The 115,343-nt window shown below is 66.2% G+C and carries 96 protein-coding genes, 1 tRNA gene and 1 pseudogene (1 of these 98 running past the window's edge); 58 read left to right on the top strand and 40 right to left on the bottom strand.

What is annotated here, in order from left to right; all coding sequences use genetic code 11:
- Positions 1–772 carry the 5' portion of an NADP-dependent oxidoreductase gene (locus tag C7R54_RS19730; protein WP_129152150.1) on the bottom strand. Its footprint begins 164 nt before the window's first position, so the window shows 772 of its 936 coding nt (coding positions 1–772); its start codon is at positions 770–772; the stop codon falls past the left edge of the window.
- A gap of 117 nt (positions 773–889) precedes the next feature.
- Here C7R54_RS19730 and C7R54_RS19725 point away from each other — a divergent pair, with 117 nt between their 5' ends.
- On the top strand, positions 890–1,774 hold the full coding sequence (locus C7R54_RS19725) for a LysR family transcriptional regulator (protein ID WP_129152149.1): 885 nt from the start codon (positions 890–892) through the stop codon (positions 1,772–1,774).
- 29 nt (positions 1,775–1,803) lie between these two features.
- Here C7R54_RS19725 and C7R54_RS19720 read toward each other — a convergent pair whose 3' ends face one another.
- Positions 1,804–2,751, bottom strand: coding sequence for a LysR substrate-binding domain-containing protein (locus tag C7R54_RS19720; RefSeq protein ID WP_129152148.1), 948 nt, complete (start codon positions 2,749–2,751; stop codon positions 1,804–1,806).
- A 95-nt stretch (positions 2,752–2,846) separates the two neighbouring features.
- Here C7R54_RS19720 and C7R54_RS19715 point away from each other — a divergent pair, with 95 nt between their 5' ends.
- On the top strand, positions 2,847–6,497 hold the full coding sequence (locus C7R54_RS19715; RefSeq protein WP_129152147.1) for an ABC transporter ATP-binding protein/permease: 3,651 nt from the start codon (positions 2,847–2,849) through the stop codon (positions 6,495–6,497).
- 44 nt (positions 6,498–6,541) lie between these two features.
- Here C7R54_RS19715 and C7R54_RS19710 read toward each other — a convergent pair whose 3' ends face one another.
- Positions 6,542–7,510: a LysR family transcriptional regulator gene (locus C7R54_RS19710; RefSeq protein WP_129152146.1), complete on the bottom strand. Its 969-nt coding sequence runs from the start codon at positions 7,508–7,510 to the stop codon at positions 6,542–6,544.
- 174 nt (positions 7,511–7,684) lie between these two features.
- On the opposite strand from C7R54_RS19710, the gene C7R54_RS19705 reads away from it, so the two are divergent.
- The 21 genes from C7R54_RS19705 (at position 7,685) to C7R54_RS19605 (ending at position 34,925) form a co-directional block, all read left to right on the top strand.
- The gene (locus tag C7R54_RS19705; RefSeq protein ID WP_129152145.1) at positions 7,685–8,533 is read left to right on the top strand and encodes an N-acyl homoserine lactonase family protein; all 849 of its coding nucleotides are present in this window, start codon (positions 7,685–7,687) and stop codon (positions 8,531–8,533) included.
- Positions 8,534–8,614: 81 nt separating this feature from the next.
- Complete coding sequence (locus C7R54_RS19700) at positions 8,615–9,622, top strand: Bug family tripartite tricarboxylate transporter substrate binding protein (protein WP_129152144.1); 1,008 nt, start codon at positions 8,615–8,617, stop codon at positions 9,620–9,622.
- A gap of 49 nt (positions 9,623–9,671) precedes the next feature.
- Positions 9,672–10,664 (top strand): NAD-dependent epimerase/dehydratase family protein, encoded by a 993-nt coding sequence (locus tag C7R54_RS19695; protein WP_129152143.1) that lies wholly within the window; start codon positions 9,672–9,674, stop codon positions 10,662–10,664.
- Between the two features lie 12 nt (positions 10,665–10,676).
- Positions 10,677–11,456, top strand: a complete 780-nt coding sequence (locus tag C7R54_RS19690) for an SDR family NAD(P)-dependent oxidoreductase (protein ID WP_129152142.1) — start codon at positions 10,677–10,679, stop codon at positions 11,454–11,456.
- A 12-nt stretch (positions 11,457–11,468) separates the two neighbouring features.
- Positions 11,469–12,629, top strand: a complete 1,161-nt coding sequence (locus C7R54_RS19685; protein WP_338026213.1) for an ABC transporter substrate-binding protein — start codon at positions 11,469–11,471, stop codon at positions 12,627–12,629.
- Positions 12,630–12,710: 81 nt separating this feature from the next.
- Positions 12,711–13,868 (top strand): ABC transporter substrate-binding protein, encoded by a 1,158-nt coding sequence (locus C7R54_RS19680; protein WP_192903706.1) that lies wholly within the window; start codon positions 12,711–12,713, stop codon positions 13,866–13,868.
- 18 nt (positions 13,869–13,886) lie between these two features.
- Positions 13,887–14,753, top strand: coding sequence for a branched-chain amino acid ABC transporter permease (locus tag C7R54_RS19675; RefSeq protein WP_129152141.1), 867 nt, complete (start codon positions 13,887–13,889; stop codon positions 14,751–14,753).
- A 5-nt stretch (positions 14,754–14,758) separates the two neighbouring features.
- Entirely contained in the window at positions 14,759–15,748 is a 990-nt protein-coding gene (locus C7R54_RS19670) for a branched-chain amino acid ABC transporter permease (RefSeq protein WP_129152140.1), read from the top strand.
- Positions 15,745–16,524 (top strand): ABC transporter ATP-binding protein, encoded by a 780-nt coding sequence (locus C7R54_RS19665; protein ID WP_129152139.1) that lies wholly within the window; start codon positions 15,745–15,747, stop codon positions 16,522–16,524. Before C7R54_RS19670 ends, C7R54_RS19665 begins: the two co-directional genes overlap by 4 nt.
- Positions 16,511–17,224 (top strand): ABC transporter ATP-binding protein, encoded by a 714-nt coding sequence (locus C7R54_RS19660; protein ID WP_129152138.1) that lies wholly within the window; start codon positions 16,511–16,513, stop codon positions 17,222–17,224. The genes C7R54_RS19665 and C7R54_RS19660 overlap by 14 nt, the downstream gene beginning before the upstream one ends.
- Before the next feature lie 198 nt (positions 17,225–17,422).
- A complete protein-coding gene (locus C7R54_RS19655) occupies positions 17,423–20,389 on the top strand; it encodes a tripartite tricarboxylate transporter substrate-binding protein (protein ID WP_129152137.1) in 2,967 nt (988 codons plus the stop codon).
- A gap of 12 nt (positions 20,390–20,401) precedes the next feature.
- Complete coding sequence (locus C7R54_RS19650; RefSeq protein WP_129152136.1) at positions 20,402–21,775, top strand: MmgE/PrpD family protein; 1,374 nt, start codon at positions 20,402–20,404, stop codon at positions 21,773–21,775.
- A gap of 121 nt (positions 21,776–21,896) precedes the next feature.
- A complete protein-coding gene (locus C7R54_RS19645; protein WP_129152135.1) occupies positions 21,897–22,715 on the top strand; it encodes an N-acyl homoserine lactonase family protein in 819 nt (272 codons plus the stop codon).
- A gap of 36 nt (positions 22,716–22,751) precedes the next feature.
- Entirely contained in the window at positions 22,752–23,726 is a 975-nt protein-coding gene (locus C7R54_RS19640; protein ID WP_129152134.1) for a Bug family tripartite tricarboxylate transporter substrate binding protein, read from the top strand.
- A gap of 50 nt (positions 23,727–23,776) precedes the next feature.
- Entirely contained in the window at positions 23,777–25,177 is a 1,401-nt protein-coding gene (locus C7R54_RS19635) for an MmgE/PrpD family protein (RefSeq protein ID WP_129152133.1), read from the top strand.
- 86 nt (positions 25,178–25,263) lie between these two features.
- Positions 25,264–26,634: an MmgE/PrpD family protein gene (locus C7R54_RS19630; RefSeq protein WP_158021248.1), complete on the top strand. Its 1,371-nt coding sequence runs from the start codon at positions 25,264–25,266 to the stop codon at positions 26,632–26,634.
- Positions 26,635–26,814: 180 nt separating this feature from the next.
- Positions 26,815–27,819 (top strand): Bug family tripartite tricarboxylate transporter substrate binding protein, encoded by a 1,005-nt coding sequence (locus C7R54_RS19625; RefSeq protein ID WP_129152131.1) that lies wholly within the window; start codon positions 26,815–26,817, stop codon positions 27,817–27,819.
- Between the two features lie 35 nt (positions 27,820–27,854).
- A complete protein-coding gene (locus C7R54_RS19620) occupies positions 27,855–29,303 on the top strand; it encodes an MmgE/PrpD family protein (RefSeq protein ID WP_158021247.1) in 1,449 nt (482 codons plus the stop codon).
- A 208-nt stretch (positions 29,304–29,511) separates the two neighbouring features.
- Positions 29,512–33,339 carry a hydantoinase B/oxoprolinase family protein gene (locus C7R54_RS29290; protein WP_129152129.1) on the top strand — a complete coding sequence of 1,276 codons (3,828 nt, stop codon included), beginning with the start codon at positions 29,512–29,514 and terminating at the stop codon, positions 33,337–33,339.
- Between the two features lie 349 nt (positions 33,340–33,688).
- Entirely contained in the window at positions 33,689–34,657 is a 969-nt protein-coding gene (locus C7R54_RS19610) for a tripartite tricarboxylate transporter substrate binding protein (RefSeq protein ID WP_129152128.1), read from the top strand.
- Positions 34,658–34,849: 192 nt separating this feature from the next.
- A tRNA-Gly gene (locus C7R54_RS19605) sits at positions 34,850–34,925 on the top strand.
- Between the two features lie 123 nt (positions 34,926–35,048).
- On the opposite strand, the gene C7R54_RS19600 is transcribed toward C7R54_RS19605, so the two are convergent.
- Both C7R54_RS19600 and C7R54_RS19595 read right to left on the bottom strand, forming a co-directional pair.
- Positions 35,049–37,763, bottom strand: a complete 2,715-nt coding sequence (locus C7R54_RS19600) for a hypothetical protein (RefSeq protein ID WP_129152127.1) — start codon at positions 37,761–37,763, stop codon at positions 35,049–35,051.
- Positions 37,764–38,199: 436 nt separating this feature from the next.
- Positions 38,200–39,213, bottom strand: a complete 1,014-nt coding sequence (locus C7R54_RS19595) for a zinc-binding alcohol dehydrogenase family protein (RefSeq protein ID WP_129152126.1) — start codon at positions 39,211–39,213, stop codon at positions 38,200–38,202.
- A gap of 135 nt (positions 39,214–39,348) precedes the next feature.
- Between C7R54_RS19595 and C7R54_RS19590 the strand changes: the two genes are divergently transcribed.
- On the top strand, positions 39,349–40,344 hold the full coding sequence (locus tag C7R54_RS19590) for a LysR family transcriptional regulator (RefSeq protein ID WP_129152446.1): 996 nt from the start codon (positions 39,349–39,351) through the stop codon (positions 40,342–40,344).
- On the opposite strand, the gene C7R54_RS19585 is transcribed toward C7R54_RS19590, so the two are convergent.
- Complete coding sequence (locus tag C7R54_RS19585) at positions 40,270–41,652, bottom strand: aminotransferase-like domain-containing protein (RefSeq protein ID WP_129152125.1); 1,383 nt, start codon at positions 41,650–41,652, stop codon at positions 40,270–40,272. The genes C7R54_RS19590 and C7R54_RS19585 overlap by 75 nt on opposite strands.
- 177 nt (positions 41,653–41,829) lie before the next feature.
- Here C7R54_RS19585 and C7R54_RS19580 point away from each other — a divergent pair, with 177 nt between their 5' ends.
- Positions 41,830–42,063, top strand: a complete 234-nt coding sequence (locus C7R54_RS19580; RefSeq protein WP_129152124.1) for a hypothetical protein — start codon at positions 41,830–41,832, stop codon at positions 42,061–42,063.
- Positions 42,064–42,066: 3 nt separating this feature from the next.
- Here the strand turns inward: C7R54_RS19580 and C7R54_RS19575 are convergent, their stop codons facing one another.
- A complete protein-coding gene (locus tag C7R54_RS19575; RefSeq protein ID WP_129152123.1) occupies positions 42,067–42,930 on the bottom strand; it encodes a LysR family transcriptional regulator in 864 nt (287 codons plus the stop codon).
- Positions 42,931–43,019: 89 nt separating this feature from the next.
- On the opposite strand from C7R54_RS19575, the gene C7R54_RS19570 reads away from it, so the two are divergent.
- The 3 genes from C7R54_RS19570 to C7R54_RS19560 all read left to right on the top strand — a co-directional run bounded on the left by C7R54_RS19570 (position 43,020) and on the right by C7R54_RS19560 (position 46,463).
- A complete protein-coding gene (locus tag C7R54_RS19570; protein ID WP_129152445.1) occupies positions 43,020–44,438 on the top strand; it encodes an MFS transporter in 1,419 nt (472 codons plus the stop codon).
- Positions 44,439–44,465: 27 nt separating this feature from the next.
- Positions 44,466–45,230 (top strand): SDR family oxidoreductase, encoded by a 765-nt coding sequence (locus tag C7R54_RS19565; RefSeq protein WP_129152122.1) that lies wholly within the window; start codon positions 44,466–44,468, stop codon positions 45,228–45,230.
- Positions 45,231–45,539: 309 nt separating this feature from the next.
- The gene (locus C7R54_RS19560; RefSeq protein WP_129152121.1) at positions 45,540–46,463 is read left to right on the top strand and encodes a LysR family transcriptional regulator; all 924 of its coding nucleotides are present in this window, start codon (positions 45,540–45,542) and stop codon (positions 46,461–46,463) included.
- A gap of 54 nt (positions 46,464–46,517) precedes the next feature.
- Here C7R54_RS19560 and C7R54_RS19555 read toward each other — a convergent pair whose 3' ends face one another.
- Together C7R54_RS19555 and C7R54_RS19550 are read right to left on the bottom strand one after the other, a co-directional pair.
- Positions 46,518–47,684 carry an alpha/beta hydrolase family protein gene (locus tag C7R54_RS19555; RefSeq protein WP_129152120.1) on the bottom strand — a complete coding sequence of 389 codons (1,167 nt, stop codon included), beginning with the start codon at positions 47,682–47,684 and terminating at the stop codon, positions 46,518–46,520.
- A gap of 18 nt (positions 47,685–47,702) precedes the next feature.
- Entirely contained in the window at positions 47,703–48,686 is a 984-nt protein-coding gene (locus C7R54_RS19550; protein WP_129152119.1) for a Bug family tripartite tricarboxylate transporter substrate binding protein, read from the bottom strand.
- A gap of 183 nt (positions 48,687–48,869) precedes the next feature.
- Here C7R54_RS19550 and C7R54_RS19545 point away from each other — a divergent pair, with 183 nt between their 5' ends.
- A complete protein-coding gene (locus tag C7R54_RS19545; protein ID WP_129152444.1) occupies positions 48,870–49,307 on the top strand; it encodes an acetyltransferase in 438 nt (145 codons plus the stop codon).
- 69 nt (positions 49,308–49,376) lie between these two features.
- Entirely contained in the window at positions 49,377–49,631 is a 255-nt protein-coding gene (locus C7R54_RS19540; protein ID WP_129152118.1) for a hypothetical protein, read from the top strand.
- Positions 49,632–49,868: 237 nt separating this feature from the next.
- Here the strand turns inward: C7R54_RS19540 and C7R54_RS19535 are convergent, their stop codons facing one another.
- The 4 genes from C7R54_RS19535 to C7R54_RS19520 form a co-directional block, all read right to left on the bottom strand.
- The gene (locus C7R54_RS19535; RefSeq protein WP_129152117.1) at positions 49,869–50,387 is read right to left on the bottom strand and encodes a DUF4145 domain-containing protein; all 519 of its coding nucleotides are present in this window, start codon (positions 50,385–50,387) and stop codon (positions 49,869–49,871) included.
- Positions 50,380–51,009 carry a DUF5343 domain-containing protein gene (locus C7R54_RS19530; protein WP_129152116.1) on the bottom strand — a complete coding sequence of 210 codons (630 nt, stop codon included), beginning with the start codon at positions 51,007–51,009 and terminating at the stop codon, positions 50,380–50,382. Before C7R54_RS19530 ends, C7R54_RS19535 begins: the two co-directional genes overlap by 8 nt.
- Before the next feature lie 314 nt (positions 51,010–51,323).
- Entirely contained in the window at positions 51,324–51,833 is a 510-nt protein-coding gene (locus tag C7R54_RS19525; protein WP_129152115.1) for a TIR domain-containing protein, read from the bottom strand.
- A gap of 15 nt (positions 51,834–51,848) precedes the next feature.
- On the bottom strand, positions 51,849–52,892 hold the full coding sequence (locus tag C7R54_RS19520; RefSeq protein ID WP_129152114.1) for a YaaC family protein: 1,044 nt from the start codon (positions 52,890–52,892) through the stop codon (positions 51,849–51,851).
- A gap of 420 nt (positions 52,893–53,312) precedes the next feature.
- Here C7R54_RS19520 and C7R54_RS19515 point away from each other — a divergent pair, with 420 nt between their 5' ends.
- The 3 genes from C7R54_RS19515 to C7R54_RS19505 all read left to right on the top strand — a co-directional run bounded on the left by C7R54_RS19515 (position 53,313) and on the right by C7R54_RS19505 (position 55,487).
- Positions 53,313–53,783 (top strand): GIY-YIG nuclease family protein, encoded by a 471-nt coding sequence (locus C7R54_RS19515; RefSeq protein ID WP_129152113.1) that lies wholly within the window; start codon positions 53,313–53,315, stop codon positions 53,781–53,783.
- A 520-nt stretch (positions 53,784–54,303) separates the two neighbouring features.
- A complete protein-coding gene (locus C7R54_RS19510) occupies positions 54,304–54,768 on the top strand; it encodes a GNAT family N-acetyltransferase (protein ID WP_129152112.1) in 465 nt (154 codons plus the stop codon).
- Between the two features lie 371 nt (positions 54,769–55,139).
- Positions 55,140–55,487, top strand: a complete 348-nt coding sequence (locus C7R54_RS19505) for a GFA family protein (protein ID WP_129152443.1) — start codon at positions 55,140–55,142, stop codon at positions 55,485–55,487.
- A gap of 91 nt (positions 55,488–55,578) precedes the next feature.
- Here C7R54_RS19505 and C7R54_RS19500 read toward each other — a convergent pair whose 3' ends face one another.
- From C7R54_RS19500 to C7R54_RS19490, 3 genes are all read right to left on the bottom strand, one after another.
- Positions 55,579–58,626 (bottom strand): autotransporter family protein, encoded by a 3,048-nt coding sequence (locus C7R54_RS19500; protein ID WP_129152442.1) that lies wholly within the window; start codon positions 58,624–58,626, stop codon positions 55,579–55,581.
- Positions 58,627–59,136: 510 nt separating this feature from the next.
- Positions 59,137–60,111 (bottom strand): Bug family tripartite tricarboxylate transporter substrate binding protein, encoded by a 975-nt coding sequence (locus C7R54_RS19495; protein ID WP_129152111.1) that lies wholly within the window; start codon positions 60,109–60,111, stop codon positions 59,137–59,139.
- Positions 60,112–60,261: 150 nt separating this feature from the next.
- Positions 60,262–61,206 (bottom strand): dihydrodipicolinate synthase family protein, encoded by a 945-nt coding sequence (locus C7R54_RS19490; protein WP_129152110.1) that lies wholly within the window; start codon positions 61,204–61,206, stop codon positions 60,262–60,264.
- A 96-nt stretch (positions 61,207–61,302) separates the two neighbouring features.
- Between C7R54_RS19490 and C7R54_RS19485 the strand changes: the two genes are divergently transcribed.
- Positions 61,303–62,097: an IclR family transcriptional regulator gene (locus C7R54_RS19485; RefSeq protein ID WP_129152109.1), complete on the top strand. Its 795-nt coding sequence runs from the start codon at positions 61,303–61,305 to the stop codon at positions 62,095–62,097.
- Here C7R54_RS19485 and C7R54_RS19480 read toward each other — a convergent pair.
- The 8 genes from C7R54_RS19480 to C7R54_RS19445 form a co-directional block, all read right to left on the bottom strand.
- The gene (locus C7R54_RS19480) at positions 62,094–63,293 is read right to left on the bottom strand and encodes an aminotransferase class V-fold PLP-dependent enzyme (RefSeq protein ID WP_129152108.1); all 1,200 of its coding nucleotides are present in this window, start codon (positions 63,291–63,293) and stop codon (positions 62,094–62,096) included. The genes C7R54_RS19485 and C7R54_RS19480 overlap by 4 nt on opposite strands.
- 131 nt (positions 63,294–63,424) lie before the next feature.
- Positions 63,425–63,901, bottom strand: coding sequence for a RidA family protein (locus tag C7R54_RS19475; protein WP_129152107.1), 477 nt, complete (start codon positions 63,899–63,901; stop codon positions 63,425–63,427).
- A 91-nt stretch (positions 63,902–63,992) separates the two neighbouring features.
- Positions 63,993–64,913: a transcriptional regulator GcvA gene (gene gcvA, locus C7R54_RS19470; RefSeq protein WP_129152106.1), complete on the bottom strand. Its 921-nt coding sequence runs from the start codon at positions 64,911–64,913 to the stop codon at positions 63,993–63,995.
- A gap of 92 nt (positions 64,914–65,005) precedes the next feature.
- Positions 65,006–65,824 (bottom strand): family 1 encapsulin nanocompartment shell protein, encoded by an 819-nt coding sequence (locus tag C7R54_RS19465; protein ID WP_129152105.1) that lies wholly within the window; start codon positions 65,822–65,824, stop codon positions 65,006–65,008.
- A gap of 14 nt (positions 65,825–65,838) precedes the next feature.
- Complete coding sequence (locus C7R54_RS19460; protein ID WP_129152104.1) at positions 65,839–66,885, bottom strand: Dyp-type peroxidase; 1,047 nt, start codon at positions 66,883–66,885, stop codon at positions 65,839–65,841.
- Between the two features lie 99 nt (positions 66,886–66,984).
- Positions 66,985–67,977 carry a Bug family tripartite tricarboxylate transporter substrate binding protein gene (locus tag C7R54_RS19455; protein ID WP_129152103.1) on the bottom strand — a complete coding sequence of 331 codons (993 nt, stop codon included), beginning with the start codon at positions 67,975–67,977 and terminating at the stop codon, positions 66,985–66,987.
- A gap of 96 nt (positions 67,978–68,073) precedes the next feature.
- Positions 68,074–69,738: a hydantoinase B/oxoprolinase family protein gene (locus C7R54_RS19450; RefSeq protein WP_129152102.1), complete on the bottom strand. Its 1,665-nt coding sequence runs from the start codon at positions 69,736–69,738 to the stop codon at positions 68,074–68,076.
- A gap of 13 nt (positions 69,739–69,751) precedes the next feature.
- Positions 69,752–71,824, bottom strand: a complete 2,073-nt coding sequence (locus tag C7R54_RS19445; RefSeq protein WP_192903705.1) for a hydantoinase/oxoprolinase family protein — start codon at positions 71,822–71,824, stop codon at positions 69,752–69,754.
- Positions 71,825–71,977: 153 nt separating this feature from the next.
- Between C7R54_RS19445 and C7R54_RS19440 the strand changes: the two genes are divergently transcribed.
- Together C7R54_RS19440 and C7R54_RS19430 are read left to right on the top strand one after the other, a co-directional pair.
- Positions 71,978–73,003 carry a LysR family transcriptional regulator gene (locus C7R54_RS19440; RefSeq protein WP_129152100.1) on the top strand — a complete coding sequence of 342 codons (1,026 nt, stop codon included), beginning with the start codon at positions 71,978–71,980 and terminating at the stop codon, positions 73,001–73,003.
- Positions 73,004–73,359: 356 nt separating this feature from the next.
- Complete coding sequence (locus C7R54_RS19430; protein WP_240039618.1) at positions 73,360–76,221, top strand: ATP-binding protein; 2,862 nt, start codon at positions 73,360–73,362, stop codon at positions 76,219–76,221.
- Between the two features lie 49 nt (positions 76,222–76,270).
- Here C7R54_RS19430 and C7R54_RS19425 read toward each other — a convergent pair whose 3' ends face one another.
- On the bottom strand, positions 76,271–76,927 hold the full coding sequence (locus C7R54_RS19425; RefSeq protein ID WP_192903704.1) for a response regulator transcription factor: 657 nt from the start codon (positions 76,925–76,927) through the stop codon (positions 76,271–76,273).
- A 517-nt stretch (positions 76,928–77,444) separates the two neighbouring features.
- On the opposite strand from C7R54_RS19425, the gene C7R54_RS19420 reads away from it, so the two are divergent.
- From C7R54_RS19420 to C7R54_RS19390, 7 genes are all read left to right on the top strand, one after another.
- Positions 77,445–78,143: a hydrolase gene (locus C7R54_RS19420; RefSeq protein WP_129152097.1), complete on the top strand. Its 699-nt coding sequence runs from the start codon at positions 77,445–77,447 to the stop codon at positions 78,141–78,143.
- Positions 78,144–78,228: 85 nt separating this feature from the next.
- Entirely contained in the window at positions 78,229–79,107 is an 879-nt protein-coding gene (locus C7R54_RS19415; protein WP_129152096.1) for an alpha/beta fold hydrolase, read from the top strand.
- A 97-nt stretch (positions 79,108–79,204) separates the two neighbouring features.
- The gene (locus C7R54_RS19410) at positions 79,205–81,070 is read left to right on the top strand and encodes an amidohydrolase (RefSeq protein ID WP_129152095.1); all 1,866 of its coding nucleotides are present in this window, start codon (positions 79,205–79,207) and stop codon (positions 81,068–81,070) included.
- 50 nt (positions 81,071–81,120) lie between these two features.
- Positions 81,121–81,636, top strand: a complete 516-nt coding sequence (locus C7R54_RS19405; protein WP_129152094.1) for a DoxX family protein — start codon at positions 81,121–81,123, stop codon at positions 81,634–81,636.
- On the top strand, positions 81,633–83,255 hold the full coding sequence (locus C7R54_RS19400; protein WP_129152093.1) for an MFS transporter: 1,623 nt from the start codon (positions 81,633–81,635) through the stop codon (positions 83,253–83,255). Before C7R54_RS19405 ends, C7R54_RS19400 begins: the two co-directional genes overlap by 4 nt.
- A 79-nt stretch (positions 83,256–83,334) precedes the next feature.
- Positions 83,335–83,607 carry a XapX domain-containing protein gene (locus C7R54_RS19395; RefSeq protein WP_129152092.1) on the top strand — a complete coding sequence of 91 codons (273 nt, stop codon included), beginning with the start codon at positions 83,335–83,337 and terminating at the stop codon, positions 83,605–83,607.
- Between the two features lie 49 nt (positions 83,608–83,656).
- Entirely contained in the window at positions 83,657–84,040 is a 384-nt protein-coding gene (locus C7R54_RS19390) for a response regulator (RefSeq protein ID WP_129152091.1), read from the top strand.
- 40 nt (positions 84,041–84,080) lie between these two features.
- On the opposite strand, the gene C7R54_RS19385 is transcribed toward C7R54_RS19390, so the two are convergent.
- Positions 84,081–84,998, bottom strand: a complete 918-nt coding sequence (locus C7R54_RS19385; protein ID WP_129152090.1) for a peptidylprolyl isomerase — start codon at positions 84,996–84,998, stop codon at positions 84,081–84,083.
- Positions 84,999–85,266: 268 nt separating this feature from the next.
- Complete coding sequence (locus C7R54_RS19380; protein ID WP_129152089.1) at positions 85,267–86,166, bottom strand: LysR family transcriptional regulator; 900 nt, start codon at positions 86,164–86,166, stop codon at positions 85,267–85,269.
- Between the two features lie 185 nt (positions 86,167–86,351).
- Here C7R54_RS19380 and C7R54_RS19375 point away from each other — a divergent pair, with 185 nt between their 5' ends.
- The 11 genes from C7R54_RS19375 to C7R54_RS19325 all read left to right on the top strand — a co-directional run bounded on the left by C7R54_RS19375 (position 86,352) and on the right by C7R54_RS19325 (position 98,109).
- Positions 86,352–87,638, top strand: a complete 1,287-nt coding sequence (locus C7R54_RS19375) for an alpha-hydroxy acid oxidase (protein WP_129152441.1) — start codon at positions 86,352–86,354, stop codon at positions 87,636–87,638.
- A gap of 177 nt (positions 87,639–87,815) precedes the next feature.
- A complete protein-coding gene (locus C7R54_RS19370) occupies positions 87,816–88,295 on the top strand; it encodes an Lrp/AsnC family transcriptional regulator (protein WP_129152088.1) in 480 nt (159 codons plus the stop codon).
- 180 nt (positions 88,296–88,475) lie between these two features.
- Positions 88,476–89,579 (top strand): saccharopine dehydrogenase family protein, encoded by a 1,104-nt coding sequence (locus C7R54_RS19365; protein ID WP_192903703.1) that lies wholly within the window; start codon positions 88,476–88,478, stop codon positions 89,577–89,579.
- Positions 89,580–89,640: 61 nt separating this feature from the next.
- Positions 89,641–90,624, top strand: coding sequence for a Bug family tripartite tricarboxylate transporter substrate binding protein (locus C7R54_RS19360; protein WP_129152086.1), 984 nt, complete (start codon positions 89,641–89,643; stop codon positions 90,622–90,624).
- Between the two features lie 144 nt (positions 90,625–90,768).
- Positions 90,769–91,824, top strand: coding sequence for an alpha/beta hydrolase family protein (locus tag C7R54_RS19355; RefSeq protein WP_240039616.1), 1,056 nt, complete (start codon positions 90,769–90,771; stop codon positions 91,822–91,824).
- 171 nt (positions 91,825–91,995) lie between these two features.
- Positions 91,996–92,904: a dihydrodipicolinate synthase family protein gene (locus C7R54_RS19350; protein ID WP_129152085.1), complete on the top strand. Its 909-nt coding sequence runs from the start codon at positions 91,996–91,998 to the stop codon at positions 92,902–92,904.
- The gene (locus C7R54_RS19345) at positions 92,904–93,968 is read left to right on the top strand and encodes an Ldh family oxidoreductase (RefSeq protein ID WP_129152084.1); all 1,065 of its coding nucleotides are present in this window, start codon (positions 92,904–92,906) and stop codon (positions 93,966–93,968) included. The genes C7R54_RS19350 and C7R54_RS19345 overlap by 1 nt, the downstream gene beginning before the upstream one ends.
- Before the next feature lie 131 nt (positions 93,969–94,099).
- Positions 94,100–95,107 (top strand): ketopantoate reductase family protein, encoded by a 1,008-nt coding sequence (locus C7R54_RS19340; protein WP_129152083.1) that lies wholly within the window; start codon positions 94,100–94,102, stop codon positions 95,105–95,107.
- A 156-nt stretch (positions 95,108–95,263) separates the two neighbouring features.
- A complete protein-coding gene (locus tag C7R54_RS19335) occupies positions 95,264–96,355 on the top strand; it encodes a taurine ABC transporter substrate-binding protein (RefSeq protein ID WP_129152082.1) in 1,092 nt (363 codons plus the stop codon).
- Between the two features lie 109 nt (positions 96,356–96,464).
- Entirely contained in the window at positions 96,465–97,244 is a 780-nt protein-coding gene (locus C7R54_RS19330; RefSeq protein WP_129152081.1) for an ABC transporter permease, read from the top strand.
- A 79-nt stretch (positions 97,245–97,323) separates the two neighbouring features.
- Entirely contained in the window at positions 97,324–98,109 is a 786-nt protein-coding gene (locus C7R54_RS19325; RefSeq protein ID WP_129152080.1) for an ABC transporter ATP-binding protein, read from the top strand.
- A gap of 59 nt (positions 98,110–98,168) precedes the next feature.
- Here C7R54_RS19325 and C7R54_RS19320 read toward each other — a convergent pair whose 3' ends face one another.
- Complete coding sequence (locus tag C7R54_RS19320) at positions 98,169–98,708, bottom strand: XRE family transcriptional regulator (RefSeq protein WP_192903702.1); 540 nt, start codon at positions 98,706–98,708, stop codon at positions 98,169–98,171.
- 473 nt (positions 98,709–99,181) lie between these two features.
- On the opposite strand from C7R54_RS19320, the gene C7R54_RS19315 reads away from it, so the two are divergent.
- Positions 99,182–100,183 carry a Bug family tripartite tricarboxylate transporter substrate binding protein gene (locus C7R54_RS19315; RefSeq protein ID WP_129152078.1) on the top strand — a complete coding sequence of 334 codons (1,002 nt, stop codon included), beginning with the start codon at positions 99,182–99,184 and terminating at the stop codon, positions 100,181–100,183.
- 107 nt (positions 100,184–100,290) lie between these two features.
- On the top strand, positions 100,291–101,088 hold the full coding sequence (locus C7R54_RS19310; RefSeq protein WP_129152077.1) for an aldolase: 798 nt from the start codon (positions 100,291–100,293) through the stop codon (positions 101,086–101,088).
- 12 nt (positions 101,089–101,100) lie between these two features.
- Here C7R54_RS19310 and C7R54_RS19305 read toward each other — a convergent pair whose 3' ends face one another.
- Together C7R54_RS19305 and C7R54_RS19300 are read right to left on the bottom strand one after the other, a co-directional pair.
- Complete coding sequence (locus tag C7R54_RS19305) at positions 101,101–102,123, bottom strand: amidohydrolase family protein (protein WP_129152076.1); 1,023 nt, start codon at positions 102,121–102,123, stop codon at positions 101,101–101,103.
- Between the two features lie 55 nt (positions 102,124–102,178).
- Entirely contained in the window at positions 102,179–103,141 is a 963-nt protein-coding gene (locus C7R54_RS19300) for a Bug family tripartite tricarboxylate transporter substrate binding protein (protein WP_129152075.1), read from the bottom strand.
- A gap of 298 nt (positions 103,142–103,439) precedes the next feature.
- Between C7R54_RS19300 and C7R54_RS19295 the strand changes: the two genes are divergently transcribed.
- A complete protein-coding gene (locus tag C7R54_RS19295) occupies positions 103,440–104,180 on the top strand; it encodes an IclR family transcriptional regulator (RefSeq protein WP_192903701.1) in 741 nt (246 codons plus the stop codon).
- Between the two features lie 82 nt (positions 104,181–104,262).
- Here the strand turns inward: C7R54_RS19295 and prpF are convergent, their stop codons facing one another.
- From prpF to C7R54_RS19245, 10 genes are all read right to left on the bottom strand, one after another.
- Positions 104,263–105,459, bottom strand: a complete 1,197-nt coding sequence (prpF, locus tag C7R54_RS19290; protein WP_129152073.1) for a 2-methylaconitate cis-trans isomerase PrpF — start codon at positions 105,457–105,459, stop codon at positions 104,263–104,265.
- Position 105,460: 1 nt separating this feature from the next.
- Positions 105,461–108,091, bottom strand: coding sequence for a Fe/S-dependent 2-methylisocitrate dehydratase AcnD (gene acnD, locus C7R54_RS19285; protein WP_129152072.1), 2,631 nt, complete (start codon positions 108,089–108,091; stop codon positions 105,461–105,463).
- A 91-nt stretch (positions 108,092–108,182) separates the two neighbouring features.
- A complete protein-coding gene (locus C7R54_RS19280; RefSeq protein ID WP_129152071.1) occupies positions 108,183–108,608 on the bottom strand; it encodes a hypothetical protein in 426 nt (141 codons plus the stop codon).
- Between the two features lie 55 nt (positions 108,609–108,663).
- The gene (locus C7R54_RS19275) at positions 108,664–109,323 is read right to left on the bottom strand and encodes a response regulator transcription factor (protein ID WP_129152439.1); all 660 of its coding nucleotides are present in this window, start codon (positions 109,321–109,323) and stop codon (positions 108,664–108,666) included.
- Positions 109,324–109,364: 41 nt separating this feature from the next.
- Positions 109,365–110,696 (bottom strand): sensor histidine kinase, encoded by a 1,332-nt coding sequence (locus tag C7R54_RS19270; protein WP_204524362.1) that lies wholly within the window; start codon positions 110,694–110,696, stop codon positions 109,365–109,367.
- Positions 110,693–110,917 carry a hypothetical protein gene (locus tag C7R54_RS19265; protein WP_129152070.1) on the bottom strand — a complete coding sequence of 75 codons (225 nt, stop codon included), beginning with the start codon at positions 110,915–110,917 and terminating at the stop codon, positions 110,693–110,695. The genes C7R54_RS19270 and C7R54_RS19265 overlap by 4 nt, the downstream gene beginning before the upstream one ends.
- The gene (locus tag C7R54_RS19260; RefSeq protein ID WP_129152069.1) at positions 110,914–111,318 is read right to left on the bottom strand and encodes a hypothetical protein; all 405 of its coding nucleotides are present in this window, start codon (positions 111,316–111,318) and stop codon (positions 110,914–110,916) included. The genes C7R54_RS19265 and C7R54_RS19260 overlap by 4 nt, the downstream gene beginning before the upstream one ends.
- Positions 111,319–111,740: 422 nt before the next feature.
- Positions 111,741–112,553, bottom strand: coding sequence for a 2,5-didehydrogluconate reductase DkgB (dkgB, locus tag C7R54_RS19255; protein WP_129152068.1), 813 nt, complete (start codon positions 112,551–112,553; stop codon positions 111,741–111,743).
- Positions 112,554–112,631: 78 nt separating this feature from the next.
- Positions 112,632–113,843, bottom strand: coding sequence for an MFS transporter (locus C7R54_RS19250; RefSeq protein WP_129152067.1), 1,212 nt, complete (start codon positions 113,841–113,843; stop codon positions 112,632–112,634).
- A 133-nt stretch (positions 113,844–113,976) separates the two neighbouring features.
- Entirely contained in the window at positions 113,977–114,990 is a 1,014-nt protein-coding gene (locus C7R54_RS19245; RefSeq protein WP_129152066.1) for a LysR substrate-binding domain-containing protein, read from the bottom strand.
- Positions 114,991–115,121: 131 nt separating this feature from the next.
- Here C7R54_RS19245 and C7R54_RS19240 point away from each other — a divergent pair.
- Positions 115,122–115,343: pseudogene (locus C7R54_RS19240) on the top strand (hypothetical protein); the annotation flags it as partial.

The raw sequence follows: 115,343 nt of genomic DNA, 5'->3' as shown, positions 1-115,343 counted from the left end.
GCTGGTTCACGAACCAGAGGCCGCGGCGTCCCGCAGGGGTGCTCGCCAGGATGGCCGGCGTCGCGGTGCTGACGATGACGCCATCATCAGCGAGCACGGGCCACGAGCGATTCAACACTTCGCCGCCGACGTAGTCGATGACGAGGTCGATGTTGCTTGCCGTGGCCTCGAATTGCTCCTTGTCGTAGGCGATGAGGTGATCCGCGCCCAGGCTGCGGACATAGTCGATATGCTGGCTGTGGGCGGTGGCATACACCACGGCACCGGCCTGACGTGCGTACTGCACTGCGAAGCTGCCCAGACCGCCCGCAGCGCCGTGGATCAGGATGCGCTGGCCGGTGCGGATCGGACCGGCCAGCGTCAGGCTTTGCGACGCAGCCACCGAAGCGATCGGCAACGCGGCCGCGGCCACGAAGTCCAGCGCATCGGGAATCACGCAGAGATAGGCGGCGTTGACCGCCACCAAGTCGGCGTAAGCGCCCAGCCGGCCGAGCGGCCCCATCACGCGGTCGCCCTTGCGCAGCCTGGTGACATCCGGGCCTACTGCTTCGACGACCCCGGCGAGTTCGATCCCAAGGACGGTGGGCAGTTGCAGCGGATAGGCGTCGCGGACGTAGCCCTCGCGGACCTTCCAATCCAGTCCATTGACCCCGGCGGCGTGGACGCGGACCAGCACCTGGCCGGCAACTGCCGTCGGAGCGTCGATTGTGGAAACCTTGACGGCGCTCGGGCCGCCGTATTCGGTAAGTGCCAATGCACGAACGCTGTTCATAAGAAACTCCTTTGAGGTTTGGGTACGACAAGTCGCGTACAACCGAACAATAGTGAGTTTCATATTCAAAACAAAGACTCTAAAATATAGACATGTCGTATCAAAAATGAGACATACATGGATCTCAATGCCCTTGAGGACTTCCAACTGGTGGCCGCGCATGGCGGGTTCGGTAGAGCCAGCCGCGCTAGCGGTCGATCCAAGGCAACGCTGTCGCGTCGTGTTGCCGATCTCGAAGACGCACTCGGCATCCGGCTCATCGAGCGAGGCACGCGCAGCCTGGAGTTGACGGAAGCCGGTCAACTGCTGCGAACCAGGACAGAGGGGCCGATGCACGAGCTTGTCGACGCAGTAGCCGCGGCACGCGATGGTCTCTCGACGCCGCGCGGACGCCTGCGTATTGCGGCTCCGATTCTGTTTTCGCAAGTAGCATTGGGCCTGCTTGCCGCCAAGTTTCGTGCAATCTATCCCGAGGTGGAGATCGAGGCCGTGGCCGAGGATCGCTTCGTCAATCTCGTTGACGAGCATTTCGATGTCGCCATCCGCATCGATCCGGGCAAGGACAGCGTATTGGTCGGCCGATGTTTTGCTAAAGACAGATTGGTTCTTGCCGCCGCACCATCGGTGCGAATGCCCAAGGGGCGCGGCGATAAGCCCTTCAAGGTTCCGGCCGTCGTCATGCCAACCTACCGCGACGGCGACGTCTGGACTGTCCGCAATGGTCAGTTCACGATCGAACCGCAGCCTGTTCTGCGCCTGTCTTCGCTCCTGATGGTCCGTGATGCCATTGTTGCCGGTGCCGGCGCGGCAATGCTGCCGCGGTCCATCATCGGGGGACTGCTGGAAAGGGGTGAACTGGTGACGTGGGGCATTGCCGGCGACGAAGTCGAACTTTGGGTTCTGCACACGTCCCGCCGGTTGCAAAGTCCCAAAGTTCGCGCGTTCGTAGAATTCATGTGCAACCAGTACCCAAATGGTTCATTCACCATTCCGACCTGGTAACAGGCCAAGCCAAACCTTCGTCAACGGCATTAGTGGCCGGCTTCAGCTTCCTGCAACAGGAAGTCCACCAGCGCCGGGAGCGCCGTGTCGATAGGCCTATTGGGCCGCACGCGCATCACGTATCCCCATGATCCGCGCAAACGCAAGCCTGGCATCAAGGCGACCAGCCGGCCACTCTCCAGCGCCTCGTCCACCAACGGCGCGCGGCCCAGCGCGATGCCGACCCCGGCGCTGGCGGCCGACACGATGGTCGCCATGCCGCTCAACACCAGCGGCGGATGGGCCCGCGCATCGCTCAAGCCCAGGCGGCCGCGCCAGGTATCCCAGCCGGTTTCCGGACTGTCGATGTGGCGTTCCTCCAGCCAGCGATGCTCCAGGAAGACCTTGGGGTCGTCGCGGCGCGAGGGCGGCACCAGATCGGGATGGCAGACCGGCACCACGGTCTCGGTCATCAGCAGGATGTCGCCGGGCAGGGAATCGCGCGGCCCCCGGGGCTGCACGTGCAACAGGGCCATGTCGATTTCCTGCGCATGCCAGGCGGGTTCCTGGCTGGCGTGCAAGTGCACCTGGATCTCGATGTCCGGATGCAGTTCGGCGAAACGGCCGATGCGCGGCGCCAGCCACAACGCGGCGAGCGAGGGGTTGGCGGAGAGGTTGAGGCGCTGAAGGCGGCGCCCACGCGAACGCAAACGCACGTCGCGGCATGCGGTCTGCAGCAGGGTCAAGGCCTGCTGCACGGATGCCAGCAGCGCGGCGCCCGCCTCGGTGGGTTCGGCACGGCGCACGGTGCCGCCGCGATGCAGGAGCGACGCGCCCAGTTCCGCTTCCAGGCCCCGCAACTGGTGGCTGACGGCGCTCTTGGTGACATTCAATTCCGCCGCCGCCCGGCTGAGGCTGCCCAGGCGCGCGACGGCCTCGAAGGCACGCAACGCTGCGAGCGGCGGTGTGCGGGCGGCAAGATCGTCGGCGATGGACATAGTGGGTTTAGTTTATCTCAACCCACGATTGAAAAACTATCGCTTTCTGTATGGCGATCGTTAGGCGAAGATGCCGGGCATAGAGGGAGCAAACCATGTATTTCGACTCAAGACTCTGGCGCTTGACGGCCGGCCTGCGCGCCGGCATGGCGTGCGGCATCCTGCTTGGCCTGCTGGCCCTGGCTGCCGGCATCGCCCGCTACATCTTCCTGGGCCAGATCCTGGCCCGCGTGTTCGCCGGCGCGCCGGCGGCGGAATGGGTAAGGCCGGCCATCGCGGCCGTCGCCATGATCGTGCTGCGCGCGCTGCTCGATCATTTGCGCACCAATCAGGCCAACCGCAGCGCGGCCCAGGTGCAGCAAGTCCTGCGCGCGCGCCTGTTCGACCGCATCGCCGAGCTGGGGCCGGCCTGGCTGGGCAGCCAGCGCACGGGCGGCGTGATGCTGACGGTGGTCGACGGCGTCGAGCAGTTGCAGACCTTCTTCGGGCAATACCTGCCGCAACTGGCGATCTCCATCGCGGCGCCCTTCGCCATTTTCGCCGCCATCGCCTGGTGGGACATGCCGACCGCGGCCGTATTGCTGCTGGCGGCGCTGTTGTCGCTGTTCGGCCCGATGGCGGTGCATATGCTGGACCGCCGCGCCAGCCTGGCGCGCACGCGCGCGCTCAATGCATTCGGCGAGGATTTTCTCGACGCCGTCCAGGGCCTGCCCACCTTGAAGGCGTTCGGCCAGGGCAAGACGTGGGGCAAGCGGTTGGCCGACAAGGCCCGCGAGCTGTCCAACCACACCTTCTGGGTGTTGTCCGTCAGCCTGCTCACGCGCGGCATCAGCGACCTGGGCGTGACGCTGGGGGCGGCGCTGGCGCTCACGCTGGGTGCCTGGCGCGTCGGCCACGGCGCCATGAGCGTGGAAGCGCTGCTGATCGTCCTGATGGCGGGCACGGAGATCTTCCGCCCCTTGCGCGACCTGCGCAGCGTCCTGCATCGCGGCATGCTGGGGCAATCGGCGGCGGCGGGCATCCATGCGCTGATGGACGCCACGCCGGCCGCCTCGGCCACGCCCATCCAGGGGGGCCTGAAGCCCGCGGCCCTGGCGCCGACCATCGAATTCGACGCGGTGGAGTTTTCCTATACCCCGCAGCGGCGCGCCCACCACGGCCTGAGCTTCCGCATCGCGGCCGGCGAACGGGTCGGCGTGGTCGGGCCCAGCGGCGTGGGCAAGTCGACCATCGTGCGCCTGCTGCTGCGCGAGCATCTACCGCAAGGCGGCGCCATCCGCATCGGGGGGCATGACATCGCCACGCTGGACAGCGAGACGCTGCGTTCGCAGATCGCGCTGGTCAGCCAGGACATCACGCTGTTCCACGGGACCATCGCCGAAAACCTGCGACTGGGCCGGCCCGATGCCAGCGACGAGCAACTGCGCGCCGCCGCGCGCGCGGCCAATATCGACGACTTCATCCTGTCGCTGCCCGACGGCTATGCCACGCGCATCGGCGAGCGCGGCCTGCAATTGTCGGGCGGCCAGCGCCAGCGTGTCGCCATCGCCCGCGCCCTGCTGCGCGACGCGCCCATCCTGGTCCTGGACGAAGCCCTGTCCTCCGTCGATGTCGAGAACGAGGCCATCATCCAGGAAGCGCTGGACAGGTTGATGGCGGGCCGCACGACCATCATCCTGGCGCACCGCCTGGCCAGCGTCATCGGCGCGGACCGCTGCCTGGTGCTGGACGGCGGGCGCGTCGTCGAGGAAGGCAAGCATGATGCGTTGATGCGCCAAGGCGGCCTTTACTACGCGCTGATGCATGAACAGGCCGCCGCGCAGGGTGCCGGTGGCAAGGACGGCGCGCGGGCGACAGCCGCCGACGACCGCGGCGCCGTGCTCGCCGGCGCATCGGGCGACCAGGCCGTGAACGAGGAAGCCAACCCCGTTCTTGCCGGGAACGGCGCGGGCAATGGTGGGCTCAATAGTGGGGGCAACGACGATGGGCCCAAGACGCCGCGCCTGCGTGCGCTGAACGACGACGCCGCGCAGGTCGGCTGGCATGCCGTGATCGCCACGCTCATGTCCGTGGTCCGCCCGTGGCGTGGCACGCTGATCGCCACCATCTTGTTGGGCGTGGCGCGGGTCGCGGCCTATATAGGCGTGGGCGTGGCCAGCGCCCTGGTGGTCGCCGCCGTCCGCGATGGCCGGCCCACCGGCATGCTGGTCGTGGCGCTGATGATCGTCGCCCCGCTGGCCGCGCTGTTTCATTGGCTGGAGTCGTGGCTGGCGCATGCCATGGCCTACCAGTTGCTGGCCGACATGCGCGTGAAGCTCTACGACAAGCTGGAACGCCTGGCCCCGGCCTACCTGCTGCGCCGGCGCTCCGGCGACCTGGTGGCGCTGGCCACGCAGGACGTCGAAATGATCGAGTACTTCTACGCCCACACCATCGCGCCGGCCATCGTGTCCGTGCTGGTGCCCTTGAGCGTGCTGGGCTTTCTCGCGGTGTACAGCTGGCCGGTGGCGCTGGCGTTGCTGCCCTTCCTGGGCTACGCCCTGCTGTCGCCCGTGCGCGGTCGCCGTCGCGTCGACGCGCTGGGCGCCAGCGCACGCCAGGCGCTGGGCGAGATGAGCGCGCACGTCACCGACACCATCCAGGGCCTGGGCGAATTGCAGGCGTTCCAGGCCACTGGCCGGCGCCGCGCCTCCTTCCTGGAAGTGGCGCAGGCCTACGGCAAGCGCAGGCTGGCGATCCTGGCGGACCTGTCGACGCAGACCGCATGGTTCGAAGTGGCCATGGGCCTGGGCGGCGTGGCGGTTGCCGTGGTCGGCGCCTTGCAGGTGGCGGCGGGTACCCTCTCGGCCGGCATGCTGCCCTTGCTGGTGCTGATCGCGGTCGCGACCTTCCTGCCGGTATCCGAGATCTCGCAGGTGTCGCGGCAGTTGGCGGACACGGTGGCGGCGGCGCGACGCCTGCATGTCGTGCACGGCGAGGCGGAACCCGTGACCGACGGCCCCTTGCCGGCGCCGGCGTCGCCCCACGGCTTGTCCATCAGCTTCGACCAGGTGACCTTCACCTATCCCGGCGCGGCCGCGCCGACGCTGCGGGAACTCAGCTTCGCGGTACCCGCCGGCGCGACGGTGGCGCTGGTCGGCGCGTCCGGCGCCGGCAAGAGCACGGTGGCCAACCTGATGCTGCGTTTCTGGGATCCGCAAGCAGGCGGCGTGAAGCTAGATGGCGTGGACTTGCGCGAACTGAACCTGGACGCCCTGCGCGAGCGGGTAGCGCTGGTGTCGCAGGACACCTATCTGTTCAACGACACGCTGGCCGCCAACATCCGCCTGGCGCGTCCCGGCGCCACCGATGCGGAACTGGCCACCGCGCTGGACCAGGCGGCGCTGAGCGACTTCGTGCGACGCCTGCCGGAGGGACTCGACACGCGGGTTGGCGAACGCGGCATGCAGTTGTCGGGCGGCCAGCGCCAGCGCATCGCCATCGCGCGCGCCTTCCTGAAGAACGCGCCGGTGCTGATCCTGGACGAAGCCACTTCGCACCTTGACACGCTGAGCGAAACGCATGTGCGCCAGGCGCTGGATGCGCTCATGCAGCATCGCACCACGCTGGTCATCGCGCACCGTCTGTCGACGATACGGGACGCGGACCTGCTGCTGGTGCTGGGACGCGGCGGGCTGTTGGCCAGCGGACGGCCGCGGGACGTGCTGGGGCGGGAGAATCTGTATGCGGGGTCGGGAATAAGCTGACGCGGACGGTCCGCGGCGCGCGCCGACACCTGCCGGCGCGATCGCTACTTCCGCTTTCCGCTGGCGGGCGCCGTACGCGGCGTGGCACCGGCCGCCGTGGCGCCAGCCTCTTCCCAATAGGGATTGCCGGAGATCACGTCGCTCAGGAATTCGACGAACGCGCGCACCTTGGGCGACAGGTTCTTGCCGGGCAGGTACACCGCCGACACCTTGGGCCCCAAGGCCACGTAGTTCGTCAATATGGGACGCAGGCGTCCGGCGCGCAAGGCGTCGGCGGCGATGAAATTGCTGATCATGGCAATGCCGAGTCCGGCCACCGCCGCTTCCAGCAAGGACTCGGCGTTATTGATGTTCAAGCGTCCGGACACCGTCTTGGCGAACGTCTGGCCGTCCTTCACGAATTGCCATTCGCGATAACGGCCGGTATGCATCATGACGTAGGCAAGGCAGTGGTGCTGGTCCAGCTCCTCCGGTGTGCCCGGCTCGCCATGGCGCGCCAGGTAATCGGGCGACGCGCAAGCGACGAAGCGCAGATTGCACAGGCGCCTGCCGATCAGGCGCGCATCGGCCAACTCGCCGATCTGCACGGCGACGTCGATGCCTTCGTAGGCCAGGTCGACCATGCGGTCGCTCAATTCGGCATCCAGCACCAGGTCGGGATATTGCTCGATAAAACCGCTGAGCGCGGGCACGATGACGCGGCGGCCGAAACCGACAGGCATGTGCACGCGCAAGCGTCCATGCGGCGCGGCCATGGAGCGGTTCAAGCCATTCTCGGCATCTTCCACGTCGGCCAGGATCTGCTGGCAGCGCTCGAAAAAACTGGCGCCGTCGGCGGTCAGGCCCACCGATCGCGTGGTGCGATGGAGCAGGCGCACGCCCAGCTCGCGTTCCAGCCGGGTAATGGCCTTGCTGACCGCGGAAGAAGTAAGACCCAGGTGCTTTGCCGCGTCGGTGAAGCTGCGTGTGTCGGCGACCTTGGCGAATACACGCAACGCATTCAGGTTTTCCATGGCGACGCTTGATTGCTGATCCTGAGTCAGTAGTGTTTTTAATTCTAGCCGATTGATCGGCGCGCACACCGCAATTTAGACTGCGCTCGATGACTAAAGACCCGGGGGCTGCACACCGCCAGGACACTGCGGCGGCATCGTGCAAGCAACATCGGGCTCACAAGGAGACAATAGATGCCGCACTCGCAGCCGCCCGGCCCCGCCGGCGCGTCCGGATCCGTTCGCCCCGCCGATTTGCCTGACTACGAGATCATCGCGCTGAAGTACGCCACCCGCGATGCGCGGCGAACGGCAAACTTCCTGGGCGGAGACCCCCACGATGCGCCCATGCACATGGACTACTACGTCTGGCTGGTGCGCAATACCGACCGTCTGGTCCTGGTCGATACGGGGTTCGACGAAGAGCAGGCCGTCAAGCGCCATCGCACGCTGCTGCGCAAACCGGCCGACGCCTTGCGCCTGGTCGGCGTGGATGCCGCGGCAATCACCGACATCGTCATTACGCACCTGCACAACGACCATGCCGGCACGTTGCCGGACTTCCCGCGGGCCCGGTTCCACTTGCAGGATGCCGAGATGGCGTTCGCTACCGGCCGCCACATGTGCTGCGACATGATCCGCCGCGCCTACGAACCCGATGACGTCATACGCATGGTGCGCCTGGTCTACGGCGACCGCGTGGTGTTCCACGACGGCGACGCCGACCTGGCGCCCGGCATCAGCCTGCACCGCATCGGCGGCCATACGGACGGCTTGCAGGCGGTCCGTGTCCATACCGCGCGCGGCTGGGTGGTGCTGGCGTCGGACGCCAGCCATTACTACGAGCATTTCGAGCAGGACCGATGTTTTCCCCTGGTGTTCAACGTGGGAGACGTCTTGCAGGGCTACCGGCGCCTGATCGGCCTGGCCGAATCGCGCGCCCATGTGGTGCCGGGACATGACCCATTGGTGCTCGAACGCTATCCCAGCGTATCGCCGGAACTTGCCGGCATCGCGGCGCGACTCGACCTGCCGCCGCGATAGGGCCGGCTCCCCGCCTTCACGCGCGATATGGCCTGTCGCGCGCCGATCCTGGCATCGGCCCATGGCCTCCTGGAGAAACCCATGAACAAGAACACAGCAGGATCGCACGCCGCCCGGGCGCTGGACCGGCTCAAGCAACTAGGCGCGGGGCTGGCGCTGGCGTTGTGTTGCGGCTTCGCCGCCGCGCACGCAACGTATCCCGACCACCCCATCAAGCTGGTGGTGCCCTTTCCCGCGGGCAGCGCCACCGATACCGTCGCGCGCCAGGTTGCCGACGAGATGTCCAGGGACCTGGGGCAACCCATCATCGTCGACAACAAGCCGGGCGCGCAGGGCATCATCGGCGTCAACGCCACGGTGAACGCGGCGCCCGACGGCTACACGCTGGTGCTGCTGGGCGTGACGACGGGCGCCAGCAACGTGTCGCTGTTCAGGAAGCTGCCGTACGACCCCTTGAAGGACCTGACGCCGATCGGCATGATCGCCGAGTCGCCCATCGTGCTGGTGGCGGCGCCCGGCTTCGCCGCGAATGACACGGCGCAGTTGTTCGACCTGGGCCGCGGCAATCCCGGCAAGCTCACCTATGGCTACGGATCGGGCAGCGCGCAGGTGGCCGCGGCCAAGCTGGTCAGCATGGGCGGCATCAAGACCACGCCGGTGGGCTACAAGGGCTCGCCACAGGCGCTGACCGACGTCATGTCCGGCCGCGTCGACTTCATGTTCGTCGACCTCTCGCTGGCGATCCCGCAGATCGAAGGCGGCAAGCTCAAGGCCCTGGGCGTGACCACCAAGGGCCGCTTTCCGGTCGTGCCCGACATCAAGTCCATCAATGAATCCGGCGCGCCCGGCTACGAGCTGGTCGTGTGGTTCGCGCTGGGCGGCCCCGCCAGGCTGCCCGCCGACGTGACCGCCCGCCTTTCGAAGGCCCTGAACACGGCGCTCGACAGCAAGGACCTGCAGCAGAAATACGCCGCGCTAGGCCTGGCGGTGAAGCAATCCACACCCGCCCAGTTCTCGTCTTTCCTGAAAAGCGAGATCGACAACTGGGGGACGCTCATCAAGGCGGCGGGCATCCCTCCGCAGGATTGACCCACGCCTCCCGGCCCGCAACGAACAAGGGAAAAAGAGGAAAACCCAGATGAAAATCGCAGGCAACAAATTCGTCATCACCGGTGGCGTCAGCCTCATCGGCTCGCATATCACCGAGCAGCTGCTGGACGCCGGCGCCGGGCAGGTGCTGCTGTTCGACAACTATTCGCTCAGCGCGCCGGAGGCCGTGAAGGCGTTGAAAGCCGATCCGCGCATCAAGGTGGTGCGGGGCGACATCCTGCGCATGCACGAGCTCTACGACGCCTGCGAGGGCGCTTCGGGATTGTTCTCGGTGGCGGCGTTCCTGACGCTACCCTTGGCGCGGAATCCCGGGCTGGGCCTGTCGGTGAACGTGCAGGGACAGGCCAACGTCATGGAGGCCTGCCGCTACCAAGGGGTGAAGCGCGTGATCTTCTCGTCGTCCACCGCCATCTACGGCGAACCCGTAGCCGGCGTCATGGCCGAGGACACGGCGTTCAACTGGGCCGCCTTCCAGCCCGCGGCGGCGTTGTATTCGGCCTCGAAGATCATCGGCGAGAACCTGTGCCGCCTGTACCACCAGAAGTACGGCATCCAGTCGGTCGCACTGCGCTACTCCACGGTGTATGGCGAGCGCCAGCACTATCGCGGCGTGAACGCGCTATACATCCTGGAAAACTACGACCGCATCAAGCGTGGCGAACGGCCCGTCATTCCGGACGACGGCGAAGAGGTTCACGACTACATCCACGTGGCGGACGTGGCCCGCGCCAATGTCATGGCCATGGCCGCCGACATATCGGGCGTCAGCCTGAACGTGGCGACCGGCACGGCCACCTCCCTGAACGACCTGGTGCGAACGCTGCTGAAGGTCATGGGGTCGGACCTGCAGCCCGAATACAGCAGCACCCCTACCCACGTGCGAGCCTCGGTGGGCAAGCACATGGCCTTCAGCCGCGAGGCGATCGGCGAGGCATTGGGATGGGAGCCGCAGGTCAGCCTGGAAGCAGGCATCCAGCGCCTGGTGAGGTGGTGCGAAGGCCGCGATGCGGCCATGAACTAGGAGACCGATGCCATGAAGAATGCTGTCGTGACCGGGGCTGGTTCAGGCATAGGACAGGACGTGTGCCGCGAATTGCTCGCCAGCGGCTGGACCGTGTATGGCATGGACGTGTCGCACGACGGGCTGGCGCAAACCGCGGCCATGCATGCCGGAGGCGACGCCGGCGGACGCTTCGTTCCGCTGCGGTGCGACGTGGCGGACGCCGCGTCGGTGGCCAAGGCCTTCGCCGCCATCGCGAAGGAAACGCCCGCCGTGGACGCGCTGGTGTGCTCCGCCGGCATCTTCCGCACGGGCCCCCTGTTGTCGATGCGCGAAGAAGACTTCACCGCGCTCTTCGACGTCAACACCAAGGGAGCGTGGCTGTGCGCCAAGCACGCCTTGCCCCTGCTGGAAAGCCGCGCCAGCGCGGATGCGCCGTCGCGGATCGTCTTCGTGGCGTCCATCGCGGCGATCCGCCCCAAGGTGGGGGGCGGCGGCTATGGGGCGTCGAAAGTGGCGCTGACGCAGATCGCGAAGGTGCTGGCCGTGGAGCTGGCCTCCAAGGCCATCCTGGTGAACGCCGTCGCGCCGTCGACGGTGGACACCGCCATGACTCGCAAGCTGGCCGCCGACGCGGGCCATAACGGCTACACCGTATCGGGCCTGTCGCCGCTGGGGCGCGTGGCCATGCCGGCCGATGTGACGCCGGTCATCCGTTTCCTGCTGGACGATGCCTCGCGCTACGTCACGGGCGCCGTATTGCCCATCGACGGCGGCACGTCGGCAGCCTTCCAGCCTGCCAAGCCGAACTGAGGAGCCAGGACCATGAAAATGCGATGGATGACGGCGGCCGTGCTGCTGCTCGCGGCCGGCGGGGCACACGCGCAGGAAGTGCTGAAGATCGGCGCCATGGGCAGCCTGTCCGGTCCCGGCGCGGCCTGGGGCCAGGCGATCCAGTATGGCGCCGAACTGGCGGCCGACGACGTGAACGCCAAGGGCGGACTGGAAGTGGCCGGCAAGCGCTACAAGGTGCAGGTCGTCGCCTACGACGACAAATACCAGGCCAACGAAGCCGTCACCGCGGTCAACCGGCTGATTTTCGATGACAAGGTCAGGTTCATCATCGGGCCGATGGGCGGCGCCACGCAACTGGCCATCGCGCCCATCACGGAGAAGAACAAGGTCATCACCATGACCATGGCCTTCACGCCGCTGTCGCTCGGCCCGGACAAGCCGTATTCATTCCGGCCCATCCTGACCACCAGTGAAACGGCGCCCGCGCAGATCGCCTGGGTGGCCAGGGCCCGGGGCATCAAGAAGGTCGGTGCACTGTTCCCGAACGACGAAACGGGCCAGAAGATCATCGTCGACCTGGAAAAGGCCTATGCGAAGGCAGGCGCGCCGCTGGCGGCGAAGGAACTGTTCGAACGGGACCGCCTGGACATGGCGCCCTTGCTGACGCGCCTGATGGCGCAGGGCGTGGACGCGATCGAACTGGACGGCAACGCGCCCACGACGTCGGGCCTGATCGTGAAACAGGCGCGCGAGCTGGGCTTCAAGGGGCTGATCATCCGCAGCGGCGGTCCCGCCACGCCCGAGATCGTGAACGTGGCCGGCAAGGCCGCGGCCGAAGGCATGATCGTGTATACGCCGCTGGACCCTCGCAATGCCGCCATCAAGGCCTATGCCGACCGCTACCAGGCCAAGTACAAGAAGACCATGAACGGCTTCAGCCCGTCCTTCCATGACGCCACGCACATGCTGTTCCAGGCCATGCAGCAAGCCGGCACGGTGACCGATACCGACCAGGTGGCCAAGGCGCTGGAGGCCATCAGGAATTACCAGGGGATCATGGGCGTGACCAACTGGACGGGCAAGGAAGCCTACGGCATCGCTCACCAGGTGGACGTGCCCTACTACCTGGCGGAAGTGAAGGACGGCAAGGAAGAGATCCGGGCACGGTGCTCGGTGCAAGCGTGTGAGTAGGTACCGACGGCACCGACAGAATACTAACTATGGAGCGCCGCGCGGCCGGACCGCGCCAGGCCGATCTTTCGGGAGACGATCATGATCAAGCGTTATCTGCTTGCCGCGTTGTTGTGCGCTGCTGGAACAGCGCAAGGACAGGAAGTATTGAAGCTGGGCGCCGTCGTGACGCTGTCCGGTCCCGGGGCGGCCTGGGGACAAGGCATGCTGTACGGCGCCGAGCTGGCCGCCGACGACGTGAACGCCAAGGGCGGCCTGGACGTGGGCGGGAAGAAGTACCGCGTCGAGCTGGTGGCGTACGACGACAAGTACCAGGCCAATGAAGCCGTGACGGCGATGAACCGCCTGGTGTACGAGGACAAGGTGAAGTTCATCATCGGGCCGACCGGGTCCGCGCCCGTGCTGGCCCTGGCTCCCATCACCGAGAAGAACAAGGTCTTGCTGATGATGCTGGCGTTCACGTCCAAGGCACTGGCGCCGGACAAACCGTTTTCGTTCCGGCCGGTGCTGACCAGCGTCGAGACCGCGCAGCCCATGATCGACTGGGTGACGAAGGTGGCGGGCGCGCACAAGGTCGGCGGACTGTTCGTCAATGACGAGTCGGGCCAGCAACAGTACGAATACCTGTCCAAGGCATACCAGAAAGCGGGGTATCCCTTCGCGGCCTACGCCTACTTCGAACGCGACCGCGTAGACATGGTGCCCCTGATCACGGGCCTGATGGCCAAGGGGGTCGATGCCATCGAGCTGAACGGCATCTCGCCCGCCACCGCGGGGCTGATCGCCAAACAGGCGCGGGAGCTTGGATTCAAGGGCATGTTCATACGCAGCGGCGGCCCGGCGACCGCGGAAATCGTGGCCGTGGCGGGACCGAAGGCGGTGGAGGGCATGATCGTCTACACCCAGTTCGATCCCGGCAACCCGGCCGTGAAGGCCTACGCGGACCGCTACCAGGCAAAGTACAAGAAGACCATGAACGGCTTCAGCCCGTCGTTCTATGACGGCACCCACATGCTGCTGCGGGCCATTTCGGACGCGGGCACCGTCAGCGATTCCGACAAGGTCCGCACGGCGCTGATCGACATCAAGGACTACAGGGGCATCCTGGGCACCAGCAACTGGACGGGCCAGGCGATCTACGGCTCGAACCAGCAGATCGACGCGCCCTTCTTCCTTTCCAAGGTGCATGACGGCAAGGAAGCGATAGCCGCGACATGCACGCTTGCCGCCTGCCGGTAGGCCGTACGGGGAACCGCCGTGAACTTCACCTTCCTCCTCGGCCAGGCGCTGACCAACGGCATCATCATCGGCCTGCTATACCTGCTGATCGCCATCGGCTTCACCCTGGTTTTCGGGGTAATGCGCATCGCCAATTTCGCCCATGGCGAGTTCTACATGCTGGGCGCCTTCGCCGCGCTCGTCTGCGTGACGCAGTACGGCATGCCTTTCCTCGTGGCGGTGCTGGTCGCCTTCGTCCTGGCGCTGGCATTTGGCTGGGGAGTCGAGGTGTTCATACTCAAGTCCTTCCGCGGCGACGAATTGAACGGCCTGATCGCCACGCTGGGCCTGGCGATGATCCTGCAGAACGGCGCGCTGATGCTGTTCGGCCCTGACCCCCAATCGATGCCGGCGCCGGCGGAGGGCGTGATCGCGCTGGGCGAGATCATCATGCCCGTGTCGCGTCTTTACGTGGTGGTGTTCTCGGCGCTGGTACTGGCGGCACTGTATTTGTTCCTCATGCATACGCGCAGCGGCCGCGCCTTGCGTGCGGTGGTGCAGGACATGGAGATCGCCACGGCGCAGGGCATCCGCTCCCATATCGTGTACCCGCTGGGCTTCGGCCTGGGCGTCGGCCTGGCGGCCATCGCCGGCGCGCTGATGGCGCCGGTGTTCTCGGTGTCGCCCTTCATAGGCGGCGCGCCGCTGTTCAAGGCCTTCATCGTGGTGGTGCTGGGCGGGCTGGGCAGCATACCGGGCGCCGCCCTGGCCAGCCTGCTGCTGGGGCTGGCCGAGAGCCTGGGCAGCACCTTTTTCAGCGGCAGCACGGCCGACATGATGATCTTCGCCCTGGTCATCGTGATGCTGATATTCCGGCCGACGGGCCTGCTGGGCAAAGCGGAGTGATAACGATGGAGAAGCAGAACACCATGCCCGCCAGCGCGCTGTCCGACGCGCGCGACGCGCCGCCGGGACGGCGGGCGCCGCTGTCCGCGCTGGCGGTGCTGGTGCTCCTGGCGCTGCCCTTCCTGACGGACAGCCAGTTCTACGTGCACCTGGCCGTGCTGGTTTGCCTGAACGTGGTGGTGGTCAGCGGCCTGTCCATGCTGATACGGGTGGGACAGCTGTCCCTGTGCCATGGCGCCTTCATGGGCGTGGGCGCCTATGTGTCGGTGCTGCTGTCCATGAAGCTGGGCGTGCCCTTCCTGCCCGCGACGGCGGCGGGCGTGCTGGCCGCGGCCTTGCTGGCCTGGCTGCTGGGGTCGGCCATCCTGCGCCTGCGCGGCGTGTACTTCGTGTTGATCACGTTCGCATTCGGGGAGCTGGTACGGTTGGGGCTGCTGGAAGCCGCGGACCTGACAGGAGGCGCCAACGGCATCGCCAACATCCCGCCGGCCTCGCTGTTCGGCTTCGTGCTCGATACGAAGCCGGCATTCTATTGCGTGGCGGCGCCCCTGGCGGCCCTGTCCATCCTGTTCCTGTGGGCGCTGTTCCGCACGCCGCGCGGGCACGCGCTGGACGCGGTCGGGCAGAACCCGGCGCTGGCGGAGGCCAGCGGCCTGAGCGTGCAGGACCACCAGCTGTTCGCCTTCGTCGCCGGCAGCGCCATGGCGGGGCTGGCCGGGGCCTTCCTGGCGCGCTATGTCGGCTACGTATCGCCGGAGTCCTTCAATGCGCAGGTGTCCATCGCGGCCATCATCATGCTGGTGGTCGGCGGACGCCATTCAGTCCTCGGGCCGTTGGTGGGCGCGCTGATCATGACGCCGCTGCCCGAGCTGTTCCGCGGCGCCGTGCAATCGCAGAACATTTTCTACGGGATCACGCTGATCCTGATCCTCAAGTTCCTGCCGCAAGGCATTGCCGGCCTCTTCTCGTCGCGCCGGCGCGGGGGCCAAACATGAACGTGCTGCTGCGGGTGCGCGACCTGTCCAAATTCTTCGGCGGGCTGAAGGCGGTGGACGAACTCAGTTTCGACGTGAACGAGGGCGAGATCATGGGCCTGATCGGCCCCAACGGCGCCGGCAAGAGCACGGCATTCAATCTGGTCAGCGGCGCGCTGCGGCCCAGCGCCGGCAGCGTCATCTTCGGCGACAGGGAAATCGCCGGGATGCAAGCCAGCAAGGTGGTCAGGCACGGCCTGGCGCGCACCTTCCAGTCCGCCGCGGTCTATCCCGCCGCCACGGTGGCGGAAAACGTCTTCCGCGGAGCGATCTCGACGCTCGATGCGTCCTTGTTCAGCCAGCTGCTGGGCGGCAGCGCCTATCGCAACGCGATGCGCGCGTTGAGAAAGCACACGGACGAAGTGCTGGCGGTAACGGGCCTGGACCGCTACGGCGGCAAGCTGGCGGGCGAGCTGGCCTACGGCTACCAGAAGCGCCTGGGCGTGGCCATCGGCCTGGCAACGCGACCGACGCTGCTGCTGCTGGACGAACCGGCCGCGGGCCTGAACCAGGAAGAATGCGCGGAATTCGGCAGGCTGCTCAAGCGCCTGCGCAGCGAATACAAATTGACCCTGCTCTTCGTCGAGCACCACATGGCGCTGGTCATGGATACCTGCGAACGCATTGTGGTGCTGGTGCAGGGCCGGAAGATCGCCGAGGGCACGCCGCAACAGATCCGCGACGACCCGGCCGTGATCGAAGCCTACCTGGGAACCCCGCAACATGCCGACGCTTGAAGCCAAGGACATCGTCGTCCACTACGGAGCGCTCGCCGCCGTGCGCGCAGCTTCCTTCACGATCGAGGCTGGCCGTATCGTGGCGCTGATCGGGTCCAATGGCGCCGGCAAGAGCACCACGCTGAAGGCCTTGATGGGCCTGAAGCGGCTGTCTTCCGGCACGTTGACGATGGACGGCGAGCGCATCGACCGGACCAGCGCCGCGCATCGCGTGGCGCGCGGCATCGCGCTGTCGCCGGAAGGACGCCGCCTGTTTCCCCGGATGAGCGTGCTGGAGAACCTGGAAGTAGGCGCGCACACCGTGCGCCACGGCGCGCGGCGTCGCAACGCCCTGGAGCAGGTCTACGCCCTGTTCCCCAAGGTCGCCGAACGACGCCGCCAGATGGCCGGATCGCTGTCCGGCGGCGAACAGCAGATGGTGGCCATCGGCCGCGCCATGATGTCCTGCCCGTCCATCCTGATGCTGGACGAACCGTCGCTGGGCATTGCGCCCAAGGTCGTCGCGGAGATCGCGCTTGCCATACAGCGCCTGAACGAGGAAAGCGGCATTTCGGTGGTGCTGGTGGAACAGAACGCGCGCCTGGCATTGAGCCTGGCGGCGCAAGCCTATGTTTTCGAACAGGGCGCCGTCACGCGGTCGGGCAGCGGCCAGGACCTGCTTGCGGACCCCTCCGTGCGCCGAGCCTATCTGGGCGTCTAGGCTGCCTGTCGCGAGGGGATAGGGCCGCGCGGGCTCGCACGCCTCAATTACTGAACCAAGTTCATCAGTGTTTTTATTTTCGCCAGATTGATCGCACTGAACACGACAATTAGACTGATTTGGACCGCTTCGATGCATGACGATATCCGCGCCACGGCATCTAGGAAGGACCAGAAAAAAGACTAGGAGACCTTGCCCATGCTGCTCGAACAGCCTGGATTCATAGGCGGCCTGCGCCTGAAGAACCGCGTGGTCATGGCGCCCATGGGCACCAACTACAGCACCACCGACGGGCTGTCCACAGAGCGCGACAAGCAGTATTACGCGGAACGCGCACGCGGCGGCGTCGGCATGATCATGACCGAGGCCATGGTGGTGACCGAGCGGGCGCGGCCCCACAACAATTCCCTGTGCTGCTATCACGACCGGTTCATCCCCGGCCTGGCCAGCATCGTCGACGCCATCAAGCAGCACGACTGCCATGTGTTCGGACAGTTGAACCATCGCGGCGCGCTGTTGCGCCGGTCGGTGCTGAACATGGAACCGGTGGGTCCGTCGCCCTGGTTCAATCCGAACACGGGCGACGAGGTGCGGGCGCTGGCGGTGCGCGAGATCGTGGAAATACAGAAGCTGTTCGTCGCGGCCGCGCGGCGGCTCTGGCTGGCGGGCTATGACGGCGTCGAGATCCACGCCGCCAACGGCTACCTGTTCCAGCAATTCTTCAGCCCCCGCATCAACCACCGCGATGACGCTTACGGCGGATCCCTGGCCAACCGCATGCGCCTGCTGCTGGAGACGATGCGACGCCTGCGCGATGCCCTGCCCGACCTGCGCCTGGTCATCCGCCTGAGCGCCAGCGAGTTCGCGCAAGGCGGCTATACCGAGGCGGACATCGTGGCATTGGCGCAAGCGGTGGAACAGGAAGGCGCCGACGCCATCGACCTTTCAGGCGGCAGCAATGAAAGCCCGCAGTTGTCGAAGTTCTGCATCCAGCCGCCGTCCTTTCCGCGCGGGTGCCTCGCCGATACGGCGCGGCCGATCAAGCAGGCGGTGAAGATTCCCGTCTTCGTGGCCGGACGCATCGTCGAGCCCGCGGACGCCGAGGCGGTACTGGCATCGGGCAGCGCCGATTTCGTATCGGTTGGACGCGCGTTGTATGCGGACCCGCATTGGTGCCTGAAGGCGTTCGGCAAGCTGGACGCGCCCATCCGGCAATGTATCGCCTGCAACGTCTGCTTCGAGCGGTTGACGCTGGAAAAGGACGTTTCCTGCGCGACCAATCCGATGATAGGCACGGAATTCGAAGCGCTGGAGCATGCGGAGCCGCAACTGTTCGCCGCGCCGTCCGAGCCGCGCCAGCGCGTCCTGGTGCTTGGCGCGGGCATAGCGGGCATGGAGGCTGCACGCATCCTGAAGGGCCGCGGTCACGACGTGGAAGTCTGGGAAAAGGGCGACGCGCCAGGTGGCCAGGTTCCGCTGGCGATCGCCGCGCCCGACAAGATGGAAGTCGAGCCCGTATGGAGCTATCGCTGGAACGCGGCGCGCCGCCTGGGCGTGCGAGTATTGACCGGCATCGAGGCCGATGCCGCGCGCATCCGGGCCCATGCGCCCGATTATGTGGTTGTGGCCACCGGCGCCCAACCCGCCCCACCGCCCATGGACGTCGGCGCACTGGCGCCCGCCGTACGGGTGCTGCATGCGTGGGAACTGCTGGCCGACCTGGAAGCGCTGCGCCCCGGCATGAAAGCAACCATCGTAGGCGGCGGCATGGTGGGCGCGGAGACAGCCGATGCGCTGCGCGAGCGGGGCGTCCACGTCACCCTCGTTGAAATCCAGGCAACGATCGCAAACGGCATGGCGCGCAACAACAAATTCGAATTGGTCGAGCGGCTGGCAGCCGGCGGCGCGCGCATTCTCACCCAATGTCGCATCCTGCGCGTGCTGGACCGGCACCTGGAGGTGCAGATGCAGGGAGAGCCGCCCTGTCGCGTCGAAATCGGCGACATGCTGGTATTTGCCACCGGCCCGCGTCCACGCACCGACGCAGTGGCAGCCGTGCAGGCGGCCGATGTGCCCTACGCCCGCGTCGGCGACTGCAACGCACCGGGGGATTTCCTGGCGGCGCTGCGCGATGCATGGATGGTGGCGCTGAGCGTGGACGCCCGCGCGCGCCGGTCCGCCGCACGGCGCAGCACGGCCTTGCTGCTGGCCTCGGGCCTGCTGCTGGCCTGCATCCTGCCGCTGTCCGGCCTGGCGGTAGCCGGCCCCTACCCCGATCGTCCCGTGCGCCTGATCGTGCCGTTCCCGCCGGGCGGGGGCACGGACATCCTGGCGCGCCCGATGGCGCAGAAACTGGGCGAGAAGTGGGGCCAACCGGTCGTCATCGAGAACCGCGCGGGCGCCGGCGGCAACATCGGCACCGAGGCGGGCGCGCGGGCGCCGGCCGACGGCTACACCCTGGTGCTGGGCACCGTCGGCACCCATGCCATCAACCAGAGCCTGTACCGCAACCTGCCCTTCGATGCCACGCGCGACACGGTGGCAATCACGCTGGTGGCCAATACGCCCAACATCCTGGTGCTCAATCCGGCGGTGCCGGCGCGGTCGGTGCAGGACCTGATCGCGCTGGCCAAGGCCAAGCCCGGCGTCCTCAACTACGCGTCGCCCGGCAATGGCACGCCGCCGCATCTTGCCGCGGAAATATTCAAGAGCATGGCCGGTGTGTCCATTACGCACGTCCCCTACAAGGGCAGCGGCCCCGCCATGACGGACCTGCTGGGCGGCCAGGTGCAGATGATGATCGCCAACGCGCCCGTCGTCATCCCGCTGATCAGGAACGGCAAGCTGAAGGGGCTGGCCTCCACCAGCGCGCGGCGGCCCTCGATGCTGCGCGACATGCCCACGCTGGCCGAGAGCGGCTTGAAGGGCTACGAGGCCGATACCTGGTACGGCCTGTTCGCGCCGGCCGGCACGCCCTTGGATGTGGTCACGAAGCTGAACGCGGACGTGGTCGCCGTACTGAAGTCGCCGGAAATCGAGCATTTCTTCAACGAGCAAGGCGCGGAGGTCATCGCCGACAGTTCGGATGACGCGAACGCCAAGGTGCGTTCGGAAGTGCAGAAGTGGCGCGATGTTATCCACGCCATCGGCCTGAAAACGGATTGAAGGGAGCGCGCCATGGCCAAGACCCTGGATTCCCGCGCCGCGGCCCTGCCCCTGCTGGCTGCCCGCCTGGGTGCCTTCGCAGCGGCTACGCACTACGCGTCATTGCCCCAGGATGTGGCGCAGGCGGTGAAGCTGCGCATCCTGGACACGATCGCCGCGTCCGCCAGCGGCCTGCTGGCAGGCAACGCCACCCGGTTGCTGAACCTGTTGCAGGGCGACGGCCCCCTCCCGATCTGGGGCGCCCGCCAGGGCCGCGGTTTGCGCGACGCCGCCATCATCAACAGCGCGCTGGCCCACTCCACGTATTTCGAGGACGGCTCGCGGTATACCGGCGGCCATCCGTCGTCGGCCGTGATTCCCGCGACGATGGCCCTGGCACAGGCGCGCGGCGCATCCGGTCGGGCGCTGCTCGAAGCCGTGGCCGTGGGCTACGAGGTGTTCCTGCGACTGGGCCACGCCATCTACCCCTCCACGGTACGACGCGGTTTCCAGAGCACGGCCATATTGGCCGCTCCCGCCACGGCCGCCGCGGCCGCCAATCTGCTGGGGCTACCCGCCGCACGCGCGGCCCACGCCGTCGCCATTGCATGCAGTCACGGCGCGGGCTTGAAGGTGGCGCTCAAGAGCGCCGACAGCCAGCCCTTGCAGGTAGGCCGCAGCAGCGAGGGCGGGCTCCTGTCAGCCATGTACGCGGACCAGGGCGCCACCGGCACGCCGGACATTTTCGAGAATGGATTCCTGAAGGCCTACGCCGACGAAGCCCGCGCCGACCGCGCGGGCGCAGGCCTCGGGGAACGATGGCATATCGGTGAAACCTATGTGAAGGTGCACGGCGGCTGCCGCGGCAACCATGCGCCGGTCGACGCCGTCGCGGCGCTGGTGCGCGCGCAAGGCGTCACGGCGTCACGGATCGCCCGCCTACGCGTAAGCGTGGACACGGTCACGTTCGCGGCGGCCGTGGAGCCCCCCTTGAACGCCGACCAGGCGCAGTTCTCCATCGGCTTCTCGATCGCCGCCATGCTGGTCGCGGGCGATGCCACGCCCGCGCGGTTCACCGCCAGCATGCTGGCCGATCCCCGCGTCCGCGCGCTGATGGAGAAAACCGACGTGCGCGCGGACAACCGCCTGGACGCCGGCTATCCCGACCGTCGGCCGGCTGTGGTCGAGCTCACGCTGGAAGACGGCAGCACGCTGCGCCACACGCTGGACCACGCCCTGGGCGAGCCCGAGAACCCCATGTCGCCGCAAGACATCGTCCGCAAATTCGAGACGGTGGCGGCCGGCGTGCACGGGGCTGCCGTCGGTCCCGTCCGCGACACCGTTCTTGCCTTGGAGGCCTTGCCGGCCGCCGGTGCGCTGGGCGACCTGCTGCGCGGCGCGTCCTGACACACGCCGCGCCCCCAGCCATGCATCCGCGCCGATCGCTTCCCCTGCCCCTTTCGTTACCGCTCTCCCGCCACTATCGCCGACGCCCCTCCCGTCGCTACACCCACGCCAAGCAGAAAAAATGACCGATACCCACCGAGCTTCCAACCTGCCGTCCTACGAGGTCTACGCCATCCGCTACGCCACCCGCGACGCCCGGCGCCACAACCATTTCATCGGCGGCGATCCGCACGACGCGCCCATGCCCATGGATTATTTCGTATGGCTGGTGCGCGGCCATGGCCGCGTGTATTGCGTCGACACCGGCTTCGGCGCCGACGTCGCGCAGAAGCGCGGCCGCACCTTGCTGCGCACGGTGGCCGACAGCCTGGCGCTGCTGGATGTCGACGTGTCGCAGGTCGAGGACGTGATCATCACGCATCTCCACTACGACCACGTCGGCACGTTCGATACCTTCGCCAAGGCCCGCTTCCACCTGCAGGACGCCGAGATGGCCTACGCGACCGGACGCCACATGCGGCATCGCCAGTTCAACCATGGCTACGAGGTGGAAGAAGTGACGGGCATGGTGCGCATGGTCTACAAGGACCGCGTGGTCTTCCATTCCGGCGATGCGGAGCTGGCGCCCGGACTCAGCATCCACCACATCGGCGGCCACACGCACGGCCTGCAATGCGTGCGCGTGCATACGCAGCGCGGCTGGGTCGTGCTGGCCTCCGACACCAGCCATTTCTACGAGCACTTCGAGAAGAAGCGCGCCTTCACGACCATGTTCAACGTCGGCCAGGCGCTGGAAGGCTACGACACGCTGCACAGGCTCGCCGCCTCGCCCCGGCACATCGTGCCGGGCCACGACCCGCTGGTCATGCGGCGCTATCCGGCGCCGTCCGAAGACCTGCGGGACATCGCGGTTCGGCTTGACGTGATGCCGTCCGAATAACAAACGCCACCCATGGCGACCACCAGGAGACCCGTTATGCCCCTCACCTTACCCGTGCGCGCCTGGCTGGCCGCCGCCGCCCTGGCCTGCGCCGTGCCGCCCGCCGCGCAGGCCGACACCTATCCATCGCGTCCCATCCGGGTGCTGGTGGCCTTCCCCGCCGGCGGCAGCGCCGACATCGTGACGCGCATGGTCACGCAGAAGGTGGGAGAACTGTCCGGCTACAGCTTCGTCGTGGAGAACCGGCCCGGCGCGGGGGGCAACCTGGCCTTCGACGCCGCCGCCACGGCGCCGGCCGACGGCTATACCCTGCTGTTCAGCACGCCGGGCATCGCCATCAATCCCAGCCTCTATCGCAAGGTCGAATACAAGCTGGGCGACTTCAAGCCGATCGCGCTGGTGGGCGAGGCGCCGCTGGTGCTGATGGTCCGGAACGACCTTCCCATCCACTCCATCGCGGACCTGGTGAAGGCCAGCTCGGCCAGCCCCGACGCCATCCGCTTCGCCAGCTCGGGCAATGGCAGCTCGTCGCACCTGGCCACCGAAGTCTTGCGATCGATGTCGGACCTGCGCTACCTGCACGTGCCGTACAAGGGCGGCGGCGCCATCATGACCGACCTGCTGGGCAATCGCGTGGACATCACCATGCTGCCCATTTCGGAAAGCCTGCCGTATATCCGCGACAACCGGGTGCGGGCGCTGGGACAGACCGGCAGCACGCGCTCGCCCATCGCGCCGGAGATCCCCACCATCGCCGAAGGCGGCGTGAAGGGCTATTCGGTGACCACCTGGTACATGCTGCTGGGACCAGCCAAGCTGCCGCCCGGCATCGTGTCCACGCTGGCCGCCAAGTTCGACGAAGCGCTGAAATCGCCCGACCTGCGGCAGCGCCTCGGCAACGCGGGCGTCAGCATCATCAACGAGGGGCCGGACAGGACCGCCGCGTTCCTCCAGGCCGAGTCGGAGAAATGGGCCAAGGCCATCAAGGCCTCGGGCACCCACATCGACTAGCCGTCGACACCGTATGAACACCGCGTGAACACCGTTATGGAGACACATTCATGAGCAGTTCCAAGCCGCCCCTGTTGGAGAACGCCACGCGCGACCTGGCCGCGTTCGCCGCGTCGATCCGTTATGAGGACCTGCCCGCCGAGGTCGTGGCGCGCATCAAGACCAGCGCGCTGGACAGCATCGGCTGCTGCCTGTACGGCGCGACCCTGCCCTGGACGCAAAAGGTGCGGGAAATGGTCGAGGAGGAAAACGCCGCCCCCGTCGCGTCCATCTTCGGCAGCGATAGCAAGACCTCCGTGGCCGGCGCCGTGCTGGTGAACGCGACCGCCGGCCATGCGTTCGAGCTGGACGATATCCACAAGGAGTCCATCGTCCACCCGGGCTCCATCGCCACGCCGATCGCCCTGGCCTTCGCCGAGCGCGACGGCAACTGGACCGGGCGCGATGTGATCACCGCCATGGCCACGGGCTACGAGGTCGGCACGCGCGTGGGCAATGCGGCGACCATGAGCCTGTTCTTCCGCGGCTTCCATCCGCAAGGCACCTCCGGCGCCTTCGTGGCCGCCGGCACCGCGGGCAGGAGCCTGGACCTGGACGCGAACCGGATGCTGCATGCGCTGGGCATCGTCGGCTCGCAGGCCGGCGGCCTGATGGCCGCGCAGGAAGGCGCCATGGTCAAGCGCTTCCATTCCGGACGCGCCGCCCAGAGCGGCGTATATGCCGCGCAGCTGGCCGCCAAGGCCTTCACGGGCATCACCGACGTGCTGGAAGCCAGTTATGGCGGCTACCTGTCCACGTACTCGGACGAACCGAACGCCGCGCGCCTGACCGAAGGACTGGGCACGGTGTGGGAAACGGCCAAGACCGGCTACAAGCCGCATGCCAGCGTCACCAGCATCCATTCGGCGCTGGACGCCCTGGCGCACATCATGCAGGCCCATGCGCTGGCGCCCGACGACATCGCCGCGCTGGATGTAGGCGTCAGCCAGATGACCTTCGTGCATTGCGCATGGGACTACAAGGCCCAGGGCGTGACGGCGGCGCAGATGAACCTGTACTACGGGCTGGCCGTGATCGCGCACGACGGCATGGCGTTCGTCAACCAGTACCGCGAGGACCGCCTCAAGGATCCGAAGCTGCTGGATTTCATCAGCCGCATCACCGCGCGGGCGGACGAAGAGATCGACGCCATGGGCCCCGCATACCGCCATGCCGCCACGGTACGGGTACGCACCCGCGACGGCCGCGAACTGGCGCACCGGATCCTGAACCGACGCGGCAGTCCCGAGAACCCGCTGAAGCCGGAAGACGTGGAATACAAGTTCCGCAATGTGGCCGCGCCCTGCCTCCGCGCGGCCGACATCGACGAGGTCGTGCAGTTATGCGCGCGGCTGGACACGCTGGACAGCCCAGCGGCGCTGATCGCCCTGCTCGCCGCCGCGCGCCGGTGAAGCGGCGGCCGGCCACGAATTTTTCCTCCCGAATCTTTCCTCCCGAATTTTTTCCCTTATTCATCCCCAGTCAAGACAGGAACATCATGACAAAGACAGTAGCCCAACAACTCGCGGACCATTTCCTCTCCTTCAAGCCGGAAAAGCTGCCGGAAGCCAACAGGAAGGCGATGAAGCGCCTGCTGCTGGATTACCTCGGCGTCGCCGTGTCGGGCAGCCAGACAGGTAGTGGCGTGGCGGCGCGCAAGTTCGCGCTTTCCTCGGGCGGCAACGGCGAAGCCACGCTGATCGGCGACGGTGCGCGTGTGCCCGCCATGCAGGCCGCGTTCGCCAACGCCATTTCGTCGCACAGCGTCGAACTCGACGACATCGACGTGCTGGCGCTGTTCCACTTCAGCCCTCCGGTGTTCTCCGCCGCGCTCGCCACCGCCGAACGCGGCTCGGCCACCGGCAGGCAACTGCTGTCGGCGCTGGCCGCGGGTTGCGAAATGATGGAGCGCGTCAGCAAGGCGGCGAACAATTCGCTGCGCAATCGCGGCTTTCACACAACGCCCACGTGCGGGGTATTCGGCGCCACCGTGGCGGCATCCTTGCTGGCGAACCTGAGCGCGGACCAGATGGTCTCGGCGCTGGGCTTGGCCGGCGCGCAAGCGAGCGGCCTGATGGAAATGTACGGCCCGTCCATGCAGAAGCGCTTCAACCCTGGCCCGGCCGCGCGCAACGGCGTGACCGCAGCCTTGATGGCGCACCTGGGCTTCACCGGCGCTGCCACCATTTTCGAAGGTGAGCGCGGCTTCCTGAAGGCCTTCACGGACAAGAACGATCCCGGTCAGCTGGTGGCGGGCCTGGACCGCGAATATCCGCTCGATATCGAATTCAAGCCGTATTCGTGCGCGCGCCCCATCCACAACGCCATCGATTGCGCGCTGGAGGTCCGTCGCAAGCATGCGCCCGACCTGGACAAGGTGAAGCACATCGAGATGGCCCGGCACCCGGATTGGGCCCTGTATCACCAGAACGCCAATCCGGTCACCTACCATGAGGCGCAGGTCAGCCTGCCTTACTCGGTGGCGGTGGCGCTGACCGACGGCCAGGCGCTTTTCCCCCAGTACAACAACGCGCGCCTGAAGGAGCCCATGCTGACGAAGCTGTCGGAGCGGGTAAGGATCACCGTGGACCCAAGCCTGCCGCGCGGGGTGTCGTGCCGCATGACCATGGAGATGGACGACGGCACGCGTTACGTGTCGCAGGTGGACTATCCGAAGGGATCCATCCAGAACGCGATGTCGGATGACGAGCTGCGCGGCAAGTTCGACAGCCTGACTCAACCGGTACTCGGCGCGCAGCGTTCGGCGCAAATAGCGGAAACCGTGGCGAACATCGAGAACGTCGACAACGTGGCGGAACTGATGCGCCTGTTCGCCGATATCCCATCGAGCGCGGCCAAGCGGGCATAAGGAAAACGCAGGGAGGCCGCGGAGGGGCCGTCGGCGGGTTCCCAGCCCTCGCGGTGGATGGGGCGCGCCCTAGCCCCTCCCGCCATCCTGGCGATGGTTCCGGCGCACACGGCGGATGACAATCGGCCTGGTCTTGGGCCACCCGGTCCGGACACGTAAGCAAAAGAATAAGGAGACACTATGTTGAACCGCATGAAATCCCTGCTTTCCATACGCGCCGGCGCCGGCGCCGCCGCCATCGCCCTGTTGGCGGCCGCCTGCCTGGCCGGACCGGCCGCCGCCGAGGACAAGTACCCCTCGCGCCCCATCCACCTGGTGGTGGGCTTCCCGCCCGGCGGCTCCAACGATATCGTCGCGCGCATCATCGCGCCGAAGCTGGGACAGATCCTGGGCGGTTCGGTCATCGTGGACAACCGAGCCGGCGCCAACGCCATCATCGGCACGGAATACACGGTGCGCGCCGCGCCGGACGGCTACACCATCACCCTGGGCAGCGCGAGCCCGCTGGTGATCAGCCCTCACACGTACAGCAATATGCCGTTCGACCCGCTCAAGGACCTGGTCGCCATCACGACCGTGGCGGCCACGCCGGAGCTGATCGCGTTGAATCCCGATGTTCCCGCCAAGAGCCTGAAGGAATTGGTGGAGCTGTCGCGCAAGCGCGATATCACGTTGGCCTCGTCCGGCAACGGCGGCCTGCCGCACCTGGCCATCGAGCTATTGAAGATCGCGTCCAAGGGCCGCATCGTCCACGTGCCGTACAAGGGCGCCGGCCCGGCCATCACCGACGCGGTCGGCGGCCACGTGGACGGCATCATTGTCGACCTGCCGGCGCTGTTCGCCATGGTCAGCGAAGGCAAGCTGCGTCCCATCGCGGTCACCGACAACCACCGCGCCTCGATCATGCCCGACATCCCCACATCGGTGGAAGGCGGCCTGCCCACGGTGCTCGCCTTCAACTGGTTCGGCGTCATGGCCCCCGCCAAGACGCCCAAACCCATCGTGGACAAGCTGCACAAGGCCTTGGTCCAGGCCGTGAATTCGCCCGATGTGAAAGCCAGCCTGAACAAGCTGGGCATCGAGCCGTTTACCCAGGAATCGCCGGAAGCGTTTGCCGGGTTCATGAAGTCGGAAACGGTGCGCTGGGGCGAGGTGGCCCGCGCGTCGGGCGCGAAGGGCGATTGACATGCATAGGTACGGGAAAAGTACGGGAGATGGACATGGATGACTTGAAATCCTGGAAGGCGCTCGCGGCGGAACACCGGGGCATCACCCTGGCCCTCGCGGAATTCATCGCGAACCTGCGGCCGCGCGACGTGCCCGGGCATACGCAGGACGTCCTGGCCAAGGCGCTGGTCGATACGGTGGGTTGCGGGCTGTATGGCCTGACCACGCCCTGGGGCCGCATCATGCGCGACTATGCCAAGGACCGCCAGGGCCCCGCGGAAGCGGGTCTGTGGGGCGCACAGGCGCGTGTCAGCGTGAACAACAGTGTCCTGGCGGCCGGCACGGCGATCCACAGCTTCGACTTCGACGACCACAGCCGCGCAAAGATCCATCCCGGCGCCCTGGTCGTGCCCGTGGTGCTGGCCTTGGGCGAACGCGAGCGCGTGGATGGCCGGACCGCGATGGTCGCCATGGCGGCCGGCTACGAGACCATGAACCGCGTCAGCCAGGCCGCCAATCCCAGCCGTGCGCGCATGCGCGGCTGGCACCTTACCGGCACCACCGGCACGCTGGCGGCGGCCGCCGCGGCCAGCGTGATACTGGGCCTGGACGCCGCCACCACGGCCAGCGCGCTGGGCCTGGCCGGCACGCAATCCGCCGGGCTTTGGGCGTTCACCGCGGACGGCGGCATGAGCAAGCGCATGCATCCCGGCCGTTCGGCGGAGGCCGGGGTGGCGGCCGCGCTACTGGCGGCCCGGGGTTTCGTGGGCCCGCGCTACATCCTGGAAGCCGAGGATGGCGGCCTGCTGTTCGGCATGTCCGATAGTCCGCGTCCCGGCATGATCACCAAGGACCTCGGGTCCTTCTGGCATGCCGACGCGACCTGCTTCAAGCCGCACGCCTGCTGCGGCAGCAACCATGCCTGCGTGGATGCCGCCCTGGCCCTGGTCCGCGAGAACGACCTGGACGTCGCCGACGTGGCGCGCATCGTGGCCGGCATCCCCAGCGTGGTGCGGACGCAGACGGGATTCGACTACCGCGCGGATTCCGTGCTGAATGCGCAAATGAGCCTGCGCTACAACATCGCGGTGGCGATGACGGACGGGCAGGCCTACCTGGAGCAGTTCACGCCCGAACGCATCGTCGAAAAGCAGGTCTTCGACCTGTCCAAGCGGGTGGAAATCGAGATCGATCCGGAAATCGACCGGGCCTATCCCGACATCTACGGCGGCAAGGTCACCATCCATACCCGCCAGGGCAAGGTGCTGACGCGCCAGGTGGACTATTCGCTGGGCATGCCCGAGAATCCCATGCCGCACAGCGAGATCGAGCGCAAGTTCATGTCGCTGGCCAGCGCGGCGGTGGGCGAGGAAAAGGCGGGCGACATCCTGGTCCTGGCCAATGGCGCCTTCAAGGCGAAGTCGGTGGCGCCCCTGAATGTTGCGCTGACCGAGGTCACGGTGCGCGAGCCGGCCGGCGCCGAGGTGGCCGCGACGGCATAGGCGCGATCGCATTCACGGGCGGCGTCGGGTGGCGTCGGGCGGCCTTGCCCGGCGCCGCCGCTTGCCTTGCCTGCCAGAACGAACATCCGCGTAATGCGCGCCTGGGACGAGTTCCAGGCGCGCATTCATTACAATTCGCTTCCCTCCCCCTCGGGCGTCCTTCACGTCCCGGCGGGAATCGGGTTCAGACGGATTTCAGGAGCAAGGCGTGGCGCAGTGGGCAATCGGCATCGACATCGGCGGAACATTCACGGACCTGGTCGCCCAGGACCATGACAGCGGCAGGCAACACAGCCTGAAGGTGCTGACCACGCACGGAGACCCCACGCAGGCGGTCATCGATGGCGTGGGCCGCCTGATGCAGGGTGCCGCCATCGCGCCGGCCGACGTCAAGCGCGTGGTGCACGCCACCACCCTGTTCACGAACGCCTTGATCGAACGGCGCGGCGCGCGCACCGGCATGCTGCTGACGCGCGGCTTCATGGACATCATCGAGATGGGCAACGAGCGCAAGTACGACCTGTACGATTTGCAGCTCGACCGCGCCGCGCCGCTGGCGCCGCGCGACCTGCGCGGCGAGGTGGGCGGCCGCCTGGACGCCACCGGCGCGGAGCTCGAAGCGCTGGAAATCGACGACGCCCTGCGCACGGTGGACCGCCTGGTCGCGGCCGGCATCGAATCCCTGGCCGTCTGCCTGCTGCATGCCTATGTGAACGACAGCCACGAGCGCCGCCTGGCCGATGCCATCGCGCAGCGGCATCCGGACCTGGCGTTGACGCTGTCCTCGGAGACCGCGCCGGTCATCCGCGAATACGAACGCATGTCGACCACGCTGGCCAATGCCTACATCAAGCCCATGGCGCAGCAGTATCTGCGCACGCTCGCCGCCGGGCTGGGCGAACTGGGCCTGGACACCGACGTGCTGATGATGCTGTCCAACGGCGGCCTGGCGCACCTGGACGACGCCCGCGCCCATCCCATCGCCCTGCTGGAATCGGGCCCCGCCGCCGGCGCGATTTCCGCCGCCCATCATTGCCTGCGCGAAGGACAGCGCGACCTGCTGGCCTTCGACATGGGCGGCACCACGGCCAAGCTGTGCCTGGTGGAAGATGCCCGCCCGTCCATCGCCTTCGGCTTCGAGGCGGCCCGCCGCAAGCGCTTCGCCGAGGGCAGCGGCATGCCCATCAACATCACCACGGTGGACCTGATCGAGATCGGTGCGGGCGGCGGCAGCATCGCGCATCGCGATGAGCTGGGGCTGCTCAAGGCGGGTCCCCGCAGTGCCGGGTCGGAACCCGGCCCGATGTGCTATGGCCGCGGCGGCGACGCCCCGACGGTGACCGACGCCAACCTGACCCTGGGTTACCTGAACGCGGGCTATTTCGCGGGCGGCACGCTGGCCATCGATCCGGCGCTGGCCGAGCAGGGCTATGACAAGCTGGCCCGCGAACTGGACCGCGACCGTACGGCCGTGGCCTGGGGCGTGCACGACATCGTGGCCGAGAACATGGCGGCCGCCGCGCGCGTGCATGTGGCCGAGCGCGGCCGCGATCCGCGCCACTTCATCCTGGTGGCGACCGGCGGCGGCGGGCCGCTGCATGCCTATTACGTCGCCCGCAAGATCGGCGTGCGCACCATCATCTGCCCGCCCGAGGCAGGCGTGGCATCGGCCTTCGGCCTGCTGGTGGCGCCGGCGCGCGCCGACCGCTCGCGCACGGTCAGCTTCAAGCCCGCCACCGACCCCATCGAAAAAATCGAGCAGGCGTATGCCGCGCTTGAAGCCAGCGCCAGCGCTTCGCTGCAATCGCTGACGGACACCTTCAGCCCGATCGCGCTGAAACGCCGCGCCGATGGCCGCTTCATCGGCCAGGGTTTCAACCTGACGGTGGACCTGCCCGCGGGCCCCTACCGTTACGACGATGCCGCCGGGGAGGACGCCTGGCGCGCCGCGCTGGACCGGGCATTCCGAGGTGAATACCAGCGCAAGTTCGGCCGCACGCCGCCGGACGTGCCCATCGAACTGGTCAATCTGCGCGCCACGGCCGAAGCGCCACCCCGCCAGCCCTTCGAGCCGGCGCCGCTGCCCGCCGGCGCCACGCCGGCGCCGCAAGCGCGCCGGCAGGTGTATTTCCATGAAGAGCGCCGGTATTTCGACACGCCTGTCTATCGGCGCGAACAGTTGTCCCCCGGCTTCACCGCGCATGGCCCCTTGCTGATCGAGGAGCCCAGCACGACGCTGGTGGTGGGGCCGTTGGCACAAGTCACGCTTAGCGTGAACGGCAATCTGGTGGTCACGATAGGCGCCGCGCCCGCGGATGGGGAAGGCACCGAGACCGCCACGTCGGCGGAAGCGGGTTCGCGCCGGAATGAGGCCAATGCGGCCAAGGAGGCCAAGGAGGCCGATGCTGCCAAGGCCGCGAGCAGCGCCAGGGTCGCCCCCGCCGCCGACCCCATCTTCCTGGAAGTCTTCTGGACCCGCATGCGCTCCGTGGTGAGCGAGGCCGCCAAGCTTATCGTGCGCACGTCGTTCTCGACGCTGTCCTCCGAGGCCAACGATTTCGCGGTGGTGATGACCGACTCGCGCGGCCAGACGCTGGCGGAAAACGCCGGCGCCATCCCGTCCTTCATCGGCACCCTGGGCAAGACGGTGCGCGCCACCATCGCGCGCTTCGCGCTGGACACCATGCGCGACGGTGATGTCTACATCACCAACAATCCGTGGATAGGCACCGGCCACCTGAACGACGTCTGCCTGGTCAAGCCCATCTTCCACGACGGCCGCGTGATCGGCTTCGCCGCCACGGCGGGCCATGTGCCCGATATCGGCGGCAAGATCCGCTCGGTCGATGCGCGCGAACTGTACGAGGAAGGCTTCCACATGCCGCTGATGCACTTCCTGCGCGCCGGCGAAACGGACGAGACCTTGCTGACCCTGTTGCGCACCAATGTGCGCACGCCCGAGCAGACCACCGGCGATATCTGGTGCCATGTGGGCGCCACCGAACTCATCGCCGGCCGCGTCGCCACCCTGCTGGCCGAATACGGCCTGGAGGGCGTGGACGACCTGGCCGATGCGCTGTTCGAACGCAGCGAGCACGCCATGAGCAAGGCGATCGCCGCCCTGCCCGACGGCGTCTACGAGTACGGGATGAAGACCGATGGCTTCTCCGAGCCCTTCCACTTCCAGGTGGCGGTGCGCGTGGCCGGCGGGGAGATCGAATGCGACTTCGCCGGTTCCTCGCCGCAGCAGCCGCGCGCCATCAACTGCGTGCTGGCGTACACGGAGGCCATGACCCAGTACGCCATCAAGAGCCTGCTGGTGCCGGACCTCCCCAATAACCACGGCCTGTTCCGTCCCGTCCGCACCACGGCGCCGACGGGCTCCATACTCAACCCCGTCGCGCCCGCGCCGGTGGGCGGCCGGTCCTGCACCGGCCACTATGTGCCTACCGTGGTCTTCGGCGCGCTCTACGCGGCCCTGCCTGGCCGCGTCATGGCCGGCGTCGGGTCGCCGGTGTGGATCACCAACATGAGCGGCGTGCGCGCCAACGGCAAGCCTTTCGCCACCGTGCTGTTCTACAACGGCGGCATGGGGGCGACGGCGGGCAAGGATGGGGCCAACGTGATGTCCTGGCCCAGCAATATCTCGCCCACGCCTATCGAAGTGGCCGAGCGCGATTCGCCCTTGTTGTTCCGCTACAAGAAGCTGGTGCCGGGATCGGGCGGCGATGGCACCTGGCGCGGCGGCCTGGGCGAGGAGGTGTGCTACGTCAACCGCCATCCGACGCCGCTGGGCGTGGTCTTCCTGACCGAGCGCATACGCATTGCCGCGCCCGGCCTGGCCGGCGGCGGCGAGGGCGCGCCGGGCGCGGTGTTGATCAACGGCGTGGCCATCGACACACGCACGCCGCAGGTCTTGCAGCCGGGCGACGAGGTGACGCTGCGCACGCCCGGCGGCGGCGGTTATGGCGCGCCGGCCGGGCGTCGGGCCGAGGCGCGGGCGAAGGATGCGCGGCTGGGGTACGTCGCCGATTGATTCCCGGCGGACGAGACGGCGCGCGGATGGAATGGATGCGGTCCGGCGCTGGGGAAGGCATACGCTTCGGGTCATTCGTTTCCGGGATCCTCGGTCTTCGACCCATCGCGATGGCATCAAATCGCGCATGTCGTCCGCCCTTGGGGCGGACGACCGGACCCGCGAGTCCCGCGACCGCCTCTGCGGCCACGCTCGCACCGCATATTTCATATGCTTATAACGGAGCGGAATGAAATAATTATTTACTATATGTGGCAGTGCATCGGCGCACCTTTTTATCGCCTCGGGACCTGACCCGTCCAAGGGCACAACCGCTACTACCTGGATCCATTTCCGGGGGATCTCGACCATGACGCTAATCCGCAAACTCCTGACCACGGCCGCCGCCGCGGCCGCCCTCGCCTTTGGCGCCGCCGCCGGCGCCGCGTTTCCCGACAAGCCCCTGACCCTGGTGGTCGGCTTCTCCGCCGGCAGCAGCATCGACATGGTGGCGCGCACCGTGGCCAGCAAGCTGTCGCAGAAGATCGGCCAGTCCATCGTCGTGGAAAACCGCGCCGGCGCGGGCGGCAACCTGGCCGCCGACTACGTCTCGCGCAGCAAGGCGGACGGCTACACCCTGCTGGTGGTGGCCAACAGCATCGCCATCGCCCCGGCCCTGTATCCCGACTTGAAGTTCGACACGCAGAAGGACCTGCGCGCCGTCGCCTATGTCGGCATCGGCCCGGTCATCCTGAAGGTCAGCAAGCAGCGGGGCTTCAAGACGCTGGCCGACCTGGTCAGCTATGCGAAGGCCCATCCCGGCGTGCTGAACTACGGCTCTTCGGGCATCGGCGGCACGCCCCACATGGCCACCGTGCTGTTCGACGAGATCGCCGGCATTTCGATGACCCACATCCCCTACAAAGGCGGCGCGGATGCCTTGAGCGCCCTGCTCGGCGGCCAGGTCGACGTCCTGATCAATCCCCTGCTGGGCGACGCCGCGTCCGATCGCGTGGTGCCGCTGGCCATCTCCGGCGACAAGCGTTCGCCGCTGTCGCCCGACGTTCCTACCTTCGGTGAACTGGGCTATCCCAAGTACGACCTGGGCGTGTACTACGGCTTGATGGCGCCGGCGGGCGTGCCGGCCGACGTGGTCGCCAAGATCAATGCAGCGGTCAATGAAACCCTGGCCGATCCCGCCATCGTCGACGCGCTGACCACCCGCAGCGGCATCGTGCTCAAGCGCGAGACGCCGCAGGAGTTCCAGCAGTTCATCGACAAGGACATCGCGCTGTGGAAAGACGTCGTCCAGCGTAATCGCAGCGCCATCGAGAAGTGAGTCCTGCGTGGCGGCGGCACGCTTCCGGCGCCGTCGCCCTGCGTCTTTTTGCGTATCGATGACGAAACGCGCGACAAAGCAAAAAATCTGTGTATAATCTCTTTCTCGCCGCTTTTCGAAGCGGCGAATTTATCGAAGCGCTGTGCACTACGACGCCGTGCACTACGACTACGCAGCGCTGGCGATAAAAATGCGGGAATAGCTCAGTTGGTAGAGCGCAACCTTGCCAAGGTTGAGGTCGCGAGTTCGAGACTCGTTTCCCGCTCCAGAATTCTCTCCTGTGGACACGCTAGCGAAGTCCATGGATGGTAGAAAAAAGGCCGAAACCTTCGTTTCGGCTTTTTTTCGCCTTTTTTTCGCCTCTTCTTTTTCAGCTTTTTTATTCCGCACCTCAGGCCTGGGCAAGGGCCAACGGGTCCGCCGCGTTCGCGGGCGCTACCGCGGCGGTGGCGACGCTCGCCAATGCCGGCACGGGCGCAACATCGAGAGGCGCGGCGGGGACACCCATCGCCGACGGCTCTTTTCGGCGCAACGCTGTCCCTATCGCCTCCAACATATGCGCCAGATGGCAATCCAGGAACCAGAAATCATCCTGGCGCATTTTCAATTGGCGGAACATGGAGGCCGCGCCGCCCTCTTCGCTGGCGAGGTGCGTGGACAAGACCTGCCGCAGGCGCTTCAGGTCGTCCGGCGAGCGCCTGGACAAGGCAAGCCCGATCTGGTCTCGCGGCACCACCGCCTGCCCGCCGCCGGCGTAGCCGCACCAGCTTATCCAGTCGATCAGTGCCTCATAGGCCAGTTCCTGATAAATCTGTTGGTCGGACCTATCCCCATCATTCAGACAAGCGCCGATGAATGCGTCGGCTCGACTGCACTCCGCGCGCTCGGCCAATTCCCTGCCCAGTTTCATGCGCAACAGCGCCCAGCCGTCCGGAGGAGGGAGGCGCGTGCTCCGAGCGACGCGGTCGATGGACGAAGCATCCGTAAATGCGCTGCGCAGCTTCTGGCGGAAATCATGCCAGCCCTTGGCGAGCATGCCGGACGGACGATGGAAGGCGTCCGTGGACAGGGATGAGACGGCATCATCGTTCGCACCAGCGCGCAGGATCGCGTCCCGGATACCTGCCGCTTGCACTTCCTTCAGGCGACTGCCGATAGCCCGTTCCAGGATCGCGGACTCATCGAACAGTCCGGCTTCCAGATGTTGCCGGTCATGCTCGGCTCGCATCGCATAGAGCGCCCGCATCACCTGCTTGAAATCCGACTTTAGACGGCCGGGCTTGCCGGCGCGCTCGGTGAGCAACGTATCCACCAAGGTGTCCATGGCCCCGTTCAATCGCTGCTCAAGATGCGCGCGACGGATCGCCTTGCGTCCAGCCCGGGACGTGAAGAAATAAGTAATCCACTTCTTCACGGCCGAGAACACGCGCGTGTGCGGCATCCGCGTTTCAAGCTCGTCGGAGGTGGGCGGCATGGCCAGATTCAGTTCGGCCGCGCTTTTTGTCCGTATTCTCTCCAAGAGGCTGGCCGGCACGCCGCCCGCGTTGCCGGAAAGAACCTGCTGAAGTACCAACACGGCGCGTTCGACGTGCACGGACATCGCCCTCGACCCCGTATATCCCAACAAGCCTTGGGAAAAACGCCCCGACTGCCGTTGGTCTTGCAATTGCTCTTCAAGGTACGCCGACAGGCCCTGGCGCATGGCTTGCAGGCCGGCTGCCAACTCGGCTTTCCGCACCGCTTCCTGCTCGGGTGTTAATCGGAAATTCGCGAGCCCCGAGGCCATCGATTTATTGAAGTGCTCCATGAAACACTCATCGACATACATCCAGGCGCTCAGCACCGTATTGCACCCCTCGGGCAGGGACACCCCATCGTACATGCCCAGCATCAGCGTTTCGATCAAGGCTTCTATCCGCTCCTTTTTCTCCTCCTGGCTGAGGGGGCGCCGGCCTTCGTTCATGGCCTGACCTTCGATCCTGAACAAATTCAACAACTCGCGCATGGGATGAAGAATAAAGCGCTCGCGAACCATCGCCTTGATCGCCATTTGCATGCCTTCGAGCTGCGCGCCCAATGCCGGCCTTTCGTCACGATCGACTTCCAGGATTTCGAAAAGACGCTTGATCGCTTCCTGACCGGGCCGGGTGACGTCACGGTCTGTCATCTCCCTATGCAGGCGTATAAGCTGGATGTCCGGAACCTCCTGAAGCGCCGTGTAGAACACGCCTGCGTTAGGTCCCACCAGGCCCGCGGCCGCCGAAGCATCCGTGCCCTGCCCCTCCCAGAACGTGGTGGCAACCTTCCTCATGTTTCCCAGGTACTCGCCCGTTTTCATGTAGGGGGTTGTGGCATCCATGCCCAAGGCGCCCGCCAGCGCCTTGAACAGCTTTTTCCCATTCCCGGCGCCGTTCGTCCCGGTCAGCCGCTGACGCCGCGAGTCAACGCAGATGCGGTATACCGCGTCCAGGCATTGTTTCGCGTTATGAACGACCGCCCCGTCGTCCGCCAGTGCTACGTTCGCTGCCTGCGTCCTGGTCACGAGACTGTAGTCCCACAGACTTGCGCCGTTGACGATGGGCCCCTCGTGGAAGTCGTCCGGTCCGAACATGCTCTTGCCCCCTGCGAAGCTCCCGCCGTCGGCCTCGGACATGTTCTCAAGGGAATCATCCATGGTCACGACGGGATGTTCGGCGGAGCTGACGAGCGCGAACTCCGCCTCGCTGGTGAGGGTGTAATTCGGCACAAGGCTGCAATCCTGCATAAGGGTGTCGTCCTGAGCGTCGGCACCAGAACTCTCGCACCCGGAGTCGCTGCGCGTGTCTCCGTCGATCATCTCCCATCCCTGGCAAGACGCAGCCCCGGGCCCGGCGGTGGCGAGGCCGGTAGCCTGCGCGCGCCGCTGGCCGCCCGGCGTCGCGTCGACCAGGCTGGCCGGGCCGGCGGAACGAGCGGCAGGAGCGAAAAGAGCATGGGGTCCGTCATGTCGAGCGCCGGTTGCGCGGCGGCCTACGTCGCTGGCCGCCCGGGCGGTATTCTCGTCCTGCGATTGAAGGCCTGCGTAGGCTGCGGTGCTTTCCCTACTCGAATTCAATGATCCCAACATAAAGGCTCCTGCTTGCTGTCCGATGCAATGTCGGGGCTGAGTAGAGCCTCTTCGACGTCCGGTTCCGTCGCGCATGCGCACGCGCCCCTGTCCGTGCGCACCACCGGTCGCCCTTCCTGCCTAGCATGGCCACGCCAGGCGCATCGCGGCGCCATGCGTCCCTTGGAGCGTGAATCACTGCCCCGCGTCGGGCAAGCCCCCGTGTCGGTCAGCCAGAATGTCCTCCGCGGTCCGCCAAGGTCCGCCAGGCCGAATCGAAACGTCGATAGGCTCGCACGCGCATCACATCGCCACGCGGTTTGCGCCCGCGTAAATTCACCATCAAAGTCCGCCATCAAGGCGACCAGTTGGGCTAGCCCTTGGACGCCCAGGCCGTGCGAGCCCTGGCCGTCCCCTTGCCTTGCGTTGTCATAGGGACGCGCGCAGCCGGTATGGCTCAGGGACGCGCGACGACGACCTTGCCTATCATGTTGCCGGCCTCGACCAGCGCATGCGCCTGCATCAGCGTGGCGGCGTCGATGCCGTCGATGCGGCGGGTCAGCGTGTGCTTGATCTCGCCGCGATCGACCAGCTCCGCCACGCGGCGCAACAGGGCGTGTTGCCGGGCGAGGGTGCTGGTGTTGAACATGGCGCGGGTGAACATCAGCTCCCAGTGGATCGAAATGGACTTCGCCTTGAAGGGTCCGATATCCAGGCTCACCGGGTCGTCGATGAGGGCGAACTGGCCCTCCGGGCGCAGCACCGCGGCAATCTGCGGAACATAGGCCGCGCTCTGGTTCAAGCCGACCACGTGCGTGACGTGCTCCAAGCCTAACGCGGCCAATTGCGGCGCCCAGGGCTGGCGGTGATCGATGACGTGATGCGCGCCATGATCCAGCACCCATTCGCGGGTTTCCGGCCGCGAGGCGGTGCCGATCACGGTCATGCCCGTCAGCGCGCGCGCCAGCTGGGTCAGGATGGAGCCCACGCCGCCCGCCGCGCCGACCACCAGCAGCACGTTATGGTCGGTCGGGTCGGCCGCCTGGACGCACAGGCGGTCGAACAGCAGCTCCCAGGCGGTGATGGCCGTCAGCGGCAAGGACGCGGCTTGCGCGAAGTCGAGCGAGGCCGGCATGGGGCCGACGATACGCTCGTCCACGGCGTGCAGCTCGCTATTGCAGCCAGGCCGCGTGATGTCGCCGGCATACCATACGCGGTCGCCCGGCTTGAAGCGCGTGGCCAGCGGGCCCGCGGCACGGACGATGCCCGCGGCATCCCAGCCGGCGATGCGCGCGCCGTTCGCCGGAATATCGCCGCCGAGCCGGACCTTGGTATCGACCGGGTTGACCGACACCGCCCTGACCTCGACCAGCAAGTCGTGGTCACGCAATGCCGGGGTAGGCACTTCGATGTCTTGCAGCGCCTGCGGGTGGCTGATGGGGTGGTTCTGATGGAAGCCTATGGCCTTCATGGAAAACTCCTTGGAAAAACGGACGGAGGGCCCAGAAGGCCGCCGGCCTTCATGGATGCAGGACACCATGTTATTTTTCCGTGATTTACAGATAAATCCCCGAAAAACCAAAATACTTTCTGCGTTTCGATGAAAATCATCCGCCTCGATGACGTGCAGATCTTCGTGCACACCGCGGACGCCGGCAGCTTTTCGGAAGCCGCGCGCCGCCTGAACATCGCGCCCGGGCAGGCCAGCGCTTCGGTGCAGCGGCTGGAAAAAGCCCTGGACGCACGCCTGTTCACGCGTTCCACGCGCAGCATGCAGCTGTCGGAGGCGGGAGAGCGCTATCTGCCCCATGCGAGGGCCATGGTGGAGGCGCGAGAGCAAGGCGAGCACGCCCTGGCGGACGGGCGATCCGCGCTGTCCGGTCCGCTGCGGCTGTCGGCGCCGTCGGACTTCGGGCGCAACCTGCTGCTGCCCTGGCTGGACGAATTCCAGCACCAGCATCCCGGCTTGTCGCTGCACCTGAAAATAAGCGACCGCGCGGCCGACCTCATGCGCCAGCCGCTGGATGCCGTCATACGCTACGGACTGCTGCCGGACTCGTCGCTCCTGGCCCTCAAGCTGGCTGGCGACAACCGGCGCGCGCTATGCGCCGCGCCGGCGTACATCGAACGACATGGCGCGCCGGCCAAGCCCGAGGACCTGCGGCGGCACAACTGCCTGCGCTATGTATGGGGCGAGCAGATCCATGAACGCTGGCGGTTTACCCTGCCCGGTGGCGACCGCGCCGTGACGGTCACGGGCAACCGCGTCAGCGACGATGCCGATGTGGTACGCCGCTGGGCGATCGCGGGGGAAGGCCTGGTCTACAAATCGCGGCTGGATCTCATCGAGGACCTGAAGGCGGGACGGCTGGTGGAGCTGTTTCCGCAGGCGCATTGCGAGCCCGCACCCTTGCACCTGGTGTGTGCCCACCGAGCACAGCTGACGCCGGCGCTCGGCGCATTGCATGCGTTCCTGCAGGAACGTTGCGCCGCGTTGTCGGCCAGTCATCCCGTGTTTCCGGGGCAGCTACACCACGGCGGCGCCGAGGGACTCGGGCCGACGCGCAAGCAGCTGAGAGAGCCGTTGAAGTCCCGCCTGTAGACGTCCACGGTCCTTGATGCTGCCCAGGGAGATCCGGACGGCATTCACGCAACCGCTGCCGGTGGCGAATGCCTCCGCCGGCGTGACCGCCAAGCCCTCGCTTTCGGCTGCGCGCGCAAGCTGCGAGGAGCTCCAATACCCCGGCAATTCCAGCCATACGTGCAGGCCGTCTCCAGCGCCGTCGTACCGTCCCGCCAGGATGTCCCTCGCCATCCGGTGGCGCAGGCGCGCCTCCTTGCGTACGCCTTCCATCAATCCGTCAGCCGAGCCGTCGAGGATCCACTGCGTGGCAAGCGCGGCCGTCAGGGGGGCGGCCATCAGCGCGAATGATCTTAGCGCGACCAGGAAACGTTCGCGTTCGTCCGGGTCGCGTATAAGCACGAAGGCGACACGCAAGCCGGGCGTCAGGCATTTCGACAGGGTCGAGATGTAGTACACCTGTTCCGGGGCGAACGTTGCAATAGGTGGCGGTGGGCCATCGGCAAGAAGCCAGTAGGGATCATCCTCGACGATGCGTACATTGCGGCGCTTCGCGATGGTGGCGAGTTCCTTGCGCCGGCGTTCCGGCATGGTGATGGCCGTCGGATTCTGCAATGTCGGATTGAGGTAGATCAGCGCGGGTTTGTGCCGGCGGCACGCTTGATCGAGTTTCGTGGGCGCCATCCCGTGCTTGTCCACTTCCACTGCGATGATGCGCCGGCCGAACTGAGTCCCCGCGGCGCGCAAGCCGGGATAGCTGGCTGGCTCCGCCAGTATCACATCGCCGGGCTCCGTCAGCGCAAGGATCAATGCGGCGATCGCCGCTTGCGCACCCGGACAGACGACAACCTGTCGAGCATCCAGATAACCAAACATCGGCTCCAGCCATTTGGCTCCAGCCTTACGGTCGGAGTCGCTACCCCCACCCAGGTGATAAGTCATGAGCAACTCGGTATCGGCCCTCATCAACACCTGAGCCAGGCCTTGTTTCAACAGGTCGTCGAAGTCCACGCCATCCGGCGGTGGCGGGGTATTCATGCTCAGGTCGAGGATCGAGGTCAATTCGACCTTCGGGGCGGCGACATAGGTGCCCCGGGCGCCGCGCCCCTCCAGCAAGTGGCGGCGTTTGGCTTCGTGGTATGCGCGCGTGATCGTCGTCAGGTCGACGCCCAGCCGTGCCGCCAGTTGGCGCTGCGGAAGCAGGCGGTCACCCGGTTTCAGCGATCCTTCCGCCACCGCCGCCTGCAAGGCATCCGCGATCTGCAAAAAACGAGGTCCGCCCTGGACGGCCAATCGGGGCGGCCAGGTGGGCGAATTGTCGTTTTGCATGGTTTTCAGGGGCGACGTTGCGTGTCGATGTATGGAAATTGCTTTTTAGTAGTATGTCCGATAACGCGCGGCGACTTCCATACAAGGATAGCAGCCGCTGACGTTTTCGCCTTTCTCATCCTGGAGGTAGTGCTCCTTGGGGCGGACAGTGTCAAGTCAGAAGCTGGAAATTCTCAAATGATCGATTGGATCCCGGTAGTCTTCATTACGTTCAAGGTTCTCGTATTCGCCACCTGCATGTTCTTCGCCATCAAGTGGCATTACGACCAAGGGAAGAAGGGGAAGGACAGGCGCGCGCTGCTGCGCACGAGCGGCAAGGTGGCGGTCATCTTCATCCTGGCGCTCGCTGGCGTGCTGCTTCTCGCCTTCGGGCTTGCCAGGATGTTGGGGATGGACATGAGGCTTCCGTGATGGCTAGGACGGGTCTCGCTCCGACAGCATCGCGTCGGCGATATCCAGCATCGCCCGCAAGCGATCCATGTGCCGCAGGTCCTGGTGATAGCCGACCCATATATCCCGCGTCGGAGGCTGATCCGGTGTGTCGATACGCTGCAATCCGGAGACTGCATCGCCTATTGGCCTTGGGAGCACCGCGATGCCCATGCCCCTCAAGCACATCTGTGCCTGGACCGAACGGCTCGTACTTGTGAAAGTACTTCGGGAAAGCGGGAACCTCTCCAATACCCACGCCACATCGGGGAAATGCGATTGCGCGGTATTCATGAGAATGACCCCTACGGATGCTGGATCGTCCTCCAATGCCTGGGCGGTCCCCGCCGACGCATACACCCCATATGACATTCGCATCAGGCGGCGCTGAACAATATCCGGCTCGCTGAAAGGTACGATGCGAAAGGCCACGTCGGCCTCCCGGCGTGAGAGATCGAGTAAGCGATGGCTTGCAATCACTTCCGGCACGACAGCGGGATGGCGGCGTTTCAACTCGACCAGGACTGGGGCCAGGACATAGCCGGCGAACCATTCCGCTGACGAGATCCGCAGGATACCTTCGAGGCGTTGGTCGTTCCCGGTCAGACGCCTTTCCATGGACAGCGCGGAATCCTCCATGGACTCCGCCAGTGCCCGCACGGTGTCACCGGCATCCGTGAGCACCAGTCCGTCCTTTGTTCTACGAAAGAGTGCTTGCTTGGCCTCGTCTTCAAGCACCTTTATGCGGCGCCCCACTGTCGGATGGCTCACGCCCAGCGCCTGGGCGGCCTTGCCGAAGGACCCACCGCGGGCGACTGCGAGGAAGATGCGAACGTCGTTCCATTCCATGCCAAGCCTGTCCGTACAAAAATGTACGCAAAATGTACATGGATATCAGTATCTCGACAATCTTGTTTGGTTCATCATGCCACGCCATGATGAATACATTGACCCATACCACCGGAACGGCAGCCCCTGACTCCCGCCGCTGGCTCGCCTTGGCCGTCCTGCTGACCGGCACGCTGCTGCCGCCTTTGGACTTCTTCATCGTCAACGTGGCGCTACCTGCCATACGGACGGACCTGCAAGCTTCTTCCGACGTCTCGCAGTTGGTGATCTCGGTGTATGCCGCGGCCTATGCCGTCACCCTGATCCTGGGCGGGCGCCTGGGTGATCTCTATGGCCGGAAGCGCGTGTTCATAGCCGGCATGCTCGGATTTGGCGTCGCTTCGGCGTGGTGTGGCCTGGCGCCGTCGCCGGGCATGCTTGTCGTCGGCCGGCTGCTGCAAGGGATAGCGGCAGCGATCATGGCGCCGCAATCATTGGCCTCGATACACGCCATCTTTCCGGCAAGCGAGAAGAATCGCGCGCTGAGCCTGTACGGCGCGACGTTCGGCCTGGCCTCCGTGGGCGGACAACTGCTCGGGGGGGTGCTGGTTTCGACCAGCCCGTGGGGGCTGGGGTGGCGCAGCGTCTTCCTGATCAATCTTCCCATCATCATCGTTGCCGTTCCCTCTGCAATGATGCTCCTGCGTGAAAGTCGAGCCGAACGTTCGCCTCGCCTGGACGTGCCGGGGGCGCTGCTGCTGGCGGTTGGCTTGCTGGCGCTCGTGGTTCCGCTTATCGAAGGACAGGAACACCACTGGCCGTGGTGGTGCATGGTGCCGCTGGTTTCAAGCCTGCCGTTGTTATGGCTCTTCTGGCAGTATGAAAAGGCACGGGAACGCGCAGGCGGCACGCCTCTGGTTCTGCCCTCGCTTCTGGCCTTGCGTGGGTTGCGACGCAGCTTGGCATCGACGTTCCTCTTCTATGCGCTCGCCGCGTTCTTCCTGGTATTCGCCGTGTACGAACAGGCCGGCCTGGGCCATGACGCCTTGACGGCCGGTTTGGCCATCCTGCCGCTCGGCATCGGGTTTTTCCTGGGTCCACTGTGCAGTCCGCGCATCGCCCGGCGCATGGGCTCACGTACCGCCGGGTTTGGCATGGTTCTGGAGGTGTCCGGTCTGGTCATGGTCGCAGCGCTGGCTTTCGCCGGAGCATCGTCCTGGCTTGTCTTGCCCTTGTTCCTGGTTGGCGTCGGGCAAGGGATAGCCCTTCCCGCGCTGGTGCGCTTGAACGTGGACCATGTGGAAACACGCTGGGCGGGGTTGGCCTCGGGCTTGGTAAACGCCACCTTGCAGATCAGCGCCGCCGTAAGCGTCGCCTTGTTCGGCGGTCTATTCATCGCGATCGCGCCTGACGGAGCAAGCGCGCACGACGTGCAGCTCGGCTTCGCGGTGGCTTCATTGGCCATAGGGGCGTCGCTGGCACTGGCCGCCATACTAAGCATGATGGTCTGTAAGCGCGTGCCAGACTAACCGTCGACACATAAGTGGCCTAATGTCATGAACACTGCCTCGAAAAATCCATTCCTTGTTCTCGCCCGTAAACGGGCGCTAGTTACCGGTGCGGCGCGTGGCATCGGCGCGGCCATTGCGCTCAAGCTGGCCGAGGACGGTGCGGACGTCGCTATCACCTACGAGAAATCGGCTGAAAAGGCCGCAGCCCTGGTTGCCGAGATTCGCGCCCTCGGCCGCAACGCCGTCGCCATCCAAGCCAATGCAGCCGACCCTGATGCCGCGAAGGCCGCGGTAGAGCAGACAGTGAGGGACCTAGGCGGGCTGGACATCCTTGTCAACAACGCCGGCGTCCTGATTGCAGGCCCGTTGTCCGAGCAGTCATTGGACGATATAACCCTGCAGCTCGACGTCAATGTACGCGGCGTTTTCATGACCACCCAGGCCGCGCTGAAACACCTTCCCAATGGCGGCCGTATCATCACTATCGGCAGCAATGCCGGCCTGTCGGTGCCATTCGCCGGCATCGCGGTCTATGCGGCTACCAAATCCGCGATGGAGAGCTTTACCCGTGGGCTGGCCCGTGAGCTTGGTCATCGTGACATCACCGTCAACCTGGTTCGTCCTGGCCCCATCGATACTGACATGAATCCTGCCGACGGTCCTCTTGCTTCCTCCATACTGCCAAGCCTGTCTATCGCCCGCTACGGCAAGACCAGGGAGGTCGCCGAAGCCGTGGCCTTCCTGGCCGGACCTGGCGCGGCCTATGTCACCGGTTCGGGAATCCTGGTCGACGGCGGCATAAGCGCCTGACCGGACCCGACTGCTGCGGGTTTCGGGGCCACCGGCTCCAGTTACCGCGCCCGGTCAGCTTTCACCCCGACCATTGCGGATTCCAGACGATTTCCCAGAGATGTCCGTGCGGGTCTTGGTCCTTGGTAATACAAAAAGGCGCCGAATAATGCCTACCGTGGAAGCTAAAATGTCGGCCTGTCGGCGTCATTGCCGACACATTTCGGGGGAGCAAAAGATGAGCGGCCTGTACATAACAGCCCAAGAGATATTCGTCGCGGCAGGCGACGAGTTGGTGGATGTATTGAAGACAACGAAGGAATAGCCCAGATGGATCTGGTCCAGCTTCGATACTTCACGCGGGTCGCGCAACTGAAGAGTTTTTCAAAGGCCTCCGCCGCCCTGCACATCGCGCAACCCGCCTTGACCAGGCAAGTGCTGCTGCTGGAAGAAGAACTGGGCGTTCAGCTGCTTGTGCGGCATAGTCGTGGCGCCGAGCCGACCGCCGCCGGCCTGCAATTGCTCGAAGGCGCGGAAGCGATTTTCCAGCTCGTGCACGACGTGACCGCCAAGGTATCGGCGTTGAATGCCACCGTGGAAGGAACCTTGCGCGTCGGCATTCCGCCGTCTCTCGGCGGCGTCATCCTGGGCCGGGTCACCGCGAACTTCCAGCAGCGCTATCCCCGCGCGACCCTGGCATTGCGCGAAGGACTCGGCAACGAGTTGCGCGCGGCCTTGCTCGCCGACGAGGTGGATCTGGCGGTATTGACCGTGAACGACGATCCAAAATTGGCGGGTACCCACCTGTGCGACGAGGAATTGTGGGTGCTGCAGCCACGCCGCTCTCCGGGCCTCCCCACCCCCAGGACCTATAAGCTGAGCGAGCTCGCCGCCCAGCCCCTGATCCAGACCGAACGCCCGCATCATGTGCGCGAGTACATCGAGGGGGAGGCCTCCCGCCTGGGCCTGAAGCTGAACATCATCGTGGAAACGAATGCCGTTCAGGCCATCAAGGACCTGGTCCGGCAAGGCCTGGGCGCGCATATATCGCCGTGCTCCGGAATCAGCAAGGACATCCTTCAGGGCAATTTCGATGGGGGGCCCATCGAAGGACTGCTGTTCTCGCGCTACCTGGTACGGCGTGCCGACAGGACGCCGACATTGGCCATGACACAATTCCAGGAACTGCTGATCGCGGCGCTGCGCGACTCGCCGGTCCCGGGACAAGGAATAAGGGTCCCGCCTCCTCGCTAGAGCGCGCGCGGCACGGTTGCCGCCATGCGCAAACCGTGCTCGAACAGTGGAAAATCAAGCGGCGGCCAGTTCGGCCATCGTCTCGCTGACCCAGTCCGCGATGGCATCCACGCCCATCGCCAGGTTATCCACGCTGCAATGCTCCGCGCCACCGTCGCGCAGGGTATGGACGTACAGCTCGGCCTTGGGGCTGTTCACGCACTCCGCCACCAGCTGCTCCGCCTGCGCCAGCTTGATCTGGCGATCGTTCTCGCCGTGGGTTACCAGGATGGGGCACCGTATGCGGTCCAGCACGCCGGCGAGCGTCATGCGGTCCGCGGTCTCCAGCAAGTCCTCGACGGTTTCCTTGCCGAACACCCACATGACGTGGTTCCAGTAATGCGGCACGGGCAGGCGCGGGTCACGGCTCTGATAACGGTAGCGTTGAATCGCGCCCCAATCGTAGTTGGCCCCCCAGGCAACACAGCAACGCAGGCGGGGCTCGAAGGCGGCGGCACGCGGCGCGTGGAATCCGCCCAGCGAAAGCGCCATGATGCCGATGCGCGCGGCGTCCACGTCGCCGCGGCTTTCCAGGTAGTCGACACACGCCGAAGCGGGAATCTCCGCCTCCGGGAAGTTGGTCAGGCCTTGCCGGCGTAGCGCCTCCCCCACGCCGGGATTGTCGACCAGCAGCACGGAAACGCCTCGTTCGCGCAGGGCGTCACCCATGCCAACCAGATGGAGAATTTCCTTGTTGACATCCAATCCGTCGAAATGAACCATGCATGGCGCGCCGCCGGCCGGGATATCCTTGGCCGGCACGTAGAGGGCGGGCAAGGTGGTATCGCCGTAAGGCACCTCCACCCATTCGACGGGTTGTCCGGTCAGCACCGCATATTGGCGGAAGCAGGCCAGCATATTCTCATAGGCTTCAGGACGCGCCGCCATGCCGGGCGCCTGCATGCGTTCCGCCTGTACATAGTAGATGGCGGCCCGGCGGAATTTCCTGCCCGCGCTCAGCGGCCGTCCTCGCTGCACATCCTGCTCTGCCAGGGTTTTCAGTTTGTCCGCCAGTCCCCCCCATGCCTGGAAAAGGACTTCGGCGGCATGAGGATCACCGCGCATGGAGGCTTCCTTGACCGGCGCGGACACGTCGGCGATCTCGCCGATTTCGGCCCCCATTCCCAAGGCCAGATTGACGGCCATATTCCACGTGTAGTTGTTGTCGAAGTATTCGAACATGCTCGTGTTTCCCTTTGGCTAGCCGCCGTTTTCGACCTTGATGCCCTTGGTCTGGATGATCTTTTCCCACATTGCCGATTCAGCGGTGATGTCCTTGGTGAGCTGGGCGTGCGATTGCGCTACCGCCTCGTAACCATCATTGCGTATCCGCTCCCGCAACTCGGGCGTGTTGATGGCCTTGGCGATCGCTGCTTCCAGCTTGGCGCGTATGTCGTCTGGCAGTCCCTTGGGAGCGAATACCCCCTGCCAGACATAGGCAACGACCGGCACGCCTTCTTCCGTCATCGTCGGAATGTCCGGGATCGACGCGGAGCGGGACTCCGCCGTCAGCGCCAGCCCTTTCAGTTTTCCGGCAAGCACCATGGGCTGCGAGTTTCCCACCGAGTCGCATAGATAGTCGGTATCGCCGGCGACGACCGATACTTGGGCGGGGCCCGCGCCCTTGTAAGGCACGTGCAAGGCCTCGATGCCGGCCGCCCCGTTCATCAACTCGCAGGCCAGGTGGCCGACGCTGCCGGTTCCCACGCTGGCATACGAGAACTTTCCCGGTTTGGACCTGGCCAGGGCGACGAATTCCTTGAACGTGTTCGCGGGCACCTTGCTGGAAACCAGCAAATAGAGTGAGTAGCGCAGCGGCTCGGCGATGGGCGTGAAATCGGCCACGGGGTCGAACGGCCGCGGGGTCCTCAATAGCGGCCCGATGACCTGCGCGCTATTCGAGGTGTACAGGAGCGTGTAGCCGTCCGGCGCCGCGCTCTTGACCATATTGGTGCCGATCAGCCCCGTGGCTCCGTTGCGGTTTTCCACAATGACGGGCTGCCCCAAGGCGTCGCCCATCAGTTTGCCGACCAGCCTGCCATAGGTATCGGTGGGGCCGCCCGGCGGAAAGGGCACGACCAGCCGGATAGGCTTGGCGGGGTATTCGTCGGCGACGGCCGCGCCGGCCATCAGCAGGGCCGCGGCCGCCAGGAGCGCGCGCCGCGTGGGTATTTTGAATATCATCGGGTCTCCTCCGTCTTATGCAGTGCAATTCTGCGGATTGCGCCGGACGAAAGGAAATACCGATTTTTGAAGACACCTATAGAATTTTTGGATACCGTGGCCCGGCCGCGGAGCGGCGACGGCGACTGGGCAGGCGTAAACAGTCATACTCCGCCCAAATCTGAATTCTTTTTGAAGGTTGCCATGTACACACTCCGCATATCACGTCCTGAAGATGGCGCCGCCCTCGTTGATCTTTGGCGGCGCTCCGTGGACGCCACCCATCACTTTCTCAGTGCGGAGGATCGAAAGGCCATTGATGCCGAAGTGTGTGGTTTTCTGCCCCATGCGCCAGTGACTGTTGCCGTCGATGAAAATGACAAGCCCCGTGGCTTCATGCTGATCGACGGGACACATATGGAGGCGCTCTTCATCGATCCCGAAGTCCGTGGAAACGGTATCGGTCGCCAATTGTTGCAGCATGGATTGTCACGGCATGGCGCATTGACCACGGACGTCAACATGCAGAATTCTCAGGCAGTCGGCTTCTATCAGCGGATGGGGTTCGTCGAAATGGGACGTTCGGAGGTGGATGCACAGGGGCGGCCTTATCCCTTGATCCATCTGCGTTACGCGGGTTAGCTGGAAAGCAGTGAGCACATGACGGGCCGTCCGGATGCCCAGGGCCGCCGCCGGCCGTGGATACAGTCGATGGCGGCCCTCGCCGTCGCGGCCTTGATCGGTTGGGGTTGCTTTGTGGGAGCGACCGAAGTGGTGGAAAGCCTGCACACCGGGGTGCTCGACAATCGTAAAGGAGCTGACATCCTTGCAGCCGAGCAGCCCTTCCTTTACTGGGCCCTGATCGGCTTCTACACGGCGGCAATCCTGACCGCCGCCGGCTTGGCGCTTTTGATGCTGGCCATTGCCATCCGCGGTCTGATTGGTGCCAGGGGCCCTGATCGATGAATGACCGTCATCAATTGGAAACGCTTCCGCTGAAGTGTGCGATTGTGAGATGGCCAATCACGCGGACGCCATTGGCTAAATTCTCCGGCTTGGCCGACTGACTGCTCCTGGCCGAAGGCGCCATCGAGGACCGACCGGTTCCGACCCTTCTCGGTCATTTAGACTCACATGGGTTTAATGACTGCTTTGAAGATATAGGCCGCTCAGGTAACGCGATCGCATCGCGGGTTATTGTGCTTACTTGAGCCCGGCAAGGTACAAGAGTTCTTGCACAGATACCCGCAGGTCCGCTAATAGAGGATCAATATCACCCCGCACCGCGTTGAAACGCCGGCTGTGTGCTGATTTATCACCAATGTCTTTCAACCGTGGAAGCGCTTGTTTCGTGTTGCGCGTGAGATTCCAAACGGTCTCTGACAAAGTGATGGAAATCAGGTCCCGTAGATAGAAGAACTCGCCGGCGCTATTCTTGATTTTATGGGCTATCGCATGCTTCTCAAACGCTTCAATAATGAGCGTCTCCAGCAGACGCCTGATCATTACCGCGGCAGCGTCGTACCAACCATTTTCGTAGCAGCCATTTGCTTGGTTTGCGACTTTTTCCAGATAACCCCGAGTTCCGCGAACTAATGCAAACGGAATAACGTTAGACGTTTGGGAGCGAAGCCCCTCCTCGGGTGGTCCCATTTGAAATCGAACATCTTCCTGAATCGCCTTAGCGGCTTTCAAGGCATTTATGGGAGCCGGGTCACGCATCTGATCCAACACCATACAGGTGTTTACCCATGCTCTTGAAAATTTGGTCGATCTGTTCGGGCGAGGAATCAGCAGAAATATGAACCTGAATGTCTATGTGGACGGCAGGAATGCCATGAATTCCATTGGAGTGTACATTTCCGGGTTTGGACGTTACGGCAGTATGTAGGGGGTCCGTATGTACAGACAGGTTCGTTTGCTCGGCGACGGGCGAGAATTCTGCGGAAGCACAGAGATTCTTAAACGTCGTTACAGTTTTTGCCACTACCTGCTTGCCAGCCGTTGTACTGGTGCTGAACACATGCTCGAGTTCAGTTTGCGTTCTCTGCCACGCATCAGGATACACAGCAAACAAATCCGCATAACCGCTGCGAATCGCATCGCCCAAGGTCTTTTTGTGGTGTGCACCGCGATATTGTTGCCACGAACTTGTCGGCACGGACGATGGGTCGATTAACCCGATCTGCTTCAGTACTCCCAGCAAGGAAGCATCATTGCTCGACGTGAAACCCAAGCTCTTCAGCCATTGTGTAGACGCCTTAGGCGGCACACCAACCTGACGGATTTTTTCTAGCAATCCCGAAAGCTTTCCGGGGACCGTCGTATATGCAAAGTCGGCCATCGTCACCCCTTTTTTCGTAATCGGACAATAATTTACCACGCACGTGTTCTTCGAGACGCGAGAAAGGGATGTGTTGCGTTCGATAGTCGTCTCCTGAATGTCGGAAGACTCAAGCCGTCGATTGACTCCTCCTGGCCGCGGGGAGTCGTTGATGACGGGGCGTTTCCGACCCGTTGCTGTCGGTCGACAGAACAAGTTTCGGCGCCTGAAAACGAACGTACAGCCTCTCGCATCCAGAAGAGCCAAGAGTTATCCCGGGTGCAATGAAATGTTCATTGAAAACCCGCCGGGGCTGACGCCAGTAGGCTTGAACTTTAGCGGTACGCGTCGACAGCTGCACCGACCCTTGAAAGAGCATCGGCATCATTTCTGTACGACAGCACTTTAGCGATCGTTGGCAAGCCCAGAGCCATCAGTGAAACGTACCCCTCTCCGAGTTGAAGGCTATGAAGGCGTTGATCCGGAGTTCGATACTCGACGGGCGGGGCCTTGTGCCTCTCGTCCAGCCTAAAGGCGACGATGATTGGAGTGTTGCGAGCACAAGCAATTTGCAGCTCGATACCGAGTCCTGTGGACGGAAAGCTTGCTTCGGCAACAACCAAGTCCGCCCACTCGACCATTTCCTTATCCCACGCGTAGCAGAGTCGGGCTCGATCAGCGAACGGTTTCTGCCCAAGTTGCGGATCACTGTCGCGAAGGGCGTACTTGACCTCGATACCATGCATGTCAGTCAAGTGCACCGCCAGGCTTTGCAAAAGGTTGACGTAGGCAGGAAACTCGGAGCGGGGTACGTGCGTCAGCCCGCATGCCAGATAGATTTTCATTGTGAGAGGTGCACTTCAGCTTGAGGGGCGCACATTGGGAAACATGAACTGTTGACCAGTCAGTTCAGCTGCCAGTTCGTCAAGAAACTGAGCCGGCGACATCCGGACAAACTCCGTCAACAACCAGTTCTTTTGGCCATTTAGAAACGAGGCCAGTTCGATCGGCCGATAGCGGCAAATCTCGCTGAGCCTGTGCATCGCGAGTAGCGTCAGTGTGAGGGGCGAACGTTTCAGTCTAGACGGGCCAGGGACGACACATTTCGCATACCAAAGCGTCTGGGCGCCGGCAAGGTAATTGATGTCGGGCCGAAGTCCGCGCAACAGTCCTGCGACGGCGGTTTTATCGGCTGCCGAGCTGGCATCTATTCCAGTAACTATCGCCGTCGCCACAGACCTGATCGTTCTTCCGTCGTTCACTGTTGGATCGGCAATGAGCGAGGGCGGAAGGCGACGCATGTGGGCCGACCCCGTGAAGTCCTTCGACAGAAGTGCCGAGAAGTAGGCAGCCCCAGTTGACGCATCAAACCTAATCTCACAGTCCGTCAGCGGAACGAACAGATCGCGCTGGTTCGCATAGCTCAGGCAGAAGGTTCGATGGATGCACGGCAAGTTGAAAAAGATCTCCTCCAAACTGTGGTGCGGCGATGCCTCCAATTCACCTAGGTACTGCGACAGTGCAGGCGCAATACCCTTCTGCATGATTCTTACTCCTTCGTTTGACAGAGCGATCCTCCTGGAAGATCCCCTCATGTTGTGCGCGCGAACACCATGGTGCTCATCGAAAACGACACCTTTGGCAGAGAGCAATGCCTTCGTGGCGTTCATGAACGTGTAGTAGAGCAACAGCGGGGCAGACTGGACTGGCATTCCCTGTGATGCCGTAAAGAACGAATGCGCTTGCTCCCAATAGAACAACGCATTGGACTTTTTGGCACGACGGAGCCAAAGGGCTACGTACTCCCAGTGACTGTTGGTCAGGACCGTGCGAGCACCCAGATTAGGACTGACTGTGGCCTTGTGGGGCTTCACGTCGCGATTGTTTATTCGCAATGTTGGCATCTATACCTTTGCGTCAATGTGAGTCGACGACTCGGTCTTGCTCAAGGCCGGCTAGGCGAAGGCAGGTCGGATGGCCTTGGCAATCAGGAAGGCTCCATATCGGGGCAGAGCCTACTCGAAAGCAGTCAATCGTGGAAGACGGCTTGTGGCCGGAAGTGGATCTTCGAAATTGCTCGCTTTCGACCTAAGGCGACGATGTTTATTGCGCCTCGAAGCGGTTACGATGCCCCGTCCAGCGGAGGTTGCCCGTTAAGTGCCAAGTTTCCACGCCTTCGCAAGGTTATAGTTTCCCCAGTGCAGGCGCTCTGGAAGAACGATTATTATCGCACCGCTCCTTAGCTTTACTACGTCATGCAACGCGCGACGCACTAGATCGCGCGGACGTAGCACGCTCGGTAATCTCGCAGACAAGGAAGAATTATGGAGATCGCAGTTGATTGGGACGCACCAGTCCATCTAAAGAAATCGAAAGACAAGGCTCGGATTTATGATCTGGATCTTGAGGAGCTTCCCGCCGGGCCAGGGCTATACGTCTTTGCAAGAAGCTGGGGAGCGGGGTTCGAAGCTTTGTACGTTGGTAGATCAAAGTCACTTCGGGGCAGGGTTAAGGGGCACCTAAACAGTCTCAAGCTCATGAGCCACATTCGAGATGCAAAGAATGGCAAGCGAGTAATCTTCACGGCGAGGTTGGCCCCAAAACGTGGACAACAGATCGACAAACTGCTAGCTCTTACGGAAAGAGCCCTCATTAGGCACTTCCTTGCGGAGGCTCATGACTTAGTGAACATCCAAGGAATGAGAATCAGAAGACATGAGTTCGTTTCACAAGGCCTCAAAAACAAGAGCTTTGTGCCTGAGTTGATGTACCTCGAGCGAGGTAAGGGGGAATAGTTCAAACAGTGGCAAAGCAAACTTGTCGATCAGGCCAGACGACTGACCCAGCAGGCAGCATGCAATGGAGGTTCGCTCCCAGATGTAACAGCATAGCGCCAACAGCGAAATGGGGCGTGCTGAGCCTGTACTACAGGCACTTGATCGAGTCCTCCGACAATGGCCCCGCGAGCCGTCACTCCAACGTTGATCGACCGGTTCTTGACGCAGCAACAGGCCGCTCCTGGCCGGTAACGGTCACCGCCAAGCCGTTGAGATCATGTTGGGCCGGCGGAGTGGGTCGAAAGGAAAAATATCAGACTGGGTAGACCGGAGACGTCAAAGTTCCACCGTAGCTGAACAAAGAATTTCGTCCTGTTTGGGCACTCTCGATATAAGCCATTTATTTTCAGGACTCGGGACTCCAAGGTACGTGAACTTCGCTATAAATTTCTGGAGTGTCAGACTTATCACACAACCGTTGTGAAAATCCCCGTCCCATAGCTAAAATCCCCGAGGGCTCCCACGACATCGGAACATCATGCATATCCGACGGTTTGAAATCGGCGATGAGTCGGCCTTATTTGGGATTTTCTATTCTGCCATTCACCGGATCGCCGCGCGGGACTACACCGCCGAACAGATCCAGGCTTGGGCACCCGCCGACCTCGACCAGAACATCTGGCGTGAGCGCATGCGTTGCATACGCCCCTTCATCGCGCAGATCGACGGCTGCATTGTGGGCTACGCGGATCTCCAGGATCATGGCTACATCGATCATTTCTTCGTGTCTGGCTTCCATCCAAGACAAGGGATAGGGAATGCCCTCATGGCGCGGATCCACGAAGAAGCCACCAAGCGCGGCATCCGGGAACTAAGTGCTGATGTCAGCCGCACCGCCCAGCCCTTTTTCGAATCTCACGGCTTCCTGATTGTGGAACTGCGCACACCCATACAACGTGGCGTGGTCGTTCCCAATGCCCTGATGCGAAAGACCACAATCTAGCGGCCGCGCTCTCGAAGTCCACAACAGACGAATCTCTGATCATGAAAGCGGAGCCAGCAGAATCTTGACACGTCGGCCAGGTGCGCTTTGGGTTGGTACGGCTCCTTCGCCCCGACCCAAAGCGGTCTTTCGACAAAGCCGAAAGCAGTCTCCGGCCGGACGCATCGACTCCATCGCTTGGAGCACCCTGAGCGTCGTATCAGCCTCGACTGGCCGTAAGCGCTACTGCCATGCCTCCAAAGGTTATGCAGATTGACCAGCGCCTCGGAGTGGAGTTAAAGAATTTCCGCACCAGGCATGTTGGGCTGATGACAGCGAATGGCGATTGCGGCATGATCGCGGCGACGGATTCTCAATCAAGGATGTTTGCCATGAAATATGAAGGAAGCTGCCATTGCGGCCGGATCCGGTTTGAAGCCGAGGGCGAGATCGGCCAGGCCATGTCCTGCAATTGCTCGATCTGCCAGCGCAAGGGCGCGCTGATGTGGTTCGTGCAGCCTGAGGCCATGCGCCTGCTGACGCCGGAATCGGACATGAGCACTTATCTGTTCAACAAGCATCTGATCAAGCACCGGTTTTGCCCGGCCTGCGGCATGCATCCCTATGCGGAAGGCACGGCGCCGTCGGGGCAGGCCATGGTGGCGATCAACCTGCGCTGCATTGAAGGGATCGACCTGGACGCCCTCCCGGTCAAGCATTTCGACGGCCGCGCCCTTTAAGCGGGCCACCTTGCGGGCGACGGCTTGGCCGCCCCCGCCACCCCAGGCAACGCAACCACGCCACGATGCCCGGGGAATCTGCCATCCGCTACTAGAACCGCATGGCCAGCCTCAGCAGGCCCGACTGCTGCCGGTTGCCGCCGCCGAACTGCGCGTCGTAGGAGACGCCTACCGTCGTGTTGCGGGTGACCGCCATCTCCGCGCCCAGCCCCAGCACGGCGGCGTCGCGGGCGATGGGAACGCCCGTCACCGAGAACGTGCTGCCGCCATCGAACGCCAGTTCCTGCGTGGGCTTCACGTCGCCCATCGCGTGGCGCCAGCCCAGCGACGCCGTCAGGCGGCCCGGCGTGCGATCGGCACCGAACTGCCATGCGCCGCGCAAGCCCAGCGTCGTGCTGGTCACGTCGTTGGTGGCGCCCGTTCCGTGCAAGGCGGCCGTGCCGCCCGACTCGTCGAAGTCGCGCGTGCGCAGCTGGTTCCACGCCACTCCCGCGAACGGCTCGATGGAGTAGGCATCGCCCACCGGCACGTTGTAGCCCAGCTCCGTGAACACCTGCGTCGAAGAAGCGTGGTAGGAGGACTTCAACTGCTGGTTCAGGCTACCGACCGCCACATTGCGCTTGGTGTCGATGTCGTGCCACGTGTAGGCCGCGCCCGCCATGAAGCGGAAGTGGCCAGGGCCGACGTAGAAATTCCGTCCGCCGAACAGCGTCGCCGTATAGCTGTCGACATTGGTGCGCGACGATACATCTGCGATGGAGCTATGGCTGCCGATGTAGCCGAGCGCGCCACCCACACGCCAGTCACGGCCCACCGCGCCGTCACCGCCGACGAAGATCCCGCCGTCCGATTGGCTGACCCTGGATGCATTGCCGTCACCGGAGAACGAACTCCAGTTGCCGAACACTTGCGCCCAGACCGGATAGGCGCCGCTTTGCGGCATGGCGTCGCGCGACGACGGCCCCATCCGGGCAGTGGGCCGTCCGGCAATCGCCGGTTCGTCGAGGTTGCCGCGCAAGTGCGCCAGCGGCAGCGTGCGCACGGTGTCGCCCAGGTTCTGCAACACGCTGGGCGTGCTCGCGTACGCTTCGCCGGAAAGCAGCTTCAAGGCCGCGCGCGCTTCGCCCGGCGTCATGGTAAGCACCGACGCCGCCACCTGGCTGGCGCCGGTGACACGGTTCGATGCGGCGACGCTCGCCCCCGACGGCAATCCATCCGCGATCGTGGCCGGGGACGATCCGGCTCCGTTCGCGGCGGACGATGATCCGTTGCCGTTGCCGTCGCCATTGGCAGTGGCATTGCCGGCCGAGCTCGCGGTCGACGTGGCCGCATTGCCGGTCGAGGAAGACGTTGCCCCATTGCCTGCCGTCGCCGTTGACGACCCGCTGGCAGTGGCACCCGACGGCGCCGCACTTCCACTCGTACCCGACGACGATCCGCCACCGCTACCCGCCGACGAAGAGCCGCTCCCCGCCGCACCCGATGCGGACCCACTTCCGGACGAAGACGCCCCGCTACCCGACGAAGGCGGCGCTTCGTTATTCAACGCCCCGCCCACGCTGCTCTCGTTGCCGGTGTTGCCCACGCTGCCGATCGGCACGTCGTTGCGCGCCAGCGTCATGAATGCATTCTTCGTGTCGTAGCTGAGCGTGGGAGTCAGGAAGGCATAGGCCGACGATGCTCCGGTGAACCGGCCCTGTATGCCGCCATCCGCCGTCAGGATGGTATAGGTCCTGCTCGGCGCGTAATTGCCGTCGGGTCCCACGTGCGCCACGGTGCCGTCGAGCGTGGCAACGCCGGTGACGTGGATGAGGTCGCTCGCGCCGCTAGCCGGATCGGCATGCACCCGATAGATCGTGTCCTGGCCGAAGGTCAGGTTGCCATTGACAGTGAGCGTACCGATGGGGGAAGCATCGTTGCCGGGAGAAATCACGGCGGTGGGATAGAGATTGGTGGTTCCCACCTGGCCCACGCCCGCCAGCACGACCTCGCGGCCGATATCCATGGGGCCGTTCAGCTTGCCATCGATTTCCAGGGCGCCGTCGGCGATCAGGATGGGGCCGCTCAGGCCGCTGCTGTCGGCGGTCAGGATCAGCGAGCCGGGCCCGGTCTTGACGAAGCCGCTGGTGCCTTGCAACGGGTTGGCGATGGTGTCGACGTACTGGGCCGAGGCATAGGTGCCGTCGCCGACGACAAGGGCCGGCTGGTTGCCGCCGTTGGCAACCAACGTAATGGGGTCGCCCTGCACACGATAGCGGTCGCTGGCGAACTGGATGCCGGAAACCCGCACGGCGCCGGCGCCGCCATCGACGGTCACCGTACCAGTCGCACCGGTGAAGATGGCATATCCGCCGTCAGGCAAAGCACCCGTGGCATTGGTTGGACTGTTCCAGTTGGTGCCGGTGGCGGTCCACGTGCCGTTGCCGCCGCCCGACCGGGTGGCGGATGCCGCACCGTCGCCGTTCCACAGGTTGGTGGTGCTCGGTCCCAGGATCAGGTTGATCTGCTTGTCCCCGGTCAGCGTCTGGATGGTAGCCCCGGGCAAGGAATCGCCGGTGACCGAACCCAGGGTCAGGCCGCTGCCGCTCAAGGTGCCGCCGTAGGACAGGATGCGGTAGTAGCCGCCATTGACGCCCAAGGTATTCACCGACACGTTCAGCGTCGTGTTGTTGAGGGCGACATTGCCGCCCACGGTGATGTTGTCGCCGGTGCCCGGTTGCGTGATGGGCAGCCCGGCATAACCCGTCTCGAAGTCGAACACGGCATTGTTCATCGACAGGTTGCCGGTGACGACGAGGTTGCCGTTCGAAACGCCGGTCGGTGTACCGACGGAATAGCCAGGCGCGACATGCGCGTTGCCGGCCACATTCAGATCACCATTGATCGAGCCGAAACCCGCGATGACGCCGTTCGAGGTCGCGGAGACGTTCCCGGTGATGGCCACCCCTGACCCGCCGCCGTTGCCGCCGACCACCAAGGTGCCCCCGCCGACATCGACACCGCCCGGAAAACTGGCCGAATTATCGAAGACTTGCGTATTGCCCGCCGTAACGGTCAGGTCCGCGGCCATGACACCGCCGCAATAGGTCGCGCTCAAGGCCAGTGTCGCTTTCAACCATTTCTGCTTGCCGTATATCAACAACTCTCATCCTCCCTGAATTAATAAATAGATACTGAGAAAGTTACTGAATCGCCTGAAAAGCTTTATTAAGTAACTGGAAAGCTTGAACAAATTGAAGAGCTGGCGGAAAAAAGAGCGCAATGTATACCTATTTTTTTGCAATACCAAGCATTAATAGCGAGATACCATCCGGGCTATTGAAAACGCGCGAGTGGATACCATCCGTGTTATTAAATAATTAATGCCGGATACCATCCGAGCCATTAAAACGATGCACGCGGATACCATCCAAGACCAAAAAGAAATCGGTCTGGATACCATCCGGATTTAATCTGCGCTGGTTATTTCCGCTCACAATTTCTCTATTGCGACGCGAGGGAAGACCAGGCGACGCGGCAGGGAAGACGAGCCGGCGTCAGCAGGGAGATTTGTCGGGAATGGACAGCAAGAGGCCGCGGATTCGTTCTATCGAACCGCGGCCTTGCCGTAGAGATATTTGCGGAGGAAGGGTCGTTCCCCGGACCTTTCCTAGTTCGCGTGGATTCCGCGATCCTCGATCAGCTTGCTCCAGCGCTGGGTCTCGGATGCCACGAACTGCCCCAGTTGTTCCGGCGTGCCGCCCGCGCTGTAGGCCCCGATGGCGCTGAGTCTTTCGCGCGCCGCGTTCGACCGCAGCACGTCGTTGACCGCCGCGTTGATCTGGGCGATGACGTTCGCGGGCGTGCCCGCCGGCGCCATCAAGGAGAACCACGAGCTGACGTCGAAGCCCTTGTATCCCAGCTCGTCCAGCGTCGGCACGTCGGGCAGCACGTCGGAACGCTTGATCGTGGTGACGGCAAGCGCCCGGTACTTGCCAGACTTGATGAGGGGCTGCGCCGTCGGCACCACATCGAACATGAAGTCGAGCCGGCCGCCCAGCATGTCGGTGATGGCCGGGGCGCTTCCCTTGTACGGGATGTGGTTGGCCGTAAGGCCGGCGCTGCTCAGGAAATACTCGCTGACCAGATGCGTGATATTTCCCGTGCCCGCCGATCCATAGTTCAAGCCGGACGGCTTGGACTTGGCCCACTTCACGAACTGGGCGCCATCATGCACAGGGGTGGAGGGCAGCGTCACCAGCACCGCGGGCGTCTTCGCGAGCAGCACGATGGGCGCCAGGTCCTTCGCCACGTCATAGCCGACGGGGCCAAGACTGGGATTCACCGTAACCGGCCCGACCGAGCCCAGCAGCAGCGTATAGCCGTCCGCCTTCGCCCGCGTCACGTACTGGATCCCGATGGCGCCGCCCCCGCCCGGCTTGTTCTCCACCACCACGGACTGCGACCATTTCTCGCCCAGGCCGGCAGCCACGGCCCGCGCCACGATGTCCACGGCGCCGCCTGGCGTGAACGGAACCACGATGGTGACCGGACGCTGCGGAAACGTCTCGGCGGGTCCGGCAGATGCCAAGGCGCTGCCCAGCGCCAACGCGGCCGTTATCAGGCCTTTCAGTATGACGTTCAATCTCTCCTCCTTTTTTTGTTTTGGTCGCCGGTCCCCTGCCCGCGTTTGGCATAGGCAGTGCCAGGTCTTGCCGGCCCGTGGGCCAGCAAGACCTGGAAGCCGCGGTCTCCGACCGCCGGCGCCCCATCAAGCCGCCCGGCTATCCACCCGTCAGGCCGCCAGCTTGCCCGCCTGCACCAGCGCGGCCCGCACGCGCGCGCGCTCGGTGTCGCTCAGGTCCACCCAGGGCAGGCGCACGCGGCCGCTGGGAAGGCGTCCCAGCATGACCAGGGCTTCCTTCATCCGCGTATGCATATCCAGAGTGGGCGCACTGTAGAAGCAGCTCGACATCGGATAGATCTTGTCGTTGATGGCGCGCGCCGTCGCCAGGTCGTTGGCCTGCACGGCTTCCCAAAGGGCGACGTGCAGGTCCGCGTGCACGCTGCCGGAACCGGACAGGATGCCGTTGCAGCCCAGCACCAGCGACGGCATGAGCCAGGCGCTATGGGTCGTCAGCACATTCACCGGCCGCGGCAGGTTCTGCAGGGTGCGGATATTACGCTCGTGCTCGATGGGATTGTTGCTGCGGTCCTTGATGGCCTTCACGGACGGGACCTCCTCGGACAGCTTGAGCAGCGTATCCAGCGGAATCGCCATGCCGGTCGACGTTTCGTACTGGAATACGATCAGCGGCAAGTCCGTCGCTTCGGCGATGGACCGGTAGTGGCCCAGCGCCATCTCCGGCAGCATCGCCGCGCCGCGGGCAAAGACCGCCGGCGGAAACACCAGCAGGCACGACGCGCCTCCCGCCTCGGCCTGCCTGGCGATCCGCGCCGCATCCAGGGGACCATGCGCGTACACGCCATGCATCAAGGGCACCCGGTCGCCCACTTCGTCGGCCATGATGTCCAGGGCGCGGCGCTGCTCATCCATCGTCAGGCCGGGGATCTCCTGCGACACGCCGTTCACGCACAACGCGGATATGCCGCGTACCGACGCCAGGTCGCGGATGTGCGAGCGCAACGCCTGCTCGTCGATGGAGAGGTCTTCGTTGAACGGCATCAAGGCTGCGGGAATGACGCCAGCCGGCATGTAATTGGGGAATTTCGCGGTCATGAGTGGCTTCCTGAATGTCCAAATCAATGTACAAAGTGCATGCGAACTTTAGGAAAATCACTTCCCCGCCTCAATTAAATTGTTCACTTAGTAAACATGCAATCCAACCCCGCTCCCGCGCCCAGGGATACTGCCCAATCCCTGAGAAGATCGATCGAAATCCTGAAAACGCTATCGGCGCCGATGAGACGCGGGTTTTCACTTAGTGAACTATCGAAGCTGACTGGGCTTCCGCACCCGACGGTGCTGCGCCTGTTGCGGCACCTGACCGACATGGGCATGGTCGCCTGGAACGCGGACACCAAGATCTATCGCCTGGGGCCGCTGACGTTCGAGCTGGGACTGGCGGCCGCCGAGCATTGCGACATCCGGGGCGTGTGCGGCGATACCCTGGACCGGCTGCAAGCCGAGACCCAGGACACGTGCTACCTGACCCTGCGCAGCGGCTTCGATGCCGTATGCATAGACCGGCGCGAGGGCGTGTCCCCGATCCGAGTCCTCACGCTGGACATCGGCAGCCGGCGCCCGCTGGGCGTGGGCGCGGCCGGACTGGCCATCCTGAACCGGCTGCCCGACGAAGAAGCGGAGGCCATCATCCAGAGCAGCGAACCCAAGCTGGACCGGTACAACCGCATGAGCCTGGACATCATGCGCATGCTGCTGCGGGAGACGCGGGAACGCGGCTACGCGGTGTGCGGCAACTGGGTGACGCTGGGCGTCACGGCCATCGCCGTGCCCGTCTGTACGGGGGACGGCCGGCCGTTGGGGGCCTTGAGCATCTCGGCGGTCAACCACCGCATGCCCGCCGAGCGCTGGCCCACGTTGTTCCAACGCCTGGACAAGGAAGCCAGGCTGATACAGAAAAAGCTGCAGGGCGCCGCGCCGCCCTAGGACGCCAAGGCCCGCACGCCGTCCAGCAACTGCTCGATCTCGTGGTCGGCCGTCAGGTAGCTGACCGATGCCCGCGCGACCTGCGTGAGTCCCCGGGCCGCCATGTCGAGAGGCGTATAAGCCACGCCGTTGCTGACGATGGCGATGCCCCGCTGGGCCAGGCGCGCCTGCACCTGCCCCGCGTCGAGAGCCGCCAGGTTGAACGCGACCAGTCCGGATCGCTCCACGCCGAGGTCCAGCACGCTGACGCCGGGAATCTCCGCGAGCTGTTCGCGCAGCCGCCGCGCGATGGCGTCGATACGCGCGCGTATCGCCCCGATGCCGGTCTCCAGCGCCTCCGCCAGCGCATTGGCAAGCCCGCAATGCAGCGCCAGCGCGGCTTCCGCCGATTCGAAGCGCGCGGCATCGTCACGCAGCAGGGGCTCGCCGTCGGGTCCCAGGGGCGCCGACCGCGTGTCGACGATGGCCGGCGACAGCCGCGAGAGGAAATCCCGCCGGACATAAAGCAGTCCGGTCCCGCGCGGACCGCGCAAGGCCTTGCGGCCCGCGCCGACCAGCACGTCGCAGCCCAGCTCGGCGACGTCGACCGGCAATTGCCCCACCGCCTGCGCCGCATCGATGAAATAGGGAACGCCGTGGCGCCGCGCCACCGCGCCGATGGCGGCCGCCGGATTGACCAGGCCGCCGTTGGCGGGCAACCACGTCAGCGCGACCAGGCGCACGCGCTCGTCCATCATGGCGTCCAGTGCGGCAGGATCGGCGCGGCCGGTCTCATCGCAGGGGATGACTGCTATCGATGCGCCCGCGCGCTTCGCCGCCATCCGCATTGCCGCCAGGTTGCCGCCCCATTCATGCCGACCGACCAGGATGCGGTCGCCAGCGCGCAGGGGTTCCAGCGCGGCGAACGCCGCACCCCAGCCGGGTGAGTTGCCGGTGGTCAACGCGATCTCGGCGGGATCGGCATTCAGCAGGCGGGCGGCGAGGCGCCGCGCACGCTCGGCCTGTTCGCGGCCGACGGCGCCGGCCTCCATGGGACCCAGCGTGGCTTCGCGCCACAATTGGCTGCGTATGGCCTCCAGCGTCGCCGCGGACGGCAAGGACGCGCCCGCGTGGTTGAAATGGACGGTCGTTTCGGCGCCGGGCGTACGGGCCCGGAGCGCCTCCACCGCGTCGAGGGAAAGGGGAAGTGTGTTCATGTCGATGTTCAAGGCTGGCCCGGAGCAGGTGCGACCACGTGCGCGGCCGTGGTGCGGCCGTGGTCGGCCGTCGGAGCGGGCGATTATCCGCGGGGTTATCCGATTAGGATTCCGGACAGGTATCCGGGCATCTAGGCGAGGGATACGAGCGATACGAGCGCTTCGACCTCGACCGCCACGCCCGAAGGCAGCGCGGCCACGCCGACAGCGCTGCGCGCGTGCCGCCCCGCCTCGCCGAATACCTGGACCATGAGATCCGACGCGCCATTCGCGACGACACCCTGGCGCTGGAAATCCGGGGCGCTGGCAACGTACACGCGCAGGCGCACGATGCGGGCCACGCGCTCCAGGCGGTCGCCCGTGGCCGCCGCGATCTGCGCCAGCACGCCCAGCGCGGCGGACCGCGCCGCGGCGATGCCGTCCTCCTCCGACAGGTCCGCGCCCAGGCGGCCCCGATACGCGGGCGAGCCGCCCACGCGCGAAATCTGCCCTGAAATATGCAGCAGCTGGCCCTCCAGGACATAGGGAAGATAATTGGCGGCCGCCGGCGCGGCGGGCTCCAGGTTCAGGCCAAGGCTGGCAAGGCGGGCCGAGATCGAGGACGTCATGGGATGGGGCTCACGGAATACAGGACGTCCCATCCTAGGCAATTCGCGGGTCGCCGACCAATCAATCCTTGCGAGCCACGCATGAATGGAACTAATGCATGGGATCCAGGGCGTCCTTTTCCGCGGCCTGCACCAGCCAGTCGCAAAACGCCGACGCGGCCCGTTTCGGTGTGCCCTTGGGCGAGACCAGCCACCAGCCTATCCTGTCGTCGTCGAGGACCGCGTCCGGCAAGACCGGGACCAGGGCGCCCGTCTCCAGCTGCCCGGCGATCAGCCGCTGCCGCCCCATGGCGATCCCCTGCCCCGCCAACGCGGCTTCCACGACGATGTTGTAGTCGTGCAATTGCACCGTCTGCATGGCGCCGAGATCCAGGCCGACATGGCGCGCCCAGCAATCCCACTCGAACGCATTCTTCGAATAGGAAGCCAGGATGGGGAAACGCGCCAGGTCCTGCGGCCGCCGCGGACGGCTTCCGCCGGCGAGCAGCGACGGGGCGCACACCGGAAACAGGCGCTCCGCCATCAGGCGCCGCGCGCGCGTTGCCGGCCAGCGGCCGCGGCCATAGCGGATCGCCACGTCGACGGCGCCGGCCGGCACGTCGGCCAGCGCGATCTCCGGGCGCAATTGCAAGGTGATGTCCGGATAGGCGGCGGAGAATGCAGGCAGCCGGGGCGCCAGCCAACGGGTCGCGAACGAAGCCAGGACGCCGACGGTCAGCGTCGCGGCGCCTATCGCTTGCGCGCGGATGGCCTCCGTGCCGCCTCGCAAGAGTTCGAACGCCGCGTGGACGTTCGCGTAGTAGGCCTCGCCTTCCGGCGTCAGCGCGACCGCGCGGGTGCGCCGCTCGAACAAGGCCACGCCCAGGTCGGCTTCGAGCTTCTGGATGTGGTGGCTGACGGCGCTCTGCGTCACGAACAGTTCCGCCGCCGCAAGGCTGAAACTCAAGTGCCTGGCGGCGGCTTCGAAAGCGCGTAGCGACAAGAGCGGCGGCAGGGATCGAAACAGGCGCATCGAAGCTGGACCGGAGGTTCCTGAAAACCGACATACTACGCCCGCTGCGCGCATGGCCGGGGCCGCGCGATGCAGCGCGGCCCCGGCTTCGATCAACGAGACGCGGCCTCCGCGGGCGCGGCCAGGGCGACAACCGCCTCGGTGGTCAGCAGCCGGAAGGTGAAGCTCTCCTGCAGGTACAACTCGACGGCGGTGGCCGAGTGGCTGAGGTAGCCGATGGAGATATCCTGGCCCAGTTTCAGCTCGAAATCCCCGCCGCGCGCGGTGAGCACCAGGCCGCCCGTGATGGCAGGCGCCCAGATGATTTCGTCGTCGACCAGGCGCTGGATGTGCTGCAGGACCGGATAGCCCTCTTCATTGCCGCCGCTGATGGCGGTGTAGGCGTCGGCGCCCAGCACCAGCCGGTACGGCCCCTGGACGCCGGCCAGGCGCAGTTGGTTCAACGCCTGCGCGATCACGCCCGGATACCCCATCGCGGCGGACGGCAGCTTCAAGGCCGGGTTGCTCGCCCCCGGGCGGACGCCGACGATGCCGGCGGCGGCATAGCCGTCGAACACCGCGCGATCTTCCGCGTAAGCGAGCTTGCGCGCGGCCTCTTTCAACGGCTCCCAATCGGAGTCGTCGGAGCCGCGCTCCACGTCATCGATGGCCTGCCGCGAGAGCTTGAACGGCACCCGCAACTCCACCAGTGGCTTGACCTCGCGCCGCACGGCCTGGACGCCATCGCCGGGACCGTCGATTTTCTCGACGTGGCCGGTGCCGACCGCCGAATAGGCCAGCCCCTGGGGTTCGGGCACATCCACCACTCGGCGCGCCGCCAGATAGCGCTTGAGCGTCCGGCCGGCCTCTTCCTCGATCTGTTCCCATGCGGCATGGGAGATGGGGGCGAGTTCGCGATGCAGATTGTTCATGGAGCGGGTTTCCTTCAATGGGACGATTTCAGGGAGCCGATACGAAGTGAGCCGCTACCCAGCGAGCCGTCGGGCGCGGACGGCAGGGTGGCGGCATCATCGGGGGCAGCAAGGGGCGCGGCGGCGGCTTCGGGCGTCACCGCATCGAGAAAGGACGTGGTCGGCACGAAGAACAGCGTACCGGTGACGGCGCGGCTGACGTCGAGCAGGCGGTCATAGTTGCCGGGAGGATCGCCGACGAACATGTTTTCCAGCATCCGCTCGATGCGGGTGGGCGACTTGGCATAACCGATGAAGTACGTGCCGAACTCGCCCTTGCCAACGTCGCCGAACGGCATGTTGTCGCGCAGGATCTGCAACTGCTCGCCGTTCTCTTCGATGTTGGTGAGTACGTTATGCGCGAAACTGGGCTTTTCCGCGTCGGTCAGTTCGATGTCCGACAATTTCTTGCGGCCGACGATCTTTTCCTGTTGCTCGACCGGAATGGCATCCCACTTGCCGAGATCGTGCAGGTATTTCTGGACGATGACGTAGCTGCCACCGGCGAAGGCGGCATCCTCGTCGCCGATCAGCGTCGCATCGAGCGCGGCCTGGGCCACGGGGTTTTCCGTGCCGTCGACGAAGCCCAGCAGGTCGCGGTCGTCGAAATACTTGAAGCCATGGACGGAGTCGGCCGTGACCACGGCGTCGCCCAGGCGCGCCATGATATGGGTGGCCAGCTCGAAACACAGGTCCATGCGCGCGGCGCGGATGTGGAACAGCAGGTCGCCAGGGGTGGAGGGCGCGTGATGGACGCCGTGGATCTCGCGGAAGGGATGCAGCTCCTTCGGAGTGGGCTCGCCGAAGAGGCGGTCCCAGGCCGCGGCGCCGATTCCGGTCACACAGGACAGGCCGCCATCGAGCGAGCGGAAACCGACGCCCCGGACCAGCGAGGACAGGTCGGCGCACAGTTCGCGCACGGCGGTTTCGGCCTGGGCGCCGGCGTCCAGGGTCACCACGAGGAAAATGGCGGCGCGTGTCAGCTTGGCGTCAACCGCCTGGATGGTCGGTATGGAGGGCACTCCGGTTCCTTGATCATGGATGAGCAAGGAAGCTTACCGCGATCGAGATGGCCGTGGTACTCCCCCGCCGCAGGAAGCGCGAGACCCGGGAGCGGTGCGTCAATCGATCATGGGAATATCGGCCTTGCGTACCACGTCGCCCCAATACTGCTTCTGCGCCAGCAGCCAAGTACGGAACGCCTCCGGGCTCTCGCTGACGACCGGTTCCAGGCCGACCGCGCGCAGCTTATCCCCATAAGCCTGGTCCTTGGAGATTTCGGCGAGGGCCTGGTACAGCTTCATCACGACGGGGCGCGGCGTCTTGGGCGGCGCGGCGACGCCCAGCCAGGCGATCGCCTCGAATCCGGGTATGGTCTCCGACATGGTCGGCACGTCCGGCACGGTCGGCGAGCGCTGCAGGGTCGTCACCGCCAGCGGACGCAGCTTGCCGCCCTTGATCTGCCCCAGCGGCGACGGCAGGGAATCGATGAAGAAGGTGATCTGTCCTCCCATCACATCGGTCAATGCCGGCGCCGCGCCCTTGTAGGGCACGTGCAGCAGCTTGGTGCCGGTCGACAGGGCGAACAACTCGCTGATCAGGTGCGGACCGCTGCCCGGTCCAAAGGACCCGTAGGAGATGGCGTTGGGCTTGGCCTTGGCCGCGCGGACCAGGTCCGCGACCGTCTTGTAGGGACTGGACGCCGACACCACCATCACATAGGGAAACGACACCACCTCGGAGATGGGCGTGAAGCCATCGATGGGATCGAAGGGGAAATGCTGCTTCAGGTTGGGCGAGACCGTGTGCACCGTGGCCGACATCAGCAGCAGGGTATAGCCATCCGGCTCGGCGCGGGAGACCTCGCTCGACCCGATCTGCCCCGTGGCGCCGGCCTTGTTGTCGACGATGACCGGCTGGCCCAGCTTGGCGGACAGCTTCTCCGCCAGGGCCCGTCCCACCATGTCGACGGTGCCGGCGGCGGTGAAGGGCACGACCAGTTTGATCGGATGATCCGGATAAGCCGCGCGCGCGGACGCCGGCGCCATCGCCGCCGCGGCTGTCACCACCAAGGCGGCCGCGGACAAAACACACTTACCAAGCAGGCTCTTCATTTGACTATTCCCCTTGCTGTTTAGCCTTGCCCGCGCGTGACGCGCAAGCACAAGCGGGCCCCTTGCCGGGCCCGGACTCCGTTCAAGCGCGTGGGATCATGCCGCGTACCCGTAGCGCTCTCGTGCATGCTCGGGCGTGATCAGCCCGTTCTTCAAATCCTCCGCGATGCGCTCGGGACTGCGTTCCCGTGGATCGCCATAGCCCCCGCCGCCCGGAATATGGCTGGCAACGCGGTCGCCAGCCCGCAACGTCACCTGCCTGCCGGCATCCTCGCTGACGCCCCTTATGGAAAGCAAGGCGCGCGGCGCGCTGCCGCCGCCCAGCACGCCCTCGGGCGGATAGATGAAACGCCCGCCGCGAAAGCTCGCCAGCACGTCGCCCACCGGCCCCAGGTCGCCATCGAGCAGGCGCAGCACGTACTTCTGCCCAAAACCCCCGCGGAACTTGCCGGGACCGGCGGAATCCACCCACAGCGAGCGCTCCTCGACCAGCATGGGCACTTCACTCTCTATCACTTCCGCGGGCGTGTTGCCGACGTTATAGGGGAAGGCCAGGCAGGACACGCCGTCCTTGTTCGCGCGCGCGCCCAGGCCGCCGCTGGACACATTGAAAGGCGCGAAGTCCTCGCCATCGCGGCGCTTGCCGAACATGTACTGGCCCCACATCGGCGTGGCGCCCGCGCTGGCGCAGATACGATCCGAGGCGCCCGGCGCGACGGCCAGGTACACCAGGTCGGGCAGGAAGGTGCCTATCGCGGTGCGGCCGAACACCGGCGCGGGAAACGTGCAATTGAGCACGCTGCCCTCTTCCGCCACGATGGTGATGGGGCGCAAGGTGCCCTCGTTGATGGACACCGGCAGGTTCAACATGCACAGCACGCCGAAGTACGTATACGCGGACGTGTAGGCCAGCGTGCAGTTGATGGCGGGCTTGACCTGCGGCGACGACCCGGAGAAGTCCACGACGATACGGCCGTCGCCTATCGTGACTGCCGTCTTTATCGTCACCGTGTCGCCGCCCACGATATCGAGCTTCGCCTCGTGCCGATAGACGCCGGGCTTGAGCCGGTTGATTTCCTCGCGCGTCACTACCTCGCTGCGTGCGACGATCTCGTCGGACAGTCCCTGCAGGTCGGCCCATGCCATTTCGTCGCAGATGTCGCCCAGGCGCTCGCCGCCGACGTGGCAGGCGGAAACCTGGGCCTGCAAATCCCCCAGCACCGTTTCATGCGACCGCACGTTGGACGCGATGAAGGCCTGCACATCCTCGTTCAGGACTCCCGCGCGGTAGTACTTCAACATGGGAATGCGCAGGCCTTCCTCGTAGTTGTCGCGGCTTTCCGTCGTCGCGCGGCGGCCACCGATATCGACATGATGGCAGCAGGTCACCACGTAGGCAATGTGCCGCCCCTTGAAGAACACGGGCACCATGATGGTGATGTCGTTGTGGTGGCCGCTGCCGGCCCAGGGGTCGTTGCCGATGAAGACGTCGTTTTCCTGGAAGCTGCCCTTGGGGTAGCGCGCGAGGATATGCCGCAGCATCGTGCCCAGCGGCCCGCACAGTCCCGGCGTGCTGGCCGGCGTCTGCGCCAGCAGGCGCGCCTCCGCGTCGAAGACGGCGCAACCGAAGTCGCCGATGTCCCTGACCACGGTGGAAAAGGACGTGCGGCGCAGGGTGGAGCCCAGCTCGCCGACGATGGATATCAACCGGCGCCAGAGCATTTCCAGCGTGACGGGGTCGATCTGGTGTTGCGAGGTCATGGTCCGTTCCTTCTTAATGTGAGAGTTCGACGATCAGGCTGCCGTGCGCGTCGACCCGGATACGCGCACCGCTGGGCACGACCGTGGTGGACTCGTTTTCCTCGACGATGGCGGGCCCGGGGAAAGGCAGGTCCGGCGCGATCCCGGCACGCCGGTGCACCGCGAACTCCATCCATTGGCGCGTGCGCGTGCAGAACGCCCTGCGCGTGCCGATCTTGCCGTCGCCCTGGGCCCCGGCCGCTTCCGATCCGGCCGACGCGACATGCCGGGCGGCGCTGGCCGTCACGCGGAAGTTCATGATCTCCAGCGGCAGGTCCGTGAATATCCGCCCGTACAGGCGCCGGTAGGTGTTTTCGAAGGAGGCCCGCATCGCGGCGAGCTGCGCCGCATGGTGGCCCGTCCTGGCGTAAGGGGCCGTGACGTCGTAGCCCTGGCCCAGGTAGCGCATGTCCACGCTGTACTCATAGGCCACCTGGGCGGGATCGACCGTGCCCGGCAGGCGCAGCCGGCACTCCTCGAACATCTCGGCGAAGACCGCCTCCAGCTTCTCGACGGACAGGTCCTTGAACAACGTGCGCCGCGACCGGACGGCGGCATACATGACGGGCGCCACGATCATGCCGAAGGCCGCCGCCACGCCGGCGCGCGGCGGAATCAGCACCGTCCGCACGCCAAGACGGGCGGCCAGGTCGCAAGCGTGCACCGGTCCGGCGCCGCCGAAGGCGACCAACGCGCAAGACTTGGGGTTCTCGCCTTTCTCGCTGACGTAGGCCTTCGCCGCGGACGCCATATTCTCGTTGACGATGGCATGCACGCCGAAGGCGGCGTCCTCGACCGAGATGCCCAGCGGTTGCGCCAGCGTCGTATGGATGGCCCGTTCGGCGGCCGGCTTGTCCAGGGCCATGCGGCCGCCCAGGAAGTGCTGGGGGTCCAGGTAGCCGAGCACCAGGTCGGCATCGGACACCGTCGGGTCGGTGCCCCCCTGGCCGTAGCACGCAGGGCCCGGCACCGCCGACGCGCTTTGCGGACCGACCTGCAGCGTTCCCACCGGGGTGCGCCGCGCGATGCTGCCGCCGCCCGCGCCGATCTCGATCAGGTCCACCACCGAAATCCGCACGGGGATTCCGCTGCCGGGCTTGAAGCGGTGCACGTGCGCGACCTCGAAATCGTTGGTCAGGGTCGCCTGGCCTTGCTCGACCAGGGCCAGCTTGGCGGTGGTGCCGCCCATGTCGAAGGCCAGTACCTTGTCCAGGTTGGCCAGGCGGGCAAAGTGCGCGGCGCCCAGCGTGCCGGCGGCGGGGCCGGACTCGATGATCTGCACCGGGAACTCGCGGGCGAAGTCGACCGAATTGATGCCGCCGCTGGACATCATCATCAGCATTTCACCTTCGAAGCCCTGGTCGCGCAGGCGGTCCTGCAAACGCGACAGGTAGCGCGACGCCACCGGCTTGGCGTAGGCATTGACCGCCGTGGTGGTGGTGCGCTCGTACTCCTTCATCTCGGGCAGCACGTCGCTGGACAGGCTGATGGGGCACCCAGGCATCATCTGCCGCGCAATGTCGGCGATGCGCCGCTCGTGGGCGGGGTTGCGGTAGGCATGCAGCAGGCACACCGCCAGCGACTCGCACCCCTCGTCCTTCAGCGCCTGGATGGCCCGGCGCACGCTGTCCTCGTCCAGCGGCGTCACGACGGCGCCCGATGCATGCAGGCGCTCGTCCACCTCCATGCGCATATAGCGGGGCACCAGCGGCACGGGAAATTCGATCTGCAGGTCGTAGGCGTCGAAGCGCTTCTCGCGGCCTATTTCCAGCACGTCGCGAAAGCCGCGGGTGGTGATCAGGCCGGTGCGGGCGCCCTTGCGCTCGATCACCGCGTTGATCACCAGCGTCGTGCCGTGCACCATCACGTCCACCGTCCGCGCCGCGCCGTCGCGCCCGGCCGTCAATGCCTGGACCCCTTGGTCGATGGCCCGCGACGGATCGTCGGGCGTGGTCAGCGTCTTGTAGACCCGCACATTGCCATCCGCCTCGTTCACCTCGACGAAGTCGGTGAACGTTCCCCCTATGTCGCTGCCTATGGTGATCACGCTGTTCTCTCCGTGGATATTCCGTGGAAAGAAGCTTAGGGAGGGTACGGATTTCAAGGAATGCTCAGGGGGATAAAATCGGCGTTAACTTTTAGTTAACGACTACGCGCCTGCCTTGTCGCCGGCCCAGCGTAAACCCTAGGTGGAAACTGCGTGGACAAACTGCGCGCCCTGCAGTACTTCATCACCTCGGCCCATGAGCGCAGTTTCACCGCCGCCGCCCGGGAGCTGGACGTCAGCGTGCCGGCGGTGGCGCGGCTGATCGGCGCATTGGAAAAAAGCCTGGGGGTCGCGTTGTTCGACCGCACCGTGCACGGGTTGACGCTCACCGCCGACGGCGTCAATTACCTCGATGCCTGCCAGCCCCTGCTGGAGCAGTTGGCGTCCGCCGACGAGGCCGTGCGCGGCGGGGTGCAGCGGCCGCGCGGCACGCTGGTATTAGGCACCTCGCCCATCCTGTCGCAGCATTCCATCCTGCCCGCCCTGCCCGATTTCCATGCCCGCTACCCGGACATCCAGGTCGATGTGCGCAACGTCGACCGGGTCACTGCGCCGGAAGCCAGCACGGCGGAGGTGCTGGTCCTGTACGGGTGGCCCAAGCAGGCGGGCATGGTGCATCGCCACCTGGCCGACACGCGCCTGCTGGTCTGCGCGGCGCCCGAGTACTGGAAACGGCACGGCATTCCCGCAACGCCGCGCGACCTGCAACATCATCCCTGCCTGCTTTTCCGGGATCACGAAGGAACGATCATCGATTACTGGGAGCATGAGCGCGACGGGCAGACCGAGGCGGTGGCGGTCAACGGCTGGCTGGTCAGCAGCCACCGCGACGTGATCCTGGACGCCGTGATCGCCGGTCAGGGCGTCGCGCGCTTCACCGACCTGTCGATCCGGAAGCCCCTGCGGCAGGGCTTGCTGGAGCCGGTCCTGATGGACTGGCACACTCGCCAGGCGCCCCCCATCAATCTGCTGTATCGCCACAGCCAGCGGCGCCTGCCCCGCGTACGCCTGTTCATCGACTTCCTGACCGAGCTGTTCCAGAAGCTGGAGAACGAACGCACTCCCGACCTGGCCTCGCCCCTCGCGGCGGAGCAACCGCACTGGTATCGCCGCCGCCACAACCGGGCTTCCGCGACGCCCACGGCCGGCGCGAGACGGACGCGGCAGGCAGCCCCCTAGGGACGCCGGAACCGATACCCTCGTGTCGGAACTCAACTGAACGTTTTTCAGCGGCGGGTGGAGAACATGGAGCCGATAAGTGTCAAGGCCATCCTGAGCGATGCTCAGGGAAAAGTCCTGTTCGCAAGAAACCCGCGAGGTGAACTCGAGCTTCCTGGAGGACGTCCGGAGCGAGGAACACTCGGAGTTTCAATGGGTGGACATACAGCAGGACAGGCCGCGATCCATTCCCGAATACTATTGGGAATACACCCTGCGGGCCTTTTCATTGCCCTTCCATGACACGTAATGCCCTTCCAATGCGCGGAAGCACCTTTGCCCCCGCCGCCTCCCCCGGCGCACCCGCCGATGCACCCATGCAAGCGTCGTACGGCCGCGAAGATCAATTGCGGCGGCATGGGCAACCGGCCTGCGAAGCCAGCCTGCCGCGCTGCACACGCCTGATGGCGCAAGCGGACATACCGCGCGCGGAACTGGAAATCGACGCCCTGCTGGCGCGCGCGCTGCCGGTACTTGACCGCGCCGCCGTCCTGCGCCTGAAGGCGGAGCTGCAAACGGCGCAATCGGACTACGAAGGCGCCATCGCCACCGCCCTCGCCGGCCTGGACATGCTGGACGTGCATCTGGGCAGGCATCCCGACCCGGACACGCTGCGGCAGGCCCACGACGCGGTCGCCCGCGCGCGCGCCCGGCGCGGCGCGCACGACCTCGCCAGCCTGGCGAACCTGCCCGCCACCGACGACCCTCGCGTGCAGTCGGCCATGGGCCTGCTTTCCACGCTGATTTCTTCGCTGTCCGTCAAGGACGGTCTCGGCTTCCTGCACGTGGCCAAGATGGCGGAACTGACGCTGGACCACGGCGTCACGCCGCAATCGCCCTATGGCCTGGCCTGGTTCGGCGTGTTCATCGCCAGTCTCTACGAGGAATACGAGGACGGCCTGTCCTACGGCATGGCCGCCAAGGACCTGATTGCCCGCCATGGTTACGAGGCCGAACAACTGGCGACGCTGGTGGCGGTGGACCAGGTCAGCCCCTGGACGCGGCCGCTATGGTTCGCCCTGGAACATGCCCGCCAAGCCGTGCGCCAAGGCCCCGCGCCCGGCGAACTGGGCATGGCCTGCCACGCCGCCCACCATATCGTCTGCGACCTGTTGGCCATGGGGGAGACCCTGCGCCTGGTGGAGGAGGAAATCGAACGCGGCCTGGCGCTGACCCGCCGCGCGCGATACCGCGATATCGAACTCATCCTGCTGGCGCAGCAGCGCTTCGTGCGCGGAATGAAGGGAACGGCGCCCGACGAAGCCGCCGGCATGCCGCTGGCGGACCGGATTGCGCAGAGCCGGTCGCAGCCCACGCGCTTCTGGATCGCCTTCTACGACGGCATGGCGCACGCTTACCTTGGCGCGTGGGAATCCGCCAAGGCCAGCCTGCTCATCGCGCACGATCTCGAATGGTCGGCGCCCGCGCACATCAATGTGGCCGAGTGCAGGCTCTTTCTTGCGCTGGCCCTGGCGCGCGCTCCCTCGGGCGACGGTGACCCCGAGGGCCGTCTGGCCGCCGTCACCGGCTTGCGCGCCGGCTTCGAGCGCTGGGCGGCCCTGAACCCGCTGACTTTCCGCGGCAAGCTCCTGTTGATCGATGCCGAGCTCGCCCGGCTGCGGGACGACGCGCTGGCCGCGCTGGGCCACTACGAACAGGCAGTCGAGGCGACGCGCCTGGCCAATTTTCCGCAGGAACGGGCGCTCGCGCACGAATTGGCGGCGCGGCTCTGCGACGAACATGGGCTGCGCACGGCGGCCGTCGAGCACCTGCGCGCCGCGGAGGCCGGCTACCGCGCCTTGAGCGGGGACTCCAAGGCAGCGCAGATGGAGCGCGCCTATCGCGATACGCTGGCGTATGGCGGCGCCCGCCGCGGCGCTGCCGAGAAGATGGGCGAAGCGGCCTGGGCCTCGGGCCTGAAGGCGGCGCAGGCCCTGTCCGGCGAAGTCGTGATGGAACGGCTGCTCGAATCGCTGATGACCAATATCGTGACGCACGCCGCCGCGCAGTACGGGCTGCTCCTGTTGATGGGCGCGGGCGGCCCGACCATAGAAGCTTCGGCGCGGATGTTGCACGACAAGGTTTCGGTGCACCTGGGCAGCAGCGCGCCGACCGATCACGCACTGCCCATGACAGTGCTGCAAAGCGTGCTGCGCACCCGGCAGACCTTGGTGCTGGCCGACGCCACCCAGCAGGCTCCATCGCTGCTGGACCTCGCGGATCCGCCGCGCCTGTTGCGTTCCGTGCTGTGCCTGCCCTTGCTGCGCGGCGGCGAGCTCATCGGCATCTTCTATCTGGAAAACAACGCCGCGCCCGGCGTGTTCGACGAAGCGCGCACGGCCGCGCTGGAGGTACTGGCGCCGCAACTGGCCATCACGCTGCAGACGGCGCAGCTCTACGAACGCCTGATCGACGAGAACAACCGCCGCGCGCGCGCCGAACTGGACTTGCGCAACGCCCGCGCGGACCTGGCGCGCACGTCCCACCTGACGGTCATGGGCAGCCTGGCCGCCTCCATCGCGCATGAGGTCAACCAACCGTTGACCGCCATCATGTCCTCGGTGGACGCAGGGGCGCGCTGGCTCAAGCGGGCCACGCCCGACACCGGCGAAGCCCTGGACGCCATGGAGCACGCCCGGCAGAACGCCGTGCGCGCCGCCGACATCATCCGCGCGCTGCGGGCCCTCGCCAAGCAGGCGCCCGCCGTGGTGGAGCCGCTGGATCCGGACGCCATGGTGTACGAGGTGCTGGAGATGGTGCGCATGGATATCGATGCGCGAGGCGTGCGACTGCGTACCCGCCTGCAAGCGGGCGCCGCGCGCGTGGACGCCGACCGCGTGCAGCTGCAGCAAGTCATGCTGAACCTGATCATCAATGCCTTGGACGCGATGGTCGATACGCCGGCGGCGGAACGCGAACTGGAGGTATCGTCGACCCTGCGCGACGGCCGCATAGAAGTCGTTGTCAAGGACCGCGGCGCCGGCATCGCGGCCGTAACCCTGCCGCGCATCTTCGACGCCTTCTACACGACCAAGCCCCAGGGCATGGGCATGGGGCTGGCCATCTGCCGCTCCATCATCGAGGCGCATGGCGGCACCCTGGAAGCACGGCCGCGCGCGAACGGCGGCACGGCATTCCGGTTCGCGCTGCCGGCCGGCGTGCCGATGGACGCCGCGTGATTGCACCGGCGCTCTCCGGCGCCGACAATCGGCCGGTAGCGGGGCGCGCTCAATCGACGGCGACGCGCACGCCCAGTTGCTGCGCCATCAGCACCAGGTCGGCGAAGGTGCGCGCCTTCATCTTGCGCATGGCCTGGCCACGATGGATCTTCACGGTGACCTCGCTGATGCCGATCTCGCCCGCAATCTGCTTGTTCAGCAGGCCGCGCACCGCCAGGCCCATGACTTCGGCTTCGCGCGGGCTCAGCGTCTGGTGGCGCGCGCGCAAGGCGCTCAGGCGCTGCGAACCCAGGCGGCGCTGGCGGTCCTTGTCCAGCGCCGTGGCAACCGCATCCAGCAGGTCCTGGTCGCGGAAGGGCTTGGTGATGAAGTCGACGGCGCCCGCCTTCATGGCGGTGACGGTCATGGCGATGTCGCCGTGACCGGTCATGAAGACGATGGGAATTTCCACGCCCAGCTTGGCGAGCCGCGCCTGCAGGTCCAGCCCGCTGGCGCCGCGCAGGCGCACATCGAGCAGCAGGCAGCACGGCACGTCCGGCAATTCGTCGTCCAGTAATTCGGCGGCCGATGCATAGGAACGCACCTTGATGTCGACCGAGCGGAAAAGGCTGCCCAATGCCTGGCGCAGCCCGGCATCGTCGTCGACGACCAGCACGACGGCATCGTCGATGGAAACCACCGCCAGGGGTTCGAGGGTCGCGGACATCACGGTGAGCTCTCCACTCGTATCGGGGGCCATGCGGTCGGCGGGAGTACCGCCCGGTTTGCCAATGGCGGCCTCCGCCGGCCGAATTGACCGACCCGGGCGGCCTGATCAGGCGCGAATTATATAGGCGCGGCGCCGGCCTGTAGCGACCGCAAGCCATACCTTCGTGTGAGGGGATGGGGGGGCTGACCGGCTTTCTTGTCACCGTGAGTAACACGCCCGAGCTGGGGAGGGCACGCGGCCAGGCACACGGCCGCAGGCCCCTTCCCGCCATTCCCGATCACGCCAGGATGACATCCCGATGGCAGCGCGGGCGTTTTCGCGCCGGCCAGGGCCCATCCGGGTAATACCATCGAATAATGGTCGGCGAGGCCCGGACCATCTAGTCTATCGGCGGTCGCGTCGCCTACCGCGCCGACGCTTCGACCATGCGGCGCACCCGCCGCGAACGCGCAGCGGGCGCATACCCGGCATGCCCGCGCGCACGACTCCGTCCACCCCCTCCAGGAATCCCGCCATGTCCAATCCCAAGCTCGAAGTGCTGACTCCGCAGAACAGCCAGATCATCTTCATCGACCAGCAACCGCAGATGGCCTTCGGCGTGCAGTCCATCGACCGCCAGGCGCTGAAGAACAATGTGGTGGGCCTGGCCAAGGCGGCCCGCGTGTTCAATATCCCGACCACCATCACCACCGTCGAGACCACCTCGTTCTCCGGCTACACCTATCCCGAGCTGCTGGACGTCTTCCCCGAGCAGAAGGTGCTGGAACGCACCTCGATGAACTCCTGGGACGACCAGAAGGTGCGCGACGCCCTGGCCGCCAACAAACGCAGGAAGGTCGTCGTCTCCGGCCTGTGGACGGAAGTGTGCAACACGACCTTCGCGCTATGCGCCATGCTGGAAGGCGACTATGAAATCTACATGGTGGCCGATGCCTCGGGCGGCACATCCAAGGACGCGCACGACTACGCCATGCAGCGCATGGTGCAGGCCGGTGCGGTGCCCGTGACCTGGCAGCAGGTCGTGCTGGAATGGCAGCGCGACTGGGCTCGCCGCGAAACCTACGACGCCGTGATGGGCCTGGTGAAGGAGCATTCCGGCGCCTACGGCATGGGCGTCGACTACGCCTACACGATGGTGCACAAGGCCGGGCAGCGCACCGCCACCCCGCACGAAGCGCTGGCGCCCGTGCCCGCGGCGACGGCCGCCCGCTGATCGCGGTGATGGCGCGGACCGTCCTGTCGCAGGCGCCGCGCCTATCCCGCACCGCGTTCCGACTACATCCTATCGAGGCTCCATCATGACCACGGCATCCACCTCCTCCGCATCGAGCGCCGCCCAGGGCGGCAGGCATGACAACGCATTCGTCGCCACCCGGGACGGCACCCGAATCTTCTACAAGGACTGGGGCCAGGGCCGCCCGGTCGTGTTCTCTCACGGCTGGCCGCTGAACGCGGACGCCTGGGACAACCAGATGCTGTTCCTGGCGCAGAACGGCTTCCGCGTCATCGCCCATGACCGGCGCGGCCATGGCCGTTCCGACCAGCCGTCCCAGGGCAACGACATGGACACCTATGCCGACGACCTGGCCGCGGTCATCGAGGCCCTGGACCTGAAGGACGCCACCCTCGTCGGCCACTCCACCGGCGGCGGCGAAGTGGCGCGCTACATCGGCCGCCATGGCACCAGCCGGATCGCCGCCGCGGTGCTGATCGGCGCGGTTCCGCCCATCATGGTGAAGAGCGACAAGAACCCGGGCGGCCTGCCCAAGGACGTATTCGACGGCATCCGCAAGGGCGTGGCCGACAACCGGTCCAGGTTCTACCAGGAACTGGCCATCCCCTTCTTCGGTTTCAACCGACCGGGCGCCGCGCCGGAAAAGGCCACCATCGACGCCTTCTGGGCACAAGGCATGGCTGGCGGCATCCTGGGCCAGTACCTGTGCATCCACGAGTTCTCCGAGGTCGACTACACGCCGGACCTGGAAAAAATCGACGTGCCCACGCTGGTGCTGCACGGCGACGACGACCAGATCGTGCCCATCGACAACGCCGGCCGCCTGTCGGCCAGGATCGTCAAGCAAGCCACGCTGACGGTCGTCGAGGGCGGCTCGCACGGCATGTGCGTCACCCACGCCGACAGGATCAACGCGGAACTGCTCGCGTTCCTGAAACGCTAGGTCTTATGCCGCCGGGACGAGGCATGGGTCCGTCGGGCGCATGCCCGTCCGGGCCCCGCCGCGCCCCCGAGCGGCCGTCCTTTTCGAGACACATGCCATGAACGCCCCCCTCACGCCCCAGCTCATCCTCGTCAACGGCAAGTTCACCACGCTGGACCGCGCCTGCCCGCAAGCCGACGCAGTGGCCATCCGCGACGGCCGCTACGCCGCGGTCGGCGCACGTGACGACATCATGCGGCTGGCCGGCGCCGCCACCCGCGTCATCGACCTGCAGGGCCGCCGCGCCATCCCCGGCCTGATCGACAGCCACATGCACATCATCCGCGGCGGGCTCAACTACAACATGGAGTTGCGCTGGGACGGCGTGCGGTCGTTGGCCGATGCGATGCGCATGCTGAAGGACCAGGTCGACCGCACGCCCGCGCCGCAGTGGGTGCGCGTGGTGGGCGGCTTCACGGAGCACCAGTTCGCCGAAAAGCGCGTGCCCACGATCGACGAGATAAACGCCGTGGCGCCCGACACGCCGGTGTTCATCCTGCACCTGTACGATCGCGCGATCCTGAACGCGGCCGCGCTGCGCGTGGTCGGCTATACCAAGGACACGCCCAACCCGCCAGGCGGCGAGATCGTGCGCGACGCGCAGGGCAATCCCACCGGCCTGCTGTTGGCCAAGCCCAATGCCACCATTCTCTATGCCACCCTGGCCAAGGGTCCCAAGCTGCCGCCCGAGTACCAGAAGAACTCGACGCGGCATTTCATGCGGGAGGTCAACCGCCTGGGCGTGACTGGCGTGATCGACGCCGGGGGCGGCTACCAGAACTATCCCGACGACTACGGCATCATCGAAGCGCTGCACAAGGAAGGCCACCTGACGGTGCGCCTGGCCTACAACCTGTTCACGCAAAAGCCCAAGGAAGAACTGGCCGACTTCAAGAACTGGTCCGACAAGGTGCAACCCGGCCAGGGCGATGACCTGTACCGTCACAACGGCGCGGGCGAAATGTTGGTCTATACCGCGGCCGACTTCGAGGACTTCCGCGTCGAGCGCCCCGACATGCCGCCGTCGATGGAAAGCGACCTGGAGCCGGTGATCCGCCTGCTGGCCGAAAAACGCTGGCCCTGGCGCCTGCACGCGACCTATGACGAGACCATTTCGCGCGCCCTGGACGTCTATGAGAAGGTCGCGCGCGACATCCCGTTCGAAGGACTGAACTGGTTCTTCGACCACGCCGAGACCATCACGGACCGCAACATCGACCGCATCGCGGCGCTGGGCGGCGGCATCGCCGTGCAGCATCGCATGGCCTACCAGGGCGAATACTTCGTCGAACGCTACGGCGCGCGCGCCGCCGAAGCCACCCCGCCGATCCGGCGCATGCTGGAGCGGGGCGTCAAGGTTGGCGCGGGCACCGACGCCACGCGGGTGGCATCCTACAACCCGTGGGTGTCGCTCTACTGGCTGACGACCGGCAAGACGGTAGGCGGCCTGCGGCTGTATCCCGAAGCCAATGTGATGGACCGCGAGACCGCGCTGCGCCTGTGGACCGAAGCCAATGCCTGGTTCTCTTCGGAAACCGGCAAGAAAGGCCAGATCAAGCCGGGGCAGCTTGCGGACCTGGCGGTGCTTTCGGCCGACTATTTCCACGTTCCCGGCGACGAGATCCAGGACATCACGTCGGTGCTGACCCTGCTGGGCGGCGAGGTGGTCCATGGCGAGGGCGACTACAGCGACCTCGCGCCGGAACTGGCGCCTCCGATGCCCGACTGGTCGCCGGTGCGCCACGTGGGCGGCTACCAGGCCCGCGCCAATCTCGGCAGCGCGCGGATGATGCCGGTCTGCGCGTGCGCCAGCGCCTGCGGCGTGCACGGCCATGGACATGCGCGGGCCTGGTCCGCGCAGGCGCCGACGTCCGAGGAAAGCACGTTCTGGGGTGCGCTGGGGTGCTCCTGCTGGGCCTTCTAGACGCATCCACCCGCACTGGCGTCCCACGTCCATCCGTCACGGAGGCAAGCATGACCGCGATATCCAATGCACCCGCATGGGCGCCGGCCACCCGGTACCGGCCGCTGTGGTGGCTGGGTCTCCTGCTGCTGAGCGCGCCGTATCTGCAAGGAGGCCTGGTCAAGCTGGCCGACTTCGACAGCGCGCTGGCAGAGATCCGGCACTTCGGCCTGGCCTCCTCCGACCCGTGGGTCACGGTCATGGCGGCCGGCACCATCGCGCTGGAACTGGGTGCGTCGCTGCTGGTGCTGTCCGGGCGGGCGCGTAGCCTCGGCGCCCTGGCGTTGGGATTGTTCACCCTGCTTGCCACCTTCATCGCCAATCGCTACTGGGCCGCGCCGCCGGAAGCGCGTTTCGCGCAAGCCAACAGCTTCTATGAGCACCTGGCGTTGACGGGCGGCTGGCTGCTGGTGGCGCTTGCCAGCTGGCCGGCGCGGGACGGCGGCATGGAAGGCGTGCGAGGCGGGAAAGGCGTGGGCGGGAATGGCATGGCGCCCGAGCGCGAACCAGGCGCGCCGCAACGATGAACGCTGCGCCCCCCGCCCAGCAATCCGCGCCCAGGCCCTTCGCGCCGCTGGCGCACGCCACGTTCGCCGTTCTCTGGGTGGCGACCATACTCGGCAACGTCGGCAGCTTCATGCGCGATGTGGCCAATGCCTGGCTGGCGACCGACCTGTCGACCTCGCCAACCGCCGTGGCCGCCATCCAGGCCGCCACCACCCTGCCGGTCTTCCTGCTGGCGATTCCCGCGGGCGTGCTCTCCGACATCCTCGACCGGCGACGCTTTCTCATCGTGATCCAGGTCGCCCTGGGGCTGGTCAGCGGCACGCTGATGATGCTGGCGTGGCGCGGCGCGCTAACCATCGAAATCCTCATCTTCATGGCATTCCTGGGCGGCATCGGCGCGGCGATGATGGGGCCCACCTGGCAGTCCATCGTGCCAGAACTGGTGCCCCGCCATGAGTTGCGCAGCGCCGTGGCGCTCAACGGCCTGGGCGTGAACATCGCGCGCGCCATCGGCCCGGCCACCGGCGGCGTGCTGCTGGCGGCATTCGGCGCGGCCGCGACGTACGCGGTGGACTTCGTCAGCTATATCCTGGTCATCGGCGCGCTGGCCTGGTGGCGGCGTCCGCCGCGCGCCAGCGACCCGCTGCGCGAACACTTCTTCGGCGCGCTGCGCGCCGGTTTGCGCTATACCCGCGCGCACAGCAAGCTGCACGTCGTCCTGTTCCGCGCGGCGGTGTATTTCGTGTCCGGCAGCGCCATCTGGGCGCTTCTACCCCTGGTGGCGCGCCAGCTGTTCGCCGGCGGCGCGGGACTCTATGGCTTGCTGCTGGGCATGGTCGGGGGCGGCGCCATCGTCGGCGCCTTGCTGTTGCCGCGCCTGCAAGCCTGGCTCGATGCGGACAGGTTGCTGCTGGCGGCCGCCGTGGCGACGGCGGCCGCCATGGGCCTGCTCAGCCTGGCGCCCCCCCTGGCGCTGGCCCTGCCGCTATTCCTGCTGCTGGGCGTGGCATGGATCGCCGCGCTGACCACCCTGGGCGGCGCCGCGCAGGCCATCCTGCCGGACTGGGTGCGCGGCCGCGCGTTGGCCGTCTACCAGATGGTGTTCAACGGCGCCCTGGCCGCCGGCAGCCTGGCATGGGGCGCGGTCGCGCAGCGTGTGGGCGTGCCCACCGGTCTCCTGGCGGCCGCCGTGTTCCTGCTGCTGAGTTCCTTGCTGGCGCAGCGTTTCCGCTTGCCGCAAGGAGAAGACGACCTGGCGCCGTCGCAGGCCTGGCCCGACCCGCGCATGGCGGTGAAGATCGAGGACGATCGCGGCCCCGTACTGGTGCAGATCGACTATCGCGTCGCTGCCGCGGACCGCCAGGACTTCCTGGTCGCCGTGCGTCGCCTGTCCGAAGAGCGGCTGCGCGACGGCGCCTTCAACTGGTGCGTGATGGAAGACCCCAACGATCCGGAACGCCTGGTCGAATGGTTCCTGGTCGAGTCCTGGGCCGAGCACATGCGCCAGCATCGCCGCGTGCATAACGCGGACGCCGACCTGCAACGCGAACTACTGCGTTTCCAGCAGGGCGGCACGCCGCCGCGAGTCCAGCACCTGCTGGGCGTGAGGCTGCCGCCGGCGCCATCCGCATCGAGGTAGTCCCTTCGCAGCCCCCGCATCGATTTCCGAACCCATGCGGGCATCGACCCGCGCATCCCCTGACATTCAAGGAAATAAGATGAAGCTCTATATCATTTCGCTGGCCACGGGCATATTGGTCGGTATCATCTATGCGCTGTTGAACGTGCGGTCGCCCGCCCCGCCCGTCGTCGCGCTGATCGGGCTGCTCGGCATGCTGATCGGCGAGCAGGTCGTGCCGCCGGTGCGCCGTATGCTCAACGGCGAACCCGTTTCGATATCCTGGTTCCACAAGGAATGCGTGCCGCGCATCACGGGGGTGGCCGCGGCGCCCAAGGCCGAGCCCGCCCCGCGGCCGACGGAAGAATCGTGACGTTTCAGCGACCGGGAGCCGCCGGCGCCTGATCCAGGAGGACAACCGCGTGACCGCCGCTCCCATCGTCGCCATCGTCGACGACGACCTGTCCGTTCGCATGGCGCTGGGCAGGCTGCTGCGCTCCGCCGACCTGTGCGTGCGGCTTTACGATGGCGGCCAGGCCTTGCTGGACGACGCCGATATCGACAAGCTCGCCTGCATTGTGACGGATGTGCGCATGCCGGGGGTCAACGGCTTCGATCTGTGCCAGACGCTGCGCGGGTGCGGGCTGGACATGCCCATCATCTTGATGACCGCCGTCGAGCACACGGGCTACGCCGACCGGGCGCGGGTAGCGGGCGCCGCGCGCTTCCTGCAAAAACCTTTCGCCGATACGGAATTGATCGCCTGTATCGAGCAGGCCGTGGGATGGTCATCGGGTCGAGAATGAAGTCCCGGCGCCCACGGCCGATGGACGGCGAGGCCCAACCTTACTTGATCGCCGCGTCCACGACGGCATTCAATGCAGGGCCGTCCACCGTTACAGTCTGGTTGTTGAGCAGGCCTTGCAGATAAGCCGCCGCCGCCTCCTGCTGGCGCTTCTGCCGCATGGCGTTGCGCAGGCTATCGCGGACCTCGGCCAGCGTCGGCGTGGACTGCGGCGTGGTTTCCACCAGCTTCAGGATGTGGAAGCCTTGCGCCGACTGCACCGGCGCCGACACCTCGCCCTTCTTCAGCTTGGCCACGACGGGGCGCATTTCCGGCAGCAGCTGTCCCAAGGGGATCAGCCCGGTGTCGCCGCCTTTCTGCGCGGACGGATCTTGCGAGTACTTCTTCATCAGCGCGGTGAAGTCCGCCTTGGCCCCCTGCGCCTGCCGGGCGACATCGGCAGCGTCCTTGCGACCGTCCGCCACGGCCTTGGCATCGTTCGCCGGCGCGGGAATGAAGATCTGGGCGACACGGTAAAGCGCCGGCTTGATCATCTGCCCCTTGGTCTGGTCATAGACGGTTTGCAGCTCCTTGTCCGACGGGTAGTCCGCCGGCACCGCGCTGACCGAAGCCAGATAACTGCGGAAGACGATTTCCTTGGTCGCGGCCTCGATCTGCGCCTTGATCTCGGGGCGCTGCGCCCAGTTTTGCGCGGTTGCCTGCTGCATCAACGCCTTGTCGGCCAGTTGCGAGCGCACCAGGCGCTCCGCGATGCCGTGGTTGGCCTTGATCTCGGCGCGAGCCTGCGGCGGCAGGCCCTTGAGCATGTTCTCGACTTCGCCGCGCTGCACCTCCAGCGTGCCGGCCTTGGCGATCACGCCGGTGTCGGCGGTCTTGGCGTCGGCGGCGAACGCTTGCGCCGTCACGGCCAGGCAGACCGCGCCCGCGGCCGCCATCCATCGGTATTGAGCAGTTTTCATCGCGCTAGTAGGGATATGTGGAATAGGAAGGACAACGAGTCCCGGATTATTCCACGTCCCCCGCTGCGGGGGCAGGCTGCGCCGGCACGGCCGCCCATGCTCCGTGGTCAGGCCGGCTGCCTGGACAAGTCGCCGGCCCGGGCGCCCCGGGCGTGCTGCCCCGATCGAGCAGGAAAAATCCGTAAAAGTGACAGGAATCCTGTTGCGGATTTTCGGCACATCGTCGAACGTGTCGAACCGGCCTCCATGACGAGGCAGCAAACCCAGGTCACTTAAGCAATCGAGATCCCGCCCCTTTCAGCGTCTCCGCCGCCTCCAGGAAAGCCGACTCGACGATGTCCAGCAGACGGTGATCGGATTCGGCCTTGCGCCGCACCATGGCCATGCGCCGGATGGGGGCCTGCGGTCCCAGGCGGATCTCACGCACCGCGTACGCCCGCACATGCTCGCGGCGCAGGCGCGGCAGCACCGACACGCCGATGCCCGCGGCCACCAGCGCGACGATCGCGTCGACGCCCGCGATCTCCACCAGCGCATGGCAATGCGGCACCTGGCGCTCGACGAACTGCGCGGCCATGCGGCCGGCCACCAGCCCGCGATCGAACCGTATCCAGGGCTGCTCGCGCAGGATTTGCGCCGGCGGCGCATCGCGCAGCCCGCGCGGCACCACCAGCACCATTTCCTCGTCCAGCAGGCCGGTCCACAGCAGCCGGCTGGATCCGCCCGTGGGCGGCCGGACCAGCACCGCCACGTCTATCCTGCCCGCCTTCAATTCTTCCAGCAGCACGGGCGTGGTGCCGCGCTGGATATGCAACTCCACCTTGGGCGCCCGCCGCAACAGGTCCTTGAACGCCAGCGGCAGCAGCGTGGTCTGCGCGGAATCGGTGATTCCCAGTCTGACGCGGCCCGCGGGAACGCCGGCGGTGGGTCGGCGCAGCGACTCCAGCTCGGCCATCGAGCGGTCGATGGTACGCACCACTTCGTGCGCGAACGCGGTCGGCTGGACGTTGCGGCCGGAGCGGTCGAACAGCGGCTGTCCGAACCAGGCCTCCAGCTGCTTCATCTGCAGGCTGACCGCGCTGCGCGTCAGATTGACCTGTTCCGCCGCGGCCGTCAGGTTGCCGCGCGCGACGACGGCGGAAAGCGTGGCGAGATACTGGAGCTTCATTGTCAATACTTCATTGTCAACACTTCATTGTCAATTATTACTTGCTTATGGATCGACGAATTATCGCCCATCCCTTTCCATTACCTGGCTAGCATGCAGGGCTGTTCCCTACACCCGCGGCCGCTCCTGTCCGCGCCGGCTCCTCGTCGGCAGCAGCCATGCCCGCGCCCGTCACGGCCTCTTCCATGCAGAACGAACTTCGTCTCCAGGACTATCCCATCGCCAGCCACACGGCGCCCCGCAAGCCCTCGGCAGCCGGCGGCTGGCATATCCCGCGGCGGCTGCAACGGGTGTTGTCCCTGGCGGACTTCGAGGACGCGGCGCGCCGGCACCTGCCCGCGCCCATCTTCGCCTACGTCAGCGGCGGTTGCGAAACCAATCGCGCCTTGCGCGCCAGCGAGGATGCCTTTTCCGACTACGATTGGGTGACGCGCGTGTTCAACGACACCTCGGGCCGCAACCTGTCGACCACGCTGTTCGGCGAACACTGGGCCGCGCCGTTCGGCATCGCGCCCATGGGGATCAGCGCGCTGTCCGCCTATCGCGGCGACCTGATCCAGACCCAGGCCGCCGCCGCCGCGCGGATTCCAGCCATCATGAGCGGCTCGTCGCTGATACGCATGGAAGACGTGGCCGCGGCCAATCCGCGCGCCTGGTTCCAGGCCTATGTGCCCGGCGAGGCGGACCGCATCGCGGCGCTGGTCGACCGCGTGGCGGCGGCGGGCTTCAAGACGCTGGTGGTCACCGCCGACGTGCCGGTGTCCGGTAACCGGGAAAACAATGTCCGCGCGCGCTTCTCCACGCCGTTGCGACCCAGCCCGCGACTGGCGTGGGATGGCATCACCCATCCGCGCTGGCTGCTGGGCACGGTGCTGAAAACCTTGCTGCGTCACGGTATGCCGCACTTCGAGAACTCCCAGGCCAAGCGTGGCGCGCCCATCATCTCGTCCAAGGTAATGCGCGAGTTCGGCGCCCGCGACCATCTGAGCTGGGCCCACATCGCGAAAATGCGCGAGCGCTGGAAGGGCAGATTCATCATCAAGGGCATACTTGCGCCAGAGGACGCGATCCTGGCGCGGCAGATGGGCGCGGACGGCGTCATCGTCTCCAATCATGGCGGACGGCAACTCGATGGCGCGATCGCGCCGCTGCGTGCCCTGCCGGGCGTGGTCGAGGCAGTGGGCCCCGACTATCCGGTCATGATCGACGGCGGTTTCCGCCGCGGGGGCGACGTGCTGATGGCCCTGGCCCTGGGCGCCAGGTTTGTCTTCATCGGCAGGCCCTTCAATTACGCGGGCGCCGTCGCCGGCATGGCGGGCGTTACGCACGCCATCGGCATACTGGCCACGGAGATGGCGCGCAACATGGCCCTGCTGGGCGTCCTCAGCCCGTCCGACCTGGGCCCCCGTCATCTGCGCCGGCGTCAAGGCGGGCCTGACGCCATCGCGCCACGGCCTGGGGAAACTCCCTAATCCCCCGCTCCATCGAGGCAAGCCCCTGAAAACCCGTGTCCCGCCCGGTCCCTTAACGCGACGTTATACGTTTACGATATCTGGGTATAGGACACGCACCGCGCCCTTTCCTATGATCGGGCCATCATGCGGACGCCCTCCGTGAGGACGGCGCCCGTACAAGTAAAGGGGTAAGCCATGCAACAGGCCAGCATCGAACATCCGGACCCAAGGTTGGACGTCACCGACCGCCACCTATTGACCCTGTTGCAGGCCAACGCGCGCGAACCCGTCGCCTTGCTCGCCCGCAAGCTGGGCCTGGCGCGCACCACCGTGGTGGCGCGCATCGCGCGGCTGGAAAAGAACGGCGTCATCGCCGGCTATGGCGTGCGACTGGGCCAGGCGCTGGAGGAAAACGTGGTGCGCAGCTACTGCTTCATCAGCGTGCGTCCCAAGACCGGCGCCCAGGTGGCCGCCGCCTTGAAGCGCCTGCCGGAGGTGGAGGAGTTGTCCGCGGTCAGCGGCGTCTTCGACTACCTGGCGCTGCTGCGGTGCTCGCGCGTCGAACAACTCGACGCCCTGCTGGACCAGATCGGGCAGGTGGAGGGGGTCAACCATACCCAGAGCTCCATCGTCCTGAGCCGCAAGATAGACCGCCGTGCGGCGCTCTGCCAATAGGCGCGGCCTGGCGACGGGATGCCGTTGCGGCCAGGTCCGGCTTGCCCATCGTCATTTCGACGACAAATTTCGTCGAAACGACGAAACGACCCGACATTTCGACGCTCTGTACGCTACCAACCGACAATCGCCCTCCGTACGATTCCTTACGTCCATCATTTGAGATAAGGGGAATCGATCATGGCATCACGCATCGAAAACGTACTCGTCCTGGGCGCCGGCAAGATAGGCGGAACCATCGCCGACATGCTGGCGCACTATCATGAATTGCCGGTGACACTGGCGGACCTTGCGGCGGCCCCTCCCGGCGATGACCGCCTGGTGCGCCGCGTGCAATGCGATGTGATGGACGACGTCGCGCTGGCCGCCGTCATCGGAGGCCACGGCGCCGTGCTCAACGCATTGCCGTTCTACCTGGCCGAGCGCGTCGCCACCCAGGCCGGCCGCCTGGGCGTGCCGTATTTCGACCTGACGGAAGACGTGGCGGCCACGACCGCCATCCAGCGCATCGCGGCCACCGCCGGCGCCACGCTGATGCCCCAATGCGGACTCGCGCCGGGCGTGATCGGAATGCTGGGCCATGACCTGGCGCGCGGCTTCGACGAACTGCACGACCTGCGCCTGCGGGTCGGCGCGTTGACGCGCAGCGCCAACAACGGCTTGCGCTACCACTTCACGTGGAGCATAGACGGCGTCATCAACGAATACTGCAATCCCTGCGTCGCCATCGTCGACGGCAAGCTGATGTCGGTGCAGCCCATGGAAGGCTATGAAACGCTGACGCTGGACGGCGAGCCCCTCGAAGCGTTCAACACATCGGGCGGACTGGGCACCTTGTGCGACACCTTGCAAGGCAAGGTCCGTAACCTCGACTACAAGACCCTGCGCTATCCCGGCCACCGGGACGCGATGAATTTCCTGCTGCATGACCTGCGCCTGATCGAACGGCGCGACATCCTGCGCGACGTCCTGGAATACGCGGTCCCGCACAGCCGCGACGACCTGGTGATCATCCACGCGTCGGCCAGCGGCATGCGCGGCGGGCGCTACGAACAGGACAGCCGAACCTTGCGCTGCCACGGCGCCAACCTGCGCGGCAAGCGGCGTACGGCCATCGAGCTGACGACGGCGGCCGGCATCGTGGGCGCCTTCGAGCTGCTGAAGGAAGGCATGCTGCCTGGACGCGGTTTCGTGTCGCAGGAGCAGGTGCCGTTGGAAGACTTCCTCGGTACGCGTACCGGCCACTATTACGCCGGCCTGGGCGTGGAGGCGATCGCCGCATGATCGCCTTTTGCCGCCTGGTCCCGCTCCGTGTTTTTCCCTGCCCGAGCCGCCCACGAAGACCATGCGCAAATCCGCCCTGACCCTGATCGCCCTTCTTGCTTCCCTGTGCGCCACCCTGCTCCCCGCGCGGGGCCACGCGCAGGCCGCCTACCCCGACCGGCCCGTGCGGCTGGTCATTCCCTACGCCGCCGGCGGGTCCCTGGACGTGGTCGGCCGCGTGCTTGCGGAGAAATTCCAGGCCAGCACGGGACAGACGCTGATCATCGACAACCGCGGCGGCGCGGCCGGCCAGATCGCCGCGGACTATGTGGCGCGGTCGCAGCCGGACGGCTACACCTTGCTGCTGGGGACGGCGGCCCAGACCTCGATCGCCAGCGCCTACTTCAGGAAACTGCCGTACGACCCATTGAAGGACCTGGTCCCGGTAAGCCTGCTGGTCAACACGTCCAACATCGTCTTCGTCTCCAAGGACTTTCCCGCCACCACCATGCAGCAACTGCGCCAGCAGGCCCAGGCCCATCCTGGCGAAATCAGCTACGGGTCGCCCGGCAACGGCAGCGTCTCGCACCTGGCCACCGCGCTCTTCGAGGACCGCACCGGCCTGAAGCTGCTGCACGTTCCCTATCGCGGCGCGGCGCCGGCGCTGAACGACCTGGCCGCCGGACGCATCTCCATCCTGTTCACCCTGCTGGCCAGCGCCAAACCACTGCTGGACTCGGGCAAGGTACGCGCGCTGGCCGTTGCCGGCCCGGCGCGCAACCCCGCGCTGCCTGACGTGCCGACGCTGAAGGAAACCGGCATCGAAGGCGCCGACAGCGGCGTCTGGATAGGCGTCATGGCCCCCAAGGGCACGCCGGGCGCCGTCATCGACAAGCTCAACGAGGTCATCATGCAGGCGCTGCGGGCGCCCGACCTGCGCAAGCGCCTGGCCGACAGCGGCGCCGACCTCGCTCCCATGGGCCCCCAGGACTTCGCCGCCATGCTCGCGCAGGACGCCAAGACGTGGAAGGACGTGGTGGCGGCGGCGCATATACAGACGGAGTGAGGCGGCTGGCAGGTCGGCAAGCGGAGATGGCACGCTGACGTTCGCCCGCGGAGTATCATCGACCAGCCATGCGTCGATGCCTGTCTCCCCCCGAAGGACTTCGCCGTGGCGAACATTCTCGAACAACAACACCGAGGAGATTCCATGTCGATACGTCGCATCCTGGCCGTGCTTTGCGCCGCCGCCAGCGTCCTGTTCCATACCGCTCACGCCGCGCCGGCCCAGGCGCCGAAGACGCCCACGGGCCCGTTGACCCTGTCCGCGCAGGGCAGCTTCTTCATCGGCGGACGCGACGTGACGTCCGACACGCTGTCGCTGACGCCCAAGTACGACGCGCACGGCACCGTCACGGTGGACCAGATGTATGTGCGCTACCAGATCCCCCAGCGCGCGAAACGCTATCCCATCACGCTGATCCACGGTTGCTGCCTGACCGGGATGACGTGGGAAACCACGCCCGACGGCCGCATGGGCTGGGAGGAGTACTTCTTGCGCAAGGGCTATGCGACCTACGTCATCGACCAATCGGGCCGGGGTCGTTCCGCCACCGACATCTCCGCCATCAATGCGGTGAAGCTGGGCAAGGCGCCGCCCAGCACGCTGCCGGACCTGTTCGCCGCCGGACACGAAGCGGCATGGGCGATTTTCCGCTTCGGCCCGCGCTACCCGGAAGCCTTCAAGGACACACAATTCCCCGTCCAGGCGCAAGCCGGGCTGTGGCAGCAGATGGTCCCCGACTGGCTGGCATCCCTGCCCACCCCCAACCCCACCGTGGCCAACCTGTCCAAGCTGGCCATCAAGCTCGGCGGCACGGTGCTGCTTAGCCACTCGCAATCAGGCATCTATCCCTTCCAGACCGCCGCGATGAACACGCAGGGCATCGCCGCCATCGTGTCGGTGGAACCGGGCGAATGCCCCAAGCCCGGCGACGTTCAGCCCTTGACCGGCATTCCCGTCCTGGTGGTCTTCGGCGACCACATCGAGGAATTCCCCCGGTGGGCGCCGCGCCTGAAGGCCTGCCATGCCTTCATCGACGCCCTGAACGCTGCCGGCGGCAAGGGCCAGTTGATGAGCCTGCCGGCGCTGGGCATCCACGGCAATTCGCACATGATGATGCAGGACAAGAACAATCTTCAGGTAGCGGACCTGATCCTGGACTGGATCGCGCGCAACGCCCGCGCGCCGCGGCGGGGCCGGTAGATCCCGGGAGCCCGTCCCCAGGCGCTATCGCGCAGAATCCCCTCCAAGCGATATCCTTGACGGGCTCAGCCCGCCCTCCAGGCCGGGCCTCCACGCAGGCACCGGCGTACGAACCCACGATCACACCGACACACACACGATCCCAAGCAAACGAGAGGAAACACCGGCATCATGATGACGCAGATGAAAGGGCTATATGTCGTGGCGCAGACGCCATTCGCCGCCGATGGCGCGCTGGACCTGGCCAGCATCGATACGCTGACCGATTTCTACCTGGGACACGGCGCGGCCGGACTGACCGTGCTGGGCGTGGCGGGCGAGGCGGCCAAGCTGTCGGAAACCGAATCGGTCGACGCGGTGCGGCGCTTCGTGGCACGCGCCCAGGGCAAGCCCGTCATCGCCGGCGTGAGCAATCCCAGCGTCGCGCAATTGGCCACCCTGACCCAGGCGGTGACCGATGCCGGCGCCAGCGGCGTCATGATCGCCCCGCCTCCCGGCCTGCGCACGGAGGAAGACGTGATCGGCTACTACGGGGCCGTCTTCGACCGCATCGGCGACGTGCCCACTGTGCTGCAGGACTTCCCCTTCTCCACCGGCGTCTGGATGTCGGTGCCCACCATGGTCCGGCTGGTCGAACGCTTTCCGCAGATCCAGGCCATCAAGGAGGAAGACATTCCCAGCGCGGCCAAGATCACGCGACTGCGCGAGGCCATGCCGCGCCACGTGCCCATCCTCACCGGCAATAACGCCGTCTTCCTGCCGCAGGAACTGGAGCGCGGCATCGAAGGCCCGATGGCCGGCTTCTCGCATCCGGAAATGCTGTCCGGCGTCTACGACCTGTACAGCCGGGGCCAGCGCGACGCCGCTTTCGACCTGTTCAACCTCTACCTGCCGCTGCTGAACTTCGAGAACCAGGCCCAATGGGGCGTTGCCGTGCGCAAGGAAATCCTGCGCCGCCGCGGCGCCATCGCTTCCGCGGTCATGCGCGCGCCCGGCCCGCGCCTGAGTCCCCTGGACCTGAAGGATATCGACTATCTTCTGGAACGCTTGCAACGCGCCCTCGCCCAACGGAGCCTCTGATGTCACCATCCACCCGTTACGAAGCCGGCACGCTGACCGACCACGCGCGCGCCCTGCTGGAAAAAGCCGGCATGCCGTCCGACAAGGCTGCCGCCGTGGCCGGGATCCTGGTTGAAGCCGATCTCATGGGCAGCCCCACCCACGGCCTGAACCTGCTGGATCAATATCTGGAACACGTGCGGAAAGGCCATATGCAGGTGCAGGGCGAACCGCAGGTGATCTCCAAGCGGCCGGCGGTCGAAATCTGGGATGGCAAGCGCCTGCCCGGGGCCTGGCTGGTGCTGCGTGCCCTCGACAGCGCCATCGAACGCGCCGCCACCTACGGCACCGGCACGGTGGTCATCAAGAACAGCCACCACATCGGCAGCCTGGCGACCTATCTGCGGCGCGCGACGGCACGCGGCGTCGTGCTGCACCTGGTGTCGTCCGCACCCAGCGCGACCAGCGTGGCCCCTTTCGGCGGCCGCAAGCCGGTGTTCTCACCCAACCCCATCGCCATCGGGCTGCCGGCGGCGACCGACCCCATCCTGGTCGATATCTCTGCGTCCATCACCACCAACAACATGGTGAAAAAGCTGCAGCGCGAAGGCAGGAAGCTGCCCGGCAAATTCCTGCTCGACGCGGACGGCAATCCCAGCGACGATCCCGCCGTGATCGGCGGCAACCCTGCGGGCAGCCTGCTGCCCCTGGGCGGCCTGGAGGCCGGCCACAAGGGCTATGGGCTGGCGCTGCTGGCGGAGGGCCTGACGGCCGGCCTGTCCGACCAGGGCAGGTCGCAGGAAAACGGCTTGATGGCGAACACCGTCTATCTCCAGGTCATCGATCCGGAGGCCTTCGGTGGCTTGCGCGCTTTCGAACAGCAGATGGAATGGATCGCCCAGGCCTGCCGCGAGAATCCGCCGCGTCCAGGCGTGGACGCCGTGCGCGTGCCGGGCCAGAAAGGCATGGCCACGGCGCGCCGGCAGCAGGAAGAAGGCATCGAACTGGCGCCGGGCATCGTCGCGTCGCTGGCCCAGTGGTCCGAGCGGTTGGGCGTACCCATGCCGGCGGCCAGGGTGGCCTGACGCGGGCGACAGGCGCGCCAGTCCGGCCCGCCTTCTGGTGCGTTGACAAAGCACCGCCCCAGGTCGATGATTGCCCGCGCATGCGGCGGCCGGGACCGACGCCATGACGTAATCTGCCTATCCAGGACCTCATGAAAAAGATCTGCATCTACGGCGCCGGCGCGGTCGGCGGCCATATCGCGGCCCGCCTGGCGCAAACCGGACTGGACGTTTCCGTCGTGGCGCGCGGCCCGCACCTGGCGGCCATCCGCGAGCAAGGGCTGCGCCTTGTCGCACCGGACGCCGACTTCACCGTCCCCGTGGCCGCCAGCGACAATCCCGCCGACCTCGGCCCGCAGGACCTCGTCATCTCCACCCTGAAAGCCCAGTCGCTGGGACCGGCCGCGGCCAGCCTGGCCACGCTGCTGCGGTCCGACACCCCGGTGGTGTTCGCGCTCAACGGCATCCCGTGGTGGTACTTCCATGGCCTGCCCGCCGATGGCGCGGACCAGCCCGCCGCGGCGCGGCTACCCCGCCTCGATCCGGAAGGGCAGCTGTGGCGCCACATCGGTGCGGAACGCGCGCTGGGTTGCGTCATCCGTTCGCCCAACGAATTGGCGGCGCCCGGCGTGGTGCGCAGCACCAGCACGGTGAACACCTTCACCATCGGCGAGCCGGACAACAGCGCGTCGCCGCGGCTGGCGGCGGTGGTGGCCGCCTTGCAGCCCGGCCTGCCCGGGGCGCGTGCCAGCCAGCATATCCGGCGCGACATCTGGGCCAAGCTGGTCCTGAACGTGCCCAGTTCGCTGACCTGCGCGCTGACCGTGTCGACCGCGCCGGAAATCTTCGCCCAGGACGATGCGCGCGAACTCTGGCGCCAGCTCGGCGAAGAAACCCACGCGGTGGCGGCCGCCCATGGCATCGATGCGGGCTTCGACCTGGATGCCCAGATCCGGTCCAGCGGCAACAACCGCCATCCGCCGTCCATGCTGCAGGACCTGCTGGCGGGACGCGCCATGGAAATCGACGCCCAGTTGCGCGCGGTACAGGACCTCGGCCGCCTGGCAGGCGTACCCACGCCCATGCTGGACGTCACGGTGACGCTGCTGGCGCAACGCGCCCGCTCGGAATTCGCGGCATCGCTGCGCGGCGAGGCATAGCGCGGCAAGGGGGACTCCCGCCATGCACGGGCCGTCGGACCGTCGCGGCAGCCCGGACCCCGGGGACCGCGCGTGATTTCCTTATCACTATCGAATCGTTTCCGATCCAGCACGCCGTCCCTAAGATGAGCGCCCGTTCCATTTACCGGTGCTCTCATGAAAGCCTTGCTTCGCGCCCTGCTCTTTGCCGGCTCTGTCGGCACCACCGGCTTCGCCGCCCTGGCCACCTCGGCCCCCGCGGCCGAACCCCTACCCAAGGAAGTCCGCATCGCCTATAGCGGCGGCGCGCAGCTGATCGTCAACGCCAAGGTCGACGGCTCGCTGGAGAAAGCCCTGGGCGTGCCGGTCAAGTGGGTGCAGTTCGGCACAGGCGCGGACGTGCTCAACCTGTTCGCCAGCAACAGCATCGATATCGCCAACTTCGGCTCCAGCCCGACGGTCTCGGCCATCGTGCGCAAGCTGCCGATCGAGCTGGTGGGCATCTCGGCCGACATCGCCACCTACGAACGGCTGGTGGCGCGCAAGGACAAGAACATCAACTCGCTGGCCGACCTGGCCGGCCACACCGTGGGCTATCCCGCCAACTCGACCGCCCAGTATGCGCTGGACACGGCCATCGCGCTGAACCACATCGACCGCTCCAAGATCCGCTTCGTGCCGCTCAAACCGGACGAACTGGTGGCAGCGTGGCGGCGCGGCGACGTGGACGCGGGTTATGTCTGGGCCCCCTTCAACTCGACGCTGGAACAGGATGGCGGCCACGCCATCTTCCACACCCGCGACCTGAAAAAGGATGGCTACCTGATCTTCAACGGCCTGTCCGTCTCGCGCGCCTTCGGCCAGAAGCATCCCGAACTGGTCGCCAAGCTGCTGCTGGTGCTGGAGCAGGAGGTCCGGAACTATCGCAAGGACCCGGACGGCGTCGCCGCGGCCATCGCCAAGGAACTGGGTTCGACCCCCAAGGCGGTACGCGAGTCCATCGACGGCAACAACTATCCGACCATCGACGAGCAACTGCGGCCGGCCTGGTTCGGTGACGGCAGCCACCCCGACCAGACCGTATTGGCGGGCGCCGTGCGCAAGACGGCGGAATTCCTCGGCAGTGTCGACCAGATCCGCAAGCAGGACATCCCCGCCTCGTTCTCCGGCGCCATCAATCCGGCCTACCTGAAGCTGGCGCTACACCTGCGGGGCGCCCAGGCGCAAGCCGTTCCGGCCGCCGGCGCCCCGGCCAGCGCGGCGCGCTGAAACCGAGGACGGCTGGCATGCATCCAGACACGCGCGACAGCGACGACGCAAGCCCTGCCGCACGCCGACATCGCGGCGACGGCCGCCTGGATCCAGCGATACGGTAGTAATGCGGCAGAATCGACGCGCCTACCGCCTGGCGGTCAGCACCGCCGCCGTCGTGGCGGTGCTGGCCTTATGGCAGCTCGCCGGCAGCCGGGGTTGGGTCGACGCCCTGTTCCTGCCGCCGCCTTCCGAACTGGTCTCCACCTGGGCCGACATCTGGCGCAACGGCTATGGGCAGATACCTTTGTGGCAGCACATCGGCATCAGCCTGGCTCGCGCGCTGTCGGCCTTCGCCCTGTCCGTCGTCATCGGCGTGCCGCTGGGCCTGTCCATGGGATTGAATGCAACGCTGGCGGCCCTGCTCGATCCGTTCGTGCAGTTCCTGAGGCCGCTGCCCAAGATCGCCCTGATTCCCCTGGCCATCGTGTGGCTGGGCATCGACGAAGCATCGAAGTTCTTCCTTATCTTCATCTCCACCTTCCTGAACATCCTGGTCGGCGCGGCCGCCGCCGTGCAAGGCGTCGCGCAGGGCCATATCCGCGTCGCGCGGACCCTGGGCCTGACGCGGCGGCAGGTGTTCTGGCACGTCGTCTTCCCCCACTGCGCGGCGGACCTGTTCACGACGATACGCCTGTCCATCGGCATAGGCTGGACGTCGCTGGTGGCGGCGGAACTGGTGGCGTCGACATCCGGCGTGGGATGGATGATCGTCAATGCGGGCGCCTACCTGCGTACCGACGTGGTGCTGATCGGCATACTCATCCTGGGCGTCACCGGCTATTTGCTGGATTTGGCCCTGGTAGGCCTGCAACGCTGCTGCGTTCCCTGGGCAGGCAAGCAATGACATCGATGCACGCCGCGCGCACGCGGCCCATGAATTGCGGAAAGCGTCCCGCGCTGGCCGTCCACGCCCACCGAATGCCATGTCCCACCTGATCCTGGAGAACGTCGATTTCTCCTTCCCCTCGCCGCGCGGCCCGGCAGGCGCCCCGGTGCTATCCGGGTTCGATTTGACCGTGGAGCCGGGCGAGTTCGTCATACTGCTGGGACCGTCGGGCTGCGGCAAATCGACCATCCTGAACCTGGTCGCCGGCTTCGAACGCCCGGATCGCGGGCGCATCCTGGCGCATGGAGAACCGGTCATGGGTCCCGCGCCCAGCCGCGGCATGGTATTCCAGCAAGCGCTGCTCTATCCCTGGCTGACGGTACTGGAGAACGTCACCTTCGGCCCGCGCATGCAAGGCATCCCCGCCGCCACCTATCGTCCGCAGGCCGAGACCTTGCTGCGGCAGATGGGCCTGCAAAACCATCACGACGCGCGCGCCTGGGAATTGTCCGGCGGCATGCGCCAGCGCGTGGCGCTGGCGCGGGCGTGGATCATGCGGCCGGACATCCTGTTGATGGACGAACCCTTCGGCGCGCTCGACGCACAGACCCGCAGCCTGATGCAGGAACTGCTGCTGGAGGCCTGGGCGCGCGAGCGCACCACCATCCTCTTCGTCACGCACGACGTCGAGGAAGCCCTGCTGCTGGGCACACGCATCCTGGTGATGTCGGCGCGCCCCGGACGCATCCGCGAGGAGATTCGCGTGCCGTTCGCCATGCCGCGCGACGCGGAGGCACTGGCCACCGACCCTTCCTACGGCGAAATCAAGCGCCACGCGCTGCACCTGGTGCGCGAGGAAGCGCGTAAGCACCTGGCCTTGTAGAAGGCGGCGCACGCCGCCATGGGGCAAGGCCGTCGCCATGGCCGAGCCGCGTCGCAGGGCTATTCGTCCTGGGCGATCACCAGCAGCACCGACGCCGGCACCTTGCCCACCGACGTGATCTTGTGCGGAATGCTGGAATTGAAGTGCGCACTGTCGCCCGCGTGCAAGGTTTCCGTGCGACGGGCCAGCCGCAGGGCTATCGACCCCTTCAGGACGTAAAGCAGTTCCTCGCCCTTGTGATGGCTCATGGGATGGTTGCGCACGGGCTCGTCGCTGGGCGCGATGACGAACGCCACCATGCGGTGGCTGGGCTGCGCGCCGGACACGACGCGGGGCGGGCGCGGCGTGCCGTCGGCGGTGCGCGCTTCCCCCTTGGCCGCGCGGCTGATGACGACCGGATCATCATCGGGCGTGTCGGCGAACAGCTCCTCCACCGTGACGCCCAGCGCCTTGGCGATCTTCAGGCCGGCGCTGATCGACGGCGTCGAAACGCCCCGTTCCAGCTTGGACACATAGCTGCGGGTGAGTTCGGCGGCCTGCGCCAGGGCCTCCAGGGTCAGCCCGGCCTGTACGCGCAGCAACTTCAATTTGACGGACATGCCTTTCCTTTCCAATACGTCGTGACCATGCTTGCGCATGACACTTTCAAATAGTTTTTTCCTGAATGACACAAGTGTCCTAAACTACACTTGAGTTCTTTAGGTCGACCGCACGTATTTGAACATGCGTCCCCACCCTACTCGGCAAGCCGAGGCAGGGAAAAAGGAATCGAGGGGCTCCGCCCCTCGAAGCTCCCCCAATAGAGGGGTCGAAGGAAGGAGCCTCCCCTCCCGAGCCAGCGGCCGAGGGCGTAGCCCTCGACATTGGCAGGCCAGGGGTCGAGGGGTGCGGCTTCTTGGGACTTCTGAACCAGGGGCCGAGGGGTGCAGCTTCTTGGGACTTCTGAACCAGGGGCCGAGGGGTGCGGCTTCTTGGCTCTCCCGATCTTGGGAAAAGATGTTGCTTCTCGCTTTGTGCGCGAAAACGGAGGCGGCCGCGACGGGTCGCCGCTTATTTATAAAAGGGGTATCTTATGTCGTTCCGTTCCCGTCTACGGGCCTTTCTGCCCTCGGCCCGCCTGGGCCTGGCCGCCGTCTTGGCGACAACGCTGGCGCCGTCGGCGCCGGCGCATGCCGATACCTACCCGGACAAGCCGATACGCCTGATCGTTCCTTTCGGCGCGGGCGGCATTACCGACGTCGCGGGACGACTGGTCGCGCAATACCTGGGCGATGAACTCAAGCAGCAGATCATCATCGAGAACCGCCCGGGCGCCGGCGGGTCCATCGCCGCGCAGGTACTGGCGCAGGCCAAGCCGGACGGCTATACCCTGCTGCTAGGCACGGTCGGCACGCAGGTGGTCAACAAGATGCTTTACAGCAAGCTGAGCTACGACCCCGCCGCGCTGACGCCGGTGTCCCTGGTGAGCAACGCGCCTTTCGTCCTGGCCATACACGGCATCGACGGCGTGCGCGACCTGAAGGAACTGGCCGCCTACGCCAAGGCCCATCCCAACCAGCTGAACTTCGGCTCGGCCGGCAACGGCAGTTCCCCACACCTGGGCCTGGAGCTGTTCAAGCTGATCACCGGCGCCCAGATCACCCACATTCCCTTCAAGAGCGGCGTCGAGGCCGTCAACGCCGCCGTCGGCGGCCAGGTGCAAGTGGTCATCGACGCGCTGCCCGTCATCCAGCCGCAGGACAAGGCCGGCCGCCTGACCATGCTGGCGCTGGCCGCGCAGCGGCGCAACGCGGTCGCGCCGGACCTGCGCACCAGTGTCGAGGAAGGCATGCAGGACTTCCAGGTCGGCTCCTGGAACGCGCTGGTCGCGCCGCCCGGCACGCCCCAGGCCCAGGTCGACGTGCTGAACCAGGCCCTGGCCCGCGCCATGGCGCAACCCAAGCTGGTCGCCCGCCTGGCCGAAATGGGCATCGATCCGCTGCCCACCGGCGTATCCGCCTACCAGGCCCATGTGAAAGCCGAGACGGACAAGTGGTACAAGGTCATACAGGCCGCCGGCACCCGACTCGATTAGAACGAAGACACGCATCAGGGCCCGAAAATGCGAGGGCAGGCCAGCCGATGCAAGCCCGGCGCTCCCCCGCAGAAAACGGGCCGTAACCCCAACCGAGGTCCACCATCATGAACGCCCAAGATACCTTCCAGCTCGACAAGGCCACCCTGGTCGACCAGTCGACCGCGCAAATGGACCGGCAGTTCGCCGACAGCGCCTACACGCTGCGCCAGAAGCTGGCGCTGACCTGCCGCATCCTGTTCGAAAATGGTCATGATTCCGGACTGGCGGGCCAGATCACCGCGCGCACGGGCACGCCCGGCGAGTTCTACACGCAGCGCCTGGGCCATGGCTTCGACGAAATCTCCGAAGGCAACCTGCTGCGCGTGGATGAAGACCTGAACGTGCTGGAAGGCGACGGCATGCCCAATCCGGCTAACCGCTTCCACTCCTGGGTCTACCGCGCCCGCCCCGACGTCAACTGCATCATCCACACCCATGCCGTGCACACCGCGGCGCTGGGCATGCTGGAACAGCCGCTGATCGTCTCGCACATGGACAACTGCGTGCTGTACGACGACGTGGCCTTCGTCGCCAATTGGCCCGGCGTCCCCGTCGGCAACGAAGAAGGGGAACTCATCTCCGGCGCGCTGGGCAGCAAGCGCGCGCTGATGCTGTCGCACCATGGCCTGCTCGTCGCCGGCCAGAGCGTGGAGGAAGCGTGCGTCCTGGCCATTGCCTTCGAACGCGCCGCCCGCATGCAGCTGCTGGCGCAGGCCGCCGGCGAAATCAAGCCGATCGACCCGGCGCTGGGCAAGGAAGCGCACGACTGGATCCTGCGTCCCAAGCGCAACACCGTGGCCTTCGATTACTACGCGCGGCGCGCGCTGAAGAACCCGCGCAACGCGGATTGCCTCAGCCGGTAAGGAACGTCCGCGTCAAAGGCGGCCGCGCGCCCGCAGGCGTTGCGCCAGGCGGGGATAGACGCGCAAGGCGTTCTCCCCGAGCACCTTGGCGCGATGCTCGGGCCGCAGCCACTCGACGGCATCGATGTAGCGCTTGGTGTCGTCGTAATAGTGTCCGGTGCGGGGGTCGATGCCCTTGACGGCGCCGATGATCTCCGACGCGAACAGCACATTGTCCGGCGGCACCACGTCCAGCAGCAGTTCGATGCCGGGCCGGTGATAGACGCAGGTGTCGAAGAACACGTTGTTCATCAACTCCTCCACCGTCGGCCGGTTGAACTGCTGCGCCAGGCCACGATAGCGTCCCCAGTGGAACGGCACCGCGCCGCCTCCGTGCGGGATCACGAAGCGCAGGGTGGGGAAATCCTTGAAGATGTCCGCCATCAGGAACTGCATGAAGGCCGTCGTGTCGCCGTTCAGGTAATGCGCGCCGGTATGGTGGAAGTTGGGATTGCAGGAACAGCTGACGTGGACCATGGCCGGCACGTCCAGCTCCACCAGGGTTTCGAACAGCGGATACCAATGCTTCTGGGTCAGCGGCGGATCGGTCCAGTAGCCGTCGCTGGGATCGGGGTTGACGTTGCAGCCGACAAAGCCAAGCTCCAGCACGCAGCGCTTGAGCTCCGCGATGCAATTGGCCGGGCTGACGCCGGGCGACTGCGGCAGCTGGCAGACGCCCACCAACTGATCCGGATACAGCTCCACCGCGCGATGGATGAGGTCGTTGCAGGCGCGCGTCCAGTTGGCGCTGGTGGTGGCGTCGCCGACGTGATGCGCCATCGCGCCGGCAATCGGCGAGAACAGCGTCAGGTCGACGCCGCGCTCGCGCTGGATGCGCAGCTGGTTGGGCTCCAGCGACTCGCGGATCTCGTCGTCGCTGATGTGGAAGTCCGGAACCAGCACCTGCCCCGCGGCATAGGCGTCTGTCTGGCGGGCGCGCCAGGCCTTCAGCGCGGCCGGCGCGGTGGTGTAGTGCCCGTGGCAATCGATGATCATGATGTTGTCCTGGTGGTTGTGCTGGGGTTGGTCCCGCGGGTGACCCGCATTCCTGCTACTCGACCTTCAGGCCGAATTGCCGGGCCACGTCGGCATAGGTCTTCAATTCCTGGTTATAGAAAGCGGTGAACGCCTGCGTAGGCATCGGCGCCGCCTCGACGCCCAGCTTGTTCAGCGCCTCGATGACGTTCGGCTGCGCCATCACGGCCTGGATGGCGTCGGACAGTTTCTTCACCGCCGGCTGTGGCGTGCCAGCCGGCGCGAACATGCCCCACCAACCGATGAGCTCCAGGTTGGGCACGCCCGCCTCCCCCATGGTGGGCACGTCGGGCAGCCGGTGGAAACGCTCCGACCCCGTGACCGCCAGTGCGCGCAGCTTGCCGCTTTCCACCAGGGGAACGACCTCGCTGGCGGTGGGGATCATGAAGGTCAGGCGGCCCGCCAGCAGGTCGGGCAAGGCGGCGGAGCCGCCCTTGTACAGCACCTGCACGGGCTTGGTGCCGGTGTTTTGCGGGAACAGCAGATTGGTCGGCGACCCGGCGCCGACCGCGCCGTAGGAAGCCTTGTCCGGATTCGCCTTCATCCAGGCGACGAGACCGGCCACGTCATGGATGGCCGTCGTCGCCGGCACCACCAGCACGAAAGGCGCGCGCCCCGTGCGCGCCACGGGCTGCAGGTCTTTCGCGGCGTCGTAGGGCAGATTGGCCATGGTGGCGCGATTGAAGCCCAGGTAGGTCGCGCCCATCAGCACGGTGTAGCCGTCGGGCGCGGCGCGCGCCACATACTCGGTGCCGATATTGCCGTTCGCGCCGCCACGGTTCTCGATCACCACGCTTTGCTTCAGGCGCGCCCCCAGCTCGGTGGCCACCACGCGCGAGATGTTGTCGACGCCGCCGCCCGCGGCATAGGGGACGACCAGGCGGATGGGTTTGTCGGGGTAGTCGGCCCAGGCGCTGCCCGCGGCGCCGCTCCAGAGCACGAGCGCGGCCAACGCCACGCGGATAGGACGCAGATGCATGATGTCTCCCGTTGTCTTCGCTGTCTAGTCGCTGTCTTTTCGGATGTCGTGCAGGTCTTCTGCCCGCACGTGCCGGATCCGTTTTTTGCGTCGGACCCGCGCGCCTTGCGCCGCGGGCCGGCCCGCATGCCGGGGCCTCCTTGGTCCCGGCACGTCTCCGTGCACCCATGCAGCGTAGGCGCGACGGATGGCCGGGACAATATCGGTCCGCCTGGCGGACCGATATAAGATAGGCGCTCGAACATCGGCGCCGCGCCCATCGCGCCAGGCCCGGACGGACATGGAGCAGGACACAGCGATGAGTGAAAACCCTGACGAGTTGGTCACGGCCGCGACCCGCGCACTGGCCATCCTGGATGTGTTCAGCATGGAAGAGCCGCACCTGGGCCTGAGCGAGATCGCGCGCCGCGTCGGACTGGCCAAGACCACCGCCCTGCGCCTGCTCAAGACCCTGGAAGCCAGCCACTACGTGGCGCGCACGGACCAGGCGCAATGGCGCCTGGGCCCTGCCACCGCGTCGCTCGGTTCGCGCTACACCATGGCCTTCGATGTGCGGGAAAGCATAGAACCGGCGCTGCGCAAGCTATCCGATGAAACCGGCGAGGACATGTCCTTCTTCGTCCGCGATGGCGACCGCCGCATACGGCTGGTCAAGGTGCGGTGCCCGCAGGCGCAACACAACAGCGCCCGCGTGGGCGAGGCCATGCCGCTGGATCGCGGCGCGTCCGGCCTGGTGCTGCTGGCTTTCATGGGGGAAACGGGCCCGCTCTACGACGAGATCCGCGCGCGCGGCTATCACGTCACGGTGGGCGAGGCGCGGCGGACCTCGGCCAGCATCGCCGTGCCCGTCTTCGGCAATCGCTGGCGCGTGGCGGGCGCGCTGTGTATCGGCATGCCCGCCAGCCCCGGCGTCGCGCCGCGCTTGCAGGCCTACGCGCCGCGGCTGTTGCAGGCAGCGCAATCGCTGTCGGCGATGTTGAGCTACGACGCCGGCGCGGCGCGTCACGCGGGCAGGCCGCGGGCGACCTGGCATCCGTGACGCGGGCCGCCAAGACGACAACTCAGGCGGCAGCTCAGGCAGGCAACCGGGTAGCCGCTCAGGCAGCCGATCAGGCAGCAGATCAGCGAGCCGACAGGCAGGACGCCGGCACGCGGATCCAGCCTTCCATCAGGATGCGCGCGCTGCGGCTCATCAAGGCCTTGGTCACCTTCCAGTCGCCATCCACCTGCCTGGCCTCGGCGCCCACGCGCAAGGTGCCGGACGGATGGCCGAAACGTACCGAATTGCGTTCGCCGCCGCCGGCGGCCAGGTTGACCAGCGTGCCGGGCACCGCGGCGGCGGTGCCGATGGCAACCGCGGCGGTCCCCATCATGGCGTGGTGCAGCTTGCCCATGGACATGGCGCGCACCAGCAGGTCCGCGTCGCCCGCGCCAATCTGCTTGCCGCTGGACGCGGTGTAGGCGCTGGGCGGCGCGACGAAGGCGACCTTGGGCGTGTGCTGGCGCGTCGCGGCCTCGGCCAGGTCCTTGATCAGGCCCATTTTCAGGGCGCCGTGGGCGCGTATGGTTTCGAAGCGCGCCAGGGCCGCGTCGTCGGAATTAATGGCGTCCTGCAGTTCGCGGCCGGTGTAGCCGATGTCCGCCGCGTTCAGGAAGATGGTAGGAATCCCGGCGTTGATCAGCGTCGCGTCCAGGGTGCCGATGCCCGGCACCTCCAGGCGATCGACCACCTTGCCGGTCGGAAACATGGCGCCGCCTTCCTCGCCCTCGTCCGCCGGGTCCAGGAACTCCAGGCGCACCTCGGCCGCGGGAAAGGTCACGCCGTCGAGCTCGAAGTCGCCCAGCTCCTGCACCTGGCCGTCCACGACGGGCACGTGGGCGACGATGGTCTTGCCGATATTGGCCTGCCAGATGCGTATCGTGATCTCGCCATTGCGCGGGATGCGCGCCGGGTCGATCAAGCCCATGTGGATGGCGCAGGGCCCCACCGCCGCCGACAGGTTGCCGCAGTTGCCGCTCCAGTCCACGAAGGGCTGGTCGATCGACACCTGGCCGAACAGGTAATCCACGTCGTGGCCGGGCCGCGTGCTGCGCGACAGGATGACCGATTTGCTGGTGCTGGACGAGGCATTGCCCATGCCGTCGATCTGCTTGCCATAGGGGTCCGGACTACCCAGCGCGCGCAGGAGAATGGCGTCGCGCACGGGACCCGGTTGGCGCGCGGCCTCGGGCAGGTCATCCAGCCGGAAGAACACCCCTTTGCTGGTCCCCCCGCGCATATAGGTCGCGGGAATCTTGATTTGATGGTCAGCGGCCATGTCAGGCTCCTTGTTCTTGAGCGAGGAAATCTTGCGCGAAGCGTTGCAGTACGCCCCCCGCCTCGTAGACGGACACTTCTTCGGCCGTGTCGAGACGGCACGTGACGGGAACGTTGGCGCTGGTGCCGTCCTTGCGATGGACCACCAGCGTCAAGGTCGCGCGAGGGGTGCGCTCACCCACCACGTCATAGGTTTCGGTGCCGTCCAGCGCCAGCGTGTGGCGGTCGACGCCGGCCTGGAACTCCAGCGGCAGCACGCCCATGCCGATCAGATTGGTGCGGTGGATGCGCTCGAAGCCTTCCGCCACCACGGTCTCCACGCCGGCCAGCCGCACGCCCTTCGCCGCCCAGTCGCGCGAGGAGCCTTGGCCGTAGTCGGCGCCGGCGATGATGATCAGGGGCTGCTTGCGGTCGAGGTAGGTTTCGATGGCCTCCCACATCCGCATGACGTGGCCGCCGGGTTCCACGCGGGCGAGCGATCCGGCCCGCACCTGGCCGTCCGCGTCGCGCACCATCTCGTTCTTGAGCGTGGGATTGGCGAAGGTGGCGCGCATGGCGGTCAGGTGGTCGCCGCGGTGGGTGGCGTAGGAGTTGAAGTCCTCCTCGGGCACGCCCATTTTGGTCAGGTACTCGCCGGCCGCCGAGTCCGCCAGGATGGCGTTGGACGGCGAGAGGTGGTCGGTCGTGATGTTGTCCGGCAGGATGGCCAGCGGCCGCATGGCCCTGAGCGTGCGTGGATTGGCGGCCAGCGCCCCAACGCCCTCCGTGTCCCAATAGGGCGGCCGGCGGATGTAGGTGGACTGTGGGCGCCAGTCGTATTGTGGGCTCACGGCGGTCTCGACCGAAATGTCGCGCGCGAACATGGGTTCGTACACGCGCCGGAACATCTCCGGCTTCACGGCGGCCTGGACGATGCGGTCGATTTCCTCGTCGCTGGGCCAGATGTCCTTGAGGCGGATCTCCTTGCCGTCGACCACCGCCAGCACGTCCTTCTCGATATCGAAGCGCACGGTCCCGGCGATGGCGTAGGCCACGACCAGGGGCGGCGACGCCAGGAAGGCCTGCTTGGCGTAGGGATGGATGCGGCCGTCGAAGTTGCGGTTGCCGGACAGGACGGCGGTGGCGTACAGGCCACGGTCGATGATCTCCTGCTGCAACACCGGATCCAGGGCGCCGCTCATCCCGTTGCAGGTGGTGCAGGCGAAGGCGACGATGCCGAAGCCCAGTTGCTCCAGGTCGCCCAGCAGGTTCGCTTCCTTGAGGTAGAGCTCGACGGCCTTGGAGCCGGGCGCGAACGAGGACTTCACCCACGGCTTGCGCGTCAGGCCCAGCCGATTCGCGTTGCGCGCCAGCAGACCCGCGGCGATCACGTTGCGCGGGTTGGACGTATTGGTACAGGACGTAATGGCCGCGATGATCACGGCGCCGTCGGGCATCAGCCCCAGCACCTCTTGCGCCCTGGCCTGCTCCAGCCCGGGTCCGGTCGCGATGCCGCGCTCGGCCAGGGCGGCGGTCGGCAGCCGGCGATGCGGATTGGACGGCCCCGCCATATTGCGCTCGACCGACGACAGGTCGAACTGCAATTCGCGTTCGTACCGCGCGTCGCGCAGGCTGTCGGCCCAGAAACCCGCCGTTTTGGCATAGGTCTCGACCAGGCGCACCTGCGCTTCTTCGCGGCCGGTCAGCCGCAAGTAGTCCAGCGTCTGCTCGTCGATCGAGAACAGCGCGGCGGTCGCGCCGTATTCCGGGCACATGTTGGAGATGGTCGCACGATCGCCGATCGTCAGGCTGCGCGCGCCGTCGCCAAAGAATTCCAGATAGGCGCCAACCACTTTTTCCTTGCGCAGGAATTCCGTCAGCGCCAGCACGATGTCCGTGGCCGTGATGCCGGGCTGGCGGCGACCGGCAAGGCGCACGCCGACGATTTCCGGCAGGCGCATCCACGACGCGCGACCCAGCATGACGTTCTCCGCCTCCAGGCCGCCGACGCCCACCGCGATGACGCCCAGGGCGTCGACGTGCGGCGTGTGGCTGTCGGTGCCGACGCAGGTGTCGGGAAAGGCCAGGCCGTCCTGCACGTAAACCACCGGCGACATCTTTTCCAGGTTGATCTGGTGCATGATGCCGTTGCCCGCCGGAATGACGTCGACATTGGCGAAGGCCAGCTTGGTCCAGTCGATGAAGTGGAAGCGGTCCTCGTTGCGCCGGTCCTCGATGGCCCGGTTCTTGGCGAAGGCGTCTGGATCGTATCCGCCGCACTCCACGGCCAGCGAGTGGTCGACGATCAATTGCACGGGGACCACGGGATTCACCCGGGCGGGGTCGCCGCCCTCGGCGGCAATCGCATCGCGCAGGCCGGCCAGGTCGACCAGCGCCGTCTGGCCCAGGATGTCATGGCAGACCACGCGCACCGGGTACCAGGGGAAGTCGCGGTCGCGGCGCCGCTCGATGATCTGCCGCAGGCACTCATCGAGGATGGCGGGATCGCAGCGCCGCACCAGGTTCTCGGCATGCACGCGCGCGGTATAGGAAAGCTGGTCCCAGGCGCCCGGCGCCAGGGCGTCGACCGCCGCGCGGGCGTCGATATAGTCCACGGAAGTACCGGCGAGGGGTTTGCGGTAGGAATTGCTCATTGTCTCGGTCGATTTTCTTGGTCGGATTTTTTCGTCGAATATAGTAGCCGCTTGTCCGGACGCCGGGCGCGGCGCCTGTCCAGGCGCTGAATCAGCGGCGCGCGGCGGGCGGTTGCGGATTGTTGGCGGGATTGGTGTCCACCTTGGTCACGCCCTCGATGCCGCCATCCGTCCCCAACGCCGCGAGTTCCACCCGCAGGGCTTCGGCGGCAGCGCCGTCATAGACTTCCTGGCCGCCCACATAGGCGGTATAGACGCGCCGGTACTTGGCCTGCTTGGCCGGGTCCTCGATGGTGTCGCGCGTCCAGCGGTACAGGGGATATTGCGCCACGCCTTCACGCTCGGCCTCGGCGACATAATCGGCGAAGGCCTGGTACTGGGACTTGATGGCGGCGCCGTGGCGCGCCAGGACGGCGCGCAGGGGCGCGTCCTCGGGCGCATCGGGATGGTCGCGCAGCCGCGCGGCCAGGGCCTCGGTGACGCGCAGGCGTATCTGATACTGCCAGGTATCTTGCACGGATGCCTCGCTGCGGAAGCGCGCGTGCCAGGCTGGACGCGCGGACCGCCGTATTCTACGCCTCCGGGACCTGTCCCTTGACCTGGCCCCCGGCCCGCACCAGGTCGGCAAGCGTGCGAACCTGCATCTTGCGCATGACCCGGCCGCGCCGCACCTTGACCGTGATTTCGCTGACCTCCAGCTCGGCGGCGATCTGCTTGTTCAGCATGCCGCGCACCACCCGCTCCATGACCGCCCGCTCGCCCTCGGTCAGGGTGTTCCAGCGCGCCAGCACGTCGTCGGCGCGCGTCATGTCGGCCAGTTGCGCGCGATCCTTTTCCACCGCCGCGTGGATGGCGTCCAGCAGGTCCTGGTCGCGAAAGGGCTTGGTCAGGAAATCGACGGCGCCGGATTTCATGGCGGCCACCGACATGGGGATATCGCCATGCCCGGTGATCACCACCACGGGCACGCGGCGGCGCGCCTGCTCCATGCGGCGCAGGAAATCCATGCCGCTCTGTCCGGGCAGGCGCACGTCCAGCACCAGGCATGCGGGGCCGTCCGCGGTGTCGCCGTCCAGGAACTCCTGCACCGAGCCGAATCCCCGCACCGCCAACCCGACCGAGCTCATCAGGTCCTCCAGCGACTCGCGCAGGGAGGTGTCGTCGTCGACGATATAGACGATGGGCGAGCCGTCATGGGGTGTCTGGCGTGAACCGGGCTTGGTATTTCGCATCGGCGGCGAGTGTGTTTTCCGTATCGGGTCTTCCGTCATGATCAGGCATCCTTGTCCGCGACGGCATCCTTGTCCGCGACGGCATCCTTGGCGGTCACGGGCAGCGTAAAGCAGAAAGTCGCGCCGCCACGCTTGGCGGGTTCGGTCCACAAACGTCCGCCATGACTCTCCACGATGGCCCGGCTGATGGTCAATCCCAGGCCAGTGCCGTCGGGCTTGGTGGTCCAGAAGGCGTCGAACAGCCGTTCGCGGGCTTGCGGGCTCAGCCCGGGTCCGGTGTCGGCGACGACCACTTGCACCTGCCCCGGCTCGGCGACGGACACCCACAAGGTCAGGCGCCGCTCGCCGGACGGCATGTCCCGCATTGCCTCGATGGCGTTGAGCAAGAGGTTGATGATCACCTGCCCGATCTGCACCGGATCGGCCCGCACGGCGGGCAGGCCTTCCTGGATGCGCTCGTTCAGCGTCACGCCGCGCCGCTGCATTTCGCCACGGGTCATGTCCACCGACTCCGCGGCGATGTCGGCGAGGTCCACCGACGCCATCCGTGGCTCGGCATTGCGCAGCAGCCGCCGGATGCGCTTGACGACCTCGCTGGCGCGATTGGCGTCGTCGATCATGCGCTGCAGGGCGCGTAGTCCGCGCTCCAGGTTGGGCGGATCATGCTCAAGCCAGCGCTGGCAGGCGCTGCCGCTGGTCACGATGGCGGCCAGGGGCTGGTTGATCTCGTGGGCGATGGAGGCGGTCAGCTCCCCCATGCTCTGGACGCGCGACAGGCGCGCGAGCTGGACGCGAGCCTCCTGCGCGGCCTCCTCGGCCGCCGCGCGCTTGAGCGCCAGGTAGGCGGTGATGCCGATGGCCGCGATGCTGATCGCGGCGTTGACCAGGCCGACGCTGCGCAGGGATCCTCCCTCCGGCGTCAGGAACAGGCTGAAGACTGTCAGCGCGGCGCAGATCAGCGCTACCCCGATCACGCCCCGCCGCGGCAGCAGGCTGAGCGCCAGCAGGATGACCACGACGTAGAACACGGCCATGGCCACTTCCAGCCGCGTCAGCGTATCCGCCAGGAAAATCGCCGCCATCAAGAGCGCGAGCAGCAGCACGCCCGCTTGGGCGCGACCTCGTCGGCGTGAGACCTGATCCAGGGACATATAGCGAGGACTAGAACGAAGGGCAAAGAGCGCCGGGACGCCAGGCGCGCCCAGGGCAGCGCGGCGGACCGGCGTCCGCCGGTCCAGGGTCAGGCGGCGGACCGGCGTCCGCCGGTCCAGGGTCAGGCGGCGGACCGGCGTCCGCCGGTCCGTTAGCTTATACCAGGGCTTGCCGTGGGTCGCCACGGCGCCCTCCCCTGGCCGGGCTGGTGCAGGAGTCATGCCCAGATGGCCAGTACCGCTGCGATGACCATCACCACCCAGGCCACCAGCATCGGCAGCAGCAGCCCCAGGAAACCCCGGGTATCGGCCTGTCCGCCGGTCACGCGGTCGGCGGCCGACGGGTGGGAGGCTCGCAATGCGGGAGAGCGGAGCTCTAGTTCGACCGCCCACTCATGCCGGTCGCGTGAAAAGTCCTTGATGGCTTCGAAGATCTCGCTCATGACGTCACCTCCGCGGCGAATTGCCCGCGATGGCCAGGACCGGCCAGCCGCGGCGCATCGCCGGCAGCCCGCGAAGCCGATATCCTGCGCGTGGCCGCGACTTGCGGCATCCCGTCGCCCGGCGTGGCATGCAGGGCGTTGATGCGCAGCTCGCTGCAAAACGCGCTCAACCAGCCGAGCAGGGACGAGACATCGCCGTCATCGCTGCGCAGGCGCACCATCGTGGAGGCCTGGGCGCCGTCGGCCGAATCGCGCACCTGGGCAACGGTTTCCGGCCGCGCCCGCAAGGCCAGGTAAAGGCGCTTGCGGATGATGGCCAGTTCGATGGCCGAGCCGTAGAACGTGACGTTGAGAAAGGCCGGCGCGGCGGCCGCGCGGCGGTGGGGAGTAGGCGGCAACATGCGCGTCTCCTAGGAAGCAAGAGTGACCCGGAATCAATACTGGTGAATTGGGCGCGCGCATGCCCCCATGGGCGCGGACGAAACGTCCGGCCTGAGCAAGGGAAGCAAGGAAGGGAGGATATGAGCCGGGAATCCGAGGCGAAATCCCGGCGGCGTATCTCCGCCAGACCGGGCCGGCGGGACGCTGGGCAAGAGCCGCGGCGTAGACCTACGAAGCCCGGTGCGCGCCGCTGGCGCTACTACATCCGTCATCGTCCACGGCGGACTCCTTGTTCGATATCAACGGGAGGTAGTGTAGGGCGGGCGGCGCGTGCGAAACAGGCTGCGCGGGATATACCTTGGTATCGTCCCGGCGTCGGGCCGGGCGCGCCGCCGGCATGGCCGGCCGGCGGCAGAGGGTCTTCGGGCCGCGGGAGCGGCGGTCAATCCCACTCGGGTGCGAGACCCGCCGGGCTGACTTCCCGGCCATTGCGCTCCAGCGCGGCGATGGCGGCCATGTCGGCATCGGACAGGCGCAAGGTCCGGGCCTGCAGGTTCGCCGCCAGGTTGGCCCGTTTGGTCGACGACGGAATCACCGCGTAGCCCAGCTGCATCGCCCAGGCCAGCGCGACCTGCGCCGGCGCGGCCTGGTGGCGCGCCGCGATCTCGGCCAGGACCGGATCGCCCAGCACCTTGCCATAGGCCAGCGTCATATAGGACGTGACGGCGATGTCCTGCGACTGGAGAAACTCCGCCAGCTTGCGATTCTGCAAATAAGGACTGAGCTCGACCTGGTTCGTCGCGATATTGCCCGCGCCGACCGCGGCGATGGCCTCGCGCGTCAACGCGATATTGAAATTGGAGATGCCGATCTGGCGCGTCAGGCCCCGCTCGCGCGCTTGTGCCAGCGCGCCCATATAGGCCTCCAGCGGCACGCCATTGCCCGGCGCCGGCCAGTGGATCAGCGTCAGGTCGACGTAATCGGTGCGCAGCTTGCGCAGGCTTTCTTCCAGGCTGGGCCCCAGCTTGGCGGGCGCGTAGTTGTCCACCCATATCTTGGTGGTCAGGAAAACATCCTGGCGCGCCACGCCGGACTCGGCGATGGCCTGGCCGACCTCGGCCTCATTGCCATAGATCTGTGCGGTATCGACGGCGCGGTAGCCCAGCTCCAGGGCGGTACGCACGGAATCGATGACGACCTGGTCCTTCAACCGGAAGGTGCCGAGGCCAAAGGAGGGGATGGTGGAGAGAGACATGGTTGTTCCTTGTTCCTTGTTGAATGCAGGGTTGCGAGTGGATCGGCGCGCAGCGCCGGCCCTGCCGGGCTGGCCAGGTCAGGCCCGGCAAGCCGCCACCGGCCGGCGGCGGCGCGAGACCTGCACGAGCACCAGCAGCAAGCCGGCGATGGCGATGCCCGCCCCGGCCAGCGGCACGGCCGCGTAGCCCAGGCCCGCCGAAATCGTGGCGCCGCCGACCGCCGCGCCCAAGGCATTGCCCAGGTTGAACGCGCCCACATTGACCGACGAGGCCAGGCCGGGGGCGCGCTCGGCCGCCCGCATCACGCCCATTTGCAGCGGCGGCACGACGGCAAACGTGGCCATGCCCCACAACAGCAAGGAAATGGCCGCGCCCGCGTGATAGCGGCCCAGCAACGGGAATGCCAGCATCACGACGATCAACAGCGCCAGGAAGCCGATCAGGCTGCCCGCCAGCGAACGGTCCGCCAGCTTGCCGCCGGCCGCATTGCCGATGGAAAAACCAATGCCGATCAACACCAGCATGGCCGTGATGAATTCCGGGCTGGCGCCCGTCAGGGACTTCAAGGTGGGCGCGATATAGGTATACAGCGTGAACATGGCGCCGGACCCCAGCACCGTCGTCAGCAGCGCCACCAGCACGGCGGGCTGGGTGAGCACCGACATTTCGGCGCGCACATCCGGACGACGGCCGCTCTCGCCCCTGGGCAGGGCGAGCCACAGCGTGCTCATCGCCAGCACGCCAAGCACGGCCGTCGCCGCGAAGGACATGCGCCAGCCTATGGTCTGGCCCAGCCAGGTAGCGGCCGGAACGCCGCCGATATTGGCGATGGTAAGCCCCATGAACATGGTGGCGACCGCGCTGGCCTGCTTGTGGCGCGGCACCACGCTGGCCGCGACCAGCGAGCCCAGGCCAAAGAACGCGCCGTGGTTCAGGCTGGTCACCAGGCGCGCCAGCAGCAGGGTGTAGTAGCCGGGGGCGGCCGCCGACAGCAGATTGCCCACCGTGAAGATACTCATCAAGGCGATCAGCGCGGTGCGGCGCGACCACCGCGACAGCGCCAGCGTCATCAGCGGCGCGCCCAGCATCACGCCGATGGCGTACGCGCTGACCAGCATGCCGGCGCTGGGTATGGAGACGTTCACGCCCTCGGCGATGACGGGCAGCAGGCCCATGGGCGAGAATTCCGTGGTGCCGATGCCGAAGGCGCCGACCGCCAGGGCGAAAAGCGCGAAACCGGCGGACGCGTCCGTCCGGGAACGCGCGGTCGAGGTGGAAAGATCAGACATGGTGGGATCCGGGAGGGCAGCAAAATGCTGCACAGCAAAATAAAGCTGAAGTTTGCCGGATTTGGCCCCGTCCAGACACCATCGCCCGAGCGAAAGACTCTTGCGGAAAAATCAATAATGACCGGCGAGGGGTTTACCTGATCGACAAATCCGCCTGTCCCCGGCTCCCTGGCGGGCCGGCGGGAGCGCCGCCATAGGTTTCACGGCAGACCTGGCGCAAGGACGCCGTGAACAGGGTATCGACGGGGCGAGCGTCCCGCGCCCGCGTGAAAAGCGCGATGGGCGGCAGGGTCCAGTTGAAGGAATACGGCACGATGGCCACCCCGGCGATGCGCACCAGTTCATCGGCCACATCCGACGGCACGATGGAAACCGCCGTCTCGCTGGCCGCGATCATCTCGCCGATCAGCCGGGCCGAACCGCTTTCCACGATGGGCGTGGGCGGCGCCAGCCCCGCACCCAGGAACATGTCGGCCACCTGCTCGCGCATGGGCGTATGCGGCGCCCCCAGGATCCAGTCCAGTTCCGCCAGCACCGGCCAGTCCAGGCGGGCGCGTCCCAGCCGGGCGGCCAGGCGGCGGCTGGCGATCAGGCGCGGCTGCTGCTGGTACAGGCGTTCGAACGCCACGCCTTCCAGGTCCAGCGTGGCCGACGCCCGGCCGATGACGATATCGACATCGTGTTCCCGCAACCGCGCCAGCAGCTGGTCGCTGGCTCCCTCGTGCACCGTCACGGTCAGCCGGCGCGAGCCGTCCGGCAGGGTGCGCTGGATGGCGGCGGACAGCAGGCGACCGGAAATAAAGGGGATGACCCCAATGTGCAGATGGGCGGCGTGACCGGCGACCACGGTTTCCATGTCCCGCACCAGGTGCTCCAGGTCGTGGACCATGGCGCCGGCCCTGGCCAGCACCACCTCCCCCAGGGCTGTCGGCGCCATGCCGCGCACGGAGCGGTCGAACAGCGGCGCCCCGAACATGCTTTCCAGCTCGGCCAGCGCGTTGGTGATGGCCGGCTGGCTGCTGGCCATGCGCTCCGCCACCCGGGTCAGGGACCCATAGCGGCGGATATTCAGCAGCAGGGTCAGGTGGCGCATTTTCAGGCGCGACGCCAGGCGGCGCAGCACCTCATCAGGTTCGAATCCGGCCATGGCCCGGGGCAAGCTCCCTCATATCATCAGGAAAATATTATGGAATCATAGCAATTCAGAATTTTAGGGTTATGCCTGGCGGCCTAGAATGCATCCCAGGACAGCGCCCTGGGCGCAAGGAGAGGAAAACAATGACCACCGACAACGACCGCAAGGCCGCACTCGACTACCACGAGTTTCCCGTGCCCGGGAAAATTTCCGTTACCGCCAGCAAGCCCCTGGTGACCCAGCGCGACCTGGCGCTGGCGTACACGCCCGGTGTGGCGGCGGCCTGTGAGGAAATCGTCGCGGACCCCGTCAACGCGGTGCGCTACACCAGCCGCGGCAACCTGGTCGGCGTCATCACCAACGGC

The sequence above is a fragment of the Achromobacter aloeverae genome (assembly GCF_004121055.1).
In the GTDB taxonomy this organism is placed as follows: domain Bacteria; phylum Pseudomonadota; class Gammaproteobacteria; order Burkholderiales; family Burkholderiaceae_B; genus Bordetella_C; species Bordetella_C aloeverae.
Note: the sequence above shows the minus strand (reverse complement) of the source record. Positions and strands in the feature narration are given on the sequence as shown.

What these genes read in the sequence shown, in the direction of transcription:
- C7R54_RS19725 (WP_129152149.1), top strand. Translation starts at nt 890, where the DNA reads ATGGATCTCAATGCCCTTGAGGACTTCCAACTGGTGGCCGCGCATGGC.
- C7R54_RS19720 (WP_129152148.1), bottom strand. Translation starts at nt 2,751, where the DNA reads ATGTCCATCGCCGACGATCTTGCCGCCCGCACACCGCCGCTCGCAGCG.
- C7R54_RS19715 (WP_129152147.1), top strand. Translation starts at nt 2,847, where the DNA reads ATGTATTTCGACTCAAGACTCTGGCGCTTGACGGCCGGCCTGCGCGCC.
- C7R54_RS19710 (WP_129152146.1), bottom strand. Translation starts at nt 7,510, where the DNA reads ATGGAAAACCTGAATGCGTTGCGTGTATTCGCCAAGGTCGCCGACACA.
- C7R54_RS19705 (WP_129152145.1), top strand. Translation starts at nt 7,685, where the DNA reads ATGCCGCACTCGCAGCCGCCCGGCCCCGCCGGCGCGTCCGGATCCGTT.
- C7R54_RS19700 (WP_129152144.1), top strand. Translation starts at nt 8,615, where the DNA reads ATGAACAAGAACACAGCAGGATCGCACGCCGCCCGGGCGCTGGACCGG.
- C7R54_RS19695 (WP_129152143.1), top strand. Translation starts at nt 9,672, where the DNA reads ATGAAAATCGCAGGCAACAAATTCGTCATCACCGGTGGCGTCAGCCTC.
- C7R54_RS19690 (WP_129152142.1), top strand. Translation starts at nt 10,677, where the DNA reads ATGAAGAATGCTGTCGTGACCGGGGCTGGTTCAGGCATAGGACAGGAC.
- C7R54_RS19685 (WP_338026213.1), top strand. Translation starts at nt 11,469, where the DNA reads ATGAAAATGCGATGGATGACGGCGGCCGTGCTGCTGCTCGCGGCCGGC.
- C7R54_RS19680 (WP_192903706.1), top strand. Translation starts at nt 12,711, where the DNA reads ATGATCAAGCGTTATCTGCTTGCCGCGTTGTTGTGCGCTGCTGGAACA.
- C7R54_RS19670 (WP_129152140.1), top strand. Translation starts at nt 14,759, where the DNA reads ATGGAGAAGCAGAACACCATGCCCGCCAGCGCGCTGTCCGACGCGCGC.
- C7R54_RS19665 (WP_129152139.1), top strand. Translation starts at nt 15,745, where the DNA reads ATGAACGTGCTGCTGCGGGTGCGCGACCTGTCCAAATTCTTCGGCGGG.
- C7R54_RS19660 (WP_129152138.1), top strand. Translation starts at nt 16,511, where the DNA reads ATGCCGACGCTTGAAGCCAAGGACATCGTCGTCCACTACGGAGCGCTC.
- C7R54_RS19655 (WP_129152137.1), top strand. Translation starts at nt 17,423, where the DNA reads ATGCTGCTCGAACAGCCTGGATTCATAGGCGGCCTGCGCCTGAAGAAC.
- C7R54_RS19650 (WP_129152136.1), top strand. Translation starts at nt 20,402, where the DNA reads ATGGCCAAGACCCTGGATTCCCGCGCCGCGGCCCTGCCCCTGCTGGCT.
- C7R54_RS19645 (WP_129152135.1), top strand. Translation starts at nt 21,897, where the DNA reads ATGACCGATACCCACCGAGCTTCCAACCTGCCGTCCTACGAGGTCTAC.
- C7R54_RS19640 (WP_129152134.1), top strand. Translation starts at nt 22,752, where the DNA reads ATGCCCCTCACCTTACCCGTGCGCGCCTGGCTGGCCGCCGCCGCCCTG.
- C7R54_RS19635 (WP_129152133.1), top strand. Translation starts at nt 23,777, where the DNA reads ATGAGCAGTTCCAAGCCGCCCCTGTTGGAGAACGCCACGCGCGACCTG.
- C7R54_RS19630 (WP_158021248.1), top strand. Translation starts at nt 25,264, where the DNA reads ATGACAAAGACAGTAGCCCAACAACTCGCGGACCATTTCCTCTCCTTC.
- C7R54_RS19625 (WP_129152131.1), top strand. Translation starts at nt 26,815, where the DNA reads ATGTTGAACCGCATGAAATCCCTGCTTTCCATACGCGCCGGCGCCGGC.
- C7R54_RS19620 (WP_158021247.1), top strand. Translation starts at nt 27,855, where the DNA reads ATGGATGACTTGAAATCCTGGAAGGCGCTCGCGGCGGAACACCGGGGC.
- C7R54_RS19610 (WP_129152128.1), top strand. Translation starts at nt 33,689, where the DNA reads ATGACGCTAATCCGCAAACTCCTGACCACGGCCGCCGCCGCGGCCGCC.
- C7R54_RS19600 (WP_129152127.1), bottom strand. Translation starts at nt 37,763, where the DNA reads ATGTTGGGATCATTGAATTCGAGTAGGGAAAGCACCGCAGCCTACGCA.
- C7R54_RS19595 (WP_129152126.1), bottom strand. Translation starts at nt 39,213, where the DNA reads ATGAAGGCCATAGGCTTCCATCAGAACCACCCCATCAGCCACCCGCAG.
- C7R54_RS19585 (WP_129152125.1), bottom strand. Translation starts at nt 41,652, where the DNA reads ATGCAAAACGACAATTCGCCCACCTGGCCGCCCCGATTGGCCGTCCAG.
- C7R54_RS19580 (WP_129152124.1), top strand. Translation starts at nt 41,830, where the DNA reads ATGATCGATTGGATCCCGGTAGTCTTCATTACGTTCAAGGTTCTCGTA.
- C7R54_RS19575 (WP_129152123.1), bottom strand. Translation starts at nt 42,930, where the DNA reads ATGGAATGGAACGACGTTCGCATCTTCCTCGCAGTCGCCCGCGGTGGG.
- C7R54_RS19570 (WP_129152445.1), top strand. Translation starts at nt 43,020, where the DNA reads ATGAATACATTGACCCATACCACCGGAACGGCAGCCCCTGACTCCCGC.
- C7R54_RS19565 (WP_129152122.1), top strand. Translation starts at nt 44,466, where the DNA reads ATGAACACTGCCTCGAAAAATCCATTCCTTGTTCTCGCCCGTAAACGG.
- C7R54_RS19560 (WP_129152121.1), top strand. Translation starts at nt 45,540, where the DNA reads ATGGATCTGGTCCAGCTTCGATACTTCACGCGGGTCGCGCAACTGAAG.
- C7R54_RS19555 (WP_129152120.1), bottom strand. Translation starts at nt 47,684, where the DNA reads ATGTTCGAATACTTCGACAACAACTACACGTGGAATATGGCCGTCAAT.
- C7R54_RS19550 (WP_129152119.1), bottom strand. Translation starts at nt 48,686, where the DNA reads ATGATATTCAAAATACCCACGCGGCGCGCGCTCCTGGCGGCCGCGGCC.
- C7R54_RS19545 (WP_129152444.1), top strand. Translation starts at nt 48,870, where the DNA reads ATGTACACACTCCGCATATCACGTCCTGAAGATGGCGCCGCCCTCGTT.
- C7R54_RS19540 (WP_129152118.1), top strand. Translation starts at nt 49,377, where the DNA reads ATGGCGGCCCTCGCCGTCGCGGCCTTGATCGGTTGGGGTTGCTTTGTG.
- C7R54_RS19535 (WP_129152117.1), bottom strand. Translation starts at nt 50,387, where the DNA reads ATGCGTGACCCGGCTCCCATAAATGCCTTGAAAGCCGCTAAGGCGATT.
- C7R54_RS19530 (WP_129152116.1), bottom strand. Translation starts at nt 51,009, where the DNA reads ATGGCCGACTTTGCATATACGACGGTCCCCGGAAAGCTTTCGGGATTG.
- C7R54_RS19525 (WP_129152115.1), bottom strand. Translation starts at nt 51,833, where the DNA reads ATGAAAATCTATCTGGCATGCGGGCTGACGCACGTACCCCGCTCCGAG.
- C7R54_RS19520 (WP_129152114.1), bottom strand. Translation starts at nt 52,892, where the DNA reads ATGCCAACATTGCGAATAAACAATCGCGACGTGAAGCCCCACAAGGCC.
- C7R54_RS19515 (WP_129152113.1), top strand. Translation starts at nt 53,313, where the DNA reads ATGGAGATCGCAGTTGATTGGGACGCACCAGTCCATCTAAAGAAATCG.
- C7R54_RS19510 (WP_129152112.1), top strand. Translation starts at nt 54,304, where the DNA reads ATGCATATCCGACGGTTTGAAATCGGCGATGAGTCGGCCTTATTTGGG.
- C7R54_RS19505 (WP_129152443.1), top strand. Translation starts at nt 55,140, where the DNA reads ATGAAATATGAAGGAAGCTGCCATTGCGGCCGGATCCGGTTTGAAGCC.
- C7R54_RS19490 (WP_129152110.1), bottom strand. Translation starts at nt 61,206, where the DNA reads ATGACCGCGAAATTCCCCAATTACATGCCGGCTGGCGTCATTCCCGCA.
- C7R54_RS19485 (WP_129152109.1), top strand. Translation starts at nt 61,303, where the DNA reads ATGCAATCCAACCCCGCTCCCGCGCCCAGGGATACTGCCCAATCCCTG.
- C7R54_RS19480 (WP_129152108.1), bottom strand. Translation starts at nt 63,293, where the DNA reads ATGAACACACTTCCCCTTTCCCTCGACGCGGTGGAGGCGCTCCGGGCC.
- C7R54_RS19475 (WP_129152107.1), bottom strand. Translation starts at nt 63,901, where the DNA reads ATGACGTCCTCGATCTCGGCCCGCCTTGCCAGCCTTGGCCTGAACCTG.
- gcvA (WP_129152106.1), bottom strand. Translation starts at nt 64,913, where the DNA reads ATGCGCCTGTTTCGATCCCTGCCGCCGCTCTTGTCGCTACGCGCTTTC.
- C7R54_RS19465 (WP_129152105.1), bottom strand. Translation starts at nt 65,824, where the DNA reads ATGAACAATCTGCATCGCGAACTCGCCCCCATCTCCCATGCCGCATGG.
- C7R54_RS19455 (WP_129152103.1), bottom strand. Translation starts at nt 67,977, where the DNA reads ATGAAGAGCCTGCTTGGTAAGTGTGTTTTGTCCGCGGCCGCCTTGGTG.
- C7R54_RS19450 (WP_129152102.1), bottom strand. Translation starts at nt 69,738, where the DNA reads ATGACCTCGCAACACCAGATCGACCCCGTCACGCTGGAAATGCTCTGG.
- C7R54_RS19430 (WP_240039618.1), top strand. Translation starts at nt 73,360, where the DNA reads ATGCAAGCGTCGTACGGCCGCGAAGATCAATTGCGGCGGCATGGGCAA.
- C7R54_RS19425 (WP_192903704.1), bottom strand. Translation starts at nt 76,927, where the DNA reads ATGTCCGCGACCCTCGAACCCCTGGCGGTGGTTTCCATCGACGATGCC.
- C7R54_RS19420 (WP_129152097.1), top strand. Translation starts at nt 77,445, where the DNA reads ATGTCCAATCCCAAGCTCGAAGTGCTGACTCCGCAGAACAGCCAGATC.
- C7R54_RS19415 (WP_129152096.1), top strand. Translation starts at nt 78,229, where the DNA reads ATGACCACGGCATCCACCTCCTCCGCATCGAGCGCCGCCCAGGGCGGC.
- C7R54_RS19410 (WP_129152095.1), top strand. Translation starts at nt 79,205, where the DNA reads ATGAACGCCCCCCTCACGCCCCAGCTCATCCTCGTCAACGGCAAGTTC.
- C7R54_RS19405 (WP_129152094.1), top strand. Translation starts at nt 81,121, where the DNA reads ATGACCGCGATATCCAATGCACCCGCATGGGCGCCGGCCACCCGGTAC.
- C7R54_RS19400 (WP_129152093.1), top strand. Translation starts at nt 81,633, where the DNA reads ATGAACGCTGCGCCCCCCGCCCAGCAATCCGCGCCCAGGCCCTTCGCG.
- C7R54_RS19395 (WP_129152092.1), top strand. Translation starts at nt 83,335, where the DNA reads ATGAAGCTCTATATCATTTCGCTGGCCACGGGCATATTGGTCGGTATC.
- C7R54_RS19385 (WP_129152090.1), bottom strand. Translation starts at nt 84,998, where the DNA reads ATGAAAACTGCTCAATACCGATGGATGGCGGCCGCGGGCGCGGTCTGC.
- C7R54_RS19380 (WP_129152089.1), bottom strand. Translation starts at nt 86,166, where the DNA reads ATGAAGCTCCAGTATCTCGCCACGCTTTCCGCCGTCGTCGCGCGCGGC.
- C7R54_RS19375 (WP_129152441.1), top strand. Translation starts at nt 86,352, where the DNA reads ATGCAGAACGAACTTCGTCTCCAGGACTATCCCATCGCCAGCCACACG.
- C7R54_RS19370 (WP_129152088.1), top strand. Translation starts at nt 87,816, where the DNA reads ATGCAACAGGCCAGCATCGAACATCCGGACCCAAGGTTGGACGTCACC.
- C7R54_RS19365 (WP_192903703.1), top strand. Translation starts at nt 88,476, where the DNA reads ATGGCATCACGCATCGAAAACGTACTCGTCCTGGGCGCCGGCAAGATA.
- C7R54_RS19360 (WP_129152086.1), top strand. Translation starts at nt 89,641, where the DNA reads ATGCGCAAATCCGCCCTGACCCTGATCGCCCTTCTTGCTTCCCTGTGC.
- C7R54_RS19355 (WP_240039616.1), top strand. Translation starts at nt 90,769, where the DNA reads ATGTCGATACGTCGCATCCTGGCCGTGCTTTGCGCCGCCGCCAGCGTC.
- C7R54_RS19350 (WP_129152085.1), top strand. Translation starts at nt 91,996, where the DNA reads ATGATGACGCAGATGAAAGGGCTATATGTCGTGGCGCAGACGCCATTC.
- C7R54_RS19345 (WP_129152084.1), top strand. Translation starts at nt 92,904, where the DNA reads ATGTCACCATCCACCCGTTACGAAGCCGGCACGCTGACCGACCACGCG.
- C7R54_RS19340 (WP_129152083.1), top strand. Translation starts at nt 94,100, where the DNA reads ATGAAAAAGATCTGCATCTACGGCGCCGGCGCGGTCGGCGGCCATATC.
- C7R54_RS19335 (WP_129152082.1), top strand. Translation starts at nt 95,264, where the DNA reads ATGAAAGCCTTGCTTCGCGCCCTGCTCTTTGCCGGCTCTGTCGGCACC.
- C7R54_RS19330 (WP_129152081.1), top strand. Translation starts at nt 96,465, where the DNA reads ATGCGGCAGAATCGACGCGCCTACCGCCTGGCGGTCAGCACCGCCGCC.
- C7R54_RS19325 (WP_129152080.1), top strand. Translation starts at nt 97,324, where the DNA reads ATGTCCCACCTGATCCTGGAGAACGTCGATTTCTCCTTCCCCTCGCCG.
- C7R54_RS19320 (WP_192903702.1), bottom strand. Translation starts at nt 98,708, where the DNA reads ATGTCCGTCAAATTGAAGTTGCTGCGCGTACAGGCCGGGCTGACCCTG.
- C7R54_RS19315 (WP_129152078.1), top strand. Translation starts at nt 99,182, where the DNA reads ATGTCGTTCCGTTCCCGTCTACGGGCCTTTCTGCCCTCGGCCCGCCTG.
- C7R54_RS19310 (WP_129152077.1), top strand. Translation starts at nt 100,291, where the DNA reads ATGAACGCCCAAGATACCTTCCAGCTCGACAAGGCCACCCTGGTCGAC.
- C7R54_RS19305 (WP_129152076.1), bottom strand. Translation starts at nt 102,123, where the DNA reads ATGATCATCGATTGCCACGGGCACTACACCACCGCGCCGGCCGCGCTG.
- C7R54_RS19300 (WP_129152075.1), bottom strand. Translation starts at nt 103,141, where the DNA reads ATGCATCTGCGTCCTATCCGCGTGGCGTTGGCCGCGCTCGTGCTCTGG.
- C7R54_RS19295 (WP_192903701.1), top strand. Translation starts at nt 103,440, where the DNA reads ATGAGTGAAAACCCTGACGAGTTGGTCACGGCCGCGACCCGCGCACTG.
- prpF (WP_129152073.1), bottom strand. Translation starts at nt 105,459, where the DNA reads ATGGCCGCTGACCATCAAATCAAGATTCCCGCGACCTATATGCGCGGG.
- acnD (WP_129152072.1), bottom strand. Translation starts at nt 108,091, where the DNA reads ATGAGCAATTCCTACCGCAAACCCCTCGCCGGTACTTCCGTGGACTAT.
- C7R54_RS19275 (WP_129152439.1), bottom strand. Translation starts at nt 109,323, where the DNA reads ATGCGAAATACCAAGCCCGGTTCACGCCAGACACCCCATGACGGCTCG.
- C7R54_RS19270 (WP_204524362.1), bottom strand. Translation starts at nt 110,696, where the DNA reads ATGACTCCTGCACCAGCCCGGCCAGGGGAGGGCGCCGTGGCGACCCAC.
- C7R54_RS19265 (WP_129152070.1), bottom strand. Translation starts at nt 110,917, where the DNA reads ATGAGCGAGATCTTCGAAGCCATCAAGGACTTTTCACGCGACCGGCAT.
- C7R54_RS19260 (WP_129152069.1), bottom strand. Translation starts at nt 111,318, where the DNA reads ATGTTGCCGCCTACTCCCCACCGCCGCGCGGCCGCCGCGCCGGCCTTT.
- dkgB (WP_129152068.1), bottom strand. Translation starts at nt 112,553, where the DNA reads ATGTCTCTCTCCACCATCCCCTCCTTTGGCCTCGGCACCTTCCGGTTG.
- C7R54_RS19250 (WP_129152067.1), bottom strand. Translation starts at nt 113,843, where the DNA reads ATGTCTGATCTTTCCACCTCGACCGCGCGTTCCCGGACGGACGCGTCC.
- C7R54_RS19245 (WP_129152066.1), bottom strand. Translation starts at nt 114,990, where the DNA reads ATGGCCGGATTCGAACCTGATGAGGTGCTGCGCCGCCTGGCGTCGCGC.